At 67.7% G+C, this 114326-nt stretch carries 103 protein-coding genes and 1 tRNA gene (2 of these 104 only partly in view); 47 read left to right on the top strand and 57 right to left on the bottom strand.

What is annotated here, in order from left to right; genetic code table 11:
* Both CHB86_RS15820 and CHB86_RS15825 read right to left on the bottom strand, forming a co-directional pair.
* Positions 1–629, bottom strand: partial view of a protein-glutamate methylesterase/protein-glutamine glutaminase gene (locus tag CHB86_RS15820; RefSeq protein ID WP_089234052.1) — the 5' portion only. The gene continues 400 nt to the left of window position 1, outside the view; only the first 629 of its 1029 coding nucleotides appear in the window; it begins with the start codon at positions 627–629; the stop codon falls past the left edge of the window.
* Between the two features lie 50 nt (positions 630–679).
* Complete coding sequence (locus CHB86_RS15825; RefSeq protein WP_089234053.1) at positions 680–3763, bottom strand: methyl-accepting chemotaxis protein; 3084 nt, start codon at positions 3761–3763, stop codon at positions 680–682.
* Between the two features lie 290 nt (positions 3764–4053).
* Between CHB86_RS15825 and CHB86_RS15830 the strand changes: the two genes are divergently transcribed.
* From CHB86_RS15830 to CHB86_RS15855, 6 genes are read left to right on the top strand one after another with little or no spacing between them, the layout of a single operon-like run.
* Positions 4054–5175 (top strand): 4Fe-4S dicluster domain-containing protein, encoded by a 1122-nt coding sequence (locus tag CHB86_RS15830; protein ID WP_089234054.1) that lies wholly within the window; start codon positions 4054–4056, stop codon positions 5173–5175.
* Positions 5176–5185: 10 nt separating this feature from the next.
* Entirely contained in the window at positions 5186–5656 is a 471-nt protein-coding gene (locus tag CHB86_RS15835) for a cyclic nucleotide-binding domain-containing protein (protein WP_089234055.1), read from the top strand.
* 4 nt (positions 5657–5660) lie between these two features.
* A complete protein-coding gene (locus CHB86_RS15840) occupies positions 5661–6503 on the top strand; it encodes an FAD/NAD(P)-binding protein (RefSeq protein WP_089234056.1) in 843 nt (280 codons plus the stop codon).
* Positions 6504–6505: 2 nt separating this feature from the next.
* Complete coding sequence (locus tag CHB86_RS15845) at positions 6506–7276, top strand: NADH-quinone oxidoreductase subunit B family protein (protein WP_089234057.1); 771 nt, start codon at positions 6506–6508, stop codon at positions 7274–7276.
* Positions 7269–8558, top strand: coding sequence for a Ni/Fe hydrogenase subunit alpha (locus CHB86_RS15850; RefSeq protein ID WP_089234058.1), 1290 nt, complete (start codon positions 7269–7271; stop codon positions 8556–8558). The genes CHB86_RS15845 and CHB86_RS15850 overlap by 8 nt, the downstream gene beginning before the upstream one ends.
* Entirely contained in the window at positions 8551–8991 is a 441-nt protein-coding gene (locus CHB86_RS15855; RefSeq protein ID WP_089234059.1) for a hydrogenase maturation protease, read from the top strand. Before CHB86_RS15850 ends, CHB86_RS15855 begins: the two co-directional genes overlap by 8 nt.
* Here CHB86_RS15855 and CHB86_RS15860 read toward each other — a convergent pair whose 3' ends face one another.
* Positions 8992–9741, bottom strand: coding sequence for an alpha/beta fold hydrolase (locus CHB86_RS15860; RefSeq protein WP_089234060.1), 750 nt, complete (start codon positions 9739–9741; stop codon positions 8992–8994).
* Positions 9742–9885: 144 nt separating this feature from the next.
* On the opposite strand from CHB86_RS15860, the gene CHB86_RS15865 reads away from it, so the two are divergent.
* The 14 genes from CHB86_RS15865 (at position 9886) to CHB86_RS15925 (ending at position 26598) form a co-directional block, all read left to right on the top strand.
* Complete coding sequence (locus tag CHB86_RS15865; RefSeq protein ID WP_089234061.1) at positions 9886–10410, top strand: DUF2478 domain-containing protein; 525 nt, start codon at positions 9886–9888, stop codon at positions 10408–10410.
* A gap of 128 nt (positions 10411–10538) precedes the next feature.
* Positions 10539–11123 (top strand): ANTAR domain-containing response regulator, encoded by a 585-nt coding sequence (locus CHB86_RS15870; protein ID WP_089234214.1) that lies wholly within the window; start codon positions 10539–10541, stop codon positions 11121–11123.
* Positions 11120–12295 (top strand): CmpA/NrtA family ABC transporter substrate-binding protein, encoded by a 1176-nt coding sequence (locus CHB86_RS15875; RefSeq protein WP_089234062.1) that lies wholly within the window; start codon positions 11120–11122, stop codon positions 12293–12295. Before CHB86_RS15870 ends, CHB86_RS15875 begins: the two co-directional genes overlap by 4 nt.
* Positions 12296–12582: 287 nt before the next feature.
* The gene (locus tag CHB86_RS15880; protein WP_089234063.1) at positions 12583–13953 is read left to right on the top strand and encodes a CmpA/NrtA family ABC transporter substrate-binding protein; all 1371 of its coding nucleotides are present in this window, start codon (positions 12583–12585) and stop codon (positions 13951–13953) included.
* Positions 13954–14075: 122 nt separating this feature from the next.
* Complete coding sequence (locus CHB86_RS15885) at positions 14076–15161, top strand: ABC transporter permease (RefSeq protein WP_089234064.1); 1086 nt, start codon at positions 14076–14078, stop codon at positions 15159–15161.
* A gap of 5 nt (positions 15162–15166) precedes the next feature.
* The gene (locus CHB86_RS15890) at positions 15167–16885 is read left to right on the top strand and encodes an ABC transporter ATP-binding protein (RefSeq protein ID WP_089234215.1); all 1719 of its coding nucleotides are present in this window, start codon (positions 15167–15169) and stop codon (positions 16883–16885) included.
* Positions 16885–17817 (top strand): GAF domain-containing protein, encoded by a 933-nt coding sequence (locus CHB86_RS15895; RefSeq protein ID WP_089234065.1) that lies wholly within the window; start codon positions 16885–16887, stop codon positions 17815–17817. Before CHB86_RS15890 ends, CHB86_RS15895 begins: the two co-directional genes overlap by 1 nt.
* 20 nt (positions 17818–17837) lie before the next feature.
* Positions 17838–18260: a globin family protein gene (locus CHB86_RS15900; RefSeq protein WP_089234066.1), complete on the top strand. Its 423-nt coding sequence runs from the start codon at positions 17838–17840 to the stop codon at positions 18258–18260.
* Positions 18257–20710: a nitrite reductase large subunit NirB gene (gene nirB / locus CHB86_RS15905; protein WP_089234067.1), complete on the top strand. Its 2454-nt coding sequence runs from the start codon at positions 18257–18259 to the stop codon at positions 20708–20710. Before CHB86_RS15900 ends, nirB begins: the two co-directional genes overlap by 4 nt.
* A 91-nt stretch (positions 20711–20801) precedes the next feature.
* Positions 20802–21137: a nitrite reductase small subunit NirD gene (nirD, locus tag CHB86_RS15910; protein WP_089234068.1), complete on the top strand. Its 336-nt coding sequence runs from the start codon at positions 20802–20804 to the stop codon at positions 21135–21137.
* Positions 21137–23848 (top strand): nitrate reductase, encoded by a 2712-nt coding sequence (locus CHB86_RS15915; RefSeq protein WP_089234069.1) that lies wholly within the window; start codon positions 21137–21139, stop codon positions 23846–23848. The genes nirD and CHB86_RS15915 overlap by 1 nt, the downstream gene beginning before the upstream one ends.
* 26 nt (positions 23849–23874) lie before the next feature.
* Entirely contained in the window at positions 23875–24039 is a 165-nt protein-coding gene (locus CHB86_RS24675) for a hypothetical protein (RefSeq protein ID WP_176442902.1), read from the top strand.
* 218 nt (positions 24040–24257) lie between these two features.
* The gene (locus CHB86_RS15920) at positions 24258–25280 is read left to right on the top strand and encodes a flagellar motor switch protein FliG (protein WP_089234216.1); all 1023 of its coding nucleotides are present in this window, start codon (positions 24258–24260) and stop codon (positions 25278–25280) included.
* Positions 25281–25635: 355 nt separating this feature from the next.
* Complete coding sequence (locus CHB86_RS15925; RefSeq protein ID WP_245838014.1) at positions 25636–26598, top strand: lysophospholipid acyltransferase family protein; 963 nt, start codon at positions 25636–25638, stop codon at positions 26596–26598.
* A 2-nt stretch (positions 26599–26600) separates the two neighbouring features.
* Here the strand turns inward: CHB86_RS15925 and CHB86_RS15930 are convergent, their stop codons facing one another.
* Positions 26601–27311 carry a DUF1223 domain-containing protein gene (locus CHB86_RS15930; RefSeq protein WP_089234070.1) on the bottom strand — a complete coding sequence of 237 codons (711 nt, stop codon included), beginning with the start codon at positions 27309–27311 and terminating at the stop codon, positions 26601–26603.
* Between the two features lie 105 nt (positions 27312–27416).
* Entirely contained in the window at positions 27417–27890 is a 474-nt protein-coding gene (locus tag CHB86_RS15935; protein WP_089234071.1) for a LuxR C-terminal-related transcriptional regulator, read from the bottom strand.
* A gap of 286 nt (positions 27891–28176) precedes the next feature.
* Here CHB86_RS15935 and acnA point away from each other — a divergent pair, with 286 nt between their 5' ends.
* The gene (gene acnA / locus CHB86_RS15940) at positions 28177–30867 is read left to right on the top strand and encodes an aconitate hydratase AcnA (protein ID WP_089234072.1); all 2691 of its coding nucleotides are present in this window, start codon (positions 28177–28179) and stop codon (positions 30865–30867) included.
* A gap of 143 nt (positions 30868–31010) precedes the next feature.
* On the opposite strand, the gene CHB86_RS15945 is transcribed toward acnA, so the two are convergent.
* Positions 31011–31763 carry a cytochrome c biogenesis CcdA family protein gene (locus CHB86_RS15945; protein ID WP_089234073.1) on the bottom strand — a complete coding sequence of 251 codons (753 nt, stop codon included), beginning with the start codon at positions 31761–31763 and terminating at the stop codon, positions 31011–31013.
* A gap of 128 nt (positions 31764–31891) precedes the next feature.
* Here CHB86_RS15945 and CHB86_RS15950 point away from each other — a divergent pair, with 128 nt between their 5' ends.
* The gene (locus CHB86_RS15950) at positions 31892–32122 is read left to right on the top strand and encodes a sulfurtransferase TusA family protein (RefSeq protein WP_089234074.1); all 231 of its coding nucleotides are present in this window, start codon (positions 31892–31894) and stop codon (positions 32120–32122) included.
* A gap of 61 nt (positions 32123–32183) precedes the next feature.
* On the opposite strand, the gene CHB86_RS15955 is transcribed toward CHB86_RS15950, so the two are convergent.
* From CHB86_RS15955 to purC, 8 genes are all read right to left on the bottom strand, one after another.
* A complete protein-coding gene (locus CHB86_RS15955; RefSeq protein ID WP_089234075.1) occupies positions 32184–35408 on the bottom strand; it encodes an Rne/Rng family ribonuclease in 3225 nt (1074 codons plus the stop codon).
* Between the two features lie 461 nt (positions 35409–35869).
* Positions 35870–36541: an HAD family hydrolase gene (locus CHB86_RS15960; protein ID WP_089234076.1), complete on the bottom strand. Its 672-nt coding sequence runs from the start codon at positions 36539–36541 to the stop codon at positions 35870–35872.
* Positions 36538–37869, bottom strand: a complete 1332-nt coding sequence (locus CHB86_RS15965) for a sigma-54-dependent transcriptional regulator (RefSeq protein ID WP_089234077.1) — start codon at positions 37867–37869, stop codon at positions 36538–36540. The genes CHB86_RS15960 and CHB86_RS15965 overlap by 4 nt, the downstream gene beginning before the upstream one ends.
* Positions 37870–37900: 31 nt before the next feature.
* The gene (locus CHB86_RS15970; protein WP_089234078.1) at positions 37901–39667 is read right to left on the bottom strand and encodes a sensor histidine kinase; all 1767 of its coding nucleotides are present in this window, start codon (positions 39665–39667) and stop codon (positions 37901–37903) included.
* A gap of 95 nt (positions 39668–39762) precedes the next feature.
* Positions 39763–40431 (bottom strand): phosphoribosylformylglycinamidine synthase subunit PurQ, encoded by a 669-nt coding sequence (purQ, locus tag CHB86_RS15975; protein ID WP_089234079.1) that lies wholly within the window; start codon positions 40429–40431, stop codon positions 39763–39765.
* Positions 40432–40575: 144 nt separating this feature from the next.
* Positions 40576–41226: a hypothetical protein gene (locus CHB86_RS15980; RefSeq protein WP_089234080.1), complete on the bottom strand. Its 651-nt coding sequence runs from the start codon at positions 41224–41226 to the stop codon at positions 40576–40578.
* 239 nt (positions 41227–41465) lie between these two features.
* Positions 41466–41705 carry a phosphoribosylformylglycinamidine synthase subunit PurS gene (gene purS / locus CHB86_RS15985; protein WP_089234081.1) on the bottom strand — a complete coding sequence of 80 codons (240 nt, stop codon included), beginning with the start codon at positions 41703–41705 and terminating at the stop codon, positions 41466–41468.
* A 129-nt stretch (positions 41706–41834) separates the two neighbouring features.
* Positions 41835–42596, bottom strand: coding sequence for a phosphoribosylaminoimidazolesuccinocarboxamide synthase (gene purC / locus CHB86_RS15990; RefSeq protein ID WP_089234082.1), 762 nt, complete (start codon positions 42594–42596; stop codon positions 41835–41837).
* A gap of 220 nt (positions 42597–42816) precedes the next feature.
* Here purC and CHB86_RS15995 point away from each other — a divergent pair, with 220 nt between their 5' ends.
* The 3 genes from CHB86_RS15995 to bmt all read left to right on the top strand — a co-directional run bounded on the left by CHB86_RS15995 (position 42817) and on the right by bmt (position 45530).
* Positions 42817–43947, top strand: coding sequence for a hypothetical protein (locus tag CHB86_RS15995; protein WP_089234083.1), 1131 nt, complete (start codon positions 42817–42819; stop codon positions 43945–43947).
* A gap of 83 nt (positions 43948–44030) precedes the next feature.
* A complete protein-coding gene (locus CHB86_RS16000; RefSeq protein WP_089234084.1) occupies positions 44031–44360 on the top strand; it encodes a DUF1476 domain-containing protein in 330 nt (109 codons plus the stop codon).
* 162 nt (positions 44361–44522) lie between these two features.
* Complete coding sequence (bmt, locus tag CHB86_RS16005; RefSeq protein ID WP_089234085.1) at positions 44523–45530, top strand: betaine--homocysteine S-methyltransferase; 1008 nt, start codon at positions 44523–44525, stop codon at positions 45528–45530.
* A 19-nt stretch (positions 45531–45549) separates the two neighbouring features.
* On the opposite strand, the gene CHB86_RS16010 is transcribed toward bmt, so the two are convergent.
* Entirely contained in the window at positions 45550–46641 is a 1092-nt protein-coding gene (locus tag CHB86_RS16010; RefSeq protein WP_089234086.1) for a PA0069 family radical SAM protein, read from the bottom strand.
* A 177-nt stretch (positions 46642–46818) separates the two neighbouring features.
* Here CHB86_RS16010 and CHB86_RS16015 point away from each other — a divergent pair, with 177 nt between their 5' ends.
* The 4 genes from CHB86_RS16015 to CHB86_RS16030 all read left to right on the top strand — a co-directional run bounded on the left by CHB86_RS16015 (position 46819) and on the right by CHB86_RS16030 (position 49117).
* Entirely contained in the window at positions 46819–47526 is a 708-nt protein-coding gene (locus CHB86_RS16015; RefSeq protein ID WP_089234087.1) for a corrinoid protein, read from the top strand.
* Positions 47527–47569: 43 nt separating this feature from the next.
* Positions 47570–47752, top strand: a complete 183-nt coding sequence (locus tag CHB86_RS16020) for a hypothetical protein (RefSeq protein ID WP_089234088.1) — start codon at positions 47570–47572, stop codon at positions 47750–47752.
* Entirely contained in the window at positions 47749–48408 is a 660-nt protein-coding gene (locus tag CHB86_RS16025) for a DUF1638 domain-containing protein (protein WP_089234089.1), read from the top strand. Before CHB86_RS16020 ends, CHB86_RS16025 begins: the two co-directional genes overlap by 4 nt.
* A gap of 79 nt (positions 48409–48487) precedes the next feature.
* Positions 48488–49117, top strand: coding sequence for an MliC family protein (locus tag CHB86_RS16030; protein WP_089234090.1), 630 nt, complete (start codon positions 48488–48490; stop codon positions 49115–49117).
* A gap of 13 nt (positions 49118–49130) precedes the next feature.
* Here the strand turns inward: CHB86_RS16030 and CHB86_RS16035 are convergent, their stop codons facing one another.
* Complete coding sequence (locus CHB86_RS16035) at positions 49131–49556, bottom strand: SufE family protein (protein WP_089234091.1); 426 nt, start codon at positions 49554–49556, stop codon at positions 49131–49133.
* 143 nt (positions 49557–49699) lie between these two features.
* Here CHB86_RS16035 and CHB86_RS16040 point away from each other — a divergent pair, with 143 nt between their 5' ends.
* Positions 49700–50179, top strand: a complete 480-nt coding sequence (locus tag CHB86_RS16040) for a hypothetical protein (protein WP_089234092.1) — start codon at positions 49700–49702, stop codon at positions 50177–50179.
* Between the two features lie 57 nt (positions 50180–50236).
* On the opposite strand, the gene rnd is transcribed toward CHB86_RS16040, so the two are convergent.
* The 3 genes from rnd to purM all read right to left on the bottom strand — a co-directional run bounded on the left by rnd (position 50237) and on the right by purM (position 53122).
* Positions 50237–51394 (bottom strand): ribonuclease D, encoded by a 1158-nt coding sequence (gene rnd, locus CHB86_RS16045; protein WP_089234093.1) that lies wholly within the window; start codon positions 51392–51394, stop codon positions 50237–50239.
* Between the two features lie 91 nt (positions 51395–51485).
* On the bottom strand, positions 51486–52079 hold the full coding sequence (gene purN / locus CHB86_RS16050) for a phosphoribosylglycinamide formyltransferase (protein ID WP_089234094.1): 594 nt from the start codon (positions 52077–52079) through the stop codon (positions 51486–51488).
* Positions 52076–53122 (bottom strand): phosphoribosylformylglycinamidine cyclo-ligase, encoded by a 1047-nt coding sequence (gene purM, locus CHB86_RS16055; protein WP_089234218.1) that lies wholly within the window; start codon positions 53120–53122, stop codon positions 52076–52078. Before purM ends, purN begins: the two co-directional genes overlap by 4 nt.
* 131 nt (positions 53123–53253) lie before the next feature.
* Here purM and CHB86_RS16060 point away from each other — a divergent pair.
* From CHB86_RS16060 to CHB86_RS16070, 3 genes are all read left to right on the top strand, one after another.
* Positions 53254–53330 (top strand) — tRNA-Ile (locus CHB86_RS16060).
* A 204-nt stretch (positions 53331–53534) separates the two neighbouring features.
* Positions 53535–58520, top strand: coding sequence for a 2-oxoacid:acceptor oxidoreductase family protein (locus CHB86_RS16065; RefSeq protein WP_089234095.1), 4986 nt, complete (start codon positions 53535–53537; stop codon positions 58518–58520).
* Complete coding sequence (locus tag CHB86_RS16070) at positions 58517–61276, top strand: sulfide/dihydroorotate dehydrogenase-like FAD/NAD-binding protein (RefSeq protein WP_089234096.1); 2760 nt, start codon at positions 58517–58519, stop codon at positions 61274–61276. Before CHB86_RS16065 ends, CHB86_RS16070 begins: the two co-directional genes overlap by 4 nt.
* A gap of 45 nt (positions 61277–61321) precedes the next feature.
* Here CHB86_RS16070 and trhA read toward each other — a convergent pair whose 3' ends face one another.
* Positions 61322–61993, bottom strand: coding sequence for a PAQR family membrane homeostasis protein TrhA (trhA, locus tag CHB86_RS16075; protein WP_089234097.1), 672 nt, complete (start codon positions 61991–61993; stop codon positions 61322–61324).
* A 508-nt stretch (positions 61994–62501) separates the two neighbouring features.
* On the opposite strand from trhA, the gene nfsB reads away from it, so the two are divergent.
* Positions 62502–63170, top strand: coding sequence for an oxygen-insensitive NAD(P)H nitroreductase (gene nfsB, locus CHB86_RS16080; RefSeq protein ID WP_089234098.1), 669 nt, complete (start codon positions 62502–62504; stop codon positions 63168–63170).
* A gap of 57 nt (positions 63171–63227) precedes the next feature.
* On the opposite strand, the gene CHB86_RS16085 is transcribed toward nfsB, so the two are convergent.
* Positions 63228–64250: a LacI family DNA-binding transcriptional regulator gene (locus CHB86_RS16085; protein WP_089234099.1), complete on the bottom strand. Its 1023-nt coding sequence runs from the start codon at positions 64248–64250 to the stop codon at positions 63228–63230.
* A 308-nt stretch (positions 64251–64558) separates the two neighbouring features.
* Here CHB86_RS16085 and CHB86_RS16090 point away from each other — a divergent pair, with 308 nt between their 5' ends.
* The 6 genes from CHB86_RS16090 to CHB86_RS16115 all read left to right on the top strand — a co-directional run bounded on the left by CHB86_RS16090 (position 64559) and on the right by CHB86_RS16115 (position 70867).
* Entirely contained in the window at positions 64559–65827 is a 1269-nt protein-coding gene (locus tag CHB86_RS16090) for an ABC transporter substrate-binding protein (RefSeq protein WP_089234100.1), read from the top strand.
* Positions 65828–65923: 96 nt separating this feature from the next.
* Positions 65924–66769, top strand: coding sequence for a carbohydrate ABC transporter permease (locus CHB86_RS16095; protein WP_089234101.1), 846 nt, complete (start codon positions 65924–65926; stop codon positions 66767–66769).
* On the top strand, positions 66766–67608 hold the full coding sequence (locus CHB86_RS16100) for a carbohydrate ABC transporter permease (RefSeq protein WP_089234102.1): 843 nt from the start codon (positions 66766–66768) through the stop codon (positions 67606–67608). Before CHB86_RS16095 ends, CHB86_RS16100 begins: the two co-directional genes overlap by 4 nt.
* Positions 67609–67639: 31 nt before the next feature.
* Complete coding sequence (locus CHB86_RS16105; protein ID WP_089234103.1) at positions 67640–68683, top strand: ABC transporter ATP-binding protein; 1044 nt, start codon at positions 67640–67642, stop codon at positions 68681–68683.
* A gap of 9 nt (positions 68684–68692) precedes the next feature.
* Positions 68693–69970, top strand: coding sequence for an amylo-alpha-1,6-glucosidase (locus CHB86_RS16110; RefSeq protein WP_089234104.1), 1278 nt, complete (start codon positions 68693–68695; stop codon positions 69968–69970).
* 201 nt (positions 69971–70171) lie between these two features.
* Positions 70172–70867, top strand: a complete 696-nt coding sequence (locus CHB86_RS16115; RefSeq protein ID WP_089234105.1) for a GntR family transcriptional regulator — start codon at positions 70172–70174, stop codon at positions 70865–70867.
* 102 nt (positions 70868–70969) lie between these two features.
* Here CHB86_RS16115 and CHB86_RS16120 read toward each other — a convergent pair whose 3' ends face one another.
* From CHB86_RS16120 to CHB86_RS16155, 8 genes are read right to left on the bottom strand one after another with little or no spacing between them, the layout of a single operon-like run.
* Positions 70970–71869 (bottom strand): amidohydrolase family protein, encoded by a 900-nt coding sequence (locus tag CHB86_RS16120; protein WP_089234106.1) that lies wholly within the window; start codon positions 71867–71869, stop codon positions 70970–70972.
* A 48-nt stretch (positions 71870–71917) separates the two neighbouring features.
* The gene (locus CHB86_RS16125; RefSeq protein WP_089234107.1) at positions 71918–72793 is read right to left on the bottom strand and encodes a dioxygenase family protein; all 876 of its coding nucleotides are present in this window, start codon (positions 72791–72793) and stop codon (positions 71918–71920) included.
* 13 nt (positions 72794–72806) lie between these two features.
* Entirely contained in the window at positions 72807–74105 is a 1299-nt protein-coding gene (locus CHB86_RS16130; RefSeq protein ID WP_245838039.1) for a TRAP transporter large permease, read from the bottom strand.
* A gap of 5 nt (positions 74106–74110) precedes the next feature.
* The gene (locus tag CHB86_RS16135; protein WP_089234109.1) at positions 74111–74677 is read right to left on the bottom strand and encodes a TRAP transporter small permease subunit; all 567 of its coding nucleotides are present in this window, start codon (positions 74675–74677) and stop codon (positions 74111–74113) included.
* A gap of 25 nt (positions 74678–74702) precedes the next feature.
* Positions 74703–75791 carry a C4-dicarboxylate TRAP transporter substrate-binding protein gene (locus CHB86_RS16140; protein ID WP_089234219.1) on the bottom strand — a complete coding sequence of 363 codons (1089 nt, stop codon included), beginning with the start codon at positions 75789–75791 and terminating at the stop codon, positions 74703–74705.
* A 26-nt stretch (positions 75792–75817) separates the two neighbouring features.
* Positions 75818–76273 carry an OsmC family protein gene (locus CHB86_RS16145; RefSeq protein WP_089234110.1) on the bottom strand — a complete coding sequence of 152 codons (456 nt, stop codon included), beginning with the start codon at positions 76271–76273 and terminating at the stop codon, positions 75818–75820.
* A gap of 9 nt (positions 76274–76282) precedes the next feature.
* Positions 76283–76948, bottom strand: a complete 666-nt coding sequence (locus tag CHB86_RS16150; RefSeq protein ID WP_089234111.1) for a malonic semialdehyde reductase — start codon at positions 76946–76948, stop codon at positions 76283–76285.
* Positions 76945–77718, bottom strand: a complete 774-nt coding sequence (locus CHB86_RS16155) for a fumarylacetoacetate hydrolase family protein (RefSeq protein WP_245838018.1) — start codon at positions 77716–77718, stop codon at positions 76945–76947. The genes CHB86_RS16150 and CHB86_RS16155 overlap by 4 nt, the downstream gene beginning before the upstream one ends.
* Positions 77719–77931: 213 nt before the next feature.
* Between CHB86_RS16155 and CHB86_RS16160 the strand changes: the two genes are divergently transcribed.
* The 3 genes from CHB86_RS16160 (at position 77932) to CHB86_RS16170 (ending at position 81166) form a co-directional block, all read left to right on the top strand.
* The gene (locus CHB86_RS16160; RefSeq protein ID WP_089234113.1) at positions 77932–78318 is read left to right on the top strand and encodes a YciI family protein; all 387 of its coding nucleotides are present in this window, start codon (positions 77932–77934) and stop codon (positions 78316–78318) included.
* A gap of 69 nt (positions 78319–78387) precedes the next feature.
* Positions 78388–79635, top strand: a complete 1248-nt coding sequence (locus tag CHB86_RS16165) for a malonyl-CoA decarboxylase (protein ID WP_089234114.1) — start codon at positions 78388–78390, stop codon at positions 79633–79635.
* A 13-nt stretch (positions 79636–79648) separates the two neighbouring features.
* The gene (locus CHB86_RS16170) at positions 79649–81166 is read left to right on the top strand and encodes a malonate--CoA ligase (protein ID WP_089234115.1); all 1518 of its coding nucleotides are present in this window, start codon (positions 79649–79651) and stop codon (positions 81164–81166) included.
* Positions 81167–81228: 62 nt separating this feature from the next.
* On the opposite strand, the gene CHB86_RS16175 is transcribed toward CHB86_RS16170, so the two are convergent.
* The 8 genes from CHB86_RS16175 to CHB86_RS16210 form a co-directional block, all read right to left on the bottom strand.
* Positions 81229–82017 (bottom strand): LamB/YcsF family protein, encoded by a 789-nt coding sequence (locus CHB86_RS16175; protein ID WP_089234116.1) that lies wholly within the window; start codon positions 82015–82017, stop codon positions 81229–81231.
* Complete coding sequence (locus CHB86_RS16180) at positions 82014–83039, bottom strand: 5-oxoprolinase subunit C family protein (RefSeq protein ID WP_089234117.1); 1026 nt, start codon at positions 83037–83039, stop codon at positions 82014–82016. Before CHB86_RS16180 ends, CHB86_RS16175 begins: the two co-directional genes overlap by 4 nt.
* A complete protein-coding gene (locus CHB86_RS16185; RefSeq protein ID WP_245838019.1) occupies positions 83036–83797 on the bottom strand; it encodes a 5-oxoprolinase subunit B family protein in 762 nt (253 codons plus the stop codon). The genes CHB86_RS16180 and CHB86_RS16185 overlap by 4 nt, the downstream gene beginning before the upstream one ends.
* A gap of 33 nt (positions 83798–83830) precedes the next feature.
* Complete coding sequence (locus CHB86_RS16190; protein ID WP_089234118.1) at positions 83831–85114, bottom strand: TRAP transporter large permease; 1284 nt, start codon at positions 85112–85114, stop codon at positions 83831–83833.
* Complete coding sequence (locus CHB86_RS16195) at positions 85111–85659, bottom strand: TRAP transporter small permease subunit (protein WP_089234119.1); 549 nt, start codon at positions 85657–85659, stop codon at positions 85111–85113. Before CHB86_RS16195 ends, CHB86_RS16190 begins: the two co-directional genes overlap by 4 nt.
* Before the next feature lie 21 nt (positions 85660–85680).
* On the bottom strand, positions 85681–86718 hold the full coding sequence (locus CHB86_RS16200) for a TRAP transporter substrate-binding protein (RefSeq protein WP_089234120.1): 1038 nt from the start codon (positions 86716–86718) through the stop codon (positions 85681–85683).
* Positions 86715–87569: a putative hydro-lyase gene (locus tag CHB86_RS16205; protein WP_089234121.1), complete on the bottom strand. Its 855-nt coding sequence runs from the start codon at positions 87567–87569 to the stop codon at positions 86715–86717. The genes CHB86_RS16200 and CHB86_RS16205 overlap by 4 nt, the downstream gene beginning before the upstream one ends.
* A gap of 75 nt (positions 87570–87644) precedes the next feature.
* Complete coding sequence (locus CHB86_RS16210) at positions 87645–88544, bottom strand: LysR family transcriptional regulator (protein WP_089234122.1); 900 nt, start codon at positions 88542–88544, stop codon at positions 87645–87647.
* Positions 88545–88707: 163 nt separating this feature from the next.
* On the opposite strand from CHB86_RS16210, the gene CHB86_RS16215 reads away from it, so the two are divergent.
* Complete coding sequence (locus CHB86_RS16215; RefSeq protein ID WP_089234123.1) at positions 88708–89361, top strand: DUF2848 domain-containing protein; 654 nt, start codon at positions 88708–88710, stop codon at positions 89359–89361.
* A 43-nt stretch (positions 89362–89404) separates the two neighbouring features.
* Here CHB86_RS16215 and CHB86_RS16220 read toward each other — a convergent pair whose 3' ends face one another.
* From CHB86_RS16220 to CHB86_RS16245, 6 genes are all read right to left on the bottom strand, one after another.
* Positions 89405–90628: an MFS transporter gene (locus tag CHB86_RS16220; RefSeq protein WP_089234124.1), complete on the bottom strand. Its 1224-nt coding sequence runs from the start codon at positions 90626–90628 to the stop codon at positions 89405–89407.
* Positions 90621–91736: a molybdenum ABC transporter ATP-binding protein gene (gene modC / locus CHB86_RS16225; protein ID WP_089234125.1), complete on the bottom strand. Its 1116-nt coding sequence runs from the start codon at positions 91734–91736 to the stop codon at positions 90621–90623. Before modC ends, CHB86_RS16220 begins: the two co-directional genes overlap by 8 nt.
* Complete coding sequence (gene modB / locus CHB86_RS16230; protein ID WP_089234126.1) at positions 91733–92404, bottom strand: molybdate ABC transporter permease subunit; 672 nt, start codon at positions 92402–92404, stop codon at positions 91733–91735. The genes modC and modB overlap by 4 nt, the downstream gene beginning before the upstream one ends.
* A 5-nt stretch (positions 92405–92409) precedes the next feature.
* Positions 92410–93195 carry a molybdate ABC transporter substrate-binding protein gene (gene modA / locus CHB86_RS16235; RefSeq protein WP_089234127.1) on the bottom strand — a complete coding sequence of 262 codons (786 nt, stop codon included), beginning with the start codon at positions 93193–93195 and terminating at the stop codon, positions 92410–92412.
* 62 nt (positions 93196–93257) lie between these two features.
* Positions 93258–93629 carry a winged helix-turn-helix domain-containing protein gene (locus tag CHB86_RS16240; RefSeq protein WP_089234128.1) on the bottom strand — a complete coding sequence of 124 codons (372 nt, stop codon included), beginning with the start codon at positions 93627–93629 and terminating at the stop codon, positions 93258–93260.
* 52 nt (positions 93630–93681) lie between these two features.
* Positions 93682–95382, bottom strand: a complete 1701-nt coding sequence (locus tag CHB86_RS16245; protein ID WP_245838020.1) for an alpha/beta hydrolase — start codon at positions 95380–95382, stop codon at positions 93682–93684.
* Positions 95383–95548: 166 nt separating this feature from the next.
* Between CHB86_RS16245 and CHB86_RS16250 the strand changes: the two genes are divergently transcribed.
* The 3 genes from CHB86_RS16250 (at position 95549) to aguB (ending at position 99226) form a co-directional block, all read left to right on the top strand.
* Complete coding sequence (locus tag CHB86_RS16250) at positions 95549–97096, top strand: cryptochrome/photolyase family protein (RefSeq protein ID WP_089234222.1); 1548 nt, start codon at positions 95549–95551, stop codon at positions 97094–97096.
* Between the two features lie 242 nt (positions 97097–97338).
* Positions 97339–98370 carry a histone deacetylase family protein gene (locus CHB86_RS16255; protein WP_089234129.1) on the top strand — a complete coding sequence of 344 codons (1032 nt, stop codon included), beginning with the start codon at positions 97339–97341 and terminating at the stop codon, positions 98368–98370.
* Positions 98363–99226, top strand: coding sequence for an N-carbamoylputrescine amidase (gene aguB, locus CHB86_RS16260; RefSeq protein ID WP_089234130.1), 864 nt, complete (start codon positions 98363–98365; stop codon positions 99224–99226). The genes CHB86_RS16255 and aguB overlap by 8 nt, the downstream gene beginning before the upstream one ends.
* Here aguB and CHB86_RS16265 read toward each other — a convergent pair whose 3' ends face one another.
* The 14 genes from CHB86_RS16265 to CHB86_RS16330 form a co-directional block, all read right to left on the bottom strand.
* Positions 99227–100645: an amidase gene (locus CHB86_RS16265; RefSeq protein WP_089234131.1), complete on the bottom strand. Its 1419-nt coding sequence runs from the start codon at positions 100643–100645 to the stop codon at positions 99227–99229.
* Positions 100646–100716: 71 nt separating this feature from the next.
* Positions 100717–101742 carry an extracellular solute-binding protein gene (locus tag CHB86_RS16270; protein WP_089234223.1) on the bottom strand — a complete coding sequence of 342 codons (1026 nt, stop codon included), beginning with the start codon at positions 101740–101742 and terminating at the stop codon, positions 100717–100719.
* A 35-nt stretch (positions 101743–101777) separates the two neighbouring features.
* Complete coding sequence (locus tag CHB86_RS16275; protein WP_089234132.1) at positions 101778–102581, bottom strand: ABC transporter permease; 804 nt, start codon at positions 102579–102581, stop codon at positions 101778–101780.
* Positions 102574–103482, bottom strand: a complete 909-nt coding sequence (locus tag CHB86_RS16280; RefSeq protein WP_089234133.1) for an ABC transporter permease — start codon at positions 103480–103482, stop codon at positions 102574–102576. The genes CHB86_RS16275 and CHB86_RS16280 overlap by 8 nt, the downstream gene beginning before the upstream one ends.
* 4 nt (positions 103483–103486) lie before the next feature.
* Positions 103487–104554: an ABC transporter ATP-binding protein gene (locus CHB86_RS16285; RefSeq protein WP_089234134.1), complete on the bottom strand. Its 1068-nt coding sequence runs from the start codon at positions 104552–104554 to the stop codon at positions 103487–103489.
* A 62-nt stretch (positions 104555–104616) separates the two neighbouring features.
* Positions 104617–106074, bottom strand: a complete 1458-nt coding sequence (locus CHB86_RS16290; RefSeq protein ID WP_245838021.1) for an amidase — start codon at positions 106072–106074, stop codon at positions 104617–104619.
* A 70-nt stretch (positions 106075–106144) separates the two neighbouring features.
* Entirely contained in the window at positions 106145–106576 is a 432-nt protein-coding gene (locus CHB86_RS16295) for a hypothetical protein (RefSeq protein WP_089234135.1), read from the bottom strand.
* Positions 106576–108636, bottom strand: a complete 2061-nt coding sequence (locus tag CHB86_RS16300; protein WP_089234136.1) for a glycosyltransferase — start codon at positions 108634–108636, stop codon at positions 106576–106578. Before CHB86_RS16300 ends, CHB86_RS16295 begins: the two co-directional genes overlap by 1 nt.
* Positions 108633–109709 carry a glycosyltransferase gene (locus tag CHB86_RS16305; RefSeq protein ID WP_141134914.1) on the bottom strand — a complete coding sequence of 359 codons (1077 nt, stop codon included), beginning with the start codon at positions 109707–109709 and terminating at the stop codon, positions 108633–108635. The genes CHB86_RS16300 and CHB86_RS16305 overlap by 4 nt, the downstream gene beginning before the upstream one ends.
* 4 nt (positions 109710–109713) lie before the next feature.
* On the bottom strand, positions 109714–110046 hold the full coding sequence (locus CHB86_RS16310) for a 2'-5' RNA ligase family protein (RefSeq protein WP_141134915.1): 333 nt from the start codon (positions 110044–110046) through the stop codon (positions 109714–109716).
* A gap of 93 nt (positions 110047–110139) precedes the next feature.
* Entirely contained in the window at positions 110140–112437 is a 2298-nt protein-coding gene (locus CHB86_RS16315; RefSeq protein ID WP_141134916.1) for a hypothetical protein, read from the bottom strand.
* Positions 112438–112714: 277 nt separating this feature from the next.
* Positions 112715–113362: a DUF3047 domain-containing protein gene (locus CHB86_RS16320; RefSeq protein WP_245838023.1), complete on the bottom strand. Its 648-nt coding sequence runs from the start codon at positions 113360–113362 to the stop codon at positions 112715–112717.
* Positions 113359–113772: a Cu(I)-responsive transcriptional regulator gene (gene cueR, locus CHB86_RS16325; protein ID WP_089234140.1), complete on the bottom strand. Its 414-nt coding sequence runs from the start codon at positions 113770–113772 to the stop codon at positions 113359–113361. Before cueR ends, CHB86_RS16320 begins: the two co-directional genes overlap by 4 nt.
* Positions 113773–113781: 9 nt before the next feature.
* On the bottom strand, positions 113782–114326 hold the 3' end of the coding sequence (locus CHB86_RS16330; RefSeq protein WP_089234141.1) for a heavy metal translocating P-type ATPase. It continues 1957 nt past the right edge of the window; the window shows 545 of its 2502 coding nt (coding positions 1958–2502); its start codon lies beyond the right edge, outside the window — the gene reads right to left on this strand; it ends in the stop codon at positions 113782–113784.

The raw sequence follows: 114326 nt of genomic DNA on the forward strand, positions 1-114326 counted from the left end.
CCGTCCCGGGCGAGGTCGACGCCGGGAGCGACCCGCCGCGCCAGGCGTTCGGCGAAGCTCGCGAGGAACGGCCCCGGCATGTGTTGGGCGATGAGAATCGGCGGGGCATTGCGCGGCATCGACAACAGCACCCGCTCCAGCGCATCCACGCCGCCTGTGGACGCCCCTATCAGAACGATCCTGCCATTCCATCGGAAGTTCCCGGACGGTCGAGCCTCCGGCCCGGCAGGTCCGGGGAGGCGCGCTTCGGAGGCTACGAACACTCGCTCCGCAAGATCGGCGAGCGTATCCGGACGATCCGCTCGCGGCTTGCCGATGCAATCCACGGCCCCGAGTTCCAACGCGTCGATGGCCGCCGCGCTGCCGCGATGGGTCTCGGTCGACAGCATCACCACCGGCATCGGGCGCAGGCGCATGAGCCGTTCGAGAAAGGTCAGGCCATCCATACGCGGCATCTCCACGTCGAGCGTCAGAACATCGGGGCTGGTCCGGCGAATGATCTCGCGGGCGTCGTAGGGGTCGGATGCCTCTCCGATGATCTCGAACCGGCCGTCCCTGAGCAGGCACTGCTTGATAAGACTGCGCATCGACGGAGAATCGTCGACAATCACCACGCGTTTCAAAGTCATCCTGAACCCGTCTCTGTTGACCCGAAGCCTCTGCGACCGTTGCCGCGGGTTCAGAACTCCTCCCAGTCGTCATCGGGCTCGATCAGAGCCGCACGCTCGGTCGCGCCATTTGCAGCTGCCAGACGTACCGGCGGCGCCTTGGAGGCCTCCGGCACCGACGTGTCCGGGACCGGCTTTCTGGCCGGCACATGCAGTTCCACACCGGTTCGGAAGCCCATCATGGTTTTGGTCAGCGCCTCCGCCTCGCGGGTCAGCGCGTTGCTGGTGGCGGTGGTCTGCTCGAACATCGCGGCGTTCTGCTGTGTGACCTGGTCGAGCTGGTTGACCGCAGCGTTGATTTCCAGAAGCCCGGTCGACTGCTCCCGCGCGGAAACGGCGATTTCCGAGACGTGTCCCGAGATGCCCTTCACGCTCTCGACGATGCGTTTCAGCGCCGTTCCGGTCTGACCGACGAGGTCCACGCCGCGCTCGACCGTGTCGCCGCTTGCCGTGATGAGTTCGTTGATCTCGCGCGCGGCCTCGGACGAACGTTGCGCGAGCGCCCGCACTTCCGAAGCGACCACGGCAAACCCGCGCCCCGCCTCGCCCGCCCGCGCCGCCTCGACGCCGGCATTCAGCGCCAGCAGGTTGGTCTGGAAGGCGATGTCGTCGATCACACCTACGATCTTCGAGATCTGTCGCGACGAGCTGGCGATCTCTCCCATGGCGTCGACGGCCTGCTGCACGATGTTGCCGCTGCGTTCGGCGTCCGCGCGGGCGTCTTCGACCACCTTGTCCGCGAGCGCCGCCCCGTCCGCTGCACCGCGAACGCTCGTCGTCAGCTCGTCGAGCGCGGCGGCGGTTTCCTCAAGCGTCGCCGCCTGGCGCTCGGTGCGACGCGACAGGTCGTCTGCGGCTGCGTTGATCTCGTCCGCTTCGCTGCGAATTGCACCGGCATTCAGGACGACGCGGGACATCGCCTCGCGCAGGCGGGAGACAGAGGCGTTGAAGTCGCGCCGCAGCCGGTCGTACTCCGGATCGAATGCATCGCCGATCTCGACGGTGAGGTTGCCCTCGGCGAGAGCGTCCAGCCCTACTTTCAGAGCCTCCACGACCCGCGACTGCGCGGCCTCCATCCGGGAGCGAACCGTCTCGGCGTGGCTGATCTCCTCCACCGCATCCGTCGTGTCCGTTCCCATGAACAGGTGACGCATCGGCGTTCCGTTCAGGTCGAGCACCGGGTTGAATCCGCCCTCCACCCACCGCGTGGCGCCGTCGTTGGAGAGGAGCCGGAACCTGCCGGCGACTGCCTCACCACGCGTCAGCCGTTCCAGCATCGCCTGGCCATCCCCGTCCGCGCCCTGCTCCGAACGAATGACGCTGAACCCGTTCCGTCCGAGAAGCGCCTTGCCGTCGGAGCCGACTCCCTCGGCGAAGTTTTCGTTCGCTCTCAGTATCCGACCGTCCGGGCCGATCTGCGCGGTAACCAGGTGCTCTTCGATCGTGGTGAGAATTGCCTGCTGAAGCTGGCTCTCGGTCACGTCCTGCCATTCGACGACATTGCCCATGTGGCCGCCGTCCTCGCCGTGGATCGCGTTGATGCCGAGGGAGAAACGGACGTCGCCCACCGGCAAGTTGACGGTACGGGGAAGGCTCTCGGGATCGTCGAGAATACCTCGGAGCTGGTCCGGATCGGGGTGAAAGATGTCTACCGGCTGTCCAACGAGGTCGCGGGGATCGAAGTCCGGACGGATCACGCGCATCGCCTCTGCATGCGCCTCCATCAACCGGACAAGGGCCGCATTGACGAAACCGATGCGGTGATCCCGCTCGAGCATCATGATCGGCGCGGACGAGGCGGTCAGCGCCGCGCTCTTGGCCTGCGCTTCGCGGGAAACCTCGCGTGCATCGAGCAGGGCCTTGCGGAAATCCTCGAGCGTGCGGGCGATCGCACCGACCTCATCCTTCCGCGCGATATCGGGCACCGTGCACTCCAGCTCGCCGTCGCGCACCTGCCCCATCACGGCCTGGACACGCCGGAGCGGACGGGAGATCCCGCGCGAGAGCAGCCATCCGACGAGGCAGATCAGGGCAAGAAGACCGGTCGACTTGATGGCGACGCTTCCGAGATAGGCCCGGGAGGGCTGGAACAGCACGTCGAGCGGTTCCTCCGCGACGATGGCCCAGGGGCTTCCGGCCACGACCACGGGGCGAGAGGCGGCGAGGCTTGGCTCGCCGGAAAAGGTGGTCTGCTCGACCACCTCGGCCTTGCCGGAAAGCGCCGCGGCGACGGCCGGGCCCTTTGCTGCGGCCCGAAGCGCCACCGCAGACGGGGCCAGCCGCGAGTCGCTGCGCAGCACGCCATCGGGACCGACGAGGTAGGTTTCCGTGCGTTCCGGCAGCCCGAGCTCGGATTGCATGATCGCGTTGACCGGTGCGAGCGAGACCTGGCTCACGAAGACGCCCATCAGCGTGTCCTGTGGGCCGAGGACCTTTGACGCCGCGAAGGCCACCGGCGCGTCCCCGGCCGGAGCGTAAAGCGCGAAGTCGGAGAGCACCACCTCGCCGGGCTCACCCGCCATGGCAGCGGCAAAGACCTCCCCAAGACCGCCCGCCGCAGGATCCGTGACCACGTTCATCCCGAGGTCGGCGGACTTGCGCACCGAGTAGACGACAAAGCCCTCCGGATCGAGCAGGTAGGAATCCTGGAGGCCGTGAAGGGTCACATATTGCAGGAACTGGTCGTGGAAGGTTGCGTGTTTTCGAGAGTATTCCGAGCCGTCTCCGGCATCGACCAACCGCTCGCGCGCGCTTGCAGGATAGGGGTTTTCATCCAGGTAGAGCCTGCGCACGGTGCCGACCGGATCCGCGTCGTCGATGTAATGGAAGCCGAGGCCGAGCCCCATCGCGGCCTGGCTGGTGGTCGGCAGGCCCGCCTGAATCCTGACATCGAGAATGGTGTCGGCGACGAAAGCCTCGATCTCCGTCGCGCGGGCATGTGTCGCCAGTTCGAGGGCGGAGCGTGATTTCTCCACCGACTGACGCCGCATGTCGAGCCAGCCGAGTCCGGCCGTCAGGGAGATTGCGGCCGCCGCAAGCAAGGCCACGATCAAGGGCAGTTTCACCGACAGCCGCACGTTGTCCAGTATACGCATTGGAAGGTCCCCAAACTGGTGTTGCCCAGAGCGCCGGGCGCGCGGCCGGCGAGACCGAGCCGCCAGCCATGGGCGTTTGCGACACTCTTGGCGGCAAGCCGTGAAAAATCGCTTAAGTGCGGCCGAAGCGGACCAATCTTTCCGGCATCACGCGCAGGTTTGACCTGAATCATGCCGTCCAACGGATCGGCGGCGTTACGATCCCCGGCAGGAGAGGTCGCTTGAACCGCCGGAAAGGACCGGTCGTGGCCCGGCGCCCCGGAGCGGCCGCCCCGCCAAGGGAGGTGCGCATGGCGTTTCAGGCTCACGCGATCATCGACTCCCCGGCCCCGCTGGTGGCCGCGCTGAAAGACGCAGGCTGGAAGGTGATTGCGCCTGTGGAGCGGGACGGCGCACTCGTCCTCGCGGCGATCCAGTCCGCCGAGGAATTGCCGCGCGGCCGCGTCGACCGGGCGTCGCCCGGCGAGGTCCGGATCGAGGATGGCCGCCCCGGACGCTGGTTCGACCACACCCTGCCCGCCTCCGGCTGGAAACGCTGGCTGCACCCGCCGCGCCATCTGCTGTGGCGGGCCAACCGGGGACGCGACGGATTCGAGCTGAAAACGCCGCCGCCCGAGACAGAGGACCTTGCCTTTCTCGGTATCCGCCCTTGCGACCTGGCCGCCATCGCGCGGCTCGACGCGGTGCTCGGGCCCGACGGGTCGGCCGATACCGAGTACATGCGTCGGCGGCGTCACATGCTGAGCGTCGTGGTGCAATGCGCACGGGCCGCGGACACCTGTTTCTGTACCGGGCCGGGAACCGGGCCGCGGGCGGAGCACGGTTTCGACCTCGCGCTGACCGAACTCGAGATCGGCCTTCTCGTCGAGGTCGGCTCCGAACGAGGCGCCGGGATCCTCGAGCGCCTGCCTTCCAGAGAGGCGCGAGAGACGGATATCGAGGAGGCCCATGCGATCTCTCGGAAAACCGCCGGGATGCAGCGCCGCCGCCTGCCGCCCTCAGCGGCCGCGGCAATCGCGCAGGCCCCGGACCATCCGGAATGGGACCAGCTTGCGGCGCGGTGCCTTGCCTGCGGGAACTGCACGCTGGTCTGTCCGACCTGCTTCTGCACCGATGTCGAGGACACCACGGACTTGTCGGGCGATCATGCCGAACGCTGGCAGGTCTGGGACAGCTGCTTCGCCACCGGTTTCAGCTTTGTGCACGAGGGGCCGGTCCGGACCTCGGTCCGATCCCGGTATCGCCAATGGCTCACCCACAAGCTCGCGACGTGGTACGATCAATACGGCACCTCGGGCTGCATCGGATGCGGCCGCTGCATCGCCTGGTGCCCGGTCGGGATCGACCTCACCGCCGCTGCCGAGGCCATCGCACGCCCGGCATCCCCCAGCCCCGCACCCACAGGAGGTTGAGCCCGCAGCCATGACCCGAATCGAGATCGAAGCCCTTCTCGCCGATCACCCGGACTTCCACCAGTTCACCGCCGCCGAACGCGCGCGGCTGGCGGCCTGGGCGCGGGAGGAGCGCTACCCCGCCGGCACCACGATCTTCAACGAGGAGGACCCCGCCGACACCGTTTTCCTGCTGCTGGAGGGTGACGTGGCGGTGCAGAACGCGCTTCCGGGCGGCCCTCCGGTGATCATCGAGACGCTGCATACGGGCGACATGCTGGGATGGGCCTGGCTGGTGCCGCCGTTCCGGCGGATGTCGGACGCGATCGCCCAGACCGACGTCCGCGCGGTCGGGCTCGATGCGGCCGGGGTGCGGGCGCTCTGCAATGCACATCCCGAGATGGGATACCGCCTGTTCCAGAACTGGCTGCCGCATCTCGTGCAGAGGTTCCGGAGCCAGCGGCTGCAGATCCTCGACGTCTACTCGGAAAGGTCCAGGTGAGGCCATGACCCTGCCCCTCCCCGACCCGATGCTGCCGATGCGGTTCCGCGTCGTGGAGCGGTTCGACGAGCAACCCGGCGTCGCCTCGCTGGCGCTCGTGCCGGTGGAGGATGCGATGCCGCTGTTCCGGCCGGGGCAGTTCAACATGCTCTATGCCTTCGGGATCGGCGAGGCGGCGATCTCGATCTCGGGCGATCCGCACGAACACGGCTGGATGGTGCACACGATCCGCGAGGTCGGCGCGGTCAGCCGGGCACTTGCGCGGATACATCCAGGCGGGATGCTGGGGCTGCGCGGGCCGTTCGGCGCGCATTGGCCGCTCAGGCGGCAATCGGGGCGGCATCTGCTGTTCGTCGCGGGCGGGCTCGGGCTTGCGCCCCTGCGGCCGGCGATCCTGCAAGCGCTGCGGGAAAAGACACGCTATGCCTCGCTGACGCTCGTATGCGGTGCGCGCGCGCCGGAACAGATGCTCTACCGCGACGAGGTCGACGGCTGGGCCCGCCAGCCCGGCATGGACGTGCTCCGCATTGTCGATCACGCGAACGCCGGCTGGACCGGACGGGTTGGCGTGGTGACGACGCTTCTGGGCGCCGCGCTCGGCCCGCACGACCCGGAGAGCGTGTCGGCCTTCGTCTGCGGGCCGGAGATCATGATGCGCTTCACGGCCCGCGATCTGGCCATCGCCGGCGTACCAGGGGGCCGGATCTGGCTGTCGTTGGAGCGCAACATGAAATGCGCCATCGGTCGCTGCGGGCGGTGCCAGTGGGGCCCTGATTTCCTCTGCCGCGACGGGCCGGTCCTGCCGTATGATCGCGTCGCCCGGCGCCTTGCGATCAAGGAGCTCTGACCATGACCGCGCCTCTCCGTCTCGCCGTCTGGAAATTCGCCAGTTGCGACGGTTGCCAGCTTGCCCTGCTGGAAAGCGGCGATCTGCTGCTGGAACTGGCCGAGGCGGTCGAGATTGCCCATTTCGCGGAAGCCAGCTCCAGCATGCGGGAAGGGCCCTGGGACCTGTCGTTGGTCGAAGGGTCGATCACCACGGCCGAGGACATCGCCCGAATCCGTCACATCCGGGAGAACTCCCGCCTGCTGGTGGCCATTGGCGCCTGCGCCACGGCCGGCGGCATCCAGGCGCTGCGCAATGTGGCCGATGCCGGTGCATTTGCCGCGGCGGTCTATCCGCACCCGGAGATCCTCGACGCGCTGGAGACCTCGACGCCGGTCTCCGATCACGTGGCGGTGGACCTGGAGCTTCAGGGCTGTCCGATCTCGAGCGCGCAACTGCTGGAGGTGATCACCGCGCTGCTGTCGGGGCGGAAGCCGCAGCTGCCGGTGGAACCGGTGTGTTTCGAATGCAAGCGCGCGGGCCATCCCTGCGTGCTGGTCGCCAACGGTACGCCCTGCCTCGGGCCGGTCACCACGGCAGGCTGCGGCGCGCTCTGCCCGGCGGTCGGGCGCGGCTGCTACGGCTGTTTCGGACCGCTTCCGGGCGCCGTGCCGGCCGTCCTGTCCCAGCGTCTCGCGGAACTCGGCCTGCACCGGGCCGAGTTGACCGCGCTCTACCGTTCCTTCGCCGCCGCCGCACCGGCGAACGCCGAGGAGGCCGCGCGCCATGAGTGAACGCACGATCACGCTCGACGCCCTGACGAGGGTCGAGGGCGAAGGCACGCTGGACCTGACGATCCGGGACGGGAAGGTCACGCAATGCGCTTTCCGCATCTTCGAGCCGCCACGCTACTTCGAGGCGCTGCTGCGCGGCCGCGCGGCCAGCGAAGCCCCGGACATCACCGCGCGCATCTGCGGCATCTGCCCGGTCGCCTACGTGATGAGCGCCTGTCAGGCCATAGAGGCCGGATGGGGCGTGACCGTCAGCCCGGAGATCCATGCCCTGCGGCGGATGGTCTATTGCGGCGAGTGGATCCAGAGCCACGTCCTGCACGCCGCCATGCTGCACGCGCCGGATTTCCTCGGCCTGAACGACGCCATCGAGATCGCCCGAGTCGCGCCGGACACCGTCCGCACGGCCCTGCGGCTCAAGGCGCTCGGCAGCCGGTTGATGGAAGTGATTGGCGGCCGGGCCGTCCATCCGGTGAACACACGGCTCGGCGGCTTCTTCCGGGCCCCGGACCCCGCGGCCATCGCCGCCCTGATCCCGGACCTGGAATGGGGTGTCGGCGCCGCCCGCTCGTTGGCGCTGGACTTCGCCCGCTTCGACTTTCCTGTAGACAACGGCGATTACCTCTTCGTCTCGCTGGTCCACCCGGAAACCTACCCGATCCTGGAGGGTCGGATCGGAAGCTCCGACGGGCTCGACATCCCGGTCGACGCCTTCCACGACCATTTCTGCGAGGACCAGGTGGCGCATTCCACCGCCCTGCATGGCCGCATGAGGGACGGCCGCCGCTACCTGGTCGGCCCGCTCGCACGCTACGCGAACAACTACGTTCAACTCTCTGAGACAGCGAAGGAAACGGCGGCGCTTTGCGGCCTCGATCCAGTTGAAAGGAACCCGTTCCGTTCTATCCTTATTCGTATGGTGGAAACCCAATATGCCTGCGAGGAAGCGCTGCGGCTGGCCCGTGGTTACGTCCCGCCCCAACCGGCGGCGATGGAGATGCGGCCTGTGGCCAGCGTCGGCGAAGGCTGCACCGAGGCGCCGAGGGGGATCTGCCACCACCGCTACAGGACCGATGACAGCGGGATCATACTGGAAGCGACCATCGTTCCGCCCACCTCCCAGAATCAGCCGCAGATCGAAGCCGACCTTGCTCGGGTTGCCCAGGCCAATGTCGACCTCGACGACGACGCGCTCCGGCACCGCTGCGAACAGACGATCCGCAACTACGATCCCTGCATCTCCTGCGCCACCCATTTCCTGAAACTGAAGGTGGACCGTGGCTAGCCGCATCGAACGCCTCTTCATCGGAGTCGGCAATTCCTTGCGCCGCGACGACGGTGTAGGGCCATGGATCGCCGAAGCCCTGGCGGCGCGCGGCGCGAAGACCCTGATCCACGCGGGCGACGGCATGGCCTTGATCGAACCCTTCGACACCCATTCCGACGTCGTTGTTTTCGACGCGACCCAGAGCGGCCGCGCGGCCGGAACCATCACGCGAATAGATGCCGCCAATGCGCCGGTTCCGGTCGAGATTTTTCGTCACTCCACCCACTGGATCGGGGTCGGCGAAGCCGTCGAGACGGCCCGCGCCCTCGGCTGTTTGCCGCCACGACTGCTGCTGATCGGTATCGAGGGGCAGCGCTTCGAGCCCGGCGAAGGGCTGAGCGCCCCCGTGGAGCGGGCGGCGCAGATGCTGGTGGACGAAATGTCCGCCTGATCAGGGCCTTGGCGCTTTCTTCTCCGGCGATGGTTGCTCTGCGGCAAGGTCGGACAGGAGCGCTGCCAGTTCCTCGGCCCGCGTGAGTTGCGGAAAATGCCCGCAGTCGATTTCCCGCAAGGCGCGGCACGGACTTTCCGAAGCCATTCTCCATTGCAGCCAGGGTGTTACGGTCCGATCTTGCGTGCAGGCAATGTAGCTGCGCGGCACCGACCCGAAACGCCGCGACGTGAGCGAGACTGCATCCGTCTGCACCGCGTTCGATTCCGGACCGAGCAGTGCCAGACCTCGCGCGCGCTCCGCCTCGGTTGCGTCCTGGAACAGGATATCGGCGGCCACATCCGGATCCAGCACGGTCGTCCCACGCTCCGGCCCGCGCCGGATGGCCGGGCCGATCGTCTCCGGCTCGCGCCGCTTGAGGGAGGTAAGCGAGTCGCCGTCGCGCGGCAGGAAGGCGGCGACGTAGACCAGCCCGCGGATCGCTTCAGGCACCCGCTCTGCCGCGGCCGAGATGACCATGCCACCCATGGAATGGCCGACCAGAACCGCAGGTTCTCCTTTGGCAAGCACGGCCGCGACCGCGCGTCCACAATCGTCGAGCGTCACCGTGCCAAGCGGCGCCGGGTCCGCGCCGTGCCCAGGCAGATCGAGGGCTTCCACGGCGTGGCCCAGTCGCGTCAAGGCCGGCACAACCTTCGACCAGCCTGCCGCCTGCCCCCAGGCTCCGTGCACCAGCACGATCCTTGCCATTCCGTCTCCTCCCGCGCTCGCGTCACGGAGTTTCCCCGGCCCGCGCGTCGCAGGCAACCCGGCAGGCACCGCCGTGACGTGGCGCCATCTCGCGCCGCCGCGCCGGTCGTGCTAGCACCTGTTCCAAACCATGCGGGATGCACGATGAAACTCGCCTACACAATGTCCGATGTCCCGGGCCAGATGAACGCCACCCTGGGATGGCTCGCCTCGGCGCTTCAGGCCGAAGGCCTGCGCCCAGTGGGCGCGGTTCAGATCAACCGGGATGCCGACACCGGCAGCAAATGCGACATGGATCTGCTGATCCTGCCCGACGGCCCGCGCGTCTGCATTTCGCAATCGCTCGGCCCCGGAGCGGCGGGCTGCCGGCTCGACACCGGAAGCCTCGAGCTGTCGGTGCAGCGCGCTGCGGACCGGCTGGCCGAGGGGGCGGATATCTTCATCGCCAACAAGTTCGGCAAGCACGAGGGCGACGGCCGCGGATTTCGCGACCTGATCGCCACGGCGCTCATGCAGGAGGTTCCGGCAGTCGTGGGAACCACCGAGGCCAACCTGCCGGCCTTTCTCGACTTCGCGGGGGGATTGGCCGAAGAGGTCGCCTGCGAGGGCGGCGCCCTGCTCTCCTGGTGCCGGAACGCGCGCCTTGCCCGGCAAGAGGTGAGCGATTAGACGGCGCAAGCAGGCGCAAGTTGCCCAGGAATTGAGCAATACACAGATCGCACGGCGCCTGCCGGATGGCCGCAGTTGCCCTGCTCCGGCCGATCCTCGAAAGATCCCGGGCAGCCCGAGAGACCCAGATGTCCGATCGTCTATCCATCGTTGTCGTCGAAAAGGACCGTGAACGGGCCCTGCTTATCGTGGATTCGCTCCGTGCGGCGGGCGATCACGAGATCATCGTGATCTCGGAGCAGACCGGGCTCGCCCGGCGGATCTCCGAGCGCAACCCGGATGTGGTGCTGGTCGACGTGACCAGCCCGTCCCGCGACATGCTGGAAGAACTCACACTCGCTTCCTCGCCGATGGAGCGGCCGGTGGCGATGTTCGTCGACCGCTCCGACGACAGCCTGACCCGCACCGCGATCGAGGCCGGGGTGTCGGCCTACGTGGTCGATGGGCTGGCGCCGGGCCGGATCAAGCCGGTGCTCGACGCCGCGATCACCCGGTTCCAGATGTTCCAGCGCATGCGCGCCGAACTGGCCGCGACCAAGCGGGCGCTGGAGGAGCGCAAGATCATCGACCGCGCCAAGGGGCTGCTGATGAAGGCGCGCGGCCTCGACGAGGACGCGGCCTATGCGCTCCTGCGCAAGACCGCGATGGACCAGGGCAAGAAGGTCGCCGAGGTGGCCGAGGCGCTGGTGACGGCGGCAGGGCTTTTGTCGTGAGTGTCGTGCGGCTGACCCTCGGCTACATCCCGCTCGTGGATGCGGCGCCGCTGATCGTCGCCCGCGAGATCGGCTTTGCCGAACAGGAAGGGCTGTCGCTGGACCTGCGCCCCTCGCCGTCCTGGTCGACCCTGCGCGACCTGGTTGCGCTCGGGCAGATCGAGGCCGCGCATATGCTGGCGCCGGTCCCGGTCGCGATGGCGCTCGGGCTCGGCGGCATGGCGACGCGGCTCGACGCGCTCTGTGTTCTCTCGGCCAATGGCAATGCCGTCGGCGTCTCGCTTCCGCTGGCGGAGCGGATGCGGGCCGCGGGCCACCCGTTCGACTTCGCCGATGCCGAGAGCGCCGGGCGTGCCCTGATCGCCGCGGCGGGCGATCGGTTGCGGATCGGCGTGCCCTTCCCGTTCTCAATGCATGCCGAGCTGCTGTATTACTGGCTCGGTGCGCTCGGCCTGGAAGCACCGCAGGCGCTCGACGTCCACACCGTGCCGCCCCCCTTGATGGCCGAGGCGCTCGCTGCCGGCGACATCGATGCCTTCTGCGTCGGCGCCCCGTGGGGGGCCGCGGCCGTCGACGACGGCGTTGCCGAACTCCTGCTGCCCACCACCAGCATCTGGCGCTTCGCCCCTGAGAAGGTGCTGGCCGTGCGCCACGACTGGGCCGAAGCCAACCCCGACCTCGCCGCCCGGATGATCCGCACCATGTGGCGCGCCGGGCGCTGGCTGGCGGACCGGGACAACCACGTCACCGCCTCGGAGCTGCTTGCCCGGCCGGAATACCTCAACCTGAACGCCGAGCTTCTGGAGCGGTCGCTCACGGGCGTGCAGACGATCTCTCCCCGCGGCGAGATCCGCCGCACCGACGGCTTCCTGCTGTTCCATGCCGGCGCCGGCGGCTTTCCCTGGCGCAGCCAGGCCAGCTGGATCGCCGCCCGCCTTGCCGCGCGTACCGGGCTCGACCGCGCCGCCGCCGACCGCGCCGCCCGGCAGGTGTTCCGCACCGATCTCTACCGCGCCGCGCTGGCGGGCACCTCGGCCGATCTGCCCGGTGCGTCCGAGAAGCTGGAAGGCGCGCTCCATGTGCCGACCGAAGTCGCCTCGCAGACCGGCACGCTGATTCTGCCGCCAGACGGATTCTTCGACGGTCGCGTTTTTGACCCCTCGGCCGACTAGCGCCCAAAAAGCGTGCAGAACGCGCCCCCGAAACGGGTCGACCGAACCCGACAGCCACTTTTCTGCATCTGCACGTTGACCGACCTCGCAATCGCAGCATTACTGAGGCTGTCAACGGAACAAGGGCGTTCCCAGACATCGCACCCCGACGACGTGGGTCATCCGAGCAAAGCCGCTTGAATCGTTTCGTACCATCTTTGGTGCGGATCGGATCACGCGGCTTTTTTGATTTCCGGCGCCCTTACTCTCCCAGAAACGCGCCACCGACAGACGAGGACGCAGACGCAATGACACGTATCCTGAGCCTGGCCCTTGCCGCCACCACCGCCCTCACCACGCCCGCCCTGGCCGAGATGCTGGACGTGGAGAAGGACGAGCTGACCTTCGGCTTCATCAAGCTGACCGACATGGCGCCGCTCGCCGTGGCCTACGAGAAAGGGTATTTCGAGGACGAGGGCCTGTTCGTGACCCTCGAGGCCCAGGCCAACTGGAAGGTGCTGCTCGACGGCGTGATCGACGGCCAGCTCGACGGCGCCCACATGCTCGCCGGCCAGCCGCTCGCCGCGACCATCGGCTTCGGCACCGAAGCCCACATCATCACCCCCTTCTCGATGGATCTGAACGGCAACGGCATCACCGTGTCGAACGAGATCTGGGCGATGATGAAGGAACATGTCGAGCACGACGCCGAGGGCAAGCCCGTCCACCCGATCCCGGCTTCCGCGCTGAAGCCGGTGGTCGAGCAATTCGCGGACCAGGGCAAGCCCTTCAACATGGGCATGGTCTTCCCGGTCTCCACCCACAACTACGAGCTCCGCTACTGGCTCGCCGCCGGCGGCATCAAGCCGGGCTACTATTCCCCCGAGGACGTGACCGGGCAGATCGACGCCGAGGTGCTGCTCTCCGTGACGCCCCCGCCGCAGATGCCCGCCACGATGGAAGCCGGCACGATCTACGGCTACTGCGTCGGCGAGCCCTGGAACCAGCAGGCCGTGTTCAAGGGCATCGGCGTGCCGGTCATCACCGATTACGAGCTGTGGAAGAACAACCCGGAAAAGGTCTTCGGCCTCTCCGCCGCCTTCCAGGAAGAGAACCCGAACACCACCATCGCCATCACCAAGGCGCTGATCCGCGCCGCCATGTGGCTCGACGAGAACGACAACGCCAACCGCCCGGAGGCGGTGGAGATCCTGTCCCGCTCCGAATATGTCGGCGCCGACTACGACGTGATCGCCAACTCCATGACCGGCACCTTCGAATACGAGAAGGGTGACAAGCGCGACGTCCCCGACTTCAACGTGTTCTTCCGCTACAACGCGACCTACCCCTACTATTCCGACGCCATCTGGTACCTGACCCAGATGCGCCGCTGGGGCCAGATCGCCGAGGCCAAGCCGGATAGCTGGTACGACGAGGTCGCCAAGTCGGTCTACAAGCCCGAGATCTACCTCGCCGCCGCGGAATCGCTGATCGATGACGGCCTCGCCACCCGCGACATGTTCGACTTCGACACCGATGGCTACAAGGCCCCGACCCCGGCCGAGGACATCATCGACGGCATCCCCTACGACGGCCGACAGCCCAACGCCTATCTCGACAGCCTGCCGATCGGCCTGAAGGGCGAGCAGAAGGTCGTGGGCAACGAGGTCCAGGGCTGACGACGGCTCCGCCGCCACGCACCAAGGCCCACCACTCACGGGATGGCGGGCGGGGCGATGCTCGAAGAGCGAGCGCCGGACCCGCCATCCCGACACCCAAATCATCCTGAGGACCGCTCGACATGACCGCCATCGACCCCGACAGCCTGAGCGCCGCCGAGGCACGGGAAGCCCGCAAGGCCAGGCTCTTCACCCGCATCAACAAGGCCGATTCCTGGTTCAAGGTCCTCGGCCTGTCCTTCATGACACCGCTCCTCAAGGCCGCCGCCGGCGACAATCCGAAGGCGCAGCTCAAGGAAGTCTGGCTGCTGCTCGGCGTGCCGGTGCTCGCCATCTGCTGCTTCCTGGCCCTCTGGGCCAACCTCGCGCCGAAGGTCCAGACCTCGCTCGGCGCCGTGCCCGGCCCGGCCCAGGTCTGGGAGCAGGCCGAGAACCTGCATGCCGATGCGCAGCGCGAGAACCAGAAGGAAGCCGATTTCTACCAACGCCAGGAAGAGCGCAACGCCAAGCTGGAAGCCAGCGGCAAGTCCGACAAGGTCAAGTGGCGCGACTATACCGGCAAGCCGACCTACTATGACCAGATCTGGACCTCGATCCAGACCGTCTTCTTCGGCTTCCTGCTGGCCACGGTGGTTGCGGTGCCCCTCGGCATCCTTGCCGGTCTCTCCCGGGTGGGCGACGCCGCGCTGAATCCGATCATCCAGATCTTCAAGCCGGTCTCGCCGCTGGCCTGGCTGCCGATCGTCACCATGATCGTCTCGGCCACCTACACCACGAATGACGGGCTCTTCACCAAGTCCTTCCTGATCTCGGCGATCACCGTGACGCTCTGCTCGCTCTGGCCGACGCTGATCAACACCGCCCTTGGCGTGGCCTCGATCGACAAGGACCTGATCAACGTCTCCAAGGTGCTCAAGATGAACACCTGGACCAAGATCACCAAGCTCGTGCTGCCCTCCGCCCTGCCGCTGATCTTCACCGGCCTGCGCCTGTCGCTCGGGGTCGGCTGGATGGTGCTGATCGCGGCCGAGATGCTCGCGCAGAACCCGGGCCTCGGCAAGTTCGTCTGGGACGAGTTCCAGAACGGCTCCAGCCAGTCGCTCGCCAAGATCATGGTCGCGGTTTTCACCATCGGCATCATCGGCTTCCTGCTCGATCGCCTGATGTTCGCGCTCCAGTCGCTCTTCACCTTCTCCAACAACCGGTGATCCAGATGAGCATTCTCAAGTTCGACAACGTCTCCAAGTCCTTCGGCGAAGGCACCGCGAAGACGGATGTTCTGAAGAACATCGATCTCGAGGTGGAGGATGGCGAGTTCCTCGTCCTCCTCGGCTTCTCCGGCACCGGCAAGACGACGCTGATCAACCTGATGGCGGGCCTCGAGCAGCCCACCAGCGGCGCGGTCACCTTCAAGGGCGCGCCGATCACCGGCCCGGGCCGCGAGCGTGGCGTGATCTTTCAGAACTACTCGCTGATGCCCTGGCTGACCGTCAACGGCAACGTGCGCCTGGCGGTCGACACGGTCTTTCCGAGAATGCCACGGGCCGAAAAGGAGGCGCTGGTCGACAAGTACGTGAAGATGGTCGGCCTCTCCCATGCCACCACGCGCCGGCCCGCCGAGCTGTCGGGGGGCATGCGCCAGCGGGTGAACGTGGCCCGCGCGCTCGCCATGTCGCCGGAGGTCCTGCTGCTCGACGAGCCGCTCTCGGCGCTCGACGCGCTGACCCGCGCCAACCTGGCCGACGAGATCGAGCACATCTGGGAAGCCGACCGCAAGACCTGCGTGCTGATCACCAACGACGTCGACGAGGCCATCGTGCTCGCCGACCGGATCATCGCGCTCAACCCCGACGGGACGCTCGGCCAGGAATTCCGCGTCGACATCCCCCGCCCGCGCGAACGCGGCGAGATGAACCACCACGAGGGGTTCAAGCAACTGCGCGGCGCGATCACCAACTACCTGATGGACGTTGGCATCGAGGCCCGGGCCGAGGGGCTCAAGCTGCTGCCGAACGTCACCGCGATCCACAACGAGCCGCTGCCCAAGGCGCAGGCCGAGGCCGCCGGGTCGAGCCGGATCGACAAGTACCTGGAGTTCTCGCAGCTCCACAAGATCTACCCCACGCCCAAGGGACCACTGACAGTGGTGGAAGATTTCAACCTCAAGCTCGACAAGGGCGAGTTCATCTCGCTGATCGGGCATTCGGGTTGCGGCAAGTCCACGGTACTGACCATGGCGGCCGGGCTGAACGAGGTCTCCAAGGGGGTCATCAACCTCGACGGACGCGCCGTCGTGGGCGCCGACCCGGAGCGTGCGGTGGTGTTCCAGTCGCCCTCGCTCTTTCCCTGGCTGACCGCGCGGGAGAACTGCGCCGTGGGCGTGGACCGGGTCTATCCCCGCGCCTCGCGGGCCGAGCGTCAGGACATCGTGGATTACTACCTCGAACGCGTGGGCCTCGCCGACAGCATGGACAAGCCCGCCCATGCGCTTTCCAACGGCATGAAGCAGCGCGTCGGCATCGCCCGCGCCTTCGCCCTCAGCCCCAAGCTGCTGCTGCTCGACGAGCCTTTCGGGATGCTCGACAGCCTCACCCGCTGGGAGTTGCAGGAGGTGCTCATGGAGGTCTGGTCCCGCACCAAGGTCACCGCGATCTGCGTCACCCATGACGTCGACGAGGCGATCCTGCTGGCCGATCGCGTGGTGATGATGACCAACGGCCCGCAGGCGACCATCGGCAAGATCGTCGACGTGGACCTGCCCCGCCCGCGCACCCGCAAGGCGCTGCTGGAGCACCCCGACTACTACCTCTACCGCGAGCAGGTGCTGAACTTCCTCGAGGAGTACGAGCACGGCAAGCATGGCAAGACCGCCAAGGCGGAACCCGCCCCGGCACCCGCCCCTGCAACGCCCACCAAGAAGGAAGCCGCGTGATGGATCTCGTGGTCGACAGGCCCACGCGCACCTTCATCGAGGTGACGGAAGTCTGGGTGCCGGACGGCGACCGGCTTGTACTCGGCGCGGGCAATTACGGCGGGCTCGAGAGCTTCGCCCAGGCCTCCGAACCGGTCAGTTTCGGCAAGGGCGAGGGCCTGCCCGGTAAAGCCTGGGCCGAGGCGCGGCCGGTGGTGCTCAAGGGTTTCGAAGGCTCCTATTTCCAGCGCACCGAGGCCGCGCTGGCCGCCGGCCTGACCAGCGCCGTCGCGATCCCGGTGTTTGCCGGCGACACGCTCAAGGCGGTGCTCGTCACGCTCTGCGCCGATGACGAGGTTCGCACCGGCGCGATCGAGGTCTGGCGGGCGAAGGACGAGGCCCTGATGCTCGACGATGGCTACTACGGCGCGGCGAAGCATTTCGAATGGGTCTCCAAGCACACCCACTTCCCGCGCGGCCAGGGGCTGCCGGGGGCAGTCTGGTCGTCGGAAACGCCGATCCTGATGCGCGACCTCGGCTCGGGCTACAAGTTCATCCGCTCGGAGAGCGCCGGCAAGGCCGGGTTGACCACGGGCCTCGGCCTTCCCGTTCCGGTGCCGGGCGGCGCGACCTTCGTGCTGACCCTCCTGTCCGCCCGCGGCACGCCGATCGCGCGGCGGTTCGAGATCTGGGACGCCCGCGCAGCCAGGGTCGGACGGGCCAACGAGGCCGTCCTGATCGACGGCATCTGCGCCCGCGAGGGCAAGCTCTGGAACGAGGACGCGCCCCGCCGCGCCACCGCCTGGCAGGGCCGCATCGGCCAGGTGCTCGGCAATGGCGTTCCGCTTGTCGCCGGCAGCTCCGCCGGCCTGCCCGCGGGCTACGACAGCATGGTCGCCCTGCCGATCCACCAGCGCGGCGAGCTGTCCCACATCGTCGCCTGGTACAACTGAAACCATCCGGGAGCCGCGCCATGAACGACACCCAGATTTCCCTCATCCGAAACAGCTTCGCGCAGGTCCTGCCGATCCGGGACGACGCCACACGCATCTTTTACAACCGCCTCTTCGAGATCGCCCCCGAGGTGAAACCGCTTTTCAAGGGCGACATGACCGAACAGGGCGCCAAGCTGATGGCGATGCTCGGCACGGTCGTGAACGGGCTGAACCATCTCGAGACCATCGTGCCCGCGGCGCAGAAACTCGCCGTGGATCACGTCGCCTACGGCGTCTCCGCGACCCATTACGAGCCGGTCGGCGCTGCCCTGCTCCAGACCCTGGAAGCCGGGCTCGGAGACGCATTCACCCTCGAAACCCGCGAGGCCTGGGAAGAGGCCTACGCGATCCTCTCCGGCGTGATGATCGATGCCGCCTATGGCGAAGGAGCCGCAGCATGAGCCAGTCGCAGAAACACCTCGTCGTGATCGGGGCCGGCATGGCCTCCGGACGAGCCCTGGAGCACCTCTTCGAGGCCGACCCGGACGCGTGGAAGGTCACGCTCTTCAACGCCGAACCGCGCGGCAACTACAACCGCATCATGCTCTCGCCGGTGCTCTCGGGCGAGAAGACCTACGAGGAAATCGTCACTCATGACGATGCCTGGTACGCAGATCACGGCGTCACCTGCCGCTTCGGCGAGAAGGTCACCGCGATCGACACTGCCGCCAAGACCGTCTCCGGGGAGGATGGCGTGCCGGTGGCCTACGACAAGCTGCTCGTGGCCACCGGCTCTGCCCCCTTCATCATCCCGCTGCCCGGCCATGATCTCGACGGGGTGATCGCCTATCGCGACCTCGAGGACACCAACGCCATGATCGACGCCGCCGGAACGCCCGGCGCCCGCGCCGTGGTGATCGGCGGCGGACTGCTGGGGCTTGAGGCCGCCGCGGGTCTGCGGATGCGCGGCATGCAGGTGACGGTGGTGCACCTGATGGGCCACCTGATGGAGCGCCAGCTCGACGAGGCGGCCGGCTACCTACTGCGCAAGGCGCTGGTCGACCGCGGCATCGAGGTCCGCTGTTCTGCCAATTCCAGGGAGATCCTCGGGCAGGACGGCCGGGTCCGCGCGCTGCTGCTCGACGACGGCACCGAACTGCCCTGCGACCTGCTGGTGATGGCCGTGGGCATCCGCCCGAACACCGCGCTGGCGAAGGAGGCCGGGCTGGCCATCGGGCGCGGCATCCACGTGGATGACCAGATGGTCACCTCCGACCCCGACGTGCTGGCCGTTGGCGAATGCGTGGAGCATGACGGCGCGCTCTTCGGCCTCGTCGCGCCGCTTTACGACCAGGCCAAGGTGGTTGCAAAGACGCTCGCGGGCGCGCCCGCGCAATTCGTCAACAAGGAGGTTTCGACCAAGCTCAAGGTCACCGGCTGCGACCTGTTCTCGGCGGGCGACTTCGCCGCCGGCGAGGACCGCGAGGACATCGTCTTCCGCGATCCGGCCCGTGGCGTCTACAAGCGCCTGGTGCTGAAGGACAACCGCCTGATCGGCGCGGTCATGTACGGCGACACCGCCGACAGCAGCTGGTTCTTCGGCCTCATCAAGGACGCCGAGGACGTCTCGGAGATGCGCGAGACTCTCATTTTCGGGCCTGCCTTCCAGGGGGGCACCCCCCTGGACCCTATGGCGGCCGTTGCAGCCTTGCCGGATGACGCGGAAATCTGCGGCTGCAACGGCGTCTCCAAGGGCGACATCGTCGCCGCCATCGCGAACGGCGCAACCGACCTTGCCGCCGTGCGCGCCACCACCAAGGCCAGCGGTTCCTGCGGCACCTGCACCGGGCTCGTCGAGCAGGTGCTGGGCGTGACCCTCGGCGACGATTTCGTCATCCCTGCCGCGCAGTCGATCTGCGGCTGCACCGAGCACAGCCACGAGGACGTTCGCCGCCTGATCAAGAGCCAGGAACTCAAGAGCCAGGCCGCCGTCTGGCAGGAGCTTGGCTGGAAGACGAAGGACGGCTGCCATACCTGTCGTCCGGCGATCAACTACTACCTGCTTGCCCACTGGCCGCTGGAGTATCAGGACGACCCGCAGTCGCGGTTCATCAACGAACGCAAGCACGCCAACATCCAGAAGGACGGCACCTTCTCCGTCGTCCCGCGCATGTTCGGCGGCATGACGACCAGCGACGAGCTCCGCGCCATCGCGGATGCGGCGGACAAGTACAACGTGCCGACCATACACGTCACCGGCGGTCAGCGGATCGACCTGCTGGGTGTCCGTGGCGAGGACCTGCCGGCGATCTGGGCCGACCTGAACAAGGCCGGCATGGTCTCCGGTCACGCCTATTCCAAGGGCCTGCGTACGGTGAAGACCTGCGTCGGCAAGGACCACTGCCGCTTCGGCACGCAGGACAGCTCCGGCCTCGGCATCAAGCTGGAGAAGAAGCTCTGGGGCGCCTGGTCGCCGCACAAGTTCAAGCTCGCCGTCTCCGGCTGCCCGCGCAACTGCGCCGAGGCCACTTGCAAGGACCTGGGCGTGGTCTGCGTCGACAGCGGCTACCAGATCGGCGTCGGCGGGGCGGCCGGGATGGACGTGCGCCAGACCGATGCACTGGCGCAGGTGCCGACCGAGCAGGAGGCGATCGACATCACCGTCGCCTTCTACCAGCTCTACCGCGAGCACGCGAAATACCTCGACCGGCCCTACAAGTGGATCGCCAAGGTCGGGCTGGACTGGGTCCGGGAACGCGTGATCGACGACCTGGAGAACCGCAAGGCCCTGATCGAGCGTTTCGAGCTCTCCCAGACGATCTACCAGAAGGACCCCTGGGCCGAGCACGCCAGGGAGCGCGCGGAAAGCTACCAGCCGATCGCCGACCTGAGCCTGCAGGCCGCCGAATGACCATCACCTGTTCGACACTATCCCCGGGGAGTTGCGGCCTGCCGCGACGGGGGCCGCGCCCCCTCCCCGCCCTCCACCAAGGAACCGCCCAATGACCAACTGGATCGACATCGGCGCCCTCGAAGACATCCCCGCCCGCGGCGCCCGCGTGGTGCGCACGGCGCTCGGCTGCGTGGCGGTCTTCCGCACCGGCAGCGACGAGGTCTTCGCGCTGGAAGACCGCTGCCCGCACAAGGGTGGCCCGCTCTCCGAAGGCATCGTGCACGGCCAGAGCGTGACCTGCCCGCTGCACAACTGGGTCTTCAGCCTCGAGACCGGACTCGCCCAGGGCGCCGACCAGGGCCAGGTGCCGACCTTCCCCGCGCGGGTCGAGGCCGGGCGCATCCTGCTCGACGCCACCCGCCTCGCCGAGCGGAGCGCCGCCTGATGGACGGCTCGGCCGCCCCCTCCCGGACGGACCCGGCCGTCGCACGCACCACCGTGCGCACCACCTGCCCCTATTGCGGGGTGGGCTGCGGGATCCGGGCCACGCCGACCGGTGATGGCGGCCTCACGGTCGCGGGCGACAGCGACCATCCGGCCAACCTCGGCCGGCTCTGCTCCAAGGGGTCTGCGCTGGCCGAGACCACCGATCTCGAAAACCGCCTGCTCGCACCGCGCATTGACGGCCGCGAGGCGGGCTGGGACGAGGCGCTCGATCTCGTCGCCGAACGGTTCCGCGAGGCGATCGACCGGCACGGCCCGGACAGCGTCGCCTTCTACGTCTCCGGCCAGCTGCTGACCGAGGATTACTACGTCGCCAACAAGCTGATGAAGGGGTTCATCGGCTCAGCCAATATCGACACCAACTCGCGGCTCTGCATGGCCTCTTCCGTGGCAGGCCACCGCCGCGCCTTCGGCACTGACACCGTGCCCGGGCTCTATGAGGATCTCGAACAGGCCGAGCTGATCGTCCTCGTGGGCTCGAATCTCGCCTGGTGCCACCCGGTCCTGTTCCAGCGCATCGCGGCCGCGCGCAAGGCGAACCCCGCTCTGCGGATCATCAACATCGACCCGCGCCGCACCGCAACCTCCGACATCGCGGACCTGCACCTCGCCATCGCGCCCGGCGGCGACGTGGCGCTGTGGAACGCGCTCCTCGCCCATCTCGCCGACACCGGGGCCGTCAACGACAGCTACGTCGCGGCCCATGTCGGCGGGTTCCAAGCCGCGCTGGACGCCGCCCGCGATACCGACCCCGCGCTCAGCGGCCTGTCGCCAGAGGAGATCGCCGAGTTCCTCGCCCTCTGGTCCGGCACCGAGAAGGTGGTGACGATCTATTCCCAGGGCGTGAACCAGTCCTCCGCCGGCACCGACAAGGTAAACGCCATCCTCAACTGCCACCTGGCGACCGGCCGCATCGGCCGGCCCGGCATGGGGCCCTTCTCGGTCACCGGCCAGCCCAACGCGATGGGCGGGCGCGAGGTCGGCGGTCTGGCCAACATGCTCGCCTGCCACCTCGACCTGGAGAACGCCGAGCATCGCGCCGCCGTGCGGGCCTTCTGGGACGCCCCGGCGATGCCCGAAGCGCCCGGCCTGAAGGCGGTGGACATGTTCCGCGCCGTGGCCGACGGCCGGATCAAGGCGCTCTGGATCATCTGCACCAACCCGGCCGTCTCGATGCCCGATGCCGACGCAGTCCGGGACGCCATCGCCGGCTGCGCGTTTACCGTGGTCTCCGACATCACCGGCCAGACGGACACGGCCCGGCTCGCCGACGTGCTCCTGCCCGCCACCGGCTGGGCCGAGAAGGACGGCACCGTCACCAATTCCGAGCGGTGCATCAGCCGCCAGCGCGGGCTTCTGTCGGCCCCCGGGCAGGCCCGGCACGACTGGCAGATCCTAGCCGATGTCGCCGCCCGCATGGGCTGGGCGCAGGCTTTCGACTACGCCAGCCCGGCAGAGATCTTTCGCGAATACGCCGCCCTGTCGGGGATTGCCGGTCAACTGGGCCGCGACTTCGACATCTCGGCCAAGGCCAGCCTGACCGATGCCGAATACGAGGGGCTGGAGCCTTTCCACTGGCCCCGCACCGCCAGCCGCAGCGGCGGGCGCTTCTTTGCCGAGGGCGACTTCTTCACCGGCGACCGGCGCGCGCAGATGCTGCCGGTCAGCCACCGTCCGCCGCAATCGCGGCCGGACGCAGAGTTCCCCTTCGTGCTCAACACCGGGCGGGTCCGGGACCATTGGCACACGATGACCCGAACCGGGAAGTCGCCGCGCCTGAGCCAGCACATCGGGGAGCCATTCCTCGAGGTTCATCCCGAGGACGCCGCACGCCTGGGCCTCGCGCCGGCCTCCGTGGCAGAGGTTACCAGCCGGCATGGCTCGGCGCTGCTCAGGGTCCTGATCACCGACCGCGTGCGCAAGGGCGAGGTCTTCGCCCCGATGCATTGGACCGGGGAGACCGCACCCTCGGGCAGGATCGACGCCCTCGTCGCGCCCCAGACCGACCCGGTCTCCGGCCAACCCGAGAGCAAGGCCAGCGTTGTCGCGATCCGCCCGATGGCGCCCGCGTGGCACGGCTTTGCCGTCTCGCTGTCCCGGATCGCCCCCGGCACCGCCTACTGGGCCCGCGCCCGCATCCGGGGCGGATGGCGCATGGAACTGGCCTCGCGGAGCCTGCCCGGGGATTGGGAGGCCGAGGCGCGTCGCCTGTTCGGATTGGAGTCACCCGGGATCGAGGCCGTCAGCATGATCGACCCGGCCCGCGGCGCAGCGCGCATCGCCTTCCTTGAACAGGGCCGCCTCGTCGCCGCGCTCTTCGCCGACTCCGGCCCGGTCGGCGTCTCGCGCAGCTACCTCGCGGGCGAGCTTGGCCAGACCGCGACAGCCGAGATCCTCTCGGGCCGCCCGGGCGCCGAGCGTCCGGACCCGGGAGCAACGGTCTGCGCCTGTTTCGACGTCGGCGTGAACACCATCCTCGCGGCGATCCGCGACCAGGGGCTGCGCAGCGTCGAGCAGATCGGCTTTGCCCTGCAAGCAGGCAGCAACTGCGGATCCTGCAAGCCGGAATTGCAGGCCTTGCTCGATTCCAGCGCCGCGGCTCCGGCAACCCAACCGGCGGATTTGCCGAAACGGGCTTTCGTGCTACCGTAACGTCACGCACGAACAGGAGACACACCATGCGACTGAAGACGACACTGGCCGCCCTCGCCCTTGCCGCCCTGCCCGCCGTGGCAGTGGCCGAATGCAGCTGGGACCATAGCAATAAAAGCGCCACGACCTGCCCCGAAGGCTCGGTGCTCGACTCGACGACCGGAAGCTGCGTGAAGCAGACGACCAGCTGACCCATCGATGCCGGCTTTCCCGGAGGCGGCGCGTCTCCGGGTGATCCGCCGGTAACCGCGCCTTAAGCGGATGTGCCTAGGCTCCGAACCGTCAGCGTTCAGGAGCCTTCTCTTTGGATACCGTCCCTCCCCCGATTCCCGCCCCGATCCCGGCGATGCTCCCGGCCATCGGCGCCAACGCCCCGGCGAAACTGCCGGCTGAGGCGCGCCCTGCCGCGATGGCGCCGCCTCCCGCGCCGCGGATGCGGCTCTCCCGCAGGCAGAAGGCAGCGGTGATCGTCCGGCTGCTGCTGTCGGAGGGCGCCCCGCCGCCGCTCGGGGACCTGCCGGAGGAGATACAGGCGGAGCTCACAACCCAGTTTGGCGAGCTTCGTTCGATCGACCGGGACACGCTGGCCGCCGTCGTCTCCGAATTCGTGGCCGAGATGGACTCCATCGGCCTGACCTTTCCAGGCGGGATCGAGGGCGCGCTCGGCCTGCTCGACGGGCATATCAGCGCCGCGACCGCCGCGCGCCTCCGGCGGGAGGCTGGCGTCGCCGCTCGCGGCGATCCGTGGGAACGCATCGCGGGCCTCGCGCAGGAGCGTCTGGTGAAGGTCCTGGAGGAGGAAAGCACCGAGGTCGGTGCCGTGCTGCTCTCGAAGCTCGAGGTCAGCCAGGCGGCGCAATTGCTCGGGCAATTGCCGGGGGACCGGGCCCGGGCGCTCTCTTACGCGATCTCCCGCACCGGCAAGGTCCAGCCCGCCACCGTCCGTCGCATCGGCCTGTCGCTCGCCGCGCAACTCGACGCCGAACCGATCAGCGCCTTCGAGGCGGGTCCGGTGCAGCGCGTGGGCGCGATCCTCAACTACAGCCGCGCCGCCACCCGCGACGAGGTGCTCGAAGGGCTCGACGAAACCGATGCTGCCTTCGCAGCCGAGGTGCGCAAGGCGATCTTCACCTTCGCCAACGTCCCCACCCGGATCACACCCCGCGACATCCCTCGAATCGTCCGCTCGATCGATCAGCCGGTGCTCGTCGTCGCGCTGGCCCATGCCGCCAGCACCGAGGAGATGGCCGCCGCGCGCGACTTCCTGCTCGAGAACATGTCGAAGCGGATGGCCGACGCCATCCGGGAGGAAATCACCGAAGCGGGAACCGTCCGGGCCGAGGACGGAGAGGAAGCGATGAACGCCCTGGTCGGCGAGATCCGCCGGATGGTGGAGGCCGGCGAACTGCTTCTGGTGGCAGAGGACGGATAAGGCATCACACAGGAGGCTTTCCGGCTGGGCTCCCTTCCGATGCGACGAAGCGCTGGCGTGGCCTGGAGAGACCTCCGGGTGGGCAGAAATTCCCGGGACGCTGCGGCAATGACTCGTTGCCGGTCCGTCGCCTCGTCGAAGGGACAGACCAAGGCAGTCCCTCCGCCGGGGCAAGGCGATGCCGCGATGTCTCACGGCGCATCGCGTGCCATGCAGCGCCTGAGGCTGGAGGCCGTCTGCCACCGCCCGCATCCTTCGGACGGCGATCACCCACCCGGCAACGGACCCGCGCTGCGCCCCTCTCTCTTGTGAACCCCGCCCCGCCCGCCTATTTGTTCGCGGCGCGAGGGCCGTGATGCAGACAAGTTCAACCACAGATGCGCCGGACACCGGCACCACCGCCGAGTGGATGCAGGACCGTGCGCTGCGTGCGGCCGTCTGGACTGCGCGGCGCCTGCCCTACGAACGGCGGGTGCCCGTCTTTGGCGCGTTCGCGCGCCGCGCCGCCGGGCGTTTCACCCCGTTTCACCGGCGAATGCTGGAGAATCTCGACTATGTCTGGCCGGACATGGACCTGGACCGCCGGCGCGAGATCGCAGCCCAGGCCGGGGACAATTTCGGCCGGGCACTGATCGAGCATTACTCCATGGCCGAACTGGCGGAGCGCATGTCCAAGGTCGTGCCTTCCGGTCCGGGGGCCGACGCCTTGCTCCAGATGCGCCAGGACGGCCGCCCCATCGTCTTGCTGACCGGCCACTACGGGAACTACGAAGCGGCGCGGCTGAGTCTGATCGCGAGCGGACTGCCGCTCGGCGGCCTCTACCGGCCGATGGCCAACCCCTACATGAACCGCCATTACGTCGACTCGGTCGAAGGGCTCGGCAGCGGGCCGCTGTTCGCGCAAGGCCGTCAGGGCATGGCCCGGATGCTGCGCCACCTCAAGGGCGGCGGTGCGGCGATGATCCTGAACGATCTCTATGTCGGCAGCGGCGAGGAGATGGATTTCCTTGGCAAGCCGGCGATGACCGGACTTTCCGCGGCGGAGCTCGCCCTGAAACTCGATGCCGCGCTGATCCCCTTCTACGGCATCCGCAACCCCGACGGGCTGAGCTTTCGCGTCGAGATCGAGCCCGAGATCCCGCCGTCCGACGCCCGGACCATGACGGAAGCCTTCAACCGATCCCTCGAAGCGCGCATCGAGGAGGATCCGGGCCAATGGTTCTGGATTCACCGGCGCTGGAAGAGAAAATGGAACCGTGGCAAGGGGATGGCGCCCGGACTTCACCCGGCTGCCCTGCCTCGGCGCAAATCCGACTGAGCTCAGCGCAGATCGGCCGCCGCGAGGATGCGCCCGTTGCCGGCCTTCTGGACGATCACCGCCACGGCATCCGGGCCCGGCACCTCGGCGCTCAGGTCCAGCGGCTCGGCGCCGGTCCATTCCGCCAGGATCGACCATTCGGTGACGATGTTGGTGTAGGTCAGCGTGCGGCCCGCGTTCTCGCCGCGGCCGATCTCGACCACCTGATGGGGCATGTACCGCACAAGCTGAACCAGAAGCGGGCCCCTGGCGGTTGCAGGGGTATCGGACATGATCCGCAACGTATCCCCGTCGCGCTCCACGTCGAGGTCGATCGCCGGCCCCTGCTGAACGTGGCGCATCACGGCATCGGCCACTTCCATCGGCCGCGTTCCAACGATCTGCTCGACGCCGCCAATGATCATCTGAGGGGTATAGATCGACCGGCTGCCCGCGATCCTCGCATAGGCCTTCTGCCGCCGCGTGTGCTCCGGACGCGCGAAGCTGTCGGCCCAACCGATGTAGTCCCAGTAGTCGACATGCAGCGCGAGCGGCAGCACATCGTCCCGCTCGGCCAGCCGTTCCAGCAGTTCGTCCGCCGGCGGACAGGAGGAACACCCCTGCGAGGTGAACAGCTCGATCACCACGCGGTTTTCGTCGGCTTGAGCGGTCGCGGACAGGCAGACAATCGGAAGGCCCGCCGCCAGACCAGCGGCCAGAGCAAAGAGTTTCATACGGCGTCTTTCGTTTCCCCTACAGGAAAATGTCATACCCCCGGCCACTTGCAACAACCAATCAAGACTCTGTGGGAACTGCGTCAGCGCTTCGTGTGCCTGAGGTCACTCCGGCCTGTAGATGCGGCGGAACGGGTCCGGAATGCCGCCGACGCCGTATTTGTCGTTCCAGTCCTTGGGGATGCCGCCGCTCGCCTTCTCATATTCCGCGGCCGGGATCTTGGCCAGCACCGGGGTCATCAGCTGGCGCAGGTCGCGCCTCTGGCCGACCTCGAGCTTGCGCAGCATCGAGTCGACCCAGGCCTTCACCTCGGCCTCGTCGACCTCCAGGCAGACGGCGATCTCGTGGTTCGAGCGGTTGTCGAGCACCATCTGCAACGCCACATGCTCGGCCGGCGTCATGGCGTGCAGGGCCGAGACCATGCGCGGCGGCACGCCGGCGGCAATGCTGCCCAGGGCGTCGTAGAGACCGAGCAGCCGGTCGACCTTGGCATCGACCTTGCGCAATTGCGTGGTCAACTCCCTGAGCGTCGATTCGATGCTGTCCAACTCGCCGTCGGTGTTGCTGCTGTCTGTCATGGCAATGCCTCCCCTCCCCGGTGCCCCGCCACGCGCGGCTGCCGGAACTGTACGGCCCGTGTTGTCTCCCATGCTGGGCGCGCGGGCAATCCCCATGCGCATTCGGCAGCCGTCGAAATGGCCGCAGGAACGCCTCTCCGAAGCCGCGCAGGACCCTGGATCGCCTGCTTGGTGTGCAATGGTATACAAAAAATTGCCGCACCCCCCGATCTTCGCTTGATTGCGCAGGATTCCTCAGGCACATGCACGGTCAGCGAACCCCTGGACACGAAAGGGAGGCCATCTCATGCCTATCAAAGTCGGAACGGACACCGCCAAGACCCGCAAGGATCTGACCGTCGGTGGCAAGACCTATTCCTATTATTCCATCCCCGCCGCACAGGATGCCGGCCTTGGCGATTTCTCCAAGCTGCCCGCTGCGCTGAAGGTGGTTCTGGAGAACATGCTCCGCTTCGAGGACGCCGGTTTCACCGTCTCCGTCGACGACATCAAGGCCTTCGCCGAATGGGGCGAAAAGGGTGGCAAGAACCCGCGCGAGATCGCCTATCGCCCGGCCCGCGTGCTGATGCAGGACTTCACCGGCGTTCCCGCCGTGGTCGACCTCGCCGCCATGCGTGACGGCATCAAGGGCCTCGGCGGCGACGCCCAGCAGATCAACCCGCTGAACCCGGTCGACCTTGTGATCGACCACTCGGTGATGATCGACGAGTTCGGCAACCCGCGCGCCTTCCAGATGAACGTGGACCGCGAGTACGAGCGGAACATGGAACGCTACACCTTCCTCAAGTGGGGCCAGAACGCGTTCAACAACTTCCGCGTCGTCCCGCCGGGAACCGGCATCTGCCACCAGGTGAACCTCGAGTACCTGGCGCAGACCGTCTGGACCGACACCGACCAGGACGGCAAGGAAGTCGCCTACCCCGACACGCTCGTCGGCACCGACAGCCACACCACCATGGTCAACGGCATGGCCGTGCTCGGCTGGGGCGTCGGCGGAATCGAGGCCGAGGCCGCGATGCTGGGCCAGCCGATCTCCATGCTGATCCCCGAGGTCGTGGGCTTCAAGCTGACCGGCGAGATGGTCGAAGGCACCACTGGCACCGACCTCGTGCTGAAGGTCGTCGAGATGCTGCGCGCCAAGGGCGTGGTCGGCAAGTTCGTGGAATTCTACGGCCCCGGCCTCGACAACCTGCCGCTGGCCGACCGCGCGACGATCGCCAACATGGCACCGGAATACGGCGCGACCTGCGGCTTCTTCCCGATCGACGACGAGACCCTGCGCTACCTGCGCCAGACCGGCCGGGACGAGGACCGCATCGCGCTGGTCGAAGCCTATGCCAAGGAGAACGGTTTCTGGCGCGGCGCCGACTACGCGCCGGTCTACACCGACACGCTGGAGCTCGACATGGGCACCATCGTTCCGGCGATCTCCGGTCCGAAGCGCCCGCAGGACTACCTGCCGCTGACGAACGCCAAGGCCGGCTTCGCCAAGGAGATGGCGGAGACCTTCAAGCGCCCGATGGACAAGGAAGTCGCGGTCGACGGCGAGGACTACAAGATGTCCTCCGGCAAGGTGGTCATTGCCTCGATCACCTCCTGCACCAACACCTCGAACCCCTACGTGCTGATTGGCGCCGGCCTCGTTGCCCGCAAGGCGCGCGAGCTTGGCCTGAACCGGAAGCCCTGGGTGAAGACCTCGCTGGCGCCGGGCTCGCAGGTCGTGACCGAGTACCTGGAGGCCGCCGGCCTGCAGGAAGACCTCGACGCCATCGGCTTCAACCTCGTCGGCTACGGCTGCACCACCTGCATCGGCAACTCCGGCCCGCTGCAGCCGGAGATCTCCAAGGCGATCAACGAGGGCGACCTCGTGGCGACGGCGGTGCTCTCGGGCAACCGGAACTTCGAGGGCCGGATCAGCCCCGATGTCCGCGCCAACTACCTCGCCTCGCCGCCGCTCGTGGTCGCCTATGCGCTGGCCGGTGACATGAACATCGACCTGACCACCGAGCCGCTCGGCCAGGACAAGGACGGCAACGACGTCTTCCTCAAGGACATCTGGCCGACCAACAAGGAAATCGCCGACCTGGTGCACGAGACCGTCACCCGGGAAGCCTTCCTCAAGAAATACGCCGACGTGTTCAAGGGCGACGACAAGTGGCAGGGCGTCAAGATCACCGACGCCGAGACCTACGACTGGCCGTCGACCTCGACCTACATCCAGAACCCGCCCTACTTCCAGGGCATGGGCATGGAGCCGGGCACGATCTCCAACATCGAGGGCGCCAAGGTGCTCGCGCTGCTGGGCGACATGATCACCACCGACCACATCTCCCCGGCCGGTTCGTTCAAGCAGGACACGCCCGCGGGCAAGTACCTGACCGACCGGCAGGTGACCCCGCGCGAGTTCAACTCCTACGGCTCGCGCCGCGGCAACCACGAGATCATGATGCGCGGCACCTTCGCCAACATCCGGATCAAGAACGAGATGCTGGACGGTGTCGAGGGCGGCTACACCAAGGGTCCGGACGGCGCGCAGACCTCGATCTACGACGCCTCCATGGCCTACCAGGAAACCGGCACGCCGCTGGTGATCTTCGGTGGCGAGCAGTACGGCGCCGGCTCCTCCCGTGACTGGGCGGCCAAGGGCACCGCGCTTCTGGGCGTCAAGGCGGTCATCGCCGAGAGCTTCGAGCGCATCCACCGCTCCAACCTCGTCGGCATGGGCGTGATCCCGTTCGAATTCACCGGCGGCGACACCCGCAAGACGCTGGGCCTGACCGGCGACGAGACGGTCTCGATCTCCGGCCTCGACACGATCAAGCCGCTGCAGGAGGTGCCCTGCACCATCACCCGTGCCAACGGCGAGGTCGTCGAGATCACGCTGAAGTGCCGGATCGATACCGCGGTCGAGATCGAGTACATTGAGAACGGCGGCGTGCTGCACTACGTGCTGCGCAACCTCGCGAAGGCCTCGTAAGAGCCGCGCGACGCACCGCAAGGACGAACGCCCCGGCCGGGTCTACCGGCCGGGGCGTTTTCATTTGGGACCTGTCGGACCAACGGCGGTGGCTGGGGCTCCGCCCCAGACCCCGGGGTATTTCCGCCAAGAAGAGTGGGCGATCAGCCCAGCATCGCAAGGCTCGGGAAGGTTTCGAGCAGCCAGTAGGAGAATTGCGAGAAGCCGCCGGTGAGCATCAGCAAGCCGATCGTCCAGAGCAGCAGGCCCATGACCCGTTCGATACGGTCCATGTGGCGCTTCATCCAGGCCATCACGCCGCTGAGGCTTGGGAAGAACGCGGCAACCAGCAGGAAAGGCACGCCGAGACCGATCGCGTAGACCGCGAGCAGCAGCGTACCGCGCGCCATGTCGGCCTCGGACGCCGCGAGCGACAGGATCGCGCCGAGCTGCGGGCCGATGCAGGGGGTCCAGCCGAAGGCGAAGGCCAGGCCGAGCACGTAGGCTCCAAAAGCCGAGCCGCCACGGTCGCCGGCATCCAGACGCGCCTCCCGCTCAAGGAACGGAATGCGGAAGATGCCGAGGAAATGCATCCCGAAGACCATCACCAGCAATCCCGCAAGCGCGTTGAAAACACCCTGGTTCTGCAGGAAGAACGCGCCGAAGGCCGAGGCGGTGAAGCCGAGAAATAGGAAGACGGTCGACAGCCCGAGCACGAAGAACAGCGCCGTGAGGATCACCCGACCGCGCCCCGAGCCGCTGGAGGACATGTCGGTCATCGAGACGCCGCCCATGTAGGCCAGGTACGGCGGCACGATAGGAAGCACGCAGGGGCTGAGGAAGCTGATCAGCCCCGCGACGAGGGCGATGGCCATGGCCGGCATCAGGCCGGCGTCGATGATGTCCAGTCCGGGCATTGGAGCTCCTTTTTTCCCCACCTATCAAGCGGCTTCGAGCACGTCACGGGGGCGTCGCGTCACATTGCCGTGGTTGCGGTGCCGCTGGGGTGTGGACGCCACGTCGCGGGCAGCATACATCCTCGGATATGGACGAGCCGACGACACTTGATGCACGCGGGCTGCTCTGCCCGCTTCCGGTGCTGCGCGCCCGCAAGGCGCTTGGCGCGCTGGCGGCAGGCGAATGCCTGCGGGTGCTGACCGATGATCCGGCAGCGCTGATCGACATGCCGCATTTCTGCGCGGAATCCGGGCACCTGCTGCTGGAACATGCCGATGCCGGCGATCACCAGGTTTTCACCCTGAAAAAGAAGGGCTGAGCCAGAAACGTAAACGGGCGGCCGATGAGGGCCGCCCGTTCCTTGTCCATTTTCCTTCCGCTCAGCGGCCGACAGACCACCAGCCGCGACGCTTGGGCTTGGAATCGTCCTCCTCCACCGCTTGCGGGGCTTCTTCGACCAGCGCCTCGGCCATCTCGGGCTCCGGTTCGGCGGGAGCGGCCTCGGTCGCTTCGGCTTCCGCGACGGGCTCCGGCTCGGGCGCCGCTTCCGGGGTCTCGGCCGGCGCTTCCTCGGCGATCTCCGCCACGGCTTCCGGCTGGGCTTCCTCGACCGGCGCAGGCTCCGGCGCGGCTTCCGGCTCTGCCTGCGCCTCTTCGATGGCGGCAGGTGCTTCGGCGGCTTCCTCGGCGACAGGCTCGGCCGGTTCGCTTACCTCGGCGTCCGCTTGCTCGGACGAGACCGCGGCCTCTTCCGAGGCGGTGGCATCGGCGCCAGCCTCGTCCGTCGTGGCGTCTGCCGTTTCGTCGGACGACTTGGACCGCGAGCGCGACCGGCGGCGACGGCGCGAGCGGGACGACTTCTGCTGCTCGTCTCCATCCTCGCCGGAGGCTTCGGAGGATTGAGCATCGCCCTCGGAGGTCTCGTCACCGGCATCCGAAGCATCGGTATCCTGCTCCGTGGTCTCGGAATCCGCGGTCTGGGCCTCGCCATTCTCCTGGCCGGAGGACGAGCCCTTCCGGCGGCGACGGCGGCGGCGCTTCTTCTTGGTGCCTCCGTCCTCGGAAGACGCCTCCGGGGTGGTGGCTTCCTCCTGGACCTCGACCGCGTCCTCGGCCTCCTCGTCGATCTCCGGCATGTCGGAGGTGTCGATGGAGATCACCGGCGCGGAGACTTCCGGCACCCAGCGGGTCGCCGTCTTGAACTTCTCGATCGAGAAGTCCGGGGGGATCAGCGCGGGATCGGATTCGATCCGCACCGCCATTCCGTACTGGCTCTCGATATGCGCAATGTGCTCGCGCTTCTGGTTGATCAGGAAGTTGCAGATCGAGGGCGGCACCTTGACCAGCACCTCACGCGACCGGCGACGTCCGCCTTCCTCTTCCAGCTGGCGCAGGATCTGCAGGCCGATGCTGTCGGACGAGCGCAGCAGGCCGGTGCCGTGGCAATGCGGGCACGGCTGCGTGGTCGCTTCCAGCATGCCGGGGCGCAGGCGCTGCCGGGACATCTCCAAGAGGCCAAAGCCCGAGATGCGGCCGACCTGGATGCGCGCGCGGTCGGTCTTGAGCTTGTCCTTGAAGCGCTTCTCGACGGCGGCGTTGTTCTTGCGCTCTTCCATGTCGATGAAGTCGATCACGATCAGACCGGCCAGGTCGCGCAGGCGGAGCTGGCGAGCCACCTCCTCGGCAGCCTCCAGGTTGGTCTTGAGCGCCGTCTCCTCGATCGAGCCTTCCTTGGTGGCCCGGCCGGAGTTCACGTCGATCGCCACCAGCGCCTCGGTGACGCCAATCACGATGTAGCCGCCGGACTTGAGCTGGACCGTCGGGTTGAACATCGCCGCGAGGTAGCTCTCCACCTGGTAGCGGGCGAAAAGCGGCATGGTGTCGGTGTACTGGCGCACGTTCTTGGCGTGGGACGGCATGATCATCTTCATGAAGTCCTTGGCCACGCGGTAGCCGTGTTCGCCCTCGACCAGCACCTCGTCGATGTCGCGGTTATAGAGGTCGCGGATCGAGCGCTTGATCAGGTTGCCTTCCTCGTAGATCGGCGCGGGCGCGATCGACTTGAGGGTCAGCTCGCGGATCTGCTCCCAGAGCCGCTTGAGGTATTCGTAGTCGCGCTTGATCTCCGCCTTGGTGCGCTTGGCGCCCGCGGTGCGGATGATCAGGCCCGCGCCCTCGGGCACATCGATCTCGCCGGCGATCTCCTTGAGTTTCTTGCGGTCGCTGGCATTGGTGATCTTGCGGGAGATGCCGCCGCCACGCGCGGTGTTGGGCATCAGCACGCAGTAGCGGCCTGCAAGGCTGAGATAGGTCGTCAGCGCGGCGCCCTTGTTGCCACGCTCTTCCTTGACCACCTGCACCAGCATGATCTGCCGGACCTTGATGACCTCCTGGATCTTGTAGCGACGCATCCGCGGCTTGCGCGGACGGCGGATCTCTTCCTGGACGTCCTCTTCGGCGACGGATTCGATCTCGGCTTTCGGATCGGGGCCGTCCTGGGCCTCGTCCTCCTCGTCGTCTTCGTCCTCGGCCTGCTCGGCGTCGGCGTTCTCCGCTGCGGCATCCTCCGGTTCAGCCTCGGCAGCAGGCGCATCCGCCTCGGCAGCCGTTTCCGGCTCGGCGGGTGCTTCCGCCTCCACGGGGGCTTGTTCTTCCGTAGGCGCGTCCGCGGTCTCGGCGCCTTCGTCTTCGACAGCCGGCGCCTCTTCGGCTTCGGCGGTCTCCGGCTCGGTGGAGGCATCGCCCTCGGCATCGACCTCGCCCGAGGTCACGACATCGTCCTCGTCGTCCTCGATGCGGGCGGCGATGGTGCCGCTGCGCGGCGTTTCGGGCTCGTCCGACTCTGCGTCCTCGGCCGAAGCGACCTCGTTCTCGGCGACCTCAGGCTCGGCCTCTGTCTCGGCTTCCGCCGTGACAACCGCTTCCTCTGCAGGCGCAGATTCGGTTTCCGCCGTGGCGCCAGCCTCCGCGCTCTCGGCCTGAGCGGCGTCCTCGGCGACTTCCGTCGCCTCGGCGGCTTCCGCCTGTTCAGAATCGCCGGCCTCGGGCTTCGACGCCTCGGCCTTGGCTTTCTTCCGCGTCTGCTTCGGCCGCGGCGCCTCGTCCTCGATCAGCTGAAGCGGATCGGAATCCTCGGCCTCGTTCTCGGCATCGTCGAACTCGACGACGTCCATGCCCTCCACGCTGGGGCGCGTCTCGGTTGTGGCCTCGGTCGACTTTTCCTTGTCCTTGTCGCGGGAGCGCGAGGACCGCCGGCGGGAGCGCGAGCGGCTGCTCTTCTTGCTCTCCTCGGCTTCTTCTTCTTCCTCGGCCTCCGCATAGGCGCGTTCCTCGGCCAGCAGGGCCTGCCGGTCCGCGACCGGGATCTGGTAGTAATCCGGGTGGATTTCAGAGAAGGCCAGGAAGCCGTGGCGGTTTCCGCCGTAATCGACGAAGGCCGCCTGGAGCGAGGGCTCTACGCGGGTGACTTTTGCGAGGTAGATATTGCCAGCGAGCTGGCGCTTGTTGACGGATTCGAAATCGAACTCGTCAACCTTGTTTCCGTCGACCACCACAACGCGGGTCTCTTCCGCGTGGGTGGCGTCGATGAGCATCTTCTTTGCCATGTAAGACTTTCGCACCCCGGTGGCGTCCGCGTCCGGTCAGGCGCGGGAAGGGGATCGGGGCGTATGTTTGAGGCGGGAAAGGCGGGCATTGCAACAGCGGCACGGGCCGCTTGACGCGTCCTGCCTGTTCTGTTGTGTCGCCTCGCGCGTTCCATCGCGGTTCTTGTCTCCGATGCCGTCGCGGTCGAGCGCGCGGCACCAATTCAGGATTTCGCCCGGGCTGCGCCGCGAGCATATGGCCTGTTATGACCGGTTTACCCTGTCCCCGACCGCCAGCAGATGGCCGGCAAATTACGGGTACAGTGAAATTTCTAGGTCCGCGAGACGCGACAAATGCGCTCGGAGGGACCGGTATACAGACCTTATCGACAGATTGTGGATGAATACAATCGCAAAGTGCGCGGGCGACGGTCGGAGCGACCGCCGGACAGTGCATTCGCAGCATTTTCGCGGGACTGGGGCTACACGAGCAGGCCGGCGGCGGCGACGGCGTCGGTCAGGGTCCGGTGCACCGCCTGCCCGCGCTGCGGAACCGGGCGGTCGGGCGGACGGATGTCGGGGATCTGGTGCACCTCGCAGCCCGCCGCGAGCGCCGAGGCAACACCGGCGTCGCTGTCCTCGAAGGCAAGGCAGTCGCGGCTGTGCGCGCCCGCCCGTTCCGCGCCGATCAGATACGGTGCCGGGTCCGGCTTGTTGGCCGGCACCGCGTCGCCGCCGACCACGTCGAGGAAATGGTCGAGCAGCCCCGCCTCGCCCAGGTGGCTGCGGGCCGTGACGGTCCGGGTGGAGGTGACGACCACCATCGACCACCCTGCCCCGGTCAATCGCTCCAGCACCTCGGCGACGCCCGGCTTGAGCGGAATCCCCCCGGCAAGCCGCGCGCGGACGCCGGCATCCCAGCGTTCCCGGAAGCGCTCCAGCCCGATCTCCGCGGGCAGGTAGTCGCGCAGAAGCCTCTGGCAGATCGACGAACTCAGGCCCACCATCGACAGGCCGAAGGACTCCGCGTCTTCCAGACCAAGGGCGCGCGCCTCCTCCACGAAAACCTCGAAGACCGGGCGTTCGGTGTCGAGCAGCAGCCCGTCCATGTCGAAGAGCAGCGCGGCGCCCGCGCCCGGCCTCGGTCGGCTCACAGGTAGTCGGACCTCTGCAACCCGTACTTCGCCATCTTCTCGTTGAGCGTCCGGCGCGGCAGGCAGAGCTCGTCCATCACCGCCACGATCGAGCCCTTGTGGCGGCGCATCGTGTTGTCGATCAGCATCCGCTCGAACGCTTCGACGTATTCCTTGAGCGGCTTGCCCTCGGTGGTCATCACCGGCTCCACCGTCTCGCTCTCGGCCATCAGCAGCGAGGCGATGGTGCCCGAGCCGCGCCGCGACTGAAGCACCGCCCGCTCGGCCACGTTGATGAGCTGGCGCACGTTGCCCGGCCACGGCGCCTGGAGAAGCTGCGCCGCTTCCTGCGCGCCGACCTGCGGCGCGTCGCAGCCGTATTCCTCGGCAAATTGCTCGGTGAACCGGGTGAAGAGCTGCAGGATGTCCTCGCCACGCTGGCGCAGCGGCGGCAGGGTGATCCGCATCGCGGCAAGCCGGTAGAACAGGTCGGGCCGCAGCATGTCCTCGCAGGTCTTGCCCTGCTCCTGCAGGTTCGACACCGCAACGATGCGGGTCTCGGCGGGCGTGCCCTGGTCGTTGATGAAGGTCAGCAGCCGGGCCTGCACGGCGGGGCTGAGCGCCTCGATGTCCTCGAGGCAGAGCGTGCCGCCGCGGGCCTGCTCCACCAGCGGCAGGACGCCGGCATCGGGCTCGCCCTCGAACAACTCGCGGCCCGCGACCTCGTCGGGGTAGGCACCGCATTGCAGAAGGACGAAGGGCTTGGATGCCCGCGAGCCCACGGCATGCAACGCGTGGGCCGCCAGCGTCTTGCCGGTGCCCGTCTCGCCGTCGATCAGCACGTGGCCGTCGGCCTGGCCGAGATCCAGGATATCCTCGCGCAGCCGCTCCATCGCCGGGCTGGCGCCGATCAGCTTGTCCATGATCTGGGTGCCGCCCGACAGGTCACGCCGCAGCGCCCGCGCGTCGAGCGCCAGCCGGCGCTTCTGGGTCGCGCGCTTGGCGAGCTCGGTCATCTTGTCGGGGTTGAAGGGCTTCTCGAGGAAATCGAAGGCGCCGAGCTGCATCGCCTCCACCGCCATCGGCACGTCTCCGTGACCGGTGATGATGATCACCGGCATCGCGCTGTCCTGGCTCATCAGCCGCTTCAGGAAGGCGATCCCGTCCATCCCCGGCATCCGCACGTCGGAGACGACCACGCCGGGATAATCCGGCCCGATCCGCTTCAGCGCGTCCTCCGCCGTGGCGAAACTCTCGGTGTCGAACCCGCTCAGCGCCAGCCACTGGCTGATCGACTGCCGCATGTCCTGCTCGTCATCGACAATCGCGATCTTCATTGCCTTGGCCATCGACTTACCTCCCGGAGAAAGTCACTCTCACTTATTCTGCAGCGCGCGCGCCGCTTGGCGTCCTGCGGTAGATCGGCAACCGCACCTCGAAGACTGCGCCGCCGCCCGGCGCGTTGCGCGCCGTCAGGCGACCGCCGAAGTCGTTCACGATCCCCGAGGAAATGGCAAGCCCGAGCCCGACGCCGTCGCCCGGCTGCTTGGTGGTGTAGAACGGCTCGAACAGGGAATCGAGGTCGGCAATTCCATGCCCGTTGTCGCGCACGCTCAGCGTCGCCGTCTCGCCCGACCAGAGCGTCAGCTCGATCGTCGGCTCGGGCGACTGCTTGGTGGCGTCGAGCGCGTTGCGGAACAGGTTGATGAAGACCTGCTCCAGCCGCAAACGGTCGGCCAGCACCATCACCGGCTCGGCCGGCATCGTCCGGATGATCGCCACGTGCCGGGTCTTGAGCTGCGGCTCCATCATGGTCAGCGCCGAGGATACCGCCTCGCGCACGTCGAGCGGCTCGAAGGCCTCTTCGCCCTTGCGGGCATAGGATTTGAGCTGCCGGGTGATCGCGCCCATCCGGCCGATCAGGTCGTCGATCCGCTGGAACGAGCTCAGCGCCTCTTCCGGCCGTCGGCGCTGCAGCAGCAGGCGCGCGCCGGCGAGATAAGTCTTCATCGCGGCGAGCGGCTGGTTCAGCTCGTGGCTCACCGCCGCCGACATCTCGCCGAGCGCGGCGAGCTTTGAGCTTTGCGCCAGCGTCTGCTCGGCGACCTCGAGGCTTTTTTCCGCCCGTTCCCGCTCCGCGATCTCGCGTTGCAGCCGCTGGTTCAGCTGCCGCAGTTCGGCGGATTCCCGCTGGAACAGGATCGAACGGGACTGCGCCTTCCGGCTCATGAAGTAGAACGCCGCCGCGAGCAGCAGCGCGAAGCCCATGATCTCGAGCGCCAGCACCCCGTTCACCCGCTCCCGGATCGAGCTGTAGGTGGTGAAGCTGCTGATCCGCCAGCCCTGGAACGGGATGCGCCCGTCTGAGCGCAGCACCGCCTCCCCGAGTATGTAGGCATCGGGCATGGTCAGCGACCAGTCGGTCGTGGCGTGCAGCGCCCGGGCGATGGCCGAGGGCGGCGAGGTCTGCGCCAGCGCCTCCTCGATGGTGCGCCCCCGCCAGCGCGGCTCGGTGGCCAGGATGATCGTGCCGGCGCTGTCGGTCACCAGCACCGCATCGGCGATCCCGGCCCAGCTGGTCTCGAACTTGTGAAGATCGACCTCGACCGCGATGACGCCGATCACCTGCCGTTCCGAGGTGATCTTGCGCGCATAGGTGAAGCGCTTGGCCCCGCTTTCATGATCGAAGACGGAAAAGATCGTGTCATTGGCCCGGAGCGCCTCGACGAAGAAGGTCTCCTGCCGGTTCTGGCTGCCGATCTTGTTGCGGTCTGTCGCGGCCACGGCCCGCCCGTCCCGGTCGAGCAGCAGCAGCGACGCGGCGCCGATCTCGTCGCGGAACGAGATCAGGCGCTGCGAGCTTTGCGAGAAATCTCCGGAATTCAGCGCGTTGATCAGCGCAGGGTCCTGCGCGAGCAGCAGCGGCACCACCGAGTTCCGCTGCAACTCGCTGATCACGTTGCCCGAGTAGAGCGCCAGCCGAAGCTCGGCCCGGTTGCGCGTGGTCTCGGTGAAACGGTCGGTGAGCCAGATGTTCGTCCCGTAGAGCGTCACCCCGGCCAGCAGAACGATCACCAGAGCCACGACGCGCAGGCGCCACGGGTCCGGGAGCTCGGCATTGTCCGGCGGAGACTGGGTTTCTGACATGGTTGAAAGTTAAGCGAAAACGCCGGCAAACCCAAGAGGCGCGTGACGCAGGGGCAGCGCCGCCGGGGAAATGCAATTGGCCGCTCTCATGGCCGTCAGGCGGCGACCAGCGCCTCGGTCAGCCCGGCGAAGAGCGCCGCGCCATCGGTGCCGCCATGCAGCGGGTCCACCGCGCGCTCCGGATGCGGCATCATGCCTAGCACCCGGCGGTTGGGCGAGAGCACGCCCGCGATGTCGGCAGCCGATCCGTTGGGGTTGTCGAGATAGCGGAAGGCCACCTGCCCTTCGCCGTCGAGCCGCGCCAGCGTCTCGGCATCGGCCTGGTAGTTGCCGTCGTGATGCGCGATCGGGATCGTGATCTCGGCACCGGCCGTGTACTTCGAGGTATAGGCGGAGTCCGCCGTTTCCACCCGCAGACCCACGGGCTTGCAGACGAAATGCAGGCTGGCGTTGCGCATCAGCGCGCCGGGCAGCAGCCCGGTTTCCAGCAGGATCTGGAAGCCGTTGCAGATCCCCAGCACATGCCCGCCCTTCTCGGCAAAGGCTTTCACCTCGCGGCAGATCGGTGCGTTGGCGGCAATCGCGCCGCAACGCAGGTAGTCACCAAAGGAGAAGCCGCCGGGAAGGCCGATCACGTCAAGCCGCTCGGGCAGCGCGGTATCCTTGTGCCAGACGCGATGAACCTCGAAGCCGGCCGCTTCGAACGCCACCGCGAGATCGCGGTCGCAGTTGGAACCGGGGAAGGTGACGACGGCTGCGCGCATGGGGATCTCCTGTCCTGCTCGATGCGGGCGCGCCCGGATACCCGAGTGCGCTGCCCGCGATCAGGGCAATAAAGCACCCTTCGCAGGCGTCAAGCCCGGGCGGACCTGCCGCGCGGGCTCTTGCCGGATCGATCCCGGGTCTGTTCAGGCCGCGCGGCGCCTGCGCGCCATCCAGCCCGCCCCGAGCAGCGCGCCGCCCAGCAAGGACAGCGAGCCCGGCAGCGGCACCTGGGAGGCCACGAGGTAGCTCAGGTCGTCGAAGGCGGTTTCCGGTCCGCTGAGCAGGATCGAGCCGATGGTGACGCTCGACAGGAAGCTGAATTGCACCATCGTCCCGTTGCCCGGGCCGAAGCCCCCGGTCTCGGTGAATGTGCCGATCGAGTTGCCGCTCAGGTCGAAGAACTCGAGAACGTCGTTGCCCGAACCGGCAGCGGACGCCCAGCCGCCAAACCCGAGGATCCCGCCGATCCCGGTGAAATCGAGCTCGAACCCGCCGAAGCCGGCGATGGTGCCGAACCTGGTGCCGGAATTCGGTACGATCGGGGAGCCACCGCGGAAATCCGACCAGTTCCCGGCATCCACGGACCACAGGCTGTCGGGGCTCGGCGTGACAGCGACATCGCCGCCGAAAATCGTGCTAAGGACAGCTCTTCCGCCGGCCGTCCCCTCGAAATCCTCCACGGCATCGGGCGTGAACCCGCCGGGATTGACGACAGCCGCCTCGGCCGCTCCGCCAGACGCCAGCGCAAGGAGTGCCAGCGAAAACACTGCTGTCGAAAGTTGTCCGGAATTCATGTCCTGCTCGGCTCCTCATTGCCCGTCGCACGGTCGTACCGCCGTGCTTCATCGCGTGCCGCAACGTTAGCCGACTTGCGCGACATGGGAAGAGGAAATTTTCAACCGGGAGAAGAATTTGGTGCTTGGATGGGGCGCCTGCCACAGGCGCCCGATACAGACCGCATCAATGAGAACAATCTTGCGAAGGAGCAAGGATTGTCTCGGGAACTGATCTCGAAGCCCACCGGGCCTCGCGGTCAGAGGATCTCGACGCCGTAGCTCTCGATCACCGTGTTGGCGAGGAGCTTCTCGCACATCTCGCGGACGGTCGCCTCGGCCGCGGCGGCATCGGTCTCGGCCAGGTCCAGCTCGATCACCTTGCCCTGACGCACGGCGTCCACACCCTCGAAACCAAGCGCGCCAAGCGCCGATTTCACGGCCTCGCCCTGCGGATCCAGAACCCCGTTCTTGAGCATGACGGTCACTTTCGCGCGCATCGGCTTCCCCTTTTCAACTTTCCCCGCTCCCTTCGCGCGCGGGCCGATTGGTGTCAAGCACCCTCGCCACATGCAAACGGCCGGCCCCCTTTCGGGATCCGGCCGTGAATGCATTGCGGATCCGCCCGATCAGTTGATCAGGGTCGGCTTTCCGAGAGGCGCGCCGTTCTGCGGCAGCACGCCCAGCCGCCGGGCGACCTCGGTGTAGGCGTCCGCAAGGTTGCCCAGATCGCGGCGGAACACGTCCTTGTCGAGCTTCTGGCCCGTCTGGACATCCCACAGCCGGCAGCTGTCCGGGCTGATCTCGTCGGCGACCACGAGGCGCATGTAATCGCCGTCCCAGATCCGTCCGATCTCGATCTTGAAGTCGATCAGCTTGATGCCGACGCCCATCATGATTCCGGAGAGGAAATCGTTCACCCGCAGCGCCAGCGCCACGATGTCGTCGAGGTCCTGCTGCGCGGCCCAGCCAAAGGCGATGATGTGCTCCTCGGTGACCATCGGGTCGCCGAGCGCGTCGTCCTTGTAGTAGAATTCGACGATCGGGCGCGGCAGCGGCGTGCCCTCGTCGATGCCGAGGCGCTTCGAGATCGAGCCGGCGGCAACGTTGCGAACCACGACCTCGAGCGGGATAATCTCAACCGCACGAACCAGTTGCTCGCGCATGTTGATGCGCTTGATGAAGTGCGTGGGCACCCCGATATTGTTCAGGCCGGTCATGAAGTACTCGGACAGGCGGTTGTTCAGAACCCCCTTGCCCTCGATCACGTCCTTCTTCTCGGCGTTGAAGGCGGTGGCGTCATCCTTGAAGTACTGAACCAGCGTTCCGGGCTCCGGTCCTTCGTAGAGAATCTTGGCCTTCCCTTCGTAAATCTTCTTGCGGCGTGCCATGGAATCCTTTCATCGGCCCCTCTGGGAACTTCCCGGAGCCGGTTTCGAAATGCCCTATACGTCAAGCCTGACCTTGCCGCAAGCTTCCGCCTCTTTAGGCACTTGACGCAGGGCCGCTGACCGGTTGACACCACAGGACGTCGTGCATGACCTTGCGAAGGCGCAGGGATCGCCAGCGACGCGGGTTCTCGGCCGTCGGGCCGCAGGGAGACAGGTGACCATGACCGAGGATTTCGCCCTCATCGACTTTGCCGTATCCGCACGGTCCCCGGCGGAGATCGCGGCCGCGCTCGGCCAGATCCGCACCGGCGAGACGGGAGACCGCGGCGCCGCGGCGGGATCCCGCGTTGGATTCCTGTCGAAGCTGCTGGGCCGCGGGCGCGCCAAGACCTCTCGCGCCGAGCGCAAACCACGCGGCAAGCCCCTGATGATCCAACCTGACGGCACGCTTGGCCCGGGGCCGCTCACGCGGCTCATGCTGACGGACATGGGCTTCGGCTCGGCCCGCAGCCCGGTGCGGCTCACCGCGCCGATCGGCGCCGGCGGGCTGACGCTGATCGAGTTCCGCGAGGCCGACGGCGAGATCTCGTCGCTCTGCCTCGAGTTGAGCGAAGCGCTGCGCGGAGACGAGCTGTTCTACTTCCGCTATTCCGGCGGCCGACACCCCGGCGCCCATTTCGCCTTTCACGTCTACCAGGACGGACGCGCCACCCGTCAGGCCGTGTCACGCAGCGCCGACGGCACGGCGCCCGAGGCCGACTGGATCGGAATCGATTCAGGCATGCCGCATCCGCTGGAGACCGACAGCCTGCCGCCGCCGGGCACGCCGGCCTTCGAAGTGATGACGCCGGTGCGCCAGGCCGCGATTCTCGAGGCGCTCGGCATCGATCCGGAGAGCCTGTTCGACGAGCCGGAGCCGGGAACCCTGACGCTGGAGCTCTCCGACGCCCCGGGCGGGCTGCCGCTCTCCTCGGCGGAAACCGTTCTGGCGGCGAAACGCAAGGCGCTGATGACCGGTGGCTCGGCCCAGGTTCCGGAGGAGGTCGAGGCGCCCGCGCCTGCGCGCCCCACTCCCCCGCCGCCACGGCCCGAACCCGCCCCGGCGAAGCCGAGCCAAGCCCCCACCTGGGAAGAAGAGGTCACCCAGCTTCTCGTGGAAGCGGTCGAGGCCGCGCTGCCGCCGGAGCAGCAGGTGGGCTGGCTGGATGAGCTGACCGCCAAGCTGGTGGCCGGCGATGTCGACGCCGCGCTGGAGGAGGCCCGCCAGATGATCGCCGCCGGCAACCGCCCGCTGTCGGTCAAGCACTCCGCGGCTGCGCGGCTGGCGGAATTGTTCGGTCGCGGCGCCTAGGGCGGCGGGTCGCACTAGGCAAGATCGCATCCGATACATACATTGGAATCGAAAGAAGATTTCGGACGGGAGGCCAAATCACCATGACCACATTCGACGAACGGGAACATGCCTACGAGGCGAAGTTCGTGCACGACGCCGAGCTGGAGTTCCTGGCCCAGGCGTATCGCAACAAGCAGATCGGCTTCTGGGCCGCTGCGCTGATGGGCATGACCGCCGAGGAGGCGGTGCGCTATGCCAAGGACATCATCGCCGTCGACCTGCAGACAGCCGGGCATGAGGATGTGGTCGCGAAACTGAAGAAGGATCTCGGCGAGCTTCGGCCGGAGGACCGGATCCGCGAGCGGATGGCCGAATTCCTGGCTGCGGGGCGCGAAAAGGCGCGCTCCGGTGAACTCAAGACCATGCTCTGACACCTCGCGGATCAACGATCTTCGGCGCGCTCCTTGCGGGGCGCGCCCTGCGTTCGGGCACCGTGGGCCCACGGCAATCGGATTTGCCTCGCGGGCCGGATCGTGACAAGAGCGCGACACCGGGCCGTCTCGGGCGGCCGCACAGAGAACGGACCTGCCGCCATGACTGACGCCCTTTCCCGACTGCTTGCCTCCCGCGACTGGCTGATGGCCGACGGCGCCACCGGCACGACCCTGTTCAACATGGGGCTGCAGTCCGGCGATGCGCCGGAGCTGTGGAACGCCGACCATCCGGACCGGATCCGTGCGCTCTATCGCGGCGCGGTCGAGGCCGGCAGCGACATCTTCCTGACCAACACCTTCGGCGGCACCGCCGCGCGGCTCAAGCTGCACGAGGCGCAAGGCCGGGTGCGCGAACTGAACCGTCTGGGCGCGGAACTCGGCCGCGAGGTCGCCGACGCTGCAGGCCGCCCGGTGGTCGTCGCGGGCTCGATGGGTCCGACAGGCGAGATCATGGCGCCGATGGGCCCGCTGACCCACGACGCCGCGGTGGAGATGTTCCACGAGCAGGCCGAGGGCCTGAAGGAAGGTGGCGCCGATGTGCTCTGGGTCGAGACGATCTCGGCGCCGGAGGAGTACCGCGCCGCCGCCGAGGCCGCGAAGCGCGCCGGCATGCCCTGGGTCGGCACGATGAGCTTCGACACCGCCGGGCGCACGATGATGGGCGTGACCTCGGCCAACATGGTGACGCTGGTGGGCCAGCTCGATCACCCGCCGCTGGCCTTCGGCGCGAACTGCGGGGTGGGTGCGTCGGACCTGATGCGCACGGTGCTGGGCTTTACCGCCATGGCGCCGGAGATCCCGGTCGTGGCCAAGGGCAACGCCGGCATCCCGAAATACGTCGACGGGCACATCCACTACGACGGCACGCCGGAGCTGATGGCCCGCTATGCGGTGCTGGCCCGCGATGCCGGGGCAAGGATCATCGGCGGTTGCTGTGGCACGACGCCGGAGCACCTGAAGGCGATGCGCGCGGCGCTGGAAAACACGCCGCCCGGCCCGCGCCCGACGCTGGAGCAGATCGCGGCCGAGCTCGGCGGGTTCTCCTCCGCCAGCGACGGCACCGGCGAGACCGCCGAGCCTCGCACACGGCGCCGCCGCAGGGGCTGATCGCCGCTGGTCGCCAACTTCAGAACAGATTGAGCTGGTCGCCCGGTTGCGGCGGCACATGGAACAGGTCTGTCCGCAAGTCGGGGGCCGGTCCTTCCAGACCGAGGCGCCGGGCGGCCAAACGGAACCGCTGCTGCAGCAGGGCGGCATAGGTCCCCTGCCCGGTCATCCGCGTGCCCCAGTCCGACCGGTAATCCGCCCCGCCGTGCGTCTCGCGCACTCGGGCCATGACCCGCGCCGCCCGCTCCGGGTGGGCCTCGGCCAGCCACTCGCGGAACAGCTCCGACACCTCCAGCGGCAGGCGCAGCAGGATCATGCTGGCATGGCTCGCGCCCGCGTCCCGCGCCGCGGCCAGGATCGCCTCGATCTCGTGATCGGTGAGTCCCGGGACGATCGGCGAAACCGAGACGGACACGGGGCAGCCCGCGCGCGACAGCGCTTCGACGGTGCGGAGCCTGTGCGCGGGGGACGGCACCCTCGGCTCCATCGACCGGGCAAGCGCAGGATCGAGCGTGGTGATCGACAGAGCCACCCGCGCCAGCCCCGCCTGCCCCATCTCGCCCAGCAGATCGGCGTCGCGCTCGACCAACGAGCCCTTGGTGGTCACCGTCACCGGATGGCGAAAGGCGCTCAGCACCTCCAGGCAGCCCCGCGTGATGCGACGCTCCCGCTCGATCGGCTGATAGGGGTCCGTGTTGGTTCCGAAGGCAATGGGCGCGGGTCGGTAGCGCGGGCGCGATATCTGCCGCCGCAGGATCTCCGGCGCGTCGGGCTTGGCGATGAGCCGGGATTCGAAATCGAGGCCGGGAGACAGGCCGAGAAAGGCGTGGGTCGGCCGGGCGAAGCAATAGATGCAGCCGTGTTCGCAACCGCGATAGGGATTGACCGAGCGGTCGAAGCCGATGTCGGGCGAGCTGTTCCGGCTCAGCACCGATTTCGGGTGCTCTACCGCGACTTCCGTGCGCAGCGGCGGCAGCGCCTCCAGATCGCCGATCCAGCCATCCTCTACCCGGTCGCGCCCGTGGCGTTCGAACCGGCCGGGGCGGTTCGAGCGGGCGGCACGGCCAGCAAGGCGGCGTTGCGGGAGATTTGCGGCGTCATCGGCGGACATGCGGCAAATCTAGAACATAAAGTGAACATTGAGCAAGGGGGACGGCCCGCTTACCGGTGCTCAGGTCGGTAGCGACGATGCGCATGTCGCAATCGGTCGCGTGCAAAGGCCAAGTTGCGTAGAATTCTAGGGATCAGCCCCCGCGGCCTTTCCGCCGCCCCTGCCTGGAGTGCCGACATGTCCGACGAGGAAGACGACGAGATCATCCTGTCCGAGCTGGAGACCGAAGACCTCGTGCTGCAGATGCACGACGACCTCTATGACGGCCTGCGCGAGGAGATCGAGGAAGGCGTCAACATCCTGCTGGAACGCGGCTGGCAGCCCTATGACGTGCTGACCAAGGCGCTGGTGGCCGGCATGACCATCGTCGGCAATGACTTCCGGGACGGCATCCTCTTCGTGCCCGAGGTGCTGCTGGCGGCCAACGCGATGAAGGCCGGCATGGCGATCCTCAAGCCGCTCCTGGCCGAGACCGGGGCACCGCGGATGGGAAAGATGGTGATCGGCACCGTCAAGGGCGACATCCACGACATCGGCAAGAACCTCGTCTCGATGATGATGGAGGGCGCCGGCTTCGAGGTGGTGGACCTCGGGATCAACAACCCGGTGGAAGCCTATATCGAGGCCGCCGCGCGGGAAGAGGCCGACATCGTCGGCATGTCGGCGCTGCTGACCACGACGATGCCCTACATGAAGGTGGTGATCGACGCGATGGTGGCGCAGGGCATTCGCGACGATTACATCGTGCTGGTGGGCGGCGCGCCTCTGAACGAGGAATTCGGCCGGGCCATCGGCGCCGATGCCTATTGCCGCGATGCCGCCGTGGCGGTGGAGACAGCCAAGGATTTCATCGCGCGCAAGCACAACCAGATGGCCGCGGGCTGACAACCGGCCCACGGGCCCCTATCTCGGGAGCAAGGAGACGACCATGCCCCCGAGACATTTCTTCACCCTGATCGCACTTGTCCTGCTGGCCGCAGCCCTGACGGTCGCCCTGCTCTTTACGGGCGCGGGCCAGGCCCCTGCCATGCTCGGGATCGCGGCGATCGTCGCGCTGGCGCTGCGGCTGGCGCTCTGGCTCCGGCAGCGGCGGGACGACAGCCTCCGATGAGTACGCCTGACGACTCCACGCTGACCCACGAGGGCATGGCAGCCGGCAATCCGGCAGGCGATGCGCGGCTGCTGGTGATCGGCTGCGGCGCCATCGCCCGAGAGATCCTTGCGCTCAAGGCCGCCAATGGGTGGGACCATATCGAACTGACCTGCCTGCCGGCGATCCTGCACAACCATCCCGAACGGATCGCGCCTGCCGTGGAACAGGCGATCGTGAAACATCGGGCCGATTTCAACGCGATCTTCGTCGCCTATGCCGATTGCGGAACCGGCGGGCTGTTGCAGGAGGTCTGCGACCGCCACGGGGTTGAGATGATCGCCGGGCCGCATTGCTACAGCTTCTACGAAGGCAATGCGCGCTTCGCAGAGACGTCCGCGGACGATATGACGACCTTCTACCTGACCGATTTCCTCGTCCGGCAGTTCGACGCCTTCGTCTGGCGCCCGCTCGGGCTCGACCGCCATCCGGAGCTGCGCGACACCTACTTCGCCCATTACACCCGGCTGGTGCACCAGGCCCAGACGGAGGACCCCGGCCTGACCGCAAAGGCTCGGGGCTGCGCCGCGCGGTTGGGGCTTGCCTATGAACGGCGGTTCACCGGCTATGGCGATCTCGAAACCGCCATCGGGGCGGCGACCGGCGCGGCCCGGTAGCGGCGCCAACCGCTGTTTGAGCAAGCTTCCGGCCGTGCTAGGCCTGAGCGCGACGTCACACCCCAGGGAGACCACCGCCATGCACCGAAGCCTCGCGATATCCATCCCCCTTCTCGTCCTTGCCGCCGCGGGAGCGCCCGCGCAGGAGGGGCCGTCGTTCGATTGCAGCAAGGCCGAGACCACGGCGGAAGAACTGGTCTGCAACGATCCCGGGCTGGCCGCGCTCGACCGACGGGTGGCGGAGCGCTATGCGGCGGCGCTGGAGGCGGCGCGCGGGCTCGACGCCGGGGCGGCGGAAGCGGAGGCGGATCTCAAGGCCTACCAGCGCGGCTGGATCGGAGGGCGCGACGAGTGCTGGAAGGCGTCGGACGGGGATGTGCGGGCCTGCGTCGAGGCTTCCTACCTGCGGCGCGAGGTCGAGCTGGTGACGCAATGGATGCTGGAGCCGCCCCGGTCCACCGCCTTCTGGACCTGCGGCGGCAACCCGGCCAACGAGGTCGTCACCATGTTCTTCGACACCGAACTGCCCAGCCTGCGCTTCGAGCGCGGCGATTCCATCGACACCGGGACGCTGGAGCGCACCGGTTCGGGCGCGCGCTATGCCGGGAGTTCCGGGCGGGAGATCTGGATCAAGGGCGAGGCCGCGACCTACCGGGAGCCCGACCCGGACGGCACCAGTTTCGAGTGCGAACTGGCGCGGCAGGAATAGCGCCCCCGTCGGGTCAGGCCGCGGCCTTCTCCGCCAGCAGGCGAATGCGCTCGATCATCGCCCGAAGCCCGTTGGAGCGTTGCGAGGACAGGTGCTCGTCGAGCCCGAGCCGCTTGAGCTCGGCCGGCGCATCCACTTTCGTTACCTCGGCCACGCTGAGGCCGGAATACAGGCTGACGAGGATCGCGATCAGGCCGCGCACGATCATCGCATCGCTGTCGCCGCGGAACCGGAACACCGCGCCCGGCCCCTCGCCCTCGATCTCCGGAACCAGCCAGACCTGGCTGGCGCAGCCCTCGACCTTGGTGGCCGGCACCCGGAAACTCTCCTCCAGCGGATCCATGGCCTTGCCCATGTCGATCACGTGGCGATACCGGTCTTCCCAGTCATCCAGGAATTCGAAGGTCTCGACGATGTCCTCGAAGGCGTCGCGGGCCATGGCGTGCTCCTTTGTCTCGCGCCAGAACCTAGGCTGACAGCGCAGCGGGGTCCAGTGGCGGGGACACCGCGACGCAGGCTTTTCATCTCCCTCGCTTTTCGGTAATCGGATAGCCAGATGAGCAGGCACGGCGAGGACCCATCATGAAAGCGCAGATTGTTGCCGGCGTGATCGCCGCGCTGGTCCTTGCAGGGTGCCAAAGCCGCTACAACCCGGGCAACTGGGGCTGGTTCGGTGGCAGCCGCTCGGCTCCCACGCTGGAGCCGAGGGACGGCTACGAACAGAACGCCGACTTCCGGCCGCTGGTCGAGCAGGTGGTCTCCATGACTGTGGAGCAGACCCCGGGTGGCGCCATCGTCACCGCAACCGGCCTGCCCCCGACGCAAGGTTACTGGAAGGCCGACCTGGTCTCCACCTACCAGACCGTCACCGGCGAGGTCGCAGCCAAGGATGGCGAGATCCGGCTCGAATTCCGGATCGTGCCGCCGCCCACGCCGACCCCCGCCAGCACCGCGCGTTCGCGCGAGGTCACGACAGCACTGTTCCTCACAGATCAGACGTTGCGCAATGTCCGGCAGATCACGGTCGTCGGCCAGGCGAACGCGCGCAGCTCCCGCCGCTGACATTGCGCGCGCGCCTCTGCTCCAGCGCGGATGCAGGGGCGCTGCGCGAAGGTCGGATCAGACGTCGATGATCGCAACCGCCTGACCGCGGGCGGCCAGAGCGATGGCGCCATTGCAGAGCCGCAGCGCATCGGCGCCGAACACCTCGTGCCGCCAGCCCTTGAGCGCCGCACCGTCGCGCTGTCCGGCGGCAATCGCGTCGAGTTCGGAGGCGGTGGCGATCAGCTTCTGCGCCACGCCCGTTTCCTCGGACTTTGCCTTCAGCAGCACCCGCAGCAGGTCGGCCAGGGCCGGGTTGACCTGCAGCTTCTCGCGGCTGGTGTCCGCCACCGGCTGATCGGCCTGCGGCGTCTCCAGCCCGGCGGCGATGGCGGCCAGAATGCCGTCGGCAATCGGGCCCTTGCGACCCTCGCGGGTCAGCAGCCGCGAGCGGCCGAGGTCCTCGGACGTGCGCGGCTTGGTCGAGGCAAGCTCCAACAGGGCGTCGTCCTTGAACACCCGGTTGCGGGGAATGTTGCGCTGCTGCGCATAGGATTCCCGGAATGCGGCCAGCTCGCGCGCGATGGCGAGGAAACGGCCGGAATTCGTGCGGGTCTTGAGCCGCCGCCAGGCCTCGCGGGGTTCGATCAGGTAAGTGGCAGGATCGGTCAGGACCGCGAGTTCCTCCTCGACCCAACGCTGGCGGCCGGAACGCTCCAGATCGCGGGCAAGGTGCTCGTAGATCACCCGAAGATGCGTGACGTCGGCCAGCGCATAGGATTGCTGCGCCTCCGACAGCGGACGGCGCGACCAGTCGGTGAAGCGCGAGGACTTGTCGACGCTGGCCCGCGCGATGCGGCGCACGAGCGTCTCGTAGCCCACCTGCTCGCCGAACCCGCAGACCATCGCGGCGACCTGGGTATCGAAGAGCGGCTCGGGAAAGACGTTGCCCTCGTGGAAGAAGATCTCGAGATCCTGCCGCGCGGCGTGGAACACCTTCACCACCGACGTGTCGCGGAAGAGATCGTAGAGCGGTTCCAGCGACAGCGCGTCGCCCCCGGCGATCGGATCGACCAGCACCGCCTCGCCATCGTTCGGCAGGGCCATCTGCACGAGGCAGAGTTTGGAATAATAGGTGCGCTCCCGCAGGAACTCGGTATCGAGGGTAACGTATGGCTCGCTCCGAGCCGCCTCGCAAAAGGCCGCAAGCTCTTCGGTCGTTGTGAGTGTTCGCATTCAGACGGTACTTGTTGTTTCGGGCCCGGAAAGGCGCTTCTTGATCCGCTCAAGCCCTCTTAGCCGCTATAACCGCGGAAGAAAAGCGCCCTCAGGGCAGCCAGACCGGACGCCGGTCTCCCGCTGCGAAACGCCGCAGAACTGCCGGATAGAGCTTGTGTTCCATCTCGAGCACCCGCGCGGCGAGGATCTCGGGCGTGTCGCCGGGCTTCACCGGCACCCTTGCCTGGCCGAGGATCGGGCCGTCGTCGAGTTCGGGCGTGACCTCGTGCACCGTGCAGCCATGCTCGGCATCGCCGGCTTCCAGCGCGCGGGCATGGGTGTGCAGACCGCGGTATTTCGGCAGCAGCGAGGGGTGGATGTTGATCATCCGACCCGACCACGGGGTGACGAAACCGGCGGTCAGCACCCGCATGAAGCCCGCAAGACAGATCATGTCGGCGTCATGGGCTGCGATCAGCGCCTGAAGTTCCGCCTCGAAGGCAGCGCGGTCCTTGCCGAAGGGGCGGTGATCGACCGCGTCTGTGGCGACGCCGCGCGCCGCCGCGCGGGCCAGCCCCGCCGCCTCGGGGTCGTTCGACGCCACGAGGCAGGGCGTGGCCGGATGGCCGGCTTCCGCCATGCTGTCGAGCAGCGCCAGCATGTTGGAGCCGCCGCCCGAGATCAGGATGGCGACACGCTTCACGCCAGCGTCCCGCGGTAGCTCACACCCTCGCCCGAGACGACGCTGCCGAGACGGTGGACCCGCTCGCCCTGGCCTTCCAGCAGCGACGCAAGCGCCTCGGCGCGCTCGGCCTCGACGACCACGACCATCCCGATGCCGGCGTTGAAGGTCTTGAGCAGCTCCGGCGTTTCTAGCCCGCCCGCCTCGCTGAGCCAGGCAAAGACCGGCGGCAGCTTCCAGGCGCCAAGATCGATCTCGGCGCCCAGCCCCTCGGGCAGCACCCGGGGCAGGTTCTCGGTCAGCCCGCCGCCGGTGATATGCGCCAGCCCGTGCACGCCGCCGGCCCGAATCGCGGCCAGCGCGGATTTCACGTAGATCCGGGTCGGCGCCAGCAGCGCTGCGCCGAGCGGCCCCTCGCCGAAGGGCGCCGGATCGTTCCAGCCCAGCCCCTGCAGCTCGACCACCTTGCGCACCAGCGAATAGCCGTTGGAATGCACGCCGTCCGAGGCCAGGCCGAGCAGCACGTCGCCCTCGCCCACATCCGCCGGCAGCGCCGCGCCGCGCTCCATCGCGCCCACCGCGAAGCCCGCGAGGTCGAAATCCTTTGCCTCGTACATGCCCGGCATCTCGGCCGTTTCGCCGCCGATCAGCGCGCAGCCGGCCTGGCGGCAGCCATCGGCGATGCCTTCGACGACCTGCGCCGCGCGCTCCACGTCGAGCGCCCCGCAGGCGAAGTAATCGAGGAAGAACAGCGGCTCGGCGCCCTGGCAGACCAGATCGTTGACGCACATCGCCACGAGATCGATCCCGACGCCTTCGACGACGCCGGTGTCGATCGCGATCCGCAGCTTGGTGCCGACGCCATCGGTGGCCGCCACGAGGACCGGATCGTCGTAGCCGGCCGCCCGCAGGTCGAAGAGCCCGCCGAAGCCGCCCAGCCCGGCCATCACGCCCGCGCGGTCGGTCGACTTTGCCGCCGGCTTGATCCGCTCGACGAGCGCGTTGCCCGCGTCGATATCCACGCCCGCCGCAGCATAGGTCAGTCCGTTCTTGCCTGCACTCACCGGCATGCCCTTTCCCGATTGGCCAATCCTGGCGCGGGTTAGCAAGCGCGGCCGTCCGAGTCCATGCCGCCCGTGCCGGGCGCATCATATGGCTTGACCCGGATTGCCAGCATGCTAGGCAGTCGTCGCGTGGGCCTGTAGCTCAATTGGTTAGAGCAGAGCGCTCATAACGCTTTGGTTGCGGGTTCAAGTCCTGCCGGGCCTACCACGACAATCGGGTCGCGCCGACAGGGGCAGACCCGGAGCCATCCCCCTCCCCAAAATCCTTGCTGGCAAGGGCCACGGCCCGTAGGATCGATGGTGCGACACTGCGCCCCGCCTTGGTGGCGAGATGCCACATGTGCGCTTTGGCTGCATTATTGGTGGCTGTGAAATCGATTACATGACCACCAGCTGACATTTGGTGGAAGAAATGAAAGACACCGCACAGACCCCCCCGGAGTTTCCGGGCGTATCGACAGTCATTCATGGCAACGGCGCAATCGCCCAGGTAATGGGCCAGGTCTGTGGAGGGGTGATCGGATATCCGATCACCCCTTCGACTGAGATAGCCGAGCTTTACGAGGCGTTCCGCGCCGGTGGCGGGATGAACATCTGGGGGCGGCATCCGTTCTTCTTCGAGCCAGAGGGCGAGCATTCGGCGCAATCGGGCGCGCTCGGCGCGGCGCTGACCGGCGGGCAGTACATCTCCAACGCGTCGTCGAGCCAGGGCATCCTCTACGGGATCGAGTCGCATTACGTGACCGTCGGCAAGAAGGTCGGCGGGTTCGTGCTCCAGGTCGCCGCACGCTCCGTCTCGCGCCATTCGCTCAACGTGATGGCCGGCCATGACGACGTCTATGCATTGCTGCCCTCCGGCTACACGATCCTGTTCGGCTCCAACCCGCAGGAGGCCGCCGACCTCGCCGCGATCTCCTACAAGGTCAGCGCGATGTCGATGATCCCGGTCGCCAACGCGATGGACGGCTTCGTCACCAGCCACATGATGAGCGAGGTGATGATGCCAGAGGACGCGCTGCTCGAGCGGTTCCTCGGCGATCCGACCGACCGTATCCCCTGCCCGACCGTGGCGCAGGAAATGCTCTATGGCGCCAAGGGCCGCGTCTTCCACCTCAAGCGTTACCTCGGCCGCCACAGCAGCGACATGGAGCAGGCCGACTACGCGGCGCTGATCGACTTTCTCGACGCCAATGCCGACGCCGTGGAGGGCGATGCCTCGGGCGAGATGGTCGGCCAGACGCTCGACCGGCTGCCGCAGGAGCTGCATGCCCAGTGGCGGCGGCAATGGGTCAACGCCCATGCCAAGGGCACCCGGCAGCGGGTTCCGGCCCAGGTGGACGTGCACAACCCCGGCCTCACGGGCGGCGTGCAGAACCAGCCGGACTTCCAGGCCGGCGCGGTCGACCACCGCACCCACTTCGTCCGCGAGGTGCCGCGTTTCGTCCGCGAGGCGATGGAAGAATACTCGGCCCTGACCGGGCGCGACTACGCCCCCGTCATGACCTATGAATGCGACGACGCGGAAACCGTCCTCGTCGGGCTCGGCTCCGTCACCGACGACGCCGAGGCTGTGGCCGCCCACCTGCGCCGCCAGGGCCGCAAGGTCGGCGTGATCTCGATCAAGATGCTCCAGCCCTTCCCCGAGGCCGAGCTGGTGGCGGCCCTTGCCGGCAAGAAGGCGGTCACGGTGCTGGAACGCTCCGACGTCACCGCGCTGACTAGCCTCGTCAACCAGGCGCTGGTCAAGGCGGTCGAGAATGCCGATGGCGAGCGCTACCCGGGCATCCCGGCACTCAGCAAGCTGCCGCGGCTGACCACGGCAATCTTCGGGCTCGGCGCGCACGACCTGCAGCCGCGCCACCTGATCGCGGCCTTCGACAACATGGACGAGGCCAACGCGCCCTTCGTCTATCTCGGCAGCCAGTTCTTCGCCAAGGACCCGAGCCCGCAGCTCGCCGAGCTGCAGGACAGGCTGCGCGCGGCCTATCCCGAAACCGAGCTGATGGCGCTGGAGACCAAGCCCAACCCGCAGCTCCTGCCCGAGGGCGCGCTGCGCATCCGCTTCCACTCCGTCGGCGGCTACGGCACAATCGCCACCGGCAAGCTGCTGACCGACATCTTGGCCAATGCGCTCAGGCTGCATTCCAAGGCGGCGCCCAAGTACGGCTCCGAGAAGTCCGGCGCGCCGACCAACTACTACATCACCCTCAGCCCCGAGCCGGTGAAGATCACCAATGCCGATCTCGAGGATGTCGAGGTCGTGGTTTCGCCCGACCACCGGGTGTTCCAGCACTCCAACCCGCTGCGCGGGCTGATCGAGGGCGGCACTTTCATTCTGCAGTCGAGCCTCTCGCCGCTCGAGGTCTGGAAGGACCTTCCGGCCGCGATGCGCGCCTACATCGTCCGCCGCAAGATCCGTTTCTTCGTGCTGGACGGTTTTGCCATCGCCCGCAAGCACGCCCCCTCGGCCGAGCTCGAGACGCGCATGATGGGCATTGCCTTCATCGGCGCGGTCTGCGGCAACGTGGAGCGCATCACCCAGGGCGCCGACCGCGAGGCCGTGCTGGACAAGATCCGCAGCCAGATCGCCAAGAAGTTCGGCGCCAAGGGCCAGGCCATCGTCGATGGCAACATGGCGGTGATCCGTGACGGGCTGGAGGCGACGGTGGCGCTCGACTACACCGCACCCGAATTCGCCGCGGTGACCGAGGCGGCTGATTCCGAGCCGGCCTTCGCGCCGGCGATCTCGGCCTCGATGTGCCGCATCCAGCAGGACGCCTCGCCGACCGGCCTCTTCGACCACGAGTATTTCGAGGAAACCGTCGCCCGGCCCTTCCGCGAAGGCACCATCGGCGAGGCGCCGGTGCTGCCGGGGACCGGCATGTTCATGCCGTCCGGCACCGCCGCCGCGCGCGACAAGGGCATGTTCCGCCGCGAGGTGCCTGTGTTCGACGCCAGCCTCTGCACCGGCTGTCTCGAATGCTCCATGGTCTGCCCGGACGCCGCGATCCCGGCCACGGTGATCGACATCGGCGACATGCTGGGCACCGCGCTCAAGGAGATCGACGTACCCTCCGGCCAGCGCGAGATCCTGCGTGGCCTGCTGCCGGGCATCGGCGCCGCTGTCCGCGCGGCCTATGCCGAGAGCAAGGAGACCAAGGCCTTCGGGATTCTGGTGGCCGAGGCCGTGCAGTCGCTCGACGTGGAGAGCCCTGTCGTCCGCAACAACCTGGAGAAACTGGCACAGGCGGCTTCCGCCCTGCCCGTCTCCCGCACCCGGCCCTTCTTCGACGCGATGGAGAAGGAACGCGCCGGCTCCGGCGGGCTGTTCACCGTGGTCGTGGACCCGTGGAAATGCTCCGGCTGCCTCGAATGCATCGAGGTCTGCGGCCCCGGCGCGCTGACCAAGGCCGAACAGGACCAGCCGCTTCTTCAGAAGTTGCAATCCGAGTTCGAGTTCCTGTCGAAGACGCCGAACACGCCATCGCGCTTCTTCGACTCCGCCTTCGAGCCCGAGGGCGACATCAAGCGCATCATGCTCGACCGCGATACCTACTATTCGACCACCGGCGGCCACGGCGCCTGCCGCGGTTGTGGCGAGGTGACCGCGATCCGGCAGGTCGTCTCGGCCGGTCACGCGCTGCATGACCGCCGCCGCAAGAGCCACACGCGTGAACTCGAACAGCTGATCGACGCGCTGCGCGCCAAGCTGGACGAGGTGGCAGAGGATGCCGCCCGCAGCGCCCGCATCGGCTCCGCGATCGACGTGCTCGAAAAGCGGCTGTTCCTGATGGAGGGCGGGCCGACCGGCAACGGGCCGGCCGCGATGGTGGTGGCCAACGCCACCGGCTGCAGCTCGGTCTACGCCTCGACCTTCCCCTACAACCCCTACAACGATCCCTGGGTGAACAGCCTGTTCCAGGACGGGCCCGCGCTCAGCAAGGGGATTTTCGAGGGGCTGACGGCCACCGCGGCGGTCGATTTCAAGGCGCTGCGCGTCGCCAGGCTGGAACTGGCCGACGCCTACGACCCGGCAACCGACGACGCCTATTTCCGCAACTTCGGCTGGAGCGACTTCGGCCCGGAGGAACGGGCGATCCTGCCGACGGTGCTCAACATCTCGGGCGATGGCGCGGCCTATGACATCGGCTTCGGCGCGCTGTCGCGGCTGCTGGCATCAAACACGCCGGTCAAGGTGATGGTGCTCAACTCGGGCGTCTATTCCAACACCGGCGGCCAGACCTCCACCGCCAGCCTGTCCGGGCAGGACAGCGACCTGAGCCGCTTCGGCCCGGCGCTGGCCGGCAAGCAGGAGGACCGCAAGGAACTCGGCCTGATCGCCGCCTTCCACCCCGGCGTCTTCGTGGTGCAGAGCACGACCTCGATGCCCGGCCACTTCCTGAAGAACCTGATCGCCTATCTGGAGCACAGCTCCTCGCCGGCGGTGCTCGACATCTACGCCCCCTGCCAGGCCGAACACGGCATCGCCGACTCCGCGGCCAGCCAGCGGGCGCGCCTCGCGGTCGAGGCCCGGGTCAGCCCGGTCTTCGTCCACGACCCCGATGCCGGCGCCTCGCTCGAGGAACGGTTCTCGCTCGACGGCAACCCGGCGATGGATCGCGACTGGGCGATGACGACGCTGGAATACGTGGAGGACGGTGCGCTCAAGCTGATGGACGTGCCGCTCACCCCGGCCAATTTCGCCTTCGAGGAGACCCGTTTCAAGAAGCAGTTCCGCCCGCTGCCGGATGGCGCGGACGCGGTGCCGGTCGAGGCCTATATCGACCTGCCGCCGGCCGAACGGATCGGCAAGTCGCCCTTCGTCTACGCCACCGACGCCCAGAAGCGGCTGGTGCGGCTGGAGGTGGGCACCACCGTCGTGCACCTCGTCGAGGAACGCCGCCGCAACTGGCGGACCCTGCAGCACCTTGCCGGGCTCGACGTGGAGCGGCTCGACGCCGACCACCATTCCGAGATCGCGGCGCTCCAGCAGCGGTACGATGAGGCCGTGGCGGCGCAGGAAGAGACGATGGACAGCATCGCCCGCGGCATGAGCGAGCTGGCGGCGGCCTCCGGCGCGCCCGCGGCCATCGGCGCGGCCGGCGCACTGGCGCCTGTCGGCGGCACCTCCGCACCGGCGGCCGCCCCACCCCCGGCGGCGGGCGGATCGGAGATCCCGCATATCCACGAAGAGGATGTGCCGCTCTGCTCCGACTGCAAGACCTGCTACCAGGAGATCCCCGAGCTCTTCGCGAAGATCAAGATCGTTGTCGACGGTCAGGCGAAGGAGGTGGCGCACACCATCCCCGGCGCGCTCGAGAAGGTCGAGATGACCGACCAGCTCCGGGCACGGATCGCCAAGGTCGCGGCCAATTGCGACTCGGAGATCATCCGATGAACGCGCCCATCGTCGAACCGGGCGACGAGCTGTTCCAGCAGCAGCTCGAAGTCCTCAAGAAGCACCTCGCCGCCGACCCGCGCTCGCTGCGCAACGTCTTCATCGCCGACGGCACCCAGGCCATCGCCTGGGAGTTCCGCCAGGAGGAGATCGGCGAGAAGTTCATCGGCGTCCTGTGGAACCTGCTGCTGCGGGGCGATCAGATGAGCACGCTGCTGCAGCGGTTCATCTGGGACCTGCCGCTCAAGTACAAGCGGCGGTTCATCAAGGCGCTCGATACCCACCTTTCCGGACGCTACCCGATGTTCAAGGGGCTGTCCGAGGGCTGGCCGGCGGAGAGCTACATCCCGCCCTACGTCCGCGCGCCCGAGGATCGCAGCGAGGATTTCGAGCTCGTGAACCAGGGGTACCTCGGCTATCGCAGCCTCGGCTACAGCCTGCGCGAGGTCGACCTGATCGTCTGGCTGGAAGCTCTGCGCGACAAGCAATGCGAGGACCGGCCCTGCGAACTGGGCGTGCTCAAGGAGAAGATCCGCGAGAAGGAGGCGAAGAAGCTCGGCGGCTGCCCGGTCAAGATCCACATCCCCGAGATGCTGGACCTGATCGGCAACGGCAAGATCCGGCAGGCGCTGGAACTGATCGAGAGCTGCAACCCGCTGCCCAACGTCACAGGCCGCGTCTGCCCGCAGGAGCACCAGTGTCAGGGCGTCTGCAAGCACACCAAGCGGCCGATCGAGATCGGGCAGATCGAGTGGTACCTGCCCGAGCACGAAAAGCTCGCCGATCCCGACCGCCTGAAGCGCCTCGCGGGTCACGTCAGCCCCTGGGCCGTCGCCGCCAAGCCGCCGATCGCGGTCGTGGGCTCCGGCCCCTCGGGCCTGATCAACGCCTACCTGCTGGCGGCGGAGGGCTTCCCCGTCACCGTCTTCGAGGCGTTCCACGAGCTGGGCGGCGTTCTGCGCTACGGCATCCCGGAATTCCGCCTGCCCAACACGCTGATCGACGACGTGGTGCAGAAGATCGACGCGCTCGGCGGGCGCTTCGTGAAGAACTTCGTGGTCGGCAAGTCGGCCACGCTCGACGACCTCAAGGCCGCCGGGTTCTGGAAGATCTTCGTGGGCTCCGGCGCCGGCCTGCCGACCTTCATGAACGTGCCGGGCGAGCACCTGCTCGGCGTCATGTCGGCCAACGAGTTCCTGACCCGCGTCAACCTGATGCGCGGGCGCGATCCGGCCTACGAGACGCCCCTGCCCGAGGTCGCCGGCAAGCACGTGCTGATCGTCGGCGGCGGCAACACAGCGATGGACGCCGCTCGCACCGCGCGGCGGCTGGGCGGCAAGGTCACCATCGTCTACCGGCGCACCAAGGCCGAGATGCCGGCTCGGGTGGAAGAGCTGCACCACGCGCTGGAAGAAGGGATCGAGGTCGCCGAGCTGCGGGGGCCGCGCGAATTCGTGGGCGACAGCCACACCCATTTCGTGACCCACGCCATCGTCGACGTGAACGAGCTGGGCGAGCCCGACGCGTCCGGCCGTCGCCGGCCGGTTCCCACCGGCGAGACCATCGAGATGCCGGCGGACCTTGTGATCATGGCGCTCGGCAACAAGTCGAACCCGATCATCCCCGAGTCCGAGCCCGGACTGAAGCTCAGCAAGTGGGGCACGATCGAGGTCGAGACCGGCAGCCAGGAGACCTCCATCCGCGACGTCTACACCGGCGGCGACGCGGCCCGCGGCGGCTCCACCGCGATCCTCGCGGCGGGCGACGGTCAGGCGGCGGCGCGCGAGATCGTGGGGGACATCCCCTTCTCGGCCGACGAGATCAGGGAGATGGTCGGCAAGGCCGCCCATTACACCGATCTCGGTCAGGAGCGGCAGTCCATCACGCGCCACGCCGAGCTTGCCGAGGGCATCGTCGAGATGACGGTGCGGGCGCCGGTGGTGGCCCAGGCCGCGAAGGCCGGGCAGTTCGTCCGGGTGCTGGCGAGCCAGGACGGCGAGCTGATCCCGCTCACGCTGGCCGACTGGGACGTCGAGGCGGGCACCATCGACCTGGTGATCCAGGGCATGGGCACCTCGACCCGGCTGATGAACCGCATGGCGGTGGGCGATGCCTTTGCCGGGATCGCCGGCCCGCTCGGGCGGCCGAGCGCCGTGCACGGCTACGGGCCCGACCAGACCGTCGTGTTCACCGCGGGCGGCGTTGGCCTGCCCGCGATCTACCCGATCGCCAAGGCGCATCTGCTGGCCGGAAACCACGTGACGATGATCGTCGGCTTCCGTTCCGCCGGACACCTGTTCTGGACCGGGGACGACGAGCGCATGGGGCAGCTCAAGGCCCGCTTCGGCGACCAGCTGAAGGTGATCTACACCTCCAACGACGGCACCTTCGGGATCAAGGGCTTCGTCACCACGCCGCTCGAGGAAATGCTGAAGGCCGGCGCGTCGTCGAACGGCCGCAAGATCGCCGAAGTGATCTCGGTCGGCCCGCCGATGATGATGCGCGCGGTCAGCGACCTGACGCAGCCCTATGGCGTGCCCACGGTGGTCAGCCTCAACTCGATCATGGTCGACGCCACCGGCATGTGCGGCGCCTGCATGGTGCCGGTGGTCGAGGACGGCAAGCAGATCCGGCGCCACGCCTGTATCGACGGGCCGGAATTCGACGCGCATACCGTCGAATGGGACAAGTTCCTGCCCCGCTTCGGCCAGTTCAAGGCACAGGAAGTGCGCAGCCTCGAGGCGCACGGGCTCTGACGCGAAAACCGGCGCCTGCGGATTCCGCGGGCGCCGCGTTTGCACTCAGGAAGCAGCCAGTGCCGCCTTTGCGAATACCTGGGTGGCGACTGCAGCGAAGAACAGGATGCTGCCGGCAAGCACGAAGACGTGCCAGATCGTGTTGTGGAACACCATGCGGTCGCGCAGGTGGAAGACCACGCCCAGCGTATAGGTGATGCCCCCCGCGGCCATCAGGGCCACGACCGGGCCCGGGAGCGCCTCCAGCATCGGACGCCCGGCAAAGACCGCCGCCCAGCCCATGCCGAGATAGAGCACCAGCGAGAGCCAGCGGAACCGCCCCGGCGCGAGGAACTTGAGGGCTGAGCCGAAGGTCGCCGTGCCCCAGAGGCCGGCCATCAGACCGACCGGCTGGCTCCCGGTCAACATGAGAAACGGCGTGTAGGTGCCTGCGATCTTGACGTAAATCCCGGTATGATCGAGCCGCCTGAGCAGCCCGGTCCAGCGCGCGCTTTCGATCATGTTGTAGAGCGCCGAGAAGGTCAGCATGACGATCAGCGCCGCGCCGTAGATGCTGACTCCGACGATCGCCGCACGGTCGAGCTCCAGCAGGACGGTCGCCCCGATCAGCATCGGCACCACGATCACCGCAAGCCCGATGCCGACGACATGGACGACGCCGTCGCTGATGCGTTCGGCGCGGCTGTAGGCCGGACGGATGGTCGAGGCTGGTAGCATGTCTCGAAGGGTACGGATGCGGCGGCCACCTGGCAATGCCGCAGCCGGCCTGCAGAGCCGACCTCACGGGATTGGGATTGACCTGCATGGCGACGAGGCGGGCTAAGCTTCCCTGCCATGGGTGCAGATGACGCTCCCGCCGCATTATACCGGTTTTCCGGATTGTCTTTCCCGATCTCGCCCGTTTTTCCCGCCAGGACGGGAAGTTATCTCGGCTCCAGTACCAGACAGGAGCCGCAGATGCCCAACCTGACCATCGTCGCACAGATCCTCGCCAGGCCGGACCAGATCGAGTTCGTGAAGTCGGACCTGTTCGAGCTGATCCCCGCCACCCGCGCCGAAGCAGGTTGAGCCACCTACGGCCCGCATCGGGACACCTAAGACCCGCGCCGCATCTCCCCGCCTACATGGCGGCAACGGAGCGCGCGGGTTTCGAATTCACCCGCAGCCTACCGCGCCGGATTGGCTGACCCCAACCGGCACGCAAGACACAAGGAAGACAGGACAGATGACCATCCACATCACCGATTTCGCCCGCAAGCGCCACACCGCCAAGGCTTATGCGCCGGACCGCCGGATCTCCGACGAGGACATGGAACAGGTGCGCGAACTGCTGCGCTTCTCCCCCTCCTCGACGAACCTGCAGCCCTGGCACTTCGTCATCGCCTCCACGCCCGAGGGCAAGGAGCGCGTCGCGCGATCGGCGGCGGAGAAATACCCGTTCAACCTGCCCGCGATCCGCAACGCCTCGCATGTCGTTGTTTTCGCGAGCCGTATCGAGGCCGACGAGGACTACCTTCTGCGCGTCCTGGCGCAGGAAGAGGCCGACGGCCGGTTTGCCGGCAACCCCGAAGAGTTCAAGCCCGCGATGCACAAGGGCCGCTCGATGTTCGTCGACATCCACCAGAAGCAACTCGACGACGGTGCCGAATGGATGGCGCGCCAGGTCTACATCAACCTCGGCCAGTTCCTGCTCGGCGTGGCGGCGCTCGGCATCGATGCGACCCCGATGGAAGGTGTCGACACCGACGTGCTCGACGCGGAATTCGGTTTGAAGGAAATGGGTTACCAGAGCCTCTTCGTGGTGCCGATCGGCTATTCCGACCCGGAAGGCGACTACAACGGCGCCCTGCCCAAGTCCCGCCTGACCTATGGAGACATCCTCACCGAGGTCTGACCCTCCACGAACCGGGATGCGCAGTCGGCTGCGCATCCCTCCGGGCTAGCGCGCATTTCAGCCACCAGGCCGCTCCGCCACCGGCGGGCCTGCAGTGTCGCGGACGATCAGCTCGGCCGAGATCTCGGAAACGGTCGGCGGCGTGCTCGGATCCTTGATCCGTTGCAACAGCACCCGCGCCAGCACCCGGCCGAGTTTTTTCGGCGAGACCGCCATCGTCGTCAGCGCCGGCGTGGCGACCGCCGCATCTTCGATGTCATCGAAGCCGACCACCGACACGTCGTGCCCCGGCCGCAGCCCTTCGCGCGCCAGGCCGAGGCATGCGCCGAGCGCGACCATGTCTCCATTGCACACGACTGCCGTGATCGCGGGATGCGCGCGCAAAAGCTCCGAAATGGCCTCCCGAGCAGCCTTTTTCGTGTCGGCCGAGGGCCAGACGATCACCGGCCCGAGCCCGCGCTCCTGCATCGTTCGCTCATAACCGGTAATCCGTTCCTGCCGGACATAGGTCATGTCGGTGCCACCGAGGTAGGCGATATGCCGATGCCCGAGATCGGCGAGGTAGCCGGTTGCGATGGCCGTGGCTTCGGCGTTGCGGATGCCCACATGATCGAGCTCCCGGCTCGCCGGACGCAGGAAGGTCACGGTCGGGACGGCATGAGCGGTGAGCAGGTCGAGCGTCCGCTCCGAGGTCGCCAGCGCCGGCACCCAGAGCAGCCCACCACGGCGGTTTCGGATGAAGGCCTCCAGCTGCCGGCCCTGGCGTTCGGCATCGTCGCGGGTATCGAGGATGGAGACGAGATACCCCTCCTCTTCCAGCAAATCGACGGCGCCGCTCACGACCTCCGCGTTGAACGGGTTGGCGAACTGGTTGATGACGAACCCGATCTCCCGGCTCTGGCCGGAGCGCATGGCCGCGGCGCGGGCATCCGGAACGTAGTGGAGCTTCTTGGCCGCCTGCAGGACCTTCTTGCGGGTCTTTTCCGAGATCCGCCCGGTGCCGCGCATCACCTGGCTCACGGTGGGAATGGAGACACCCGCCTCCTTGGCCACGGTTTCGAGGGTCGGCTTGTTCGCCATGATGCAGCAGCCTTGATATAACGTTTCATCGGAAAATCTATCTTCTGACCCATTTTCTGACAAGTCCACTCGGTCGGTTCGTTGCGATTCCAATAATTCTGCGCCGCAGCGACGAAGAGAATCATTGACCGGAGATATAACGTTGTAGCATCGTGACGCCATCCGCACGGGGATCAGGCATCCGTCCATGCGCGATGCCCCGTCTCGCGGGGTGACGCAACGGGCCCGCCCAGACGAGAAACCCCGCCAGAAGGATCGGCAGCCGGAAGGAGGTCCGGCCGTCGCACAATGGAATTCGGGAGGAATACATGACCCTGAGACTCAATCTCGCAGGCGCCGTCTCCGGACTGGCCGTTCTCTGCACCGGCGTCGCCGCCCAGGCCGAGGTGCTGTTCTGGTCGACCCAGGCGCGTCCGGTCGAGGAAGCGCAGGCGATGCGCGAGAACGTGCTCGCCGGTTTCGCCGACGGCGTGGACTACCAGCCCAACGAGGAAGGCCCCTGGCTGACCCGCCTGCAGGCCGAGATTCAGGCCGGTTCCGGCTCGATCGGCGTTCTGGGCGCGCTCGAAGGCAACTTCGCGGCGATCGACCCCGAGACCCTTGTCGACCTCGACGAGCTCGGCGTGAAGTCGACCAGCGACACCTACAACTCGCTGGCCATGCTCGGCACCGACAGCATGCAGTTCCTGCCCTGGATGCAGGCCAGCTACATCATGGCCGCCAACAAGGAAGCGCTGCAGTACCTGCCCGAGGGCGCCGATATCGACGCGCTGACCTATGACCAGCTGATCGAATGGGCCGCCAACGTGCACGAGGGCGTCGGCCAGCCCAAGTTCGGCTTCCCGGCCGGCCCCAAGGGGCTGAAGCACCGGTTCTTCCAGGGCTATCTCTATCCGTCCTTCACCAACGGCGTGGTCCGCACCTTCGCCTCGCCCGAGGCGGTGACGGCCTGGCAGAAGTTCCTGGAACTCTGGGAGCACACCAACCCGGCCTCGACCAACTTCTCCTTTATGCAGGAACAGCTGCTGTCGGGAGACGCCTGGATCGTGTTCGACCACACCTCGCGCCTTGCCCAGGCCTTCAATGACCGGCCCGACGATTTCGTCGCATTCCCGGCCCCCGCCGGCCCGACCGGCCGCGGCTTCATGCCGGTGCTGGCAGGCATCGCCATTCCGTCCACCGCGCCGGACATGGACGCCGCCAAGGAGCTGGTCAAATACCTGATGCAGCCCGAGACCCAGATCGCGACGCTGCGGGCCACCAACTTCTTCCCGGTGGTCGAGGCGGAGCTGCCCGACGACATGCCCCCCTCGGTCAAGGCCGCCGGCGCCGCCGTCGCCAAGATGAGCGCCTCGCCCGATGCCAACCCGGGCATGCTGCCCTCCGGCCTCGGCGAAAAGAGCGGCGACTTCAGCCGGATCTACGTCGACACCTTCGAGCGCATCGTGCTGGCCGGCCAGCCGATCGAACAGGTCCTCGAGGACCAGAAGAAGCAGCTGATGGCGATCATGGAAGAGACCGGCGCGCCCTGCTGGGCCCCGGATGCGCCCTCCGACGGCGCCTGCCCGGTCGAGTAACCACCGGCCCTTTTCCCCTCCGGACGGCCACGCGCCGTCCGGATCCCACCGAAAATTCCATCCGGCGCCTCGCGGCGTCAGAAAGGGAGCAGTTCGATGTCGCCTCGGATTCTACCCTATCTGTTGATATTGCCAGTCACTCTCTTTCTCTGCCTGTTCTTCCTCTATCCCTTCGCGCTGGTCGCCCAGCAGGCCTTCAGCAACGGGGCCGGCTTCACGCTCGACAATTTCCGGGACGTGGTGACCTACTGGAAGTTTCCCATCTCCCTGCAGAACACGCTGCTGCTCGCCGCGGCCGTGGTGCCCGTGCAGCTCGCGCTTGCCTTGCTCATGGCGACCATGGTCAGCCGGATGGAGCGGGGCCGCGACCTGGTGCTCTATGTCTGGACCATCCCGCTGGGGATTTCCGATCTCGCCGCCGGCATCATCTGGCTTGCGATCTTCGAGCAGTCGGGTTTCCTGAACTCGATGATGACCGGGCTCGGCCTTGTCGATCAGCCGGTGAACCTGCTCTCCTACCAGAACCCCGGCATGGTCTTCCTCGCCATCGCCCTGGCCGAGATCTGGCGGGCGACGGCCATCATGCTGGTCATCATCGTGGCCGGTATCGGCCTGATCCCCAAGGAATATTACGAGGCAGCCGAGGTCTTTGGCGCGTCGCCCTGGAAGCGCTTCCTGCGGATCACCCTGCCGCTGCTGCGGCCCTCGCTGCAGACCGCGCTGATCCTGCGCGTGGTGCTCGCCTTCGAGGTCTTTGCCGTGGTCGCCGCCCTGGGCGGAACGCTGTTCCCGGTCCTCATGGGTGAGATCTATGCCTACCAGTTCGACCTGCAGAACGGCCGCGCCGCCGCCGCGCTCGCGCTGATCGTGCTGGCCATCTCGATCGCCTTCACCCTCGTCATCCTGCGTGTCCTGCGCGTGCCGAAAGGAGCCACGATATGACCGCAACCGATACGCTTCCCGAAGCGGCCGCCGCGCCGCGCAAGGCCGGCCAGTACGTCTATGCCGCTTCGGTCGCGCTGCTCTGCGCCTGGGTGATCGTCCCGCTCTACCTGCTGCTGATCAACACGCTCTCCTCGCCGGAGACGGTCAACAGCTTCCCGAAGTCCTTCATCCCCGAGTTCGACCTCGGCAGCCTGCAGTTCTTTGCCGGGTTCGAGGGGATGCTGGTCGCGCTCAAGAACTCTGTCGTCGTCGCCGCGATGACGATGGTGCTCTCGATCACGATCGGCGCGCCGGCGGGCTATGCGCTGTCGCGGTTCGACTTCCGGGGCAAGGAGCTGTTCCGGCTGCTGATCCTGCTCACCCGGGCGTTTCCGCTGCCGCTCCTCGCGCTGCCGCTGGCGGTGCTGTTCATCCGCACCGGGCTCGACGACACCGCCTTCGGGCTGGCGCTGGTGCATACTACGCTGGCGATCCCCTTCGCGGTGCTCATCACCTTCTCGCTGTTCTCCGGCATCCCCGTGGAACTGGAAGAAGCCGCCTGGACGCTCGGCTGCACGCGTTACACCGCCTTCACCAAGGTCGTGCTGCCGCTGATCCTGCCCGGCATCACCGCCTCGGCGATCTTCGCCTTCGTGATCTCGTGGAACGAAGTCTTCGCAGCGGCGGTGCTGACCATCGAGAACCGCACGCTCACCGCCTTCCTGCTTCAGACGCTCGGCGAAGCGCCGCTGCACCTGAAGTTCGCGGGTGGCTTCATCCTCGTCGTGCCGGCGCTGATCTTCATCTTCGCCGTGCGCAAATACCTCTTCGCCATGTGGGGCATCGCGAACCGCTGAGCGGGACGCGACCGGACAAGGAACCTGAGATATGGCTGAAATCCAGATCAAGAACGTCGCCAAGAAGTTCGGCGCCTACCAGGCGCTCTCCGACATCAACCTCACGATCCACGACCAGGAATTCATGGTGCTGCTCGGGGCCTCGGGCTGCGGCAAGACCACGCTTCTGCGGATCATCGCGGGCCTCGAGACCGCCACGACCGGCGAGGTGTGGATCGGCGGCAAGCGGGTGGACCACCTCGCGCCAAAGGATCGCGGCATCGCGATGGTGTTCCAGAACTACGCCGTCTTTCCGCACCTGACCGTCTTCGAGAACATCGGCTTCGGCCTGCGGATGCAGAAGCTGCCGAACGACGAGGTCAAGCGCCGGGTCGAACGCACCGCCACGCTCATGCACATCGAGCAGCTGCTCAAGCGCTACTCGGGCGAGCTTTCGGGCGGCCAGCGCCAGCGTGTCGCCGTGGCCCGTGCTCTTGCGATGGAGCCCGACGTGATCCTGATGGACGAACCGCTGTCCAACCTCGACGCGCTGCTGCGGCTCGAGATGCGGGCCGAGCTGAAGGGCGTTCTGGCCGAGAGCAAGACCACCGCGATCTACGTGACCCATGACCAGGTTGAGGCGATGAGCCTGGCCGACCGGATCAGCGTCATGCACAAGGGCAAGATCGTGCAGGCCGCCTCCCCGATCGAGGTCTACCGAAACCCGGCCGCCGAGTTCGTCGCGGGCTTCATCGGCAACCCGCCGATGAACTTCCTGACCGCGACGCCGGCGGGCGACGGCAAGTGGACTGTCGCCGGACAGGTGGTCGACGGGCCGAGGCTGGGCGCCAGTCAGCTCCAGTTCGCGATCCGTCCCGAGGACCTCGGCCCGGCCGAGAGCGGCCTGCCCGCAACCGCCAAGGTCGTCGAGCCGCTCGGCGCGCATCTGCTCGTCACCTGCGAGGTCGACGGGCATTCCTTCCGCGCCGTGCTCGACAGCGACCTGACCGTGAAACCCGGCGATCGCCTGACCCTCGCCCCCCAAGCGGATCGCATCCGCTGGTTCGACCCCGAAACCACGCTCGCCGTCGCCTGAGAAAGCACCATGAGACAGAAACTGATCGACCAGGCGGAGCAGGTGCTCCGCCGCAATGACCGTGGCAGCTACACGGTTCCCACCCACGGCCTCTACCCGTTCCAGTGGAACTGGGACAGCGCCCTGAGCGCCCTCGGCTTCAAGCATTTCGACGAGGCCCGCGCCTGGACCGAGGTCGACACGCTCTTCGCCCACCAGTGGGACGACGGGATGGTGCCGCACATCATCTTCCACGAGCGCGACGAGGGCTATTTCCCCGGCCCCGACGTCTGGAGCACGGGCCGGCCGGTGCCGACCTCCGGCATCACGCAACCGCCCGTGGCAGGCTTCGCCATCCGCCGCATGGTCGACGAGGCCCGCGACGTGGACCTCGCCCTGTCGCGCGCCCGCGACCTGCTGCCAAAGGCCCACGCCTGGCATGAATGGTTCTATCGCACCCGCGATCCGCAGGGCACCGGGCTCGTCGCCATCATCCACCCCTGGGAATCCGGGCGCGACAATTCCGTCGACTGGGACGCCGCGCTCGACCGGGTCTCGACCGAGGGCGTGCAGCCGTTCCAGCGCCGCGACATCACCCATGCCAACCCCGATCACCGGCCGACCCACGCGCAATACGAGCGCTACATCAAGCTGGTCCAGACCTTCCGGGAGCTCGACTGGGACACCAGCAAGCTGCACGACGGCTCGCCGTTCCAGGTGGTCGACCCCGGGTTCAACGCGATCCTGATCCGCTCCTGCGAGGATCTGGCCGACCTCGCCGAACGGCTGGATCAACCCGAAATCGCCGCTGCCTCCCGCGCGATGGCGCTGCGCGGCGTCGCGGCGCTGGAGAGCCTCTGGAGCGACGACCTTGGCCAGTATCTCTGCTACGACCGCAAGATCGGCGCGCCGATCCTGAGCCCGTCCGTCGGCGGCCTGATCCCGGCCTTCGCCGCCATCCCCGAGCACCGCGCCGCCGGCATCGCCCGGCGCATCGAGGAACTGGGGAAATCCTGCGAATACCTGATCCCAAGCCACGACCCCACCGCTCCGGATTACGACGGGCGCCGCTACTGGCGCGGGCCGGCCTGGCTGATCGTCAACTACATGATCGCCGACGGTCTCACCCGCGCCGGCCAGCCGGAGATCGTCGCCCGGATCATGGAAGACAGCCTGCGCCTGATCGAGCGCAGCGGCTTCGCCGAGTATTACGACCCGATCACCGCGGAACCCTGCGGCGGGGCGCATTTCACCTGGACAGCCGCGATGGTCCTCGAGATCCTTGACCAGGTAAGGGAGGCCGCCTGACAGGCGTCGCGGCTTCCCGCCCACGGAGCCACGGCATCGACAAAATGGTAAAATTTGGCAAGTTGTCGAATTTGTGACAGATGCAGGTCGGCCGGTTTCTCTGGAACCGGCCGATATTTCATCCAAGGCTCCATCATTCCGCCCTTGATCCTTCCGCATCGAGCATTTGCCCCGACACAAAAAAACGATATTATCCCATCTATGGAGAATGGAGCATCAAGAACGCCCGCCGAGGCGGCATCACAGGAATCCTCGGCGACGCATCGCGCCTATCTGGCGCTGCGCCGCATGATCGTCGTCGGCGAGTTGCAGCCAGGGGAAAAGCTGAAGATCGACCGCCTGCGGTCGGTCCTGGACACGGGCGCCTCTCCCGTTCGGGAGGCGTTGAGCCTTCTGACCTCGGATCTCCTGGTGGAGCGGCTGGATCAACGCGGGTTCCGGGCGGCGGAAACGAGCCACGAGAATTTCGTGGAAATCCTGACCCTGCGCTGCGAGCTGGAGGAGATGGCCTTGCGCCAGAGCATCGCCCAGGCCGACGAGCAATGGGAGGACGCGCTGGTGCTCGCGCATCACAAGATGGTCCGCCAGGGGCGGAGCGATCTGGAGGCATTCGAGGCGCGGCACAAGGATTTCCACATGGCGCTGCTGTCGAACTGCCGCTCGCCGATTCTGATGAAATTCTGCAGCCAGCTCTACGATCTGAACATCCGCTACCGGTATCTTGCCGGCAAGGCGCTGGACTACCAGAAGCGCGACGTCTCGGCCGAGCATCAGGCGATCCTCGACGCGGCGGTGGACCGGGACGCCGATCTCGCGGCGGAGCGGCTGCTGAGCCATTACCGTCAGACCGGGGCCTTCCTGAACGGTCTGTTCAGCAAGCAGGCCCCCGGGGACTGAGCGCAGCTCCACCTCTTGCACCTGGGCCGCAGGCCCGCGCCGCGGATGCGGCGCCACCGCTGCACGGGCTCCGCCCGGCAGCAAGCCCCCCTGCCCGCGCGCTCAACGGGTGCCGATCTGCTCCATCGATATCTCGCGGCCGAAGATGCGCTCGGCGTTGCGATAGGCGATCTTCTCGGCCACCTCGCGCGGCAGCTTCGACAGCCAGGCGCGGTTGGAGGCGATGATCGCCTCGTAATTGTCCCACTGGCCGTTGACCCAGGTGTCGCTGCCGACCATCAGCCTGTCCTGGAAGGTCAGCAGGATGCGTTCCCATTGCGGGTCCAGCCGGTCGCCGCTGCCGAGGATAGCACGCTCGCGCAGCGAGGTGTCGGCCAGCAGGGTCGGATGATCCGCCATCAGGGCGTAGACCGCGTCGGCCCTTTCGCCGAGCCCGGCATGAGCCCAGATGATCCGGACCTCTGGGTCGAGGCTGTAGAGCCAGCGCACGGGCTCGGCGCCGGAATGGACGTGGAGCGGGATGTCGCGCGCCTTCGCCATCGCGATCACCGCGCGGAAGAGCGCTTCGTCGGAGGTATCGAGCCGGTGGATGTGAAACTCGCCGATGCCCTCGTGCGGGTAGCGTTCGAGCCGCGCGCGGAGATAGTCCTCCATCCTCTCCGCCTTGGTCCAGTTGGAGGAGCCGGCGTCGCCGTGATAGGGGCGCAGCTCCGGCACGATGCGGTTGGGCGCGTGTTCCCAGAGCATGATCGTGCCTTCGTCCGGGGTCGAGGAGACCAGCGCCATCGCCACTCCGGAGCGGTCCATCAGCTCGATGACGCTCTCCACCGGATAGGCTTCCCAGGCCGGCTCCTTGTAATGGACATGGGCGTCGAAGATCGGCAGCTCGGAGACCGCGTCGCCGATCGGCGGCGCCCCCGCGCCGTCTACGGGGTCGGCCGGGGCGCAGGCAGCGGCGAGGATGAGTGGCAGGGCCAGCCCTGCGAGGGATCGGAAGCGCATGGGGTCGTCCTTTCCGTACGGGTCCGTGCGGGTCTCCTGCGATCCCTGTCAGGCTTCGTCCAGCGGGGTAAGGATCAGGTCGAAATCGACACGGGAATAACCGCCCTCAACCTGCCCGGAGAGCGCGAAGCCCTTGGGGAAGGAGCCTGCGGGCTGCGGGACATAAGTCATCACTAGGTCGTCGCGCACGCCGAACACGGTGTCTTGGTCGAGGTAGGGATCGTCGTCGGGGAAGACCTCGGTGACGAGCTGCCGGTGCCCTGGGGCGGAGACGATGTAATGCAGGTGCGAGGGCCGCCAAGGGTGGCGGCCGGCGGCGCGCAAGATCTCGCCCACCGGACCGTCGTCGGGCACGGTGTAGCTGACCGGCCGCACTGTGGTGAAGGCATAGCGCCCGGACGCATCGCAGGTCATCAGCCCGTGGAAGGAATGGATGTCCTGGTCGGGGTCCTGGCTGGAATACATGCCGTTGGGCGCGGTCTGCCAGATGTCGATCGTGGCGCCCGGCAGCGGGTTGCCGGCAGTATCGCGCACATGGCCTTCGACCAGCAGCACCTCGCCCTCGAAGTCACGCTTCATGTCGCCGCCAATCTCCAGCACCGGCGGGTTGGAGACGTGGAACGGCCCGAGCACCGAGGAGGAGGTCGCCTCGGGCGTCGAATGCATCATGTCGACCAGCGAACTGAGGCCCAACACGTCCGACAGAAGCACGAACTCGTTGCGCTCCGGCGTGGTGATCCGGCCGGCCCATTCGAGGAATTCCAGCCCCTTGCGCCATTCGTCATGGCTCAGGTTTACCTCGCGGGCGAAGTCGTGGATGTGGCGCGCCAGCGCGATCAGCACCTCCCGGGTCCGCGGATCGGTGTCCTCGCCGAAATAGGCGGCGAAGACCTCGGTGATGTTGTCCTTGGTGACGTTGCGCATGGGGCTGGGCCTTCTAGTTCAGGATGGCGAGGCTGAGCGAGGGGAAGCGGATCAGCAGGATCAGGACGATCAGCATCACCACGGCAAAGGGAAATGCCCCGACGAAGACGTCCTTGAGAGAGATTCGTTCGTCGTTCAGCGTGGCCTTGATGACGAAACAGGAGATGCCGAGGGGCGGTGTCAGCAGGCCGATCTCGGCCCCCACGACGGTGACGATGCCGAACCACACGAGGCTCAGCCCCATCGGTTCGATCAGCGGAAGGAACAGCGGCACCACGATCAGGATGATCGAGGAGGTATCCAGCAGCGTGCCGAGGAAGATCATCAGCACGACATAGAAGAACATCACCCAGAAAAAGCTGAACTGTGCCGTCTCCAGGTAGTCGCCGAGCGCGTTGGGCACGCCGGCCAGCCCCAGCATCCGGCTGTAGATCGAGGCGGCGGTGATCAGGAACAGGATCGCGGCGGTGATGTGCCCGGTCTCCAGCAGCGCGTGCCAGAAGCCTTTGAGCGTGATCCGGCGCCGTGCCACGGCGATGATCAGCCCGAGGGCCGAGCCGCTGGCGCCGGCCTCCACCGGGCTCAGCCAGCCGGTGTAGATCCCGCCCAGCACCACCACGATCAGCAGGGTGATCGGCAGGGTCTTGTCGGCGATCTCGCGCCAGCTCAGCCACTCGGTCTCCTCGAAGGGCCGGCCGCCGATATAGTCTGGCGCGAAGCGGCCCATCACCCAGATCCAGCCGACATAGGCCGCGGCCAGCATCAGGCCCGGCACGATCCCGGCCTGGAACATGTCGCCCACCGACTGCTCGGCGACAAAGGAATAGATGATCAGCATCGCCGAGGGCGGAATGATCATGCCCAGCACCGAGGAGCCCGCCACCACCCCCACCGCGAAGCGGGGGTTGTAGTCGTAGGAGAGCATCTGCGGCACCGAGACCTTGGAGAAGACCGAGGCCGAGGCGATCGAGGAGCCGGTGACGGCTGCGAAGACCGCGTTGGCGCCGACCGTGGCCATGCCGATCCCGCCCTTCACCTTGCGGAAGCCCGAGTTCATCACCTCGTAGATGTCGCCCCCAAGCCCGGCCCGCGAGACGATCAGCCCCATGAAGGTGAACAGCGGCACCGTGGCGAAGGTGTATTCCATCACGCTGTCGCCCACGGCGATCTTCAGCAGGTTCATCGCCAGATCGAAATTGTCCCGCATCAGCCAGATAGAGATAAAAGAGACGACGCCGAGCGCGACGGGGATATAGACCCCGATATAGACCAGGACCACGATCGCTGCGACCGAGGCGAGGCCGATCTCCATGGGGCTCACGAGCGATCCTCTTCTTCATGTTCGGGCATGCGCACCAGCTCGAAATTGTCCTCGCGCAGCGCGATCTTCAGCACCAGCACCAGCGCGCAGAGCACGGCGCTGAGAAAGATCACCAGCTTGATCGGCCACCAGGGCGCGGTGAACACGCCGGGGATGCCGAAGTAGTCCCGCGTCTCCAGCATCTCGGTGAACTCGGGCCAGATCGCGAAAGCGATCAGCGTCATGAACACCGCCGAGACCGCGTTGATCGCCTGGCGCAGGATGTTGTGGGTGCGCGGATAGCGGCTGCCCAGCACCGTCAGGAACCCGTCGGAGCGGGTCAGCCGGTTGACCCGGATCACGTCGGGCAATTGCAGGAACACGATCAGCACCATCGAGAATTGCACCACCTCGACCGCGCCGAGGAAGGGCTTGTTGAAGACGCCGCGCGCGATCACGTCGAAATTGACCACCAGCACCAGCAGCAGCACCACAATGGTGCCAACGGCATTCGCCGATATGGCGATGCCGCTGGCCAGTCTGGACAGGCCGGTCGCGAGGGTCTTGAAGGTCCCGTTCGTCATGGGAGTGGATCCGGCCTGTCAGGTATCAGTTGGTCGGCTCGGCCGCCCAGTCGCGGACCGGCGCATAGCCTGCGTCCCGGAGCTTGCCGAGATAGGCGTTCAGCATCTCGGTGCCCGGCTCGCCGGCATCATCGAGCTCCTTGGCCCATTCCGCCGCGATGTTGGGCATCGCCTCGGCCCAGGCTACGCGGTCCTCGGGGCTCAGCTCGACGATGGTGCCGCCAGCGGCGACATAGGCGTCCAGGCTCTCGCCCGCCCGCTCCATCGCGATCCCGGCCACGTGGTCGCGATAGAGCACCGCCACCTCCCGCAGCACGCCCTTGACCTCGTCCGGCAGCCCGTCCCAGTAGTCCTTGTTGACCGTGATCGTCTTGGTGTTCACCGCGCCGAGATCTGCCTTCAGCATGTAGGGGGCGACCTCCGCCATCTTGAAGGTCTGCGCCGCTTCCGGCCAGAGCATGGCGTAATCGGTCATGCCGGTCTGGACCATGTTGTAGAAATCGGTCAGCCCGCCGCGCACGCCGGCCGCATCCGGGATCCCTTCGAGGTAGCGCAGGTTCAGCCCCGCGCCCGCCACCTTGGCGCCCTCCAGATCTTTCAGCGAGGCGATCTCGTTCTTCGAGAACAGCTGGTAGGAATCCAGGACTACGCCGGTCGCCAGGTAGACCTGGTTCTGCGCATCGAACTCCTTCTGCATGGTCGGGAATTCCTTGGCGATCTCATCGACCGCCCGGGCCACCGCCACGGAGTCGGCCGCCACGAAAGGCGTCACCGCCGAGATCGCCTGGCTGGGCAGCTTGGAACTGTGGAAGATCGTGGTCACAACCCCGATATCGCCCAGCCCCAGCTTGATCCCGTCGAGCACACCGCGCGGCTTGACGATGGCGCCGCCATAGCTCTCCTGCCAGTCCATCTCGTAATTGCCGGTCTCCGCCAGGCGCTTGTCGACCTCCGGGATGAAGAAGTTGGTGATCTCCTGCACCCAGAGCGCCTTGGCCGGGTAGCCGTCGATCACCACCGCGGTGATCTTCTCGGCGGCCAGCGCCGGGGTCGTCAGGGCAGTTGCCGCAAGAAGCCCGAGGGCCGCGGCCTTGGTCCGGAAATTGATCATCATGTCCTCCCTTTTTTTAACGTTCGGCGTCAGCTCCGGCGCCAGCAAATCTCCAGTTTCGTCCCGGCGCCTTCGAATAGTTTGGAGATCGCGCAATACTTCGCGGTCTCCGCAGCCACCCGCTCCAGCTCCTCCGCGCTGGCCGGGCCGTCGGCGGTCACCTGCAGCCGGATCGCGGTGAAAGGCACCGCCACCTCCTGCTGAAGCAACACGCCCCGGCGGTCGAAATCGACCTCCATCTCGAAACCCAGCTGTCCGATCTCCACCCCGAGCGCGTCGGCGCATTTGTGGCCGATCGTGTTGGTGCAGCCGATCAGCGCCGCATAGGCCGTTTCGGTCGGCGAGAAGCCCCGGTTGGTGCCGCCGCGCTCCACCGGCTCGTCGATCTCGGACGTCAGGTCGCGCACCGCCACCTCGACGTGGGAATGGCTGCTCGCCGTCCCCCGCATCCGGACCGTGACCTGGCTCTTCTGACGAATGGCCATCGCGCGCCCTCAGACGAAGCTGCAGACCTGGTCGAACGGGAACCGCGGCAGCTTCTGGAACAGCGCCGTCTCGTCCGCGTAACCGAGGTTGAGCAGGAAATTGGATCTCAGCGTGGTGCCGGCGAAGAACGCCTCGTCCACGATCTCGTTGGAAAAGCCCGACATCGCCCCGGTGTCGAGGCCCACGGCCCGCGCGGCGATCATGAAATAGGCCGCCTGCAGCGTCCCGTTGCGGAACGCCGTGGCCTCCGAATGCGCCGGCTTGCCCTCGAAATGCGGCCGGCGGTCCTCGTGCGGGAACAGGAACGGCAGCTCTGTCCAGAACTCCAGGTCATGGGCGATGATCACCGTCACCGGCGCCGACATCATCTTCTCGATGTTCTTCGCCTTCAGCGATGTCGCCAGCTTTTCCTTGGCCTCCGGGGACTCGACGAAAACGAACCGCGCCGGGCAGCAATTCATGCTGGTCGGCCCGCCGGCGGCGATCTCGTAGACCTCCTCCAGCAGCGCGCGCGGCACCGGGCGATCGGTCCAGGCGTAGTGCGAACGGGCGTCGCGCAGGATCAGGTCTATCGCGGCGTCGTCCAGCCGCTCGCAGGCGGCGCGAACTTCGCGTACCCGCGCCTGCGCCGCGGCCCGCGCCCGGGCCAAAGCCTGTCCGGTCAGCGCATTCACTCGGCTGCCTCCGTCCGCGCCAGGTCTTCCTCGGCCACGATCGGGCTGGCGCAGATGCCGATGCCCTCGATCTCCGCTTCGACCGTCTCGCCGGGGCGCAGCCAGCGCGGCGGCGTCTTGGCATGGCCGACTCCCGGCGGCGTGCCCATTGCAATCATGTCGCCCGGCTCCAGCGTGGAATATTCCGAGACCGTCGCGATCGTCCGCGCCACCGACCACAGCATGTCCGAGGTCGTCGCGCTCTGCAGGATCTCGTCGCCCACGCGGCTCTCGATCTTCAGGCCCACCGCCCCCTCGGGCAGCTCGTCCGGCGTCACCACGTCCGGCCCGATCGGGCCCGTCGCGTCGAAGTTCTTGCCCGGCGTCCACTGGTGCGTCTTGCGCTGGTAATCCCGCACCGAGCCGTCGTTGAAGATCGTGTAGCCGAACACGTGCGACAGAGCCTCTTCCTCCGGGATGTGCTTGCCGCCCTTGCCGATGATCACCATCAGCTCGACCTCGTAGTCCAGACGCTCCGAGCAGGACGGACGCACCATCGGCTCGCCCGCCGCCATCAGCGAGGTCTGGCAGCGCAGGAACAGCGCCGGGTAGACCGGCACCTCGTAGCCGCCTTCCTTGATGTGATCGACGTAGTTAAGGCCAAGGCAGACGACCTTGCCGGGCCGCGCGATCGGCAGAGCCGGCACGACGCTCGCGGCCGCAACCCGATCCGCCCTGGAGATCGCGTCCGACAGGGAGGCGACATCCACATCCCCGCGAACCAACCCCATCAGATCAGCCCCGACAGCCCCGGACAAACCGGACAGGCAAACCGCTTCGTCCCCCAGGACAAGATGAACCCCACTGCCCGCCTCGCTTGTGCCGACCCTGAATCGCATCCCCGCTCCCTTTCCTGTCTGCTTGCCCGAGTTTTGATGATTATATTTCCTGTTGTCAATTAAAATCGATATTTTAAGATTGGACAGCAGAATACGGAGGAAATCATGCCTGCATGGAATGACTACAAGCAGCGGGCGCGGGAGCGCGGGGCCCTTGCGTTTGAGCTTTTCATCGTTCGTTCGATCCCTGCGAAAGCGCCCGAGGAGGTCGCCGCGATTCTCCCGGAGCACCTCGCCTACCAGGCCAGACAGGAGGCCGCGGGGACCCTCGTGCTCGCCGGGCCGGTCTCCGATCCCACGGGCGACATGCTCGAAGGCGAAGGGCTGATCATATATCGCGCCGAGTCGCTGGAGGCGGCACGGGCGCTGGCCGAGGCGGATCCGATGCATGCCTCCGGAGCCCGCAGCTTCGACCTGCGGCGCTGGCTGGTAAACGAAGGCAACCTGACGCTCACGGTCGGACTGTCCGGTCAGCGTGTCAGCCTGAGCTAACCCGGTCATGCGCCCGCCCCGGCCCCGTTCGGCCTCGCGTTCCCTGTCCCCAGTTCCGGGAGTTTCACCATGACACTTCTCGCAGATCTCCTTTCCACGGTCTTCGAACGCCGCTATCGCGAGCTGGTGCCGAGCCGACGCGACGGGCGCAGCCCCGACCAGCTGGCGCGCGCGCTCGTCGGAGCGACAGGCGAGATCTCCGGCCGCGCCCTCGCGTCCGAGATCCTCGCCCGGTTCCGCGCCATGTCGGACGACGAAAAGCGCAGCTTTTTCCGTCACATCGCGACCGACATGAACATCGATTCCGAGGCCGTTCGCAGCACGCTCGACGCCTATGAGCACGCTCCCTCCCGGGACAGCTACCGCGCCTTCATCGCCGCCTCGGAGCCGCGGCGGCAGGAGTTGATCCGGCGCCTGAACCAGGTGCCGGGCGCCACCGCCGAACTGGTGCGGATGCGCGCGGACCTGCTGCGTCTCGGGCGTGGCGAGCCGGAGCTGGAGGCGCTCGACCTCGACTTCAGGCATCTCTTCTCGTCCTGGTTCAACCGCGGGTTCCTCGTGCTGCGCCCGATCAGCTGGAAGAGCCCGGCGGACATTCTCGAAAAGATCATTGCCTACGAGGCCGTGCACGCCATCGACAGCTGGGCCGACCTGCGCCGACGGCTGGAGCCCAGCGACCGGCGCTGCTTTGCCTTCTTCCACCCGGCCATGCCGGACGATCCGCTGATCTTCGTCCAGGTGGCGCTCACCCAGGGCATTCCCGGCTCGGTGCAGGCGCTGCTGGCCGAAGACCGCACACCGCTGGCCGCCGAGGCCGCCGACACGGCGACCTTCTACTCGATCTCGAATTGCCAGGCGGGGTTGGCCAGCATCAGCTTCGGCAATTCGCTGATCAAGCAGGTCGCGCGCGACCTTGCCGCCGAACTGGGCGGGCTCAAGACCTTCGTGACCCTCTCGCCGATTCCCGGCCTGACCGCCTGGCTGGAGCGCGAGGGGCGCGACTGGAACGGCGCCGATGCGGCCCGGATGCGCAGCATCGCCGCCGATTACCTGCTCAACGCCAAGCGGGCGGACGGCCAGCCGGTCGACCCGGTGGCGCGCTTCCACCTTGGCAACGGCGCCATCGTGCATGATGTTCACGCAAATGCCGACACGTCCGAAAAGGGACTCGCGCAATCCGGCGGCACCATGGTCAACTATCTCTACAAGCTGCCGCAGATCGCGCAGAACCACGAAAAATACGCCACGACACAGGAGGTCATCGCAGCCCCTGCCGTCGTCTCCCTCGCCAACGCGCTGTCCCGATCGAGGGCTTGAGAAAGGTACCCCAATGGCAAACCCGCTCTACGACGAGTTCTTCGGCACCCATGCCGGCAAGTCCGCGCCCTTCCTGCACCTGCCCTCCGGCGACACGCTGAGCTACCAGGCCTTCCTCGACATGGCGGCCCGGATTGCCAACGCGCTGGTGGAGATCGGCCTCGCTCCCGGGGACCGGGTGGCCGCGCAGGTCCGCAAGACCCCCGAGGCGCTGGCGCTCTATGCCGCCTGCACCCGGGCCGGGATGGTCTTTCTGCCACTCAACACCGCCTACACGGTGGACGAGCTGTCCTATTTCGTCGAGGACAGCGGCGCCCGGCTGCTCGTCTGCGATCCGGAGAGCCGCGAGGGGCTTGCCCCCCTTGCGGAACGGCTCGGGACAGCGCTGGAGACGCTCGACGGCGATGGCAACGGCAGCCTGTCGGACCGCGCGCGCAGCCAGCCTGCGGAGTTCGAGACCGTGCCGCGCGACGGCGAGGATCTGGCGGCCTTTCTCTACACCTCCGGCACCACCGGACGCTCCAAGGGAGCGATGCTGACACAGAACAACCTGCTGTCGAACGCCCGCACCCTCGTCCGTGAATGGCGTTTCACCTCCGATGACGTGCTGATCCACGCGCTGCCGATCTTTCACACCCATGGGCTCTTTGTCGCCACCAACGTGACGCTGGCGGCCGGGGGCAGCATGATCTTCCTGCCGGGCTTCGACCGCGACCGCATCTTCGAGATGATGCCGAAGGCGACCGCGCTGATGGGGGTGCCGACGTTCTACACCCGGCTGCTGGACGATCCGCGGCTGAACCGGGAACTCGCCGCCCACATGCGCCTGTTCGTCTCGGGCTCGGCGCCGCTGCTGGCGGAGACGCATGTCCAGTTCGAGGCGCGCACCGGCCACCGCATTCTCGAACGCTACGGAATGACCGAGACCAACATGAACACCTCGAACCCCTACGAGGGAGAGCGCCGCGCCGGCACGGTCGGCTTCCCGCTGCCCGGGGTCGAGCTGCTGATCACCGACCCCGCCAGCGGCGAGCCCCTGCCCACCGGCGAGGTCGGCCAGATCGAGGTGCGGGGTCCGAACGTGTTCAAGGGTTATTGGCAGATGCCGGAGAAGACCGCCGCCGAACTGCGCGCCAACGGCTTCTTCATCACCGGCGATCTCGGCAAGGTCGACGCCGACGGCTACGTCCATATCGTCGGACGCAACAAGGACCTGATCATTTCCGGCGGGTACAACATCTACCCCAAGGAGATCGAACTGGTGCTGGACGAGCAGCCGGGCGTGCTGGAAAGCGCGGTGATCGGCGTGCCGCATCCCGATTTCGGCGAAACGGTCTTGGGGCTGGTGGTTCCGGAGCGCGGGGCGGAGCCGGATCTCGACACGATCATGGAGAGCGTGCGCGGCGCGCTGGCCCGGTTCAAACATCCCCGCCGGCTTCTCGTGATCGACGAATTGCCGCGAAACACGATGGGCAAGGTCCAGAAGAACATGCTCAGGGATCAATACCGGGACATGTTCACTCACGCCTGAGCGCGGGCCTTGGTGGGCCCTTTTCTTGTCAGTGGCTTGCAGTCATTTCTTAACCTGACACATCAAGCAGATGGCGCGCTGAGAGGCGCGCCGTCGAACTGGCGCAGCACCGCACCGCCCGCTTCCAGCCCGGTGCGGACCGCGCGGCCAAGGGCGACGGCGCTCGGCGTGTCGCCATGCAGGCAGACGGTGTCGATCCTGGCGGGGATGCGCTTGCCGCTCTCGGCGATGATCGCACCCTCCCGCAGCATCTCCAGCACCCGTGCGCAGGCCGTCTCGGGATCGTGGATCACTGCGCCCGGCTGTCGCCGGTCGACGAGGGTCGCATCGTCGTTATAGGCGCGGTCGGCAAAGATCTCGCAGGCGGTGTTGCAGCCCAGCTCCTCCGCCGCGACCTGTTGCGCGGTCCCCGCCAACACCATGACGATGATCGAGGGATCGACGGAGAGCGCGGCGCTGTAGCAGGCGTGCGCCAGAGCCTTGTCCTCGGAGGACATGTTGGAGAGCGCGCCGTGCAGCTTGATGTGCCGCACCTGCCCGCCCGCCGCGCGAGCCATCGCCTGCGCCGCGCCGAGCTGGTAGCGGACGAGGTTGCCGAGGCTGTCGCCCGGGATGTCCATGCGTCGGCGGCCGAAGCCCTGCAGGTCGGGGAACCCGGGATGCGCGCCGATCCCGACGTTGCCAGCGACGGCGCCCGCCATCGTCTTCGCCATCGTGTCCCAGTCGCCGGCGTGCAGACCGCAGGCGATGTTGGCCGAGGTCACGATGTCGAGCAGCGCCACGTCGTCGCCCATCGGCCAGGGGCCGAAGCCCTCGCCCATGTCCGCATTGAGATCGATCCTGAGGCTCATGGCTCCTCCCTTTCCAAGTCGTCGCCCGCGGTCACCCCGCTGATGAGTTGATAGGCGAGCAAGTCGCGGATGTCTTCCACCCGCCGGATCAACGGGCTGAGGCCGCCGCGCAGGCCCGCCCTCCGCTCGGCCTCGGCCCGCTCGATCGCCATCGCCTCCTGCCGCGTCACGAACACGAACCGCAGCGCCGTGCCGGCGCTGGCCTGCGCCACGCGCGGCAGGTCCGCCGGCAGCACCGTGCCGATCCGGGGATAGCCTCCCGTGGTCTGGCATTCGGCGAGCAGTACAAAGGGCGTGCCGTCGCCGGTGATCTGCACGTCGCCGGGCACGATCACCTCCGACAGCACGCTCAGGCCGGTCTCGTCGTGAAACCCCGCGCCATCGGAGAGCAGCCGCACGCCCATCCGGTTGCCGCGGGTGTCGCGGTGGAACTCCGTCGCCTGGAACCGTTTCAGTTCCGCTTCGGGAAAGCGTTCCGTCTGGAGGCTCGGCACGAGGCGCACCGTCCCGCCCTCGAACCGCGCTTGCGGATCCAGCCGATAGCCGACCTGACTACGCACATCCGGGCCGACCGGAAGCTCGCTTCCGGCATGCACCGGGCCGAAGATGCCCGCCGCCAGGTGGGCGGACCGGGAGCCGAGGCTTTCCGGCGACGCGATCCCGCCGCCGAGGTGCAGATAGCCGAAGCTGCCGCGCTCTGCCCCGCCGATGGCAAGCCTCGCGCCTTGCGGCAGCAGGTGACTCGCGTTCCAGGCAAGGCGCACCCCGTCGAGCTGCGCCCGCATCGGCGCACCGGTCAGCGCGATACGCATGTCCTCGGTCGCCTCGAACTCGCCGCCCATGCCCGCCATCTCCAGCGCCGCAAGCCCCTCGGGCTGGCCCAGCAGCGCCGCGCCCTCGGCGAGCGCCAGCCGGTCCGCAGCGCCACCACGGGAGACGCCGGCGACGAGGTATCCCGGCCGGCCAAGATCCTGCACGGTCAGGTTCGGCCCGCCACGGTGGATGATCAGCGCCCGGATCACGGCAATGCCTCCGCCGTTGCGCCGCCGTCCGGCCCCTCGGCGCGGACCTTCTCCAGCACCTCGGGCGCGACCGCGTCGAACAGCACCTCGTCGCCGGGCCGCAGCACGAAGGGCGTGTCGCTCTCGGGACGGAAGGCGCGAAAGGCCGTCTGGCCGATGTGGCGCCAACCGGTCGGGGTCGAGACAGAAAACAGAACGAGCTGCCGGATCGCGACCGTCAGCGCGCCGATCGGCACCTTGTCGGTCAGCGCGGTCTGGCGCGGGATGTTCCAGGCCTCGTCCAGCTCGCCGAGATAGGGCTGTCCGGGCGCGAAGCCGATGGTCTGCACCCGCACCCGGGTTTCGGAGACCGACCGGATCGCCGCCTCGGGCGTCATCCCGGCCGCGGCGGCGGCCTCTTCGAGTTGCGGCGCCAGCGCGGTGCCGAAAACGGTCGGGATCCGCCAGAGCCTGCGGCCGTGCGGCAGCGGGCGGGCGTACCAGTCGTCCGACGCCAGCAGCGCCTCGACCCCGCGCTGCAACACCGCGCTGTCGCCGTGGAGCAGGTCGAACCGCAGGTAGGTCGACACCAGCGAGGTCGAGGTTTCCTCGATCCCCGGCGGGCCTTCCCGGTCGAGCGCATCGCGAAAGGCGAGCGCCGCGCGGTTGGCGGGCTCGCTCAGCCGGTCGCCGAAGCTGACCAGCAGCCCATCGACCCCGACGGGTCGGACCCGCGGAAAGCGCGGCTCAGCTTCTGAAACGGTATCGTCCTGCATCATTCTTCTGTCGATTGCGTGAGGGCGAAGGCCGGCTCACTCCAGCGCATTGGGCAGGAAGAGCGCGATGTCCGGCACCACGATCAGCGCCGCCGCCATAGCCAGCATGGCGAGAATGTACGGGATGGTTCCCAGCATGACCTCGCTCATCGTCCCGCTCTTGCGCGCGCCCTGCACGACGTAAAGGTTCAGCCCCACCGGCGGGGTGATCAGAGCCATCTCGATCAGCACGATCATCAGGATGCCGAACCAGATCGGATCGTAGCCCATCTCGACCACGATCGGCACGATGATCGGGATCGTCACCACCATCAGCGACAGCGTCTCGATGAAGAAGCCGAGCACGATGTAGATGCAGACGATCACCAGGATCGTCATCAGGGGCGACAGGCCGAGCCCGCCGATGAAGGCCTGAAGCTCGCGGCCGATCCCGGCGGAGGCCAGGGTGAAGTTCAGAAAGGAGGCGCCGATCACGACCAGCATGATCATCGAGGTGATCTTCACCGTCCCGAGGATGCTCTGGGAGAACATCTGCAGGCTCACGCCGCCAAAGATCGCGGCGATGACAATGGCGCCCGCCACGCCGACGGCGGCAGCCTCGGTCGGGGTCGCCCAGCCGTTGTAGATCGAGCCGATGATGACCGTGAAAAGAAGGATGATCGGGATCAGCTCGGCCAGCGCGCGCAGCATCTCCGCGAACGGGAAGAACCGCCGCTCGCCGCCCAGGCCGGGCCGGATGGCGCAGATGATCATGGTGATGACGACAAAGGCCAGCGCCAGCCCGATCCCGGGCAGAAGCCCTGCGAGGAACAGCCGCGGAATCGAGGTCTGGGTCAGGAATCCGTAGACGATCAGGTTGATCGAGGGCGGGATCATGATGCCAAGCGTGCCGCCGGCGGCGATGGCGCCGGAAAAGAGCTTGGGGTCGTAGCCCAGCTTTTCGGCCTGCGGCATGGCCACGGTGGCGACGGTCGCGGCGGTGGCGACCGAGGAGCCGGAGGTGGCCGAGAACATCGTCGCGGTGGCGATATTGGCATGGACCAGCCCGCCCGGAAGCCAGCTCACCCAGCGGTCGAGCGCGGCATAGGTCCGCGTGGCGATGCCGCTCCGGACGAGGATCTCGCCCAGCAGGACGAAGAACGGAATGGCGATCAGGGTGGCGTTGTTGGAGGTCGACCAGACGAGGTTGCCCAGGCCCTTCATCAGCGGGAACGGGCTGAAGAAGGTGTCGATGCCGAACCCGAGCAGGAACAGCACGATCCCCACCGGGATCGACAGGCTCAGGAGCGCCAGAAGGCCGAAAGTCAGGTAGCCGATCATTTGAGCGCATCCACTTCGCCGAAGGTGCCGATGGCGTGTTCGGAGCGTTCGAACTCGCCGCGGGAGACCAGCCAGGCCGCCGCCAGGAAGGTGAGCCAGGTGCTCAGCGCGAACCAGACCCAGCCGGCGAACCACGGCGCCTGCACCAGCGCCAGGGGTGTTTCCAGCGGCGTGTTGGCACGCGAACTGTTTGCCAGGGACCGCTCCAGAACCGGCCAGGAACGGACCGCGATGAGCGAGATCACCCCGGCCATCGAGGCCATCGCCAGCAGGTCGAAGAGAGCGCGGCCGCGTGCCCGGACGCGGCTGCGCAGGATGTCGATGCGGACATGGCCCAGTTCCATCAGCGCGTAGCCCATGCCCCATGAGGTCGCGATCGCCATGACGTAGCCGCTGATCTCGTCGGTGCCGCCGAGCGATGAGCCCAGCTGGCGCAGAACGATGTCGGTCAGCACGAACGCCACGCAGGCCAGCAGAAGGACCCCGACAAGCAGTGCCACCCAGCGGTTCGCCGTGCGAAGCCGCACCAGTATTGCCTCGGCCATCGGGGTCCCCTGTCTGTCAGATCACTTGGCCATGACGGTCACGCCGACCGTCGCGCCCACGGAGTCGTTCCAGCGCGCCGCCCAGTCATCGCCGGCGCGGCTCGCCCAGTCGGGAAGGACCTCGTCCACCAGAACGGCGCGGGCCTTCTCGAAATCGGCCTCGGAGACCTCGACCAGCGTCATCGAACGGGCGTCGCCCGCGGCGCAGTCGCCGTTGCCGGTCAGGCAGGCGATGTCGCTGACGAGGGCGTTCTGGGCGCTGGCCCAGGCCGGATCCTCGAACTCGGCCTTGATCGTGTCGGCGATCAGCGCCTGGGTGTCGGCGTCGAGCCCGTTCCACTTGTCGAGGTTGACCGCGGTCACCACGCTGTCCCAGCCACCGAGCGGGATCGGCAGCAGGTGGGTGGAGACCTCCCACCAGCCGGCGCTGTAGCCGGAGCCGGCGCCGGTCACGGCGCAGTCCACCACGCCCTTCTGCAGCGCGCCGGGCACTTCGGAGAAGGCGACGTTCACGCCCTCGGCGCCGAGCGCCTCGAGGAACTTGGCGGTCATCCGGCCGGAGGCGCGGACCTTGAGGCCCTGCAGGTCGTCGAGGCTGGAGACCTCGGCATTACAGAACACCACCTGCGGCGGATAGGGCGCGATGGCCAGAACGTGGCTGTTGAAGCGGGCGTTGTAGATGTCCTCGACCATCGGGCGGGCGGCGTCGACCATGGCGCGCGCCTCGTCGGCGGTCAGCGCGAGCAGCGGCACGTCGAGCCCTTCCAGTTCCGGTGCGTCGGCCACGGCGTAATCGGCCACGGTCATCGCCACGTCGTAGACGCCGTCGCCCAGCAGGCGGAACACGTCGCCGACGCCGAGGTTCATCTGGTCATGGGTGGTCAGCGCGACCTCGAGGTTGCCGTTCGAGGCAGCGGGCAGGGTCTCGCTCCAGAACGGCGCCTCGTATTGCTTGTGCAACGGCAGGCCGGACCAGCTGCCGACGACCGAAAGGGTCTCGGCTGCGGCGGGCGCGGCCAGCGCCGTCGTCATTCCGAGGATGGTGAGGATACGTGTCATGCGGGTTCTCCTTGTTGGTTCTTTATGTCGTTGTTGTTGGCGGAGGCGCAGATGGGCACCTCCGCGTCTTCGGGTATGTCGGTGACGAGCATATGCCCCGGCTTGTGGGTGATGCAGAGCGGCACCCGTGCGGCCTCGATCGCCACCTGCGGGGTCACGCCGCAGGCCCAGAATACCGGCACCTGACCTTCGGGCACCGGCACCGGGTCGCCCCAATCGGGCTTCGTCACATCGGCGATGCCGATCGCGGCCGGATCGCCGGCATGAACCGGCGCGCCATGGGCCAGCGGGAAGCGGCGCGAGATCGCGGTGGCGGTCTCCACCATGCCGGGCTCGACAAAGCGCAGGCTCACCACCATCTTGCCGGAGAACGGCCCGGCGGGGACGGTGTCGATGCTGGAGCGGAACATCGGGACAGTGGTGTCGTTCTCGATGTGCCAGAGCGGAACGCCGGCCTGCATCAGCGCATCCTCGAAGGTGAAGGAGCACCCCAAGGCAAAGGCCACCATGTCCTCCGTCCAGAGGTCGGAGATGTCGGCGGCGCTGCCCGCGAGCTTGCCGTCGCGATAGATGTTGTAGGCAGGCACGTCGGTTCGGATGTCGATCTCCGCGCCCAGCGTCGTCATCATCGGATTGCCGGTGTCCGACACGCCCACCAGCGGGCACGGCTTGGGGTTGCGCTGGCAGAAGCGCATGAAATCGAGCGCGTGGCTTTCCGGCAGGATCGCGATGTTGGTCTGCAGGTACCCCGCCCCGAGCCCGGCGGTGTGGGAGCGATAGCGGCCGGCGCGGATCTCCGCGCGCAGCGTGGCAAGATCGCTCTTCCTCAACCGTTGATATGCGTCGGTCATCTCGGCCCCCAGTTATCAGGTTAGCGTGAACAGTGGGCTCGATAAAATCAAATCGGAAAATTTTCTAAGCAGCGATCACGTATTGTTATCGCCCGCGAAGCGTTCCGCGACCTCCCGTGCGATCTGCGCCGCGGTTTCGTGCAGGTGGCTGTTCGGAGCGCCGATATAGGAGGCAGAGAAGACCAGCGGCGGCGGAACCCAGCCCGGATCGAACTCCCGCACCGTTCCGGCCCGCACATGCGGGTCGCCGAGCGCCTTGGGCAACGCCGCGACTCCGAGATTCGCCTCGACCAGCCGGAAGCAGGCGGAGAGCGAGGAGGACGGGAAGATCGAGACCCCCGGCCCCACCCGCTCCAGCAGCATCTTGCGCAGCTCTCGGTAGGGCCGGCTGTTGCGCGGATAGGTCAGGACCGGCGCGCGCAGGTAGTCCGCCACGTCGGCATGGTGCGGCGCATCGGCCGAGACGTACCAGCGCAGCTCGAACCCGGGCAGCGCGATATTGTCCACGGTGTATTCCGAGACCGGCCCGAGCAGTACCGCGAGGTCGATCAGCCCGTCGAGCAGCGCCGCCCGCAGGTTGGTCGAGACGTCGACGTTCACCTCGATCTCGAGCCGCGGGTAACGTTCGTGGAGCCGTGCGATGAAATCCGGCAGCCAGCATTGCACGATGGTCTCGGCCACGCCGATCCGCAGCCGGCCGTCCAGCCCGTCCGGCGGAATCACGTCGCGCTCGACCATGTCGGTCAGGTGCTCGAACTGCACCGCGTAGGATTGCAGAAGCTCCCCGCGCTTGGTCAGCCGCATGCCGCCCGACGTGCGCTCGAAAAGCTCCGCGCCGAGGCTCTCCTCCAGCGCCTTGATCCGGGCGGTGACCGCCGGCTGGGTCAGGTTCAGCCCGTCCGCCGCGCGGCGCACGCCGCCGAGCCGGACGACCGAGAGAAAGGTTTCGAGGTGCTGCAGGTTGATTCTCGCCATGGGTGCAGAATGCCAAGCCGCGCGCCCCTTGCCGACCGGAAACCTGTGGAGAACTCCGCCGGGCCGTCACGCGCGCCATTGCACATCCCGCACGTCCGCATCACCTTGGGCGCGCCTCCGCCAGGCCGTGGGCGGCCACGAACCAACCAGGAAGGAACGCGCCATGCTGCAATTCGAGACCGAGGACGGAACACTCGGCGTCGAGCTTACGAAACTCACCGTCGCGGGCTGGACCGGGCGCGATCTGGCGGCAGTGCAGCACCATGTCGAGGAACTGGCCGCGATCGGCGTGCCGCGCCCCTCGACCACGCCGCTGTTCTACCGGGTATCGCCGGCGCTCGCGACACAGGCGCCCGAGATCGCCGTGCTCGGCGATGAGACCTCGGGCGAGGTCGAGCCGCTCCTGGTCCGCAGCGGCGGCGTGCTCTGGATCGGCCTGGCCTCGGACCATACCGACCGGGGACTGGAGGCGCATTCGGTCGCCCATTCGAAACAGATCTGCGCCAAGCCGGTCTCCGGCAAGCTCTGGCGCTACGACCACGTGGCCGACCGGCTGGACTCGCTGCAGCTCCGCTGCTGGATCGAGGAGGATGGCGCGCGCAAAGCCTATCAGGACGGAACGCTCGCCAATATCCTGCCGCTCGCGACGCTGCTCGAGAAAGCCCCGCTCGCCGATGGCGAGGCGATGGTCTGTGGCACCCTGGCGGCGATCGGCGGTGTCCGGCCGGCGGCGCGCTACGAGATGGAACTGGCGGATTCCGAGCTGGGGACGTTGGGGCTGAGCTACGCGGTCAAGACCTTGCCGGTCGTGAGCTGACGCCGGGCGCGGGCGCGCTGTCTGCCGCGCGCCCGTAGTCGCCTCAGCCCTCGCGCGACGGTGCCGCCGGTGCGACCCTGCCCCGGAGCCGAAGCGACGCGACCAGCGCCAGCAGCGCAAGCCCCGCTCCGGTCAGGAAGGTCCACTCGGCGCCAAAGGCCTCCCAGAGCCCGCCGGCGATCACGCTTGCGGCCAGCAGCGCCACGCCGGTCACAAGGTTGAACATCCCGAAGGCCGTGCCGCGCAGTTCCGCCGGTGCGCTGTCGGCCACCAGCGCCGAGAGCAATCCTTGCGTGAACCCCATGTGAAGCCCCCAGAGCACCACCCCTCCCATCACCCACGCGAGCCCCGGCGCAAGGGCAAGCACCAGGTCGGCCGCAACCAGCAGCAGGAGCCCGAGAGTCAGGAGCGTCACCCGGTCTCGTCCATCCGACAGCGCCCCGACGGGATAGGCCGAGAGCGCATAGGCGACGTTCAGCACCACCAGCACCATCGGCACGAACATCAGCGAGAGCCCGCCGGATTGCGCGCGCAGGATCAGGAAGGCTTCGCTGAACCGCGCCAGCGTGAACACGGCCGCGACAGTGACCACCCACCAGTACGTCCGCCCGAGGCTGGCAAGCTCCGCCCGCGCCAGCGGGTTGCGGACCTTGCGCAGCCCCTCTGGCCGCGCCGGCTCGCGCACCACGAGCAGCAGAACCGCGACCGCCGCGAAGGCCGGCACCACGGCCACCCAGAAGACGCGCGTGAAGTCGTTCGCGAAAAGCCACATCAGCCCGATCGCCAGCAAGGGGCCGATGAAGGCGCCGGCCGTGTCGAGCGACTGCCGCAGCCCGTAGGCCGCGCCGCGCAGCTCGGGCGGCGCGATGTCGGCGACCAGCGCGTCGCGCGGGGCGCCGCGGATGCCCTTGCCCACCCGATCGACGAAGCGCGCGGCGACGAGCCAGCCCACCGAGGGGGCCAGCGGAAATACCGGCTTGGTGACCGCGGCCAGCCCGTAGCCGAGCGCGGCCAGTTCCTTGCGCCGGCCGATCCGATCGGAGAGCGCACCGGAAAAGACCTTGGTGATCGCCGCCGTCGCCTCGGCGATGCCCTCGATCACACCCACGGTCAGGGCCGTCGCGCCGAGCCCAACCACGAGGTAGACCGGCAGCAGAGCGTGGATCATCTCGGAGGAGACATCCATCAGCAACGACACCAGCCCAAGCGCCCAGATTCCGGCCGGCAGCCGGCGCCAGGCGCGGGGCCGGGTGACGGGGTCAGCCATCCGCCCGCCCGGCCGTCCCCCGGTCGGTCATGACGTGGTCGCGCGCGACCGACATCGACTTCAGGATCGCGAAGACCGTGTCGCCGGGCGCGAGCGCCAGCGAGGCGATGGCCCGGCGGGTGACGCGGGCGAGTAGCTCGTCCTCGCCGATCGCCACGCGCACCATGACACCGGGCCCATCGCCCGGGGTCACCGCGGCCACCCTGCCCTCCAGGATGTTCTGCGCCGAGAGCCCCTCGGGGTGGCTGCGCGACAGGATCACCTCGTGGGCGAGAATGCGCATCCGCAGCCGCTGTCCCGGCGCCGCCTCGATCCGCGGCAGCCAGATCGGACCGCCGGCGCTGTCGAGCCGGCTGGTGCCGTCCTCCTCCTGCGCGACGAAACGCGCCGTGAGCATGGCCGCTACCTCACGCAGCCCGAGATGACGCAGTGCGGCGGGGTCGGACATGACCTCGGCCGTCGACCCGTTCGCGATGCTGCGCCCCCGGTCGAGCACCAGCATCCGGTCGGCGAGCAGTTGCGCCTCCCCGATGTCATGGGTCACCAGGACCACCGGCATCGCGAGGTGCCGGCGCAGCGCGACAAGCTCCTCGTGCAGCCGCTCCCGCGTGGCCCGGTCGACCGCCGAGAAGGGCTCGTCGAGCAACAGGACCTCCGGCTTGCGAGCCAGCGCCCGCGCCAGCGCCACGCGCTGCTGCTGGCCGCCGGAGAGCTCGGCCGGCAAGCGGTCTCCCAGCCCGCCGAGATGCACCAGCCCCAGTAGCCGCTCCGCCTCGGCCCGCCGCGCCTCCCGCGGCAGGTCGTCGATGGCCGCGGCGACGTTACCGACAGCGCTCATGTGCGGGAAGAGCGCGTAGCTCTGGAAGACCACGCCCGCGCGGCGGCGATGGGGCGGCAGGCTCAGGCGGCGCGCGGTGTCGAGCCAGTCGGCATCGCCGACCGTGACCCGGCCCGCCGCCGGCTGCCAGAGCCCGGCAATGGCCCTCAGGGTGGTCGTCTTGCCCGAGCCGGACGGGCCGACCAGCGCCAGCAACTCCCCCTGACCGACCTCGAAAGCCAGATCGAGCGGGATCGGCGCTTCGGCCCGGACCTCCACCCGCAGCATCATCCGCCGAGCCTCCTTCCGACGCGGGCCGAAAGCGCAAAGGTCGCCGCGATGGTGGCCAGCGAGATTGCCACGAGGACCGCCGACATCGTCGCGGCCGCGCCCATGTCGAAGGCCTGCACCCGGTCGTAGATCGAGATCGCGATGGTCCGCGTCTCGCCCGGGATCGATCCGCCGACCATCAGCACGATGCCGAATTCCCCCAGCGTGTGAGCGAAGGTCAGCATCATCGCGGTCATCAGCCCCGGCCAGGCCAGCGGCAGTTCCACCCGCCAGAGCGATCGCCAGGGCGACAGGCCAGAACAGGCCGCGGCCTCCCGCAACTCGACCGGGATCGCCTCGAACCCGCGCTGCGCCGGCTGGATCGCGAAAGGAAGGTTGAAGATCACCGAGGCGACGACCAGCCCGGTGAAACTGAACACCAGTTGATCCCCGAAAAGCTGCTCCCAGAGCGCGCCGACCGGCGAGCCGCGCCCGAGGGCGACCAGCAGGTAGAAGCCGAAGACCGTCGGCGGCAGAACCAGCGGCAGCATTACCAGCGCCTCCACCGCGCCCCGGCCCGTGAACCGCCGGTAGGCCAGCAACCGCCCCATCGCGATCGAGACCGGCAGCAGCAGCGCCACCGTCCAGAGCGCCAGCCGCAACGAGAGCCAGAGGGCGGTCCAGTCCACCGCCGCTACTCCGGCAACTCGAAGCCGTAGCGCGCAAGGATCTCGCGCGCGGGCGGCGACTGGACATGGGAGTAGAAGGCTTCCGCCACCGGCCCCGCCTCCGGCAGCAGCGCCATGCGTTGGCGCAGCGGCTGGTGCCATTCGGCGGGGATCAGCGCGAAATCGCCCTGTTCGGCCAGTTGCGGAGAAAGTGCCAGCGAATGCGCGATGATGCCGCCCTCGGCGTTGCCGGAGAGCGCGAATTGCGCCGCCTGGCTGACGTTCTCGCCCAGCACCAGATGGGGCTGCAGCGGCTCCCAGAGACCGGCGTGCTGCAACACCTCCCGCGCGCGCATCCCATAGGGCGCGTGGTCGGGGTTGGCGATGGCGAAACGGCGCAGACGGTTCTCGGTCAGCGCTTCCCGCAACGTCTCCAGCGTGCCATCCGCCGTCAGCGCCGAGCCCTTGGGCACCGCGATCACCACGCGCCCCTCGGCATAGAGCAGCCCCTCGTCCCGGGTCAGCCCGTCGCGCGCCAGATCCAGCACGAATTGCTCGTCCGCGGCCATGAACATCTGGAACGGCGCGCCCTCGCGGATCTGTCGCGCCAGGTTGCCGGTTGCCCCGAAGGAAAGCCGCAGCCCCTGCCCCGTGGCGGCCTCGAACCCGGCTGCAACCTCCTCCAATGCGAACCGAAGGTCGGAGGCCGCGGCGATCACCGGCGCCGGCTCCTGCGCCCGGACGCGGCTTGCGAGCAGGCTGGCGCCGAAGGCGAGGCTCGCGGCACCGAAACGTCGGCGTGTCAGGGTCATGCGGGCTCCGGTCAGGTGCATCCGTTCGCGACTATCGAAGAGCCCGCCGCGCGGGTCAATTGTTATTTCCCACCGGGAATATCCGTTGTCAGATGCCGCAGCGCCTCGATCTCGGCGCCTCCGGCGGCGGCGGCCTTGGCCTCGAACTCGCGGTAAAGCCGCAGCACCTCGCGCCCGGTGTCGGTCAGCACCGCGCCGCCGACGCCCGGCCCGCCGCGCGCGCTCTCGACCACCGACGCACGGAACATGCCGTTCATGGTCTCGACCAGCGTCCAGGCCCGCTTGTAGCTCATCTTCATCTCGCGCCCGGCCGCGGCGATGGAGCCGGTGCGGTCGATCCGCTCCAGCAGTTCCGCCTTGCCCGGCCCCATCATCTCGTCCTCGCCAAAGACGATACGCAGGCGGAGGCGTGGGGGATCGGATGGCGCGGTCATGGCGAAAGCATATCCGCACTTCCGCCGCTTCTGGCAAGGCCGGGACGCGGCATCACTCCCTGCGGCAACCAAGGCCGTATTCGTCGCCGCACCAGTCCTTGAGCCGCGCGCTGTCCTCGGCGCTCCAGCCTTCGGGCCCGGTGACGGCGACCCAGGGCTCGATGTAGTCGCGCGCGGCATAGTTGTGGCCGAAACCGCTCGGCACCGCCAGCGCAAGCGCCATGTCGAGCGCGAGTTGCAGCTGCGTGACCACCGGAATGAACCGCATCGCCGGCGAGACATCCGGCGCGCGCGGCTCGCGCATCCACTGCGGCGCACGCCAGACCGACGCCGGCTCGTAGAAGACGATGGCGTCGGAGGCATGTTGCAGGAATACTACCCGAAGCCTGCCCCAGGGGCCGGGAGTCCGCTCCAGCCCGCCGAATTGCGACGCGAAGCGCACGAGGTTCCCCTCGCCGACCTCGGGCAATACGTAAGGCGTGCCGGGATTGCGGGCCGCCACGGCATTCCGCCAGTGTTGAGACGGGAACGGCGGGCCGGTCCAGAGCGCACCGTCGATCGGGTCGTCCAGCATCCGGAAGATGTTGAAGGAATACATCGACGACCAGGCGCCGAGACTGATCCCGTGCATGTAGAGCCGCGGCCGCCCCTGCGGCGGCAGGGTCTTCCAGTGGTCGTAGACGACGCGCATCGTCGCGCTGGCCTGTTCCAGCCCGGATTGCGTCTCGAAGATCAGCGCCAGCGGCGATTGCAGGTAGGAATACTGGACAGCCACGGTGGCAATGTCGCCGCCATGCATGAACTCCAGCGGCTCGTGCCCGCCCGGGTCGAGCCAGCCGGTGCCGGTCGGGCTCGCCACGATCAGGACCTTGCGGTCGAATGCCCCGAGCCGCTTCATCTCCTCCAGCGCCAGCTCCGCCCGGGCCTGCGGATCCTCGGCCTGCGCCCGGCCGACATAGACCCGGATCGGCTCCATCGCAGACCCGCCGTTGAAGGCCGCGATGGCAGCCGCATCCGGCCCATCGAGGACGAAGTTCCGCCCCGGCTGCCCCATCGCGCCCCAATCGACGAGCGAGTCCGCGCTGCCCGGCAGGCGCGGGTCCGCAGGCTGCGGCGGCGCGTCGGCAAAGAGGTTCTGCGCCGTGGCATAGGAGGTGTCGGCCGCATCGAAGGCCCATTGCACCACGCCGTCGCGGGTGACGACAAAGACGATCGATGCCGCCAGCGCCAACCCCATCACATTGGCCAGCCGCATCGGCAGGATGCGGTAGAGCCGGTGCCGGATCGTGTCGAACATCTGCTGCACGGCCCAGCCGATGGCAAAGCACACAAGGAAGACAATGCAGGCAACGATGACAATGCCCGGCGTGCTGTAGTCCTCCAGCGGCTCCATGCCGAAGCGCTGCCGAATGGAATCCTGCCAGTCGGCAGCATGCAGAAGCGTCCAGACCAGAAAACCCGCGACCGGAACGGCGAGCACCCAATGCACGATCCGCGCCGCCCGGCCGGACAGAAGCGGCAGTTCCAGCGCCCGCCAGGCCGAGAGCAGCAGTTGCCCGATCAGGTAGCCAAGCGCGGTCACGAGACCGGCCAGCACGCCCTGAAGCTGCCACGGCCGCGGGATCAGCGAGGGTGTCAGCGACGCCTCGAAGAACAGGAGGCCGAGAAGCAGCGGCAGGATGGAGAGCCCGAGCAGGCGCGGTGCCCTGTCTCGGCCCCTGGCGGGCGGGCGGGAACGCAGGAAATCGGTCACGTCGGCCTCCGATGCATCGACACTTCATGGCGCCGCGTCAGACATGCACGGCCGGCTGCCGCCACACTGGCACGCCGCAGGGCCGCGCTCCGAGATGTCCCAACGTCGCGGCGCATCGATGCGCGGCCAGGATGGCCGGCGCCCGCAACCGCCCTATCTCCGGCGCATGACCGAAGACACCCCATCCTCCTCTGACGCGAACCTGATCCTCGTCCTCGGCGACCAGCTTTCGCCCGACCTGCCCTCGCTTTGTGCGGGCGACCCGGACCGCGACATTGTGCTGATGGCAGAGGTCGCCTCGGAGGCGAGCTATGTCCCGCACCACCCCAAGAAGATCGCGTTTCTCTTCGCCGCCATGCGCCATTTCGCCGAAGAACTGCGCAACGAGGGCTGGCGGGTCCGCTACGTCGAACTGGAGGACACGGGCAACAGCCAGTCGCTCTCCAGAGAGGTCGAGCGGGCGCTGGAGGATCTGCCGGGGCACGCGCTGCTGCTGACCGAGCCGGGCGAATACCGGCTCAAGACCGAGCTGGAGGAATGGGCCGAGCGCGCCGGAACCCCGATGCGGATGCTCGAGGACAGCCGCTTCATTGCAAGCCATGCCGAGTTCCGTGACTGGGCCGACGGCCGCAAGCAGCTCCGGATGGAGTATTTCTACCGCGAGATGCGGCGCAAGACCGGGCTTCTGATGCATGGCGACGAGCCGGAGGGCGGTCGTTGGAATTTCGACTCCGAGAACCGCAAGCCCGCCCGCGACGACCTTTTCATGCCGCGCCCGCTCGAACATCGGCCCGACGAGACGACCGAGGCGGTGCTCGACCTTGTCGAGCGGCGTTTCGGCGATAATTTCGGCCGCCTGAAACCGTTCTGGTTCGCCGTCACCCGCGCGCAGGCGCTCGACGCGCTGGACCATTTCGCCGAGGAGGCCCTGCCCTGTTTCGGCGACTACCAGGACGCCATGCTCGAAGGCGAGCGATTCCTCTATCACTCGGTCCTCGCGCTTTACATCAACGCCGGCCTGCTCGGCCCGCTGGAGGTCTGCCACCGGGTCGAGCGCGCCTACCACGAGGGCAGTGCACCGCTCAACGCGGTCGAAGGATTCATCCGGCAGATCATCGGCTGGCGCGAATTCGTGCGTGGGATCTACTGGATGCAGATGCCCGGCTACACGGAGCAGAATTTCTTCGGCGCCACGCGCCCCCTGCCCGATTTCTACTGGAGCGGCGAGACCGACATGGCCTGCATGGCCGCCGCGATCGGTCAGACCCGCGACGAGGCCTATGCCCATCACATCCAGCGGCTGATGGTGACCGGCAATTTCGCGATGCTGGCAGGCGTGGACCCGCACGAGGTCCACGAATGGTATCTCGCCGTCTATGCCGACGCCTACGAATGGGTCGAGGCGCCGAACGTGATCGGGATGAGCCAGTTCGCCGATGGCGGGCTGCTCGGCTCCAAGCCTTACGCGGCCAGCGGCAATTACATCAACAAGATGTCTGACCATTGCGCCGGCTGCGCCTACGACGTGAAGAAAAAGACCGGAGACGGCGCCTGTCCGTTCAACCCGCTCTACTGGGACTTCCTCGTGCGCAACCGAAAGAAGCTCGGAAACAACCCGCGGCTGGCGCAGGTCTACCGCACCTGGGACCGGATGGAGAGCGACCGCCAGTCCGAATACCTGGACAGCGCCCGCGCAATACTCGACCGGTTGTGATCGGGGCGAGGCCAGGCATGGGGGGGCTGCCCCCCTCCGGGATATTTCCCGACAGAAGAAATCCCGGTCCGCGCATCGCTGCTTAAGTCCCGAAATATCCCCGCCGGAGGCAGGATACGCAAGATCGTTCTGATCCGCGGACGAGAGCTGCTCATGGCTGCCGGGCACCCGCGTCTTTCGCCGCTTGACGTCCGCAGGCGCAGGATCGACGGTGCGCCGCAGCACAAGCAAGCGAGGCTCCATTGAAAACCTTCTTCAGCGAGGACCACCGCCGACATTTCCCGCAGGCAGAGCTCAGCGGCGGCGAGTTCGTGACCCCTTTCGAGCGGCCGAGCCGCTTGGAATACGTGTTGAGCCGGCTTCACGAGCGCGGTCTCAGGGATATCGTCGCCCCCGGCGCGCCGGACATGGAAGCGATCCGCGCCCTGTGCGCACCTGACTATCTGGCCTTCCTCGAAACCGCATGGAGCGAGTGGAAGGCGGCCGGGATGGCCGGCGAGATCATCGCCGCGAGCTTCCCCGCCCGCAGGATGCAGACCGCCCGACCGCCGCGCAATATCGACGGCAAGGTCGGCTACTACGCGCTGGCCGCCGAAACCGCGATGACCGGTGGGACATGGGCCGCGGCGCTGTCCTCGGCCGCCTCCGCGCAGGCGGCGCAGGCCCATGTCGCGGCCGGGGCGAAATCCGCATTTGCGCTCTGCCGCCCGCCCGGGCACCACGCCACCGCAGACATGTACGGCGGCTATTGCTTCATCAACAACGCGGCGCTGGTGGCCGACGCCTTCCGCCGCGACGGCGCGCAGCGGGTGGCGGTGCTCGACATCGACTTCCACCACGGCAACGGCACGCAGGATATCTTCTACGGCCGCGGCGACGTGTTCTTCGCCTCGCTCCACGGCGCACCGGAGGATGCCTTCCCCTACTTCCTCGGCTATGCCGACGAGACCGGCCAGGGCGCGGGCGAAGGCGCGAATGCGAACTACCCTATGCCACCGGGCACGGCGTACGACGTCTGGTTCGGGGCGCTCGACGCCGCGCTGGCCCGGATCCGCGATTTCGGCGCCGAGGCGCTGGTGATCTCGCTTGGCACCGACGCCTACAAGGACGACCCGATCAGCTTCTTCAAGCTCGACAGCCCCGATTTCCTCGACGCCGGGGTGCGGATCGGCAAGCTCGGCCTGCCGACCGTCTTCTGCATGGAGGGTGGCTATGCGATCGAACAGGTCGGGATCAACGCGGTGAACGTGCTGGAGGGGTTCCTCGATGCGTGAGGTGACGCTCGCGGTCACCCAGTTCGCCTGCGGGCCGGACCATGGCGCCAACGCCGACCGCGCCGAGGCGCTGGTCCGGCGCGCCGCCGCCGAGGGCGCGCAGGTGATCCTGCTGCAGGAGCTGTTCGAGGGCCCCTATTTCTGCAAGACCGAGGATCCGCGCTACTTCGACTGGGCGCGGCCGCTGGAGGGCAACCCGCTGGTGGCGCGCTTCGAGGCCCTGGCGCGGGAGTTGGGCGTGGTGCTGCCGGTGTCGTTCTTCGAACGCGCGGGACCGGCGCATTTCAACTCGATGGCCATGGTGGATGCCGATGGAGCGGTGCTCGGCTGCTATCGCAAGAGCCATATCCCGCAGGGGCCGGGCTACGAGGAGAAATACTACTTCTCCCCCGGAGACACCGGCTTCCGGGTCTGGGACACCGCCTTCGGCCGGATCGGGGTCGGGATCTGCTGGGACCAGTGGTTCCCGGAGGCCGCGCGGGCGATGGCGCTGATGGGCGCCGAAGTGCTGCTCTACCCGACCGCGATCGGCTCCGAGCCGCCGGCGCCCGGCTACGACAGCCAACCGCACTGGGAGATGGTCATGCGCGGCCATGCGGCGGCCAATATCCTGCCCGTCGCGGCCTCCAACCGGATCGGGCGCGAGGTGCAGGACGGACAGGAGGTAACCTTCTACGGAACTTCCTTCATCTCCGACCAGACCGGGCAGATCCTGACCCAGGCCGGGCGCGAGGGCGAGGCGGTGCGGCTCGCCAGGGTCGACCTCGATGCGATTGCCGAACTGCGCCGCAGCTGGGGCCTGTTCCGGGACCGCCGCCCAGAGCTTTACGGCGCGCTGAAAGCGTTCGGCGGCTGATCAGGCCGGAGGGCGGCGGTTCGGCCAATCGGTCGCCCGGTGATAGGCGTCGCCTGTCGCCAGGATCGCCGCATCCGCCCCGGCGGGTCCGAATATCTGCACGCCTGTCGGCAGCCCGGCCCCGCCGAACCCGGCCGGCAGCGAGAGGCTCGGCAGGCCGGCGAGGCTGACCGGGACCACGACCTCCATCCAGCGGTGATAGGTGTCCATCTGCCGGCCGGCGATTTCTTGGGGCCAGCGCCAGTCCACCGGGAACGGCCAGACCTGCGCCGAAGGCAGCGCAAGCGCGTCGTAGCGCCGGAAGAGCCGGGCCGCCGCCTGGTACCAGCGCGAGCGGATCGCGCTGGCCTCGAAGAGCGCCGCGGCGCTCAGGCCCGCTCCCTGTTCTATCTCCCAGAGGGTCTCCGGCTTGGTCGCCGCCCGTTTCTCCGGGTCAGCCGCCAGATCGCCCCGCGCCCCCGCGTTGAGCGCCGCGCGCAGCGTGGTCCAGGCGTGCCAGAGATCGGCGGCCGGAAACGGCGATGCGAGCGGCTCGACCACGGCGCCCTGCCCTTCGAAGACCGCCAGCGCCGCCTCGCAGGCGTCGAGGATGCCCGGCTCCATCGGATAGGCGCCGCCCCAGTCGCCGAGCCAGCCGATGCGCTTGCCGGCGATGCCGGCTCCGAACCCGGCCGTGAAATCCCCTGTCGCGCGGCCGAAAGGCACCTCCGGGTTTGGCCCTGCAAGAACCGACAGCAACAAGGCGAGGTCACGCGGGCTCCGTGCCATCGGGCCGTCGGTGGCGAGCGTGGAGAGGAAGGCCTCGCCGCCCGCATCCTGCGGCACCAGTCCCCAGGTCGGGCGGAACCCGTAAACGTTGCAGAACGCCGCCGGGTTGCGGAGCGAGCCCATCATGTCCGACCCGTCGGCCAGCGGCAGCATGCGGGCGGCCAGCGCCGCCGCCGCGCCCCCGGACGATCCACCGGCGCTGCGGGCCGGATCGTAGGGGTTGCGCGTCGCCCCGAAGACCGGGTTGAAACTGTGCGAGCCGTGGCCCCATTCGGGCGTGTTGGTCTTGCCGATGACGATGGCCCCGGCAGCCTTGAGCCTGGCGGCGACGAGATCGTCCTCGTCGGGCATGTGATCGGCAAAGAGCGGCGAGCCATAGGTCGTTCGCAGCCCCTGCGTCGCCACGAGATCCTTGATCGCGACCGGCATCCCCCAGAGCGGCCCGCACGGCGACTGGCGGTCAAGCGCCTCCGCCTCGGCCATCAGATCGGTCCGCGGCCTGAGCGAGACGATGGCGTTGAGGCCCGGGTTGAGCGCCTCTATCCGGTCGAGGAAGCTCGCCATGACCGCCGTGACGGTGACGTCGCGCTGCCTCAGCGCCCGCGCCAGGCTGGTCGCGTCGCAGGCGGTCGGATCTGGAAGCTCTGTCATTGAGGAATGTCCGGAAATGGGCCGGAGGGGGCTGCCCCCCCGGCCCGATAGGCACCGAAGCACCCGTTTCCTTACTTCTGGAGCTCGGTCCAGATCGCCGTGTAGTATTCCTGCGCCTTGGGCGAGCAGGTCGGCAGGAAGCTTCCCGAGCCTTTCAGCTCTTCGGCCACCACGATCTCCGGCGCGGTCATCATGTCCTCGGGCATGAACGGGTCGGACCCGGCGATGCCGTTGGCATAGCGCGCGAAGGACGAGATCATCGCGGCGTTCTCCGGCTCCATGATGAAGTTCAGGAACTGGTGCGCCTCGTCGACGTTCTGGGCGTCCGACAGCAGCATCACCTGGTCCATCCAGAGCGGGTAGCCTTCCTTGGGATAGCCATAGACGATGTCTTCGTTCTTCAGCCGCGCCCGGAAGATCGCGCCGTTCCAGTAGACCGAGGCCATCACGTCGTTGGCGGCCATCTTCTCGGTCATGCCGTAATCCATCGACAGCCACTTCGGCTTGGCCGCCATCAGCGCATCCCGCGCCTTCTTCAGCACCTCGGTGTCCTCGGTGCAGGGCTCCCCGCCGACATACCAGAGCGCCAGCGACATCACGTCGTTCATCTCCGGCGTCACGTTGACCTTGCCGACCAGTTCCTCCGGCGGATCCATGAAGATCGAGGAGGTGTTGATGTCGCCGTCATAGGCGGTCTTGTTCACCGCGATGCCGGTGGAGCCCCACTGCCACGGCACCGAGTATTTCCGGCCGGGATCGTAGGGCGACTCGAGCCATTCCGGCGCGATATTCGCGTGGTTGGGCAGCTTGGAGAGGTCGAATTCCTGCACCAGCCCCTTCTCGATGTAGATCGGCACCCAGGAGTTGGAGGGAACCACGAGATCGAAGCCATGCCCGCCGGCCTCGATCTTTGCCATCGCGGTGTCGTTGCTGTCGTAATCGGTGATCGTCACCTTGATGCCGGTCTCGGCCTCGAATTTCTCGATCATTTCGGGGCTGGTGTAATCGCCCCAGTTGAACAGTTGCAGTTCGCCCTCGGCGGAGGCGATCGCCGTTCCCCCGAGCAGCAGCGCCATCGCGGCAAGTGTCGTCTTCATCGGTTTCTCCATGTTGGGTCTGGTTTGTTGTTGTGTCAGTCGCGCTTCCTGGTCAGCAGGAAGAAGGCTGTCAGCAGAATCACCGTCAGCAGCAGCAGAAGGGTCGAGATCGCGTTGACCTCGGCCGAGACGGACCGGCGAATCTGGGCCAGCATGTAGGTAGGCAGCGTATCCTGCCCGGCCGATTTCACGAACAGCGTAATCACCACGTCGTCGAGCGAGGTCACGAAGGCCAGCATCAGCCCGGCCGCGATGCCGGGCATCAGCAACGGCAGCGTGACATGGCGAAACGCCTGCCAGGGCGTGGCGTAGAGATCGGCCGCGGCGATCTCGAGCGTGCGGTCCATCCCTTCCAGCCGCGCCCGGATCGGCAGGTAGGCGAAGGGAATGCAGAAGGCCGCATGCGCGGTGATCAGGTAGCCGAGCCCCTGGTAGCCGGTGGCGACCTTGATCGAGGCGAAGAAGATCAGCAGCGCCACGGCGGTCACGATCTCGGGCACCATCAGCGGCTGGTTGATCATCACGTAGATGAAGGTCTGCCCCTTGGTCCCGCGCCGCCGCGTGGTTCCGAGCGCGGCCATGGTGGCGACGGTCGTGGCGATGACCGAGGCCACGGTCGCGATGGTCAGCGAGCGGAAGGTCACCTCGCGGACCTGTTCGTTGTTCCAGGCCACCGGGTACCACTTGAAGGAGAAGCCCTCCCAGATCGCGATGCTGTCGCCGGAGTTGAAGGAGTAGATCACCAGCATCATGATCGGCAGGTAGAGCGCGGCAAAGACCAGCACGGCCACCGTGGCGAAGCCCGGGATGCGAGAAGCGGAAAAGTCGCGCCTAGCCATTGGAACTCTCCCGCGAGGTGATCCGGACGTAGAAGACGAGCGCCACCGCGACGATCACCAGCAGCAGCACCGAGAGCGCCGCGCCGAGCGGCCAGTTGCGCCCCTGCCCGAACTGCAGCTCGATGAAGTTGCCGATCATCATGTTGCGCCCCCCGCCGAGGATGCGCGGCGTCACGTAGGCGCCGAGCGCGGGGATGAAGACGAGGATCGAACCCGCGACGATCCCGGGCCGCACGATCGGCAGGATTACCCGCCGCAGCACCTGCCAGCGCGAGGCATAGAGATCGTAGGCGGCCTCGATCAGCCGCATGTCGAACCGGTCGATGGCGGCGAAGAGCGGCAGCACCATCAGCGGCAGGTAGACATAGGTCATGCCGAGGAAGACCGCGAAGTCGGAGTAGATGATCAGCAGCGGCTCGTCGATCACGCCCAGGTAGAGCAGAAACGTGTTGAGCAGGCCCTCGTTACGGATGATCTGGTTGATCGCGAAGGTGCGGATCAGGAGGTTGGTCCAGAATGGGATGGTGATCAGGAACAGCAGTGCCGTGCGCATCCGCGGGCTGCGGGTGGCGATGATCCAGGCGGTGGGAAAGCCCACGATGAAGGTGAAGAAGGTGGTGATCAGCGAGAGCTTCACCGACCGCCAGAAGATCGTCAGGTGGGCGTCGGCAAGGCTGTAGGTGCCGTCGAAGATGTCCTTGCTCAGCACCGTGCCGACCCAGGCGTCGGTCGAGAACTTCCAGACGACGTTGCCGTAATCCCCCGGCGTCAGGAAGGAATAGACCAGCATGATCAGCAGCGGGCCGGCCGCGGCGAAGGTCAGGATGAACAGGGCCGGAGCCGACAGGAGCCAGGTGTTTCGCGCATCGCGTCGTGCCTGGCCGTCTTCGCGCGCACTCATCGGCTCAATCCTCCAGCACCTGGACCGCGCCGGGCGTGAAACTCACGCCGACCTCGGCCCCGGTCGGGGGCGCCTCGCCGCCCGCGGTATCGCTCTGGTACCGCGCCACCAGGTCTGCGCCGCCGTCGAGGCGCAGGCGCACATGGCTGTCGGTGCCGAAATAGGTGGTCTCGGCGATCGTGCCCCGCATCGCCGCCCCGGCATCCTGCGGCAGGATCCGGACATGTTCGGGCCGGATCGCGATGGTATGCGCCCCTTCCGGCGAGCCGGCGTCGACCGGGATGGCGATGCCCCCCGCGATGGTCGCCACGCCGCCGGAGACCTCGGCCGGGAGGAAGTTTGTCTCGCCGATGAAATCGGCCACGAAACGGTTGACCGGATGGTTGTAGATCTCGCGCGGGCTGCCGACCTGCAGGAGCCGGCCGGCGCTCATCACGCCGATCCGGTCGGACATCGTCAGCGCCTCTTCCTGGTCGTGGGTGACGAAGATGAAGGTGATGCCAAGTTCGTGCTGCAAACGCTTGAGTTCGCTCTGCATTTCCTTGCGCAGCTTGAGGTCGAGCGCCGATAGCGGCTCGTCGAGCAGCAGCACCTCCGGCGACGGCGCCAGCGCCCGGGCCAACGCCACGCGCTGTTGCTGACCGCCGGACAGCTGGGTCGGCTTGCGATCGGCCATCTCTCCCAGCCGCACCATCGCCAGCGCCCGTTCGACCTTCTGGTCGATCTCCGAGGCCGGGCGGCCGAGCATCTGCAACCCGAACCCCACGTTGCGCCGCACGCTCAGGTGCGGAAACAGCGCGTAGCTCTGGAACACGGTGTTCACCGGCCGCAGGTTCGGCGGCGCATCGGTGATGTCACGGCCGTTGAGCAGGATCTGCCCGGCGGTCGGGGTTTCGAATCCGGCGATCATCCGCAGGAGCGTGGTCTTGCCGCAACCCGACGGCCCCAGCAGCGTGAAGAACTCGCCCTTTCGAATCGCGATCGACACGTCGTCGAGCGCGACGACCGCCTCCGGACCCGTGCCATAAACCTTGCGGGACGATCGTGCCTCGATCGCGTCGTCTTGTGCCACTCGTGCCTCCGGAGCTTTTGATACGACGATGACCGAAGCGACGGGCGGCTGGCAAGTCTCGTTTAACTTCCGGCCTCTACCGGGCGCATTAAAGGTGGACGCCGGCCGAACCAGGGCCGGGCCCGCTCAAGTTCTGCACAGAGCGACATCAGCCGCTCATCCTCCCCGAAACGCGCCGCAAGATGCACGCCCACGGGCAGTCCCGCCTCGGTCCAGTGCAGCGGCACGGTGGCCGCGGGCTGGCCGCTGGCGTTGAAGGCGGCGGTGAAAGGCGAATAGGCAAAGACCCCCTCGGGACCGGTCCGGTAGCCCACGTAATCCTCGGTCCCATGGCCGAATCGGCCGATCGGCGCGGGCGGCTCGGCCATCGTCGGCGAGAGCAGGATGTCGTGATCCAGCATGAACGCCTCCATCGACCGCCCGTAGGCATGCACAATGTTTACGCATTCGAGATACCGGTCGCCGGTGACCTGCGCCGCGTGAGCGATTGCGCCCCGGGTCACCCCCTCCACCTCGCCCTCGGCCAGCGGCCTTCCGCGCGCCGCGACCGCCTTGCGGACAGAGAGTGCGGCGCCACAGGCGACGATATCGGTCCAGGCCCGCATCATCCCGGCGGTGTCGGCCGCCACCGGGCGCGCCGGGACAACATGATGGCCCATCTCCTCGAGCAGCGCTGCGGCGTCCAGCACGGCGCGCCGACACTCGGGATGCACCGGTGCGCCGGTGAAGGTCGTATCGCAGAGCGCAATGCGCAGCGGCCCCGGCGCCTGTTCGATGGCCGCGCGGAACGTCCCCCGCAGCGGCGGCGCGCGGTAGGGTGCGCCGAGGTCGGCGCCGTGGGTGCCGTCCAGCAGGACCGCGCTGTCGCGCACGCTGCGGGTCAGGAAGCCATCGATCGCCATGCCGGCCCAGCCTTCGCCCACGTAGGGACCGTCCGGAAGCCGCGCCCGCGTCGCCTTGAGCCCGAAGAGCCCGCAGTTCGACGCGGGGATGCGCACCGAGCCGCCACCGTCCGAGCCATGCGCCGCGGGCACGATCCCCGCCGCCACCGCGGCCCCCGCCCCGCCCGAGGAGCCGCCCGGCGTCCGCGACAGGTCCCAGGGGTTGCGGGTCGGCCCGCCATAGACCGCGGCCTCGGTCGCCGGCCCGATCCCGCCCTCGGGCGCCGTGGTCCGCCCGAAGACGACCAGCCCCATCGCCGCGAGCCGCGCGTAGATCGCCGAATCCTGGCCGTACCGGGTGCCCGCAAAGAGCCGCGAGCCGTTGTTGCAGGGATAATCGACGGCCTCCGCGCCCAGGTCCTTGAGAAGGAACGGAACCCCGCGTAACGGCCCCTCCGGCAGCCCTTCGGCGATCTTGCGACGCGCGACCTCCTCGGCCAGCATCACCACCGCGTTGATCTCGCCGTTGAGCGCCTGCACCCGCTCCAGCGCGATATCGAGCAGTTCCCCGGCGCTCACCTCGCCGCGTTCAACAAGCGCGGCGAGCGCTGTTGCGTCCTGTGCGTCGTAGTCCAGCATGATGGAGCGCTCCCGAGCCGTTGCCTGCTCCGACAGAGCAAGTCCCGCGCGCCGCCGCAAGGGGCAATGGCTAGCCGAGCAACCCGATCTCCTCGCCGTCGATGATGATCGCGAGGTCCCAGAACTTGCGCAGCTCCTCTTCGGCGGCCCCGGCCGCCTCCGGGTCTTCGGGCAGCCGCTCGATCCGCAACCCGAAACGCTCCAGCCCGCAGAAATCGACCCGGCTCAGGATCACCGGCACCACGGACCGCTCGATCGCCATGCCGGCGAGCCGCGCAGCGGCCCGGTCCGGCGCATCCAGGGCGCGCGTCACCCGGATCCCGATGTGGGACGGGCCGTCGAGCGCCCGGTGCCACAACTCCGCAGACGGCGCGGCCCCGGAAACCGGGGCGAGCAGCATGCCGCGCGGCACCGGCCCCGCCCCGCCGTCGATCAGGTCATCGAGGTTGCTCACCTGTGTCGGCAGAATGCGGCTCAGAACGAGGGTCCAGTCGTCCGACATCAGCGTCCCTCCAGCTGTGCGGCAATCAACCGGGCCGCCTCATCGGCTCCCGGCGAGGGCAGTTCGGCCTGTCCCAGGGCGGATCGGACCTGCTCCACAGCCGTACCGTCGAGGAAATCCCGAAGGCACCGCTCCAGTCGCAGGAACTCGGTCTCTTCGACCATGGCGCCAAGCCCGCGCTCCGCCAGCGCCTGCGCCCGACGGGTCTGGTTGTCGAGATAGGGCGCGGATTGCGGAATGAAGATCGCCGGGATCTGGTGGTAGAGGATCTCTCCCACCGAATTGTACCCCGCCGCCGACAGCACGAAATCGGCGGCCATACCGAGCGCCGTGGCCTCCAGTGTCTGCACGACATGGGTGTTGGGCCAGCCATGCAGCGCCGGCGCGACGACGCTGCCGGGCCAGACAAGGATCAGGTGCAGGCAATCGTCGCGGTCCGACAGGGCCGAGGAGATCATCTGGAGCTGCGCCGCCCTGTCGGAGGCCACGCCACCGCCCAGCATGCTGACGACCAGCCTGTCGAAGCGGCGCCCGAAGCGCTCCCGCAGGCCCTCCCTGAACGCCTCGCGCTGCTCCGGCGTCTGCTGGGTGCGCTTCACGATCGGCCCGACCATGTGAACCTTGGCGCCGAAACTGTAGTGATCGTTCAGCTCTTCGAATGGTTCGGAGGGGACGATGATCCGCTCGAAGATGTGTTCCCGGTCGAGCGCGATCCGCGCCGAGGTCCCGTCGGGCCAGAGGCCGCGACGGATCCACACTGCCAGAAGGTCCTTTTCCAACACCGTGCGGAAGATGGAGTCGAACACGAAGCCGCCGTCGAAGACAAGCTGGTCGCGGCGCCGGAGCGCCTGTGACAGGCGGCGATAGGTCAGGACGTCGTTGGCGTGCGGCTCGTCGTGGGTGTCGCTGCGCGAGACCAGCGGCATGCAGTCGAACCCGCGCCGCAGGATCATCGGCACGCAGCTTGGGAAGGCGGCGAAAGTAGCGGAGCGCGCGGGCATCGCCTCGGCGATCACCGCGCAGCGCTGCGCATGGCCGAGGCCAACCCCGTTCGTCGGAAAGAACATCGTCCTCCGGGGCTGCGGCTCGAGCGGCGGCTCGGCCGGGGCGAGGCCCGCGGCCAGCTCGAGACGAGCGATGTCCACCGACCGAAGCCAGGGCGACCGCGTCACCTGGTCGGCGATCTGCGACAGCGTGGGAACGACTGTCCCGCTCAGGTAGCCGTCGAGCGCCACGAGCGATTCCGGCCCCCGCAAGGCCGGCGCGCCGGTGTCGACGATCGCACGGTCCTCGGTGCAGTCGACCACCACCCCGCCCGCCGCCATCAGGCTGACCGAGACCGAGGCCATCCGCTCGCCCGGCACCCCGTGACCGAAGACAGCGAAGATATCCGTCTTGCAGGCATGGGCCACCGGCGACAGATCGGTCAGCAGCAGCACCTCGAGGTCGCGATGGACGGTGGACTTGATCTGCTCCTTCTGCTTGCCCGACGCGATCACGCGCAGGCGAAACTCCCGCCGCTGGTTCATGCTCGACAGGCAGCTCAGCGCGTCCGGCTCCTCCAGCGTATCCTGCCCCAGCAGGATCGTGACGACGGGTTGCGCGACCGCCGGGCGCGGCACCGGTGCCAGTTCGGCCACCAGCGGATTCACCGCCTCGGCGATCATCGGACGCGGCTGGCTCTCGGCGAGGTCGATCACCACGGCCTCGCGCCCGATTGCATAGGCAAGCTTCGCCTTGGCGGCGAGATAGGCCTGCAGATCCGCGAACCGGCCGGTTGCCACCACCGGCACGTCCGGCCCCAGACCGTAGTCCCAGAGCGTGGCCAGCAGGCGCTCGCCGAGATCCTCCGCCCCGAGGATGAACACCGCTTCCGGAGCGATCTCCGCCCGGTCGGCCAGGTAGGAGGCCGCCTCGTAGGTGCGGGAGCGCCCGGTCTTTTCCGGCAGCGACGCGGCATCGATGCAGACGGCGTGGCCGCGCGCGGCCAGTTGCGCCGCGAAGGCAAGCTGCGCGTCATAGGAACGGACGTTGCGGGTTCCGGCCGCGACGACGATCATGCCGCCACCTCCATACCGAGGAGCCCGACCAGCCGCCTACGGAACGCGGCCTCCGACAACCCGGCCAGCACTGCCCCCGCCCGTGCGACCTGTTCGCCGTATTGCTCTGGACGCGCGAGGAAACCCGCGATCACCGCATCGACCTCGGCTGGCTGGCAGGTCACCACCGCATCGCCGAAGGTGGCCCCCGTTTCGGGGTCCGTCAGAACCACCTTGCCGGCCGCCAGCGCCTCGGCAATCACCCGGCCGAAGCTTTCCCGCCAGGCGGGCGAGGTGAAGTAGACGTGAAAATCGATCATCTCCAGAAAGGCCCCCACGTCCATCGCGCCAAACGGCAGCATCGTCCAATGGGGCCGCGCGACCTCGGCATTCAGCAGGAAATCCGAGCCGAGAATGACATTGGCCTCCGCCTGCGGCGAAAAGCACAGGTCGAGATCGGCGAGCGGCGGGAATTTCTCCCGGGTCGGCCGCGAATGCCGCCCGCGACGGTCTCGGGGGGGACCGACCGCGTCGGGCTGACATGCCTCGCAGATGTTGAACCAATCCGCATCGAGAACCTCCCAGCCCGCGCAGTCCGGATGCGCAGCCAGCCACCCCGTCACCGTCGAACGGTTGTAGACCGAAATCGGCGCCAGGCATTTCCTGAGCGCCAGCGTGGCACGATCGATCTGACCCAGGCAAGCCGCCACGTCGAAGGCCTCGGCGCCGCCGGGCCTGGTGAAGTTTTCATGCGTCACGACAACGAGTTGGCGGGCGATGATGCACGCCTCCAAGGAGCGCTGGAACTTCAGGAAGGACGGGTTGTGGAAAACCACCACGTCCGCGCTGATCTGCGGCGCATCCCAGACCAGCGGCAGGTGAAGCTCGTCGATCGCCTCGCGCAGGACGGGCGCAATGCGGCGCTCCGGGCCGAACATCGCGGAACTTCGGGCATGAACCACGACCGGACCGAGCCCTGCGCTCACCCGCAATTCCGCCGCCACCGCCGCCGAGGTGCCGCCGGAGAAGCGCGGCTCGATCACATAGGCAAAGGCCGGATGCGTCGCGCCGCCGGACACCCGTCGCGATCCCATGAAGTCAGTAAGGCTGCGAACTGGAGGCGCGCACGCCGGCCACGCCACCAGCAGTCCGCGCAGCCTGCACCGAGTCCCCGTCGGGAACGTAGTGGCAGCGAAGCCGCCCAAGCGTCACGTCGGTGCAGAACTTGCGCAGCTCCAGCGACAACTCGTCCTCGCCGGCGAGAAGCTCGGGGTATTCCTGAAGATAGGCCCACAAGGCCCTGGTATTGTTTTGTGTCAGCAGGCGGTCGATGGTCTCCAATTGCTCGAACGTCACGTCCGCGCGGGCGCCAAAGGCTGCCGCCGACATCATCAGGGCCGTTACAACGGCAACGAGTTTCTTCTCTGGCATAATATTCCGGTCGGTCCCAATCGCTTCCCACAAAACGAGGGGCTTCCGGCCGGTGCCGTGTTCCCCCCTCAACTCTTACAGCTCGATCTATGCCTACTGGCTTGTAGCACTCCTGAGCTTACTTAGCACCTGGCTTCTCAGCCGGGCGGTCCGCTCTGCCTCCGAGGGCCCCGTGCGCTGTTTCTTCGGAGCCGCCGCAACGGTCTTCTTGGTGGCCGGTCGCGCCGTGGCGACAGCACCGCCACCGTCCCCGGCAAGCCAGAGCTCGATGGTTCCGGGCGGTACGCTCGCCTTGCCGGTGAAGTCGCGAAGAAGCGCGCCCGAGGCTTCGGCCACCGCGGCCGCAACTTCGGCATCCTCGGCGTGGTAGTAGCGGATGTTCGACTGCGAGATCGAGAACCCGACGCGGGACGGCTCCGAGGGCGCGAAACCGGAGCCCGCAAGGCGCTCCATCACGGCGGCAACGTCGGCCTCACCGAGGCTTCCCGGGGCGAAGAGGCTGATCTGCGCGCCGGGGGCGAGCACGGTTTCCTGGCCCGTCAGGGTCGCGACATCGGGCCTGCCCGCGAGCACGGAGGGTTCCGCGGCAATCGCCCGGCGGGGCATCGGCCGCACGGGAACCCCGCCGTCAAGCGAGGCTGTGACGACGGTGCCATTGGGGACGACGCCCACGATCGAGGTCGGCTGCGGCGATCGCAGCGGTTGGTTCAGCGAGACACGCAACTGTGGCAGGATCGCGCTCGACGCCTCGGCGGAGGCGCGCAGAACCCGCGCGCGCTCCACCGTTACGGCGACCGCATCGGTGGCCGGAGCCATCACCGCGCGCGCCGGTGTGAGGAGATCGGAACCGCTCGGCGCCGCCGCGACAGACGCTGCGAGCGCGGGCTGCAGCGGATCCGAAACGGGCCGCAGGGTGACTTCGCCGCCTCGCAACGCTGCCTCGCGCGCTTGCGGCGGCTGCGGAACCGGCGTGCTGGATGCAGGCGTCAGAACTCTCGCGGCGACGACTGGCGACCCCGCGTCCACGGAGGCCATCGTGACCACCGACGGCGCGGGCGAAACCGCCCCGCCCGCAACCGGGCCGACGACGTCGGGCGACATTCCTACCGTGCCAGACGGGGCGGTGGTCACCGACGCGACCTGTTCCCCGGTCGGCATGGCAACCTCGCCCGCCGGTGCGCTCTCCGCGACAGCAGCCGGTGTCACACCGGCCAATCGCTGGCTGTCGACGCTGGCCGGGGCGCCCGCGGAAGGCTCGGATGCCGCATCCGCCACAGCGGCTGTTTTCGGGCGTGTCACCTCGGCGCCGGCGACCTGCTGCGGTGTCTCGACCGCTGTCGGCACCTGCGGTTGCGGCTCGGCCATCAGGATCTCGGTAGCCGGCGACTCGGCGGCCGGCAGCGCAGCGATGACGGTTTCCTCGGTCACGGGGCTCTCGGTCGCGGCCGCGGGGGTGTCTGCCCCGATAATCGGCGCCGGGACTTCCGGCGCGTCGACCGTCGGCCGCTCCGGCGCGAGTGCCACCACAGCGGGCGCCTCGGTCGAGACCACTGCCACGTCGGTCCCCGCACCTGAAGAAGGCGCAGCGATTTCAGCGACCTCTGGCGAAGCGCTGATACCGTCTCCCGCGCGATCCGGCAACGCGAGATACCCGGCGACGGCCAGAACGGGAACCAGGACCAGCGCCGAAATCCCCGCCATGCGCCGCGACACCAACCGCCGCTCGGCCACCTCCGCGCGTTCGACCTCGAACGGCAGCGGAGCGGCCTCGAGGCGCAGTTCCCCCGCCGCGATCAGCGGGCCGGGATCATGCGAGTCGCCGAAATCCGGCTCTCCCGGGCCGTGGTCGCCGGAATGGCGCATACGCCATTCGGTTTCCTGCAGGCTGCGGAGCAGATCCTCCGGATCGGGCAAGGAGTCCTCGAGGAACGACACCGATCCATCCGACGCCGCGCGCGGTTTCCTCTCTCCGCCGTGCGCTTCCGCCTTGGCGCCCGCCAACCAGGACACCGACGCGCCGCCGACCGCGTCCTTGGCTTTGCGCGGATCGGAGGTGTTGTTGAGGATCTTGGCGGTTTCCGCGAGTTCGCGCTGGCGCCGACGCCTGGCCAACTCCTTCTCGCGCAACCCGAATTCGAGCTCCTTGCCGGTCGCCTTGTCTCCGGGCGCGGCTTGCTTCGACACCGGGGACTTTCCGGAAGGCGCACGCCGGGACGTCGCTTCGCCATCCGACGCATCGCCAGATGGGCGCGCCTTGTCGCGCGTCCGGCCGGTTTCCTGGAAGGAGCGTTCCCATCGATCGAAGGGAGAGGCCAACGGGTCTTCCGACCGGTTTTCGCCCCCGAACCCATCATCTGACGGCAGCGCTCTGACGCCACTCGTCTCAACCATCCGCTGCTCCCCAAAGCAAGCATCAAACAAGACATCGACCCGCTCGCGCCACCGGCAGCAACATGGTGACGAGGTCGATTACACTGTTGCAGTTTAGTCAATCCCGCCGCGCGAAACAATGCGAAGCCAACTGCGGGATTGCTCACGCTTTGCGATGGAGTGCCGAATGCAGCTTTCCGCTCAGTCAATCCCGGTCTCGGCGCGATCCCGCCGATCCGCTGCCCAATCGGCGCGCAGAATGTGAAAACGCCGTGCGATGCAGGTCGCCGCCCCCGCTTCAGCGCAGGATCAGGCGCCGCAGTTCAGCGCGGATGCTGGCGTCGGTATCGTCACTGTCGGCGGAGACCGCGAGACCGAAAAGCACCCCGGGCTCGCCGCCGAAGGCACGGCGGAAATCTCCCGCGAGGTCCACGGACTGGGCCGCCGCGCCGGGGCGCGCGGCCTGCAGCGGGATCGTCACGCCGCGAGGCCCGAGATAGGGGCTGGCGAGCGGAGCGCCGAGGGGATGGGCACCACCGTGGACATAGACCAGCGCCCGCGCATCGCGGTCCCGCAGCACCCGGGACAGCCCAGCCCCACGCAACCTGTCGGCCGCCGCCTCCGGCAGGAACAGGAAATAGAGCGCAAGGTTGCGGTCGTCGCCGCCCTTGCGGGTCAGGTCGGTCGGCGGAACCGATTGGCCGACACTCCACTCCCAGCTTGCCTGCCGCGCCCCCGCCTCCGCCGGCGCGAGCGGCAGGTACAGGAGCGAGACGCCGCCCTCGGAGGCCAGCGACAGCCGATCCGGCGCGAGCGTCCAGTCGTTGGGCCGCTTGAGCGGGAACCTCTGCTCGCGCCAGCCGTCGTCGAACCGGATCGCGCCGGCCAATGCGGCGGAGGCGAGGACCGCGAGCAGCGCGGCGGCGGCCAGCCCCCCACGCATCATCGGGAAGCCGGAACGGCCGGCTTAGACGGCGCGGCGAGATCGTCGAGGATCGGGCAATCGGGGCGATTGTCGCCCGCGCATTCGTGGACGAGATGGGACAGCGTCTTTTTCATCGCGATCAGCTCCTCGATCTTGGCGTCGATCCGGACCAGGTGCTCGCTCGCGATCTTCTTCACGTCCGCACTGGCCCGAGACGTGTTCACGTAGAGCTCGAGCAGCGCGCGGCAATCGTCGATCGTGAAGCCGAGCGAGCGGGCACGGCTGAGGAAGGTCAGCTTGTGCAGATCGCTCTCCCGGAACGTGCGGTAGCCGTTGGTGCTGCGCATGGGCGACACGAGGCCGATCTCCTCGTAGTAGCGGATGGTCTTGGCAGGCAGGCCCGACAGCCGGGCGACATCGCCGATGTTCATGGCGTCCTCCTATTCGGCGGGCGCGGGGTTCAACGGGCGCGCCGCGCCCTGCCCCGCGGTCTTTTCATCCAGCACCGGCTGCACCAGCCTGAGGCGCAGCGCGTTGGTAAGCACGAACACCGAGCTGAGCGCCATCGCGCCGGCGGCCAGCACCGGCGACAGCAGGATGCCGAAGGCCGGGTAGAGCACGCCCGCAGCGACCGGGATCAGCGCCGTGTTGTAGCCGAAGGCCCAGCCGAGGTTCTGGCGGATATTGCGCATGGTGCGGGCCGAGATGTCGAAGGCGTTGACCACGCCGCGCAGGTCCCCGGTCATCAGAACCACGTCGGCGCTCTCGATGGCGACGTCGGTGCCGGTGCCGATTGCGATGCCGATATCGGCATGGGCCAGCGCCGGTGCGTCGTTGATCCCGTCACCGACGAAGGCGAGCTTCCGCCCACCCGCGCGCAGCGCCTCGAGCGCCGCGACCTTGCCATCCGGCAGTACCTCGGCGGTGACATGGTCGATCCCGAGCTCCGACGCGATGGCATCAGCCGTCGCCTGAGCATCGCCGG

This window comes from Tropicimonas sediminicola, from assembly GCF_900188335.1.
Taxonomy (GTDB): Bacteria; Pseudomonadota; Alphaproteobacteria; order Rhodobacterales; family Rhodobacteraceae; genus Tropicimonas; species Tropicimonas sediminicola.

Bases quoted from the DNA above. Each gene is read 5' to 3' on its own strand.
- nirB (WP_089234067.1), top strand. From the start codon at position 18,257: ATGAGCCAGTCGCAGAAACACCTCGTCGTGATCGGGGCCGGCATGGCC.
- CHB86_RS16195 (WP_089234119.1), bottom strand. From the start codon at position 85,659: ATGGCCGAGGCAATACTGGTGCGGCTTCGCACGGCGAACCGCTGGGTG.
- CHB86_RS16290 (WP_245838021.1), bottom strand. From the start codon at position 106,074: ATGCTGGACTACGACGCACAGGACGCAACAGCGCTCGCCGCGCTTGTT.
- CHB86_RS16300 (WP_089234136.1), bottom strand. From the start codon at position 108,636: ATGATCGTCGTCGCGGCCGGAACCCGCAACGTCCGTTCCTATGACGCG.
- trhA (WP_089234097.1), bottom strand. From the start codon at position 61,993: ATGCTACCAGCCTCGACCATCCGTCCGGCCTACAGCCGCGCCGAACGC.
- CHB86_RS16190 (WP_089234118.1), bottom strand. From the start codon at position 85,114: ATGATCGGCTACCTGACTTTCGGCCTTCTGGCGCTCCTGAGCCTGTCG.
- CHB86_RS16215 (WP_089234123.1), top strand. From the start codon at position 88,708: ATGCTGCAATTCGAGACCGAGGACGGAACACTCGGCGTCGAGCTTACG.
- CHB86_RS15890 (WP_089234215.1), top strand. From the start codon at position 15,167: ATGAGCATTCTCAAGTTCGACAACGTCTCCAAGTCCTTCGGCGAAGGC.
- bmt (WP_089234085.1), top strand. From the start codon at position 44,523: ATGACTGACGCCCTTTCCCGACTGCTTGCCTCCCGCGACTGGCTGATG.
- CHB86_RS16140 (WP_089234219.1), bottom strand. From the start codon at position 75,791: ATGATGATCAATTTCCGGACCAAGGCCGCGGCCCTCGGGCTTCTTGCG.
- CHB86_RS16220 (WP_089234124.1), bottom strand. From the start codon at position 90,628: ATGGCTGACCCCGTCACCCGGCCCCGCGCCTGGCGCCGGCTGCCGGCC.
- CHB86_RS16185 (WP_245838019.1), bottom strand. From the start codon at position 83,797: ATGATGCAGGACGATACCGTTTCAGAAGCTGAGCCGCGCTTTCCGCGG.
- CHB86_RS16210 (WP_089234122.1), bottom strand. From the start codon at position 88,544: ATGGCGAGAATCAACCTGCAGCACCTCGAAACCTTTCTCTCGGTCGTC.
- CHB86_RS16175 (WP_089234116.1), bottom strand. From the start codon at position 82,017: ATGAGCCTCAGGATCGATCTCAATGCGGACATGGGCGAGGGCTTCGGC.
- CHB86_RS15870 (WP_089234214.1), top strand. From the start codon at position 10,539: ATGTCCGATCGTCTATCCATCGTTGTCGTCGAAAAGGACCGTGAACGG.
- CHB86_RS16025 (WP_089234089.1), top strand. From the start codon at position 47,749: ATGAGTACGCCTGACGACTCCACGCTGACCCACGAGGGCATGGCAGCC.
- CHB86_RS15885 (WP_089234064.1), top strand. From the start codon at position 14,076: ATGACCGCCATCGACCCCGACAGCCTGAGCGCCGCCGAGGCACGGGAA.
- CHB86_RS15830 (WP_089234054.1), top strand. From the start codon at position 4,054: ATGGCGTTTCAGGCTCACGCGATCATCGACTCCCCGGCCCCGCTGGTG.
- CHB86_RS16250 (WP_089234222.1), top strand. From the start codon at position 95,549: ATGACCGAAGACACCCCATCCTCCTCTGACGCGAACCTGATCCTCGTC.
- CHB86_RS16205 (WP_089234121.1), bottom strand. From the start codon at position 87,569: ATGACCGACGCATATCAACGGTTGAGGAAGAGCGATCTTGCCACGCTG.
- CHB86_RS15995 (WP_089234083.1), top strand. From the start codon at position 42,817: ATGACCGAGGATTTCGCCCTCATCGACTTTGCCGTATCCGCACGGTCC.
- CHB86_RS16265 (WP_089234131.1), bottom strand. From the start codon at position 100,645: ATGACAGAGCTTCCAGATCCGACCGCCTGCGACGCGACCAGCCTGGCG.
- CHB86_RS15980 (WP_089234080.1), bottom strand. From the start codon at position 41,226: ATGAATTCCGGACAACTTTCGACAGCAGTGTTTTCGCTGGCACTCCTT.
- CHB86_RS16040 (WP_089234092.1), top strand. From the start codon at position 49,700: ATGAAAGCGCAGATTGTTGCCGGCGTGATCGCCGCGCTGGTCCTTGCA.
- CHB86_RS16240 (WP_089234128.1), bottom strand. From the start codon at position 93,629: ATGACCGCGCCATCCGATCCCCCACGCCTCCGCCTGCGTATCGTCTTT.
- purC (WP_089234082.1), bottom strand. From the start codon at position 42,596: ATGGCACGCCGCAAGAAGATTTACGAAGGGAAGGCCAAGATTCTCTAC.
- aguB (WP_089234130.1), top strand. From the start codon at position 98,363: ATGCGTGAGGTGACGCTCGCGGTCACCCAGTTCGCCTGCGGGCCGGAC.
- CHB86_RS15955 (WP_089234075.1), bottom strand. From the start codon at position 35,408: ATGGCAAAGAAGATGCTCATCGACGCCACCCACGCGGAAGAGACCCGC.
- nfsB (WP_089234098.1), top strand. From the start codon at position 62,502: ATGACCATCCACATCACCGATTTCGCCCGCAAGCGCCACACCGCCAAG.
- CHB86_RS15915 (WP_089234069.1), top strand. From the start codon at position 21,137: ATGGACGGCTCGGCCGCCCCCTCCCGGACGGACCCGGCCGTCGCACGC.
- CHB86_RS16035 (WP_089234091.1), bottom strand. From the start codon at position 49,556: ATGGCCCGCGACGCCTTCGAGGACATCGTCGAGACCTTCGAATTCCTG.
- CHB86_RS15950 (WP_089234074.1), top strand. From the start codon at position 31,892: ATGGACGAGCCGACGACACTTGATGCACGCGGGCTGCTCTGCCCGCTT.
- CHB86_RS15965 (WP_089234077.1), bottom strand. From the start codon at position 37,869: ATGGCCAAGGCAATGAAGATCGCGATTGTCGATGACGAGCAGGACATG.
- purQ (WP_089234079.1), bottom strand. From the start codon at position 40,431: ATGCGCGCAGCCGTCGTCACCTTCCCCGGTTCCAACTGCGACCGCGAT.
- CHB86_RS15935 (WP_089234071.1), bottom strand. From the start codon at position 27,890: ATGACAGACAGCAGCAACACCGACGGCGAGTTGGACAGCATCGAATCG.
- cueR (WP_089234140.1), bottom strand. From the start codon at position 113,772: ATGAACATCGGCGATGTCGCCCGGCTGTCGGGCCTGCCTGCCAAGACC.
- CHB86_RS16145 (WP_089234110.1), bottom strand. From the start codon at position 76,273: ATGGCCATTCGTCAGAAGAGCCAGGTCACGGTCCGGATGCGGGGGACG.
- CHB86_RS16010 (WP_089234086.1), bottom strand. From the start codon at position 46,641: ATGTCCGCCGATGACGCCGCAAATCTCCCGCAACGCCGCCTTGCTGGC.
- nirD (WP_089234068.1), top strand. From the start codon at position 20,802: ATGACCAACTGGATCGACATCGGCGCCCTCGAAGACATCCCCGCCCGC.
- CHB86_RS15930 (WP_089234070.1), bottom strand. From the start codon at position 27,311: ATGAAACTCTTTGCTCTGGCCGCTGGTCTGGCGGCGGGCCTTCCGATT.
- CHB86_RS16170 (WP_089234115.1), top strand. From the start codon at position 79,649: ATGGCAAACCCGCTCTACGACGAGTTCTTCGGCACCCATGCCGGCAAG.
- CHB86_RS16020 (WP_089234088.1), top strand. From the start codon at position 47,570: ATGCCCCCGAGACATTTCTTCACCCTGATCGCACTTGTCCTGCTGGCC.
- CHB86_RS16100 (WP_089234102.1), top strand. From the start codon at position 66,766: ATGACCGCAACCGATACGCTTCCCGAAGCGGCCGCCGCGCCGCGCAAG.
- acnA (WP_089234072.1), top strand. From the start codon at position 28,177: ATGCCTATCAAAGTCGGAACGGACACCGCCAAGACCCGCAAGGATCTG.
- modA (WP_089234127.1), bottom strand. From the start codon at position 93,195: ATGACCCTGACACGCCGACGTTTCGGTGCCGCGAGCCTCGCCTTCGGC.
- CHB86_RS16305 (WP_141134914.1), bottom strand. From the start codon at position 109,709: ATGGGATCGCGACGGGTGTCCGGCGGCGCGACGCATCCGGCCTTTGCC.
- CHB86_RS16015 (WP_089234087.1), top strand. From the start codon at position 46,819: ATGTCCGACGAGGAAGACGACGAGATCATCCTGTCCGAGCTGGAGACC.
- CHB86_RS15840 (WP_089234056.1), top strand. From the start codon at position 5,661: ATGACCCTGCCCCTCCCCGACCCGATGCTGCCGATGCGGTTCCGCGTC.
- CHB86_RS16275 (WP_089234132.1), bottom strand. From the start codon at position 102,581: ATGGCTAGGCGCGACTTTTCCGCTTCTCGCATCCCGGGCTTCGCCACG.
- CHB86_RS16070 (WP_089234096.1), top strand. From the start codon at position 58,517: ATGAACGCGCCCATCGTCGAACCGGGCGACGAGCTGTTCCAGCAGCAG.
- CHB86_RS15845 (WP_089234057.1), top strand. From the start codon at position 6,506: ATGACCGCGCCTCTCCGTCTCGCCGTCTGGAAATTCGCCAGTTGCGAC.
- CHB86_RS16125 (WP_089234107.1), bottom strand. From the start codon at position 72,793: ATGCGCAACGTCACCAAGGACAACATCACCGAGGTCTTCGCCGCCTAT.
- CHB86_RS16090 (WP_089234100.1), top strand. From the start codon at position 64,559: ATGACCCTGAGACTCAATCTCGCAGGCGCCGTCTCCGGACTGGCCGTT.
- CHB86_RS15860 (WP_089234060.1), bottom strand. From the start codon at position 9,741: ATGGCAAGGATCGTGCTGGTGCACGGAGCCTGGGGGCAGGCGGCAGGC.
- CHB86_RS16085 (WP_089234099.1), bottom strand. From the start codon at position 64,250: ATGGCGAACAAGCCGACCCTCGAAACCGTGGCCAAGGAGGCGGGTGTC.
- CHB86_RS15825 (WP_089234053.1), bottom strand. From the start codon at position 3,763: ATGCGTATACTGGACAACGTGCGGCTGTCGGTGAAACTGCCCTTGATC.
- CHB86_RS16110 (WP_089234104.1), top strand. From the start codon at position 68,693: ATGAGACAGAAACTGATCGACCAGGCGGAGCAGGTGCTCCGCCGCAAT.
- CHB86_RS16295 (WP_089234135.1), bottom strand. From the start codon at position 106,576: ATGTCGGACGACTGGACCCTCGTTCTGAGCCGCATTCTGCCGACACAG.
- CHB86_RS16105 (WP_089234103.1), top strand. From the start codon at position 67,640: ATGGCTGAAATCCAGATCAAGAACGTCGCCAAGAAGTTCGGCGCCTAC.
- modC (WP_089234125.1), bottom strand. From the start codon at position 91,736: ATGATGCTGCGGGTGGAGGTCCGGGCCGAAGCGCCGATCCCGCTCGAT.
- CHB86_RS15895 (WP_089234065.1), top strand. From the start codon at position 16,885: ATGGATCTCGTGGTCGACAGGCCCACGCGCACCTTCATCGAGGTGACG.
- CHB86_RS24675 (WP_176442902.1), top strand. From the start codon at position 23,875: ATGCGACTGAAGACGACACTGGCCGCCCTCGCCCTTGCCGCCCTGCCC.
- CHB86_RS16115 (WP_089234105.1), top strand. From the start codon at position 70,172: ATGGAGAATGGAGCATCAAGAACGCCCGCCGAGGCGGCATCACAGGAA.
- CHB86_RS16270 (WP_089234223.1), bottom strand. From the start codon at position 101,742: ATGAAGACGACACTTGCCGCGATGGCGCTGCTGCTCGGGGGAACGGCG.
- CHB86_RS16000 (WP_089234084.1), top strand. From the start codon at position 44,031: ATGACCACATTCGACGAACGGGAACATGCCTACGAGGCGAAGTTCGTG.
- CHB86_RS15970 (WP_089234078.1), bottom strand. From the start codon at position 39,667: ATGTCAGAAACCCAGTCTCCGCCGGACAATGCCGAGCTCCCGGACCCG.
- CHB86_RS15945 (WP_089234073.1), bottom strand. From the start codon at position 31,763: ATGCCCGGACTGGACATCATCGACGCCGGCCTGATGCCGGCCATGGCC.
- rnd (WP_089234093.1), bottom strand. From the start codon at position 51,394: ATGCGAACACTCACAACGACCGAAGAGCTTGCGGCCTTTTGCGAGGCG.
- CHB86_RS15920 (WP_089234216.1), top strand. From the start codon at position 24,258: ATGGCGCCGCCTCCCGCGCCGCGGATGCGGCTCTCCCGCAGGCAGAAG.
- CHB86_RS16160 (WP_089234113.1), top strand. From the start codon at position 77,932: ATGCCTGCATGGAATGACTACAAGCAGCGGGCGCGGGAGCGCGGGGCC.
- CHB86_RS16095 (WP_089234101.1), top strand. From the start codon at position 65,924: ATGTCGCCTCGGATTCTACCCTATCTGTTGATATTGCCAGTCACTCTC.
- CHB86_RS16155 (WP_245838018.1), bottom strand. From the start codon at position 77,718: ATGGGGTTGGTTCGCGGGGATGTGGATGTCGCCTCCCTGTCGGACGCG.
- CHB86_RS15865 (WP_089234061.1), top strand. From the start codon at position 9,886: ATGAAACTCGCCTACACAATGTCCGATGTCCCGGGCCAGATGAACGCC.
- CHB86_RS16320 (WP_245838023.1), bottom strand. From the start codon at position 113,362: ATGATGCGTGGGGGGCTGGCCGCCGCCGCGCTGCTCGCGGTCCTCGCC.
- CHB86_RS15925 (WP_245838014.1), top strand. From the start codon at position 25,636: ATGCAGACAAGTTCAACCACAGATGCGCCGGACACCGGCACCACCGCC.
- CHB86_RS15835 (WP_089234055.1), top strand. From the start codon at position 5,186: ATGACCCGAATCGAGATCGAAGCCCTTCTCGCCGATCACCCGGACTTC.
- CHB86_RS16310 (WP_141134915.1), bottom strand. From the start codon at position 110,046: ATGCCAGAGAAGAAACTCGTTGCCGTTGTAACGGCCCTGATGATGTCG.
- CHB86_RS16280 (WP_089234133.1), bottom strand. From the start codon at position 103,482: ATGAGTGCGCGCGAAGACGGCCAGGCACGACGCGATGCGCGAAACACC.
- CHB86_RS15900 (WP_089234066.1), top strand. From the start codon at position 17,838: ATGAACGACACCCAGATTTCCCTCATCCGAAACAGCTTCGCGCAGGTC.
- CHB86_RS16065 (WP_089234095.1), top strand. From the start codon at position 53,535: ATGAAAGACACCGCACAGACCCCCCCGGAGTTTCCGGGCGTATCGACA.
- CHB86_RS16030 (WP_089234090.1), top strand. From the start codon at position 48,488: ATGCACCGAAGCCTCGCGATATCCATCCCCCTTCTCGTCCTTGCCGCC.
- CHB86_RS15880 (WP_089234063.1), top strand. From the start codon at position 12,583: ATGACACGTATCCTGAGCCTGGCCCTTGCCGCCACCACCGCCCTCACC.
- purS (WP_089234081.1), bottom strand. From the start codon at position 41,705: ATGCGCGCGAAAGTGACCGTCATGCTCAAGAACGGGGTTCTGGATCCG.
- CHB86_RS16165 (WP_089234114.1), top strand. From the start codon at position 78,388: ATGACACTTCTCGCAGATCTCCTTTCCACGGTCTTCGAACGCCGCTAT.
- CHB86_RS16135 (WP_089234109.1), bottom strand. From the start codon at position 74,677: ATGACGAACGGGACCTTCAAGACCCTCGCGACCGGCCTGTCCAGACTG.
- CHB86_RS16120 (WP_089234106.1), bottom strand. From the start codon at position 71,869: ATGCGCTTCCGATCCCTCGCAGGGCTGGCCCTGCCACTCATCCTCGCC.
- CHB86_RS16130 (WP_245838039.1), bottom strand. From the start codon at position 74,105: ATGGAGATCGGCCTCGCCTCGGTCGCAGCGATCGTGGTCCTGGTCTAT.
- CHB86_RS16200 (WP_089234120.1), bottom strand. From the start codon at position 86,718: ATGACACGTATCCTCACCATCCTCGGAATGACGACGGCGCTGGCCGCG.
- CHB86_RS16315 (WP_141134916.1), bottom strand. From the start codon at position 112,437: ATGGTTGAGACGAGTGGCGTCAGAGCGCTGCCGTCAGATGATGGGTTC.
- CHB86_RS15850 (WP_089234058.1), top strand. From the start codon at position 7,269: ATGAGTGAACGCACGATCACGCTCGACGCCCTGACGAGGGTCGAGGGC.